Origin of the sequence: Escherichia sp. 93.1518 (assembly GCF_013368915.2) — a bacterium.
GTDB lineage: Bacteria > Pseudomonadota > Gammaproteobacteria > Enterobacterales > Enterobacteriaceae > Escherichia > Escherichia ruysiae.
Genome location: NZ_JABWMT020000002.1, coordinates 1 through 115,343 on the forward strand (window position 1 = coordinate 1; position 115,343 = coordinate 115,343).

A 115,343-nucleotide genomic window follows, 5' to 3' on the forward strand; every position below is an offset into this window, starting at 1 on the left:
TTAAATATACTTGCATTTGATACATAGCAATCTTCACCAAGAAAATAATAATTAGAACCAAAATAAATAGCAGAAATGAGAGATTCAGAGAATTTTACTAAGTCATTTGGTAGAAGAATTTTATAAGCCACTATCGATGTAACTACAAGCATGGCAATAAGAGCAGGAACAATTCTCTTTATGCGTCTCCAATAGAAGTCAGTTAGTGAGAAAGAGCGGCTATCAAGTTTATTTATAATGATATCTGTAATTAAATACCCTGAAAGAACCAGGAAGACATCAACTCCAAAGAATCCGCCTTTGAATATCTTTACTCCAAACAAAGAAATGCCAGAGTGATAAATGATGACAGCCATCACTGCCAAACAACGCAATCCATCAAGCTCTTTCCTATACTTAAGCATTAAGTTTTCTCTCTACATATAATGCGAAATTTCGCGTGATTCTATCACATTCATTCTAAAAGTTGTTCCGTGCCATAAAATTGAGTCAACACATTGTATGATACTGAAATGTAAAATTTGTTTGTGTCGATCTACAAAATTGTGCATATCTCTTAGGTTGGATATGAGGATTACAGCACACTTTCATCAAGCCAATCCGCCCACCATTGCATCATTTCTCTGCGCTTATCTAGATACTGAGCATGGTTGTAAATCCCGCGCACAGATCCGCCGTTGGCATGTGCCAGTTGCACTTCAATAGCGTCAGCAGGCCATTCGTGCTCGTTCATAATCGTGCTGAATTCATGCCTGAATCCGTGACCGCTTTCCAGACCCTCATAGCCGATTTGTTTGATCACAAGTAGCACCGCGTTCTCGCAAATTGGCTTCTTCTTATCGTTGCGCCCGGCAAAAACAAACTCTGATACTGGTTTAGTGATTGAGCTTAGCGTAGTGAGAAGTTCAACCACCTGGTCCGACATCGGGACCACATGAATCTTGCGACCCTTCATCACACTGGCGTCGATGGTGATAATCCTGTTTTCAAAATCGACGTTCTTCCATAGCATGGAACGAAGCTCTTTCGTTCTTAGGGCTGTGTAGCGCAAAACTTTAGTCGCAATGAGCGATACAATACTCCCTGAAAATGTTGCCAGTGCTTTATTGAATTGCGGTATCTGGTCTGCAGGCAGAAACGGGAAGTTTTTCTTACGGTATCCCTTCATGGCGTCAGCAAGGTCAGGTGCCGGGTTATATTTAACCCTGCCGGTGACAATAGCGTAACGGAAAACCTCGCCGCATCTTCTGCGGGCTTTGTTGGCTCGCTCCATTGCTCCGCGATCTTCAAATCTGCGAATTACTTCCAGCAATTGCATCGGCTCAATATCCTGAATCTCAAGACCGCCGATGATGGGTAAAATGTCGTCATCAAACATTTTGGCAAGTTCAGTCGCATACCCTACTGACCATACTTGCTTCTTATGCTCGTACCATTCCTTGTATATTGCACTAAAGGAATTGTTGTTAGACGAAGCCTTTTTCGCCTTTACCGGATCGATGCCAACCGAGATGTCTTTCCTCGCAGTCCATGCCTTATCCCTTGCCTCCTGCAAAGTCATTAGCGGATATTTTCCGACAGTCAGTATTTTCTCCTTACCGTCAATCTTGTAGCGAAGCTGCCATACCTTTTCCCTGACGCAGGGACATAAAGGTACAGGCCATTACCATCGAGAAGTCGACATGGTTTTTCTTTCGGCTTTGCTGCTTCAATCTGTTTAACAGTGAGCATGGGTAAAAATCTGGTGGGTAAAATTATTTTATCCACTTTTTACCCGTCATGGAGTGCGGCTGTTAACAATCTTACGCGAACTATGACGAACTGTGGATGCACGGAAAGCTTGATATTTATGGGATTTTGCGGACTGGTACGGATGGGAGCGAACTGATAAATGGTGTCCCCTGCAGGAATCGAACCTGCAATTAGCCCTTAGGAGGGGCTCGTTATATCCATTTAACTAAGAGGACAATGCGGCATGAGTATAACCGCTATTAAACAGCGGAGTAAGTACACTGCCGCTCGATTGCTTAAACCCTCGCCACTTATAGCGGATTTTTATCATTTTTCTTAATGATTTCCGCATGTTCTGCTTTCTGGCGTGCCTCTTCTTTACGCTTGTTACTCATATCGTTACGGATTTGCGCATGGCTCATTAATGCGAAGATGAAGGTGCCGCCGCAGATGTTTCCCGCCAGAGTAGGTAGCGCGAATGGCCAGATGAAATCGCTCCAGTGCAGCGTGCCGTTAAAGACCAGATAGAGGATCTCTACAGAACCGACGACGATGTGGGTAGTGTCGCCCAGTGCGATAAGCCATGTCATCAATATAATTACGACAATCTTTGCCGCTCCCGCAGCAGGGAACATCCATACCATTGTGGCTATAAGCCAGCCGGAGATGATCGCGTTGGCAAACATCTCGCTGGGGGTGTTCTTCATCACACCCATGCCGATTTTGACAAACGCATCGCGGGTTTCTTCATTAAAGATAGGCATATACTCAAACGCCCACGCCGCAATACCTGTTCCGAGAATATTACCCAGCAGCACGACGCCCCATAACCGCATCAGTAAGCCGATGTTGCCGATAGTCGGTTTTTGCATCACCGGCAGTACCGCAGTTACGGTATTCTCAGTAAATAATTGCTGGCGAGCCATAATGACGATAATAAAACCAAAGGTATAACCCAGATTCTCCAGCAAAAAGCTCCCCGGTACGCCTTCCAGTTCGACATGAAATATCCCTTTTGCCAGTAGAGATGCGCCCATCGACAGACCCGCAGCAATGGCTGACCACAGTAGCGCCATCGCGTCGCGCTCCAGCTCTTTTTCGCCGTCCTGGCGGATATGTTCGTGAATAGCCATCGCTCTGGAGGGGAGCCGGTCTTCATCTATTTCTATTTTTTTCCCGCGTTCTTTTTCTTCGCTCTCTACTTCAAGTTCGTCGCTGTGTTTATCTATTTTGTCATTGTCCATGATGTCGTCTCTTGAATTAGCACGTATAGCTAAAGCGTAGCGGCTTTTTTGCTCGCAACTGGCGGGAGTTACTCTGAAAATGTATAAAAGGCTGCGTTTGCCTTTTTCTGTTTCTACAGAATCAAGTAGCCTACAGGGCGGCGATTACCAGGCTATGATCAAGTCAGCATTCCAGGGCGTCTGGACATCAGTTGACGTGCTGTTACAATCGCCCACACCTAAACAGGCGGATACGGTATCGTTCCGTCATGGATGGCAAACTGCATAAGCCATAAAAAAGCCATAAAAAACAGGGAGACATTTATGAAGCTTCGCCTGTCGGCGCTTGCTCTGGGAACTACGCTTCTGGTGGGGTGTGCGAGTTCCGGTACAGATCAGCAAGGGCGTTCTGACCCGTTAGAAGGGTTCAACCGCACTATGTACAATTTTAACTTCAATGTGTTAGACCCGTATGTGGTTCGACCGGTAGCTGTCGTCTGGCGTGATTATGTTCCGCAACCGGCGCGTAACGGTTTGAGCAACTTTACTGGCAACCTTGAAGAACCTGCGGTGATGGTTAACTACTTCTTGCAGGGCGACCCTTATCAGGGGATGGTTCACTTTACCCGCTTTTTCCTGAACACCATTTTGGGTATGGGCGGCTTTATTGATGTTGCGGGGATGGCGAATCCGAAACTGCAACGCACGGAACCTCACCGTTTTGGTAGCACGCTCGGTCACTATGGCGTGGGCTATGGGCCGTACGTTCAGTTACCGTTCTACGGTAGCTTTACGCTGCGTGATGACGGCGGTGATATGGCAGATAGTCTTTACCCGGTACTTTCCTGGCTGACGTGGCCGATGTCGGTGGGTAAATGGACGCTTGAAGGGATCGAAACTCGTGCGCAGTTGCTGGATTCTGACGGCTTGCTTCGCCAGTCCTCCGATCCTTATATCATGGTGCGCGAGGCTTACTTCCAGCGTCATGATTTCATCGCCAATGGCGGTGAACTCAAACCACAAGAAAACCCGAATGCGCAAGCGATTCAGGATGATTTAAAAGATATCGATTCTGAATAAGCCGCAAATAAAAAAGGTGAGTCGTAAAACTCACCTTTTTTCTTATTAAACGAACGTGTTATTAGAACGCGTAATTAAAGTTAGTACCGAACAGCCAGGCTTTACCTTCAGACTCGAAGGAATAAGCTGCCGCGCCTTCACCTTCGGTGAATTTCACTTTCTGACCATGCATATAAGATGCGCCAACGTCAATGGATGCATCTTCATTAAATGCGTAGGTTAACCCAGCACTTAACCACAAGCGATCCTGGTCAGGAATGGAAATAGAACGTTTATCCGCCGGAACCGGGCTGTCGTCATAGGCGATACCAGTACGGAAGGTCCAGTTTTTATCGTAATAGTAGGTTGCACCCAACGCGATACGATATGCGTCACGGAATCCTTCATCTTTATAGAACAGCGTCTGACCACTATCACCTTTCGCTTTCAACTCCTGGAACTGGCTCCAGCTGGTATAGGCCATGCTGTAGTGAATTGCCCACTGCGGCGCAACACGGTTATAACCAGAAATCTCCCACATCTCAGGCAGGTTGAGCGTCAAGGATCCATTTTGTGTTGCACCCATCGTGCCATATGGCAAGCCCATGTTACCCAAAATGTTGTTCAGATTTGGGTTAATGGAGCTTTTGTAATCCCCTTCGAAGTCGATTTTAACTTCTGAACGATATGTCAGGCCCCAACGGTTATCTTTATCCAGTTCATAAAGAATACCCGCGTTCCAGCCAAAGCCCCACTCGTCACCTTTCAGATGAGCAATTTGAGAGTCCGGAGTATTAATACCATTGGTCAATGAAGCGGGTACACCCTGGGCAATCAACTGTTGAGACAACAAAGGCCCCAGCGAACCGGCGTAACGCTCAATTTTTGCCTTGGCGTAAACAGCATCAAAACCAAGACCAAAACTCCAGCTATTGTTAAGGCGATAAGCCCCGCTAAGGTTAAGGTTGATTGTCTGCAGATCAGTTTTACCGCCATAGATACCAGCAGCGTAGTTGTCGGTAAATTCCGTAGCCAGGCCGTAGTTGGACGTTATTGACGCCCCCCAACCAAACTGATCGTTAATAGGCGCGACAAAGTGCAGGTTAGGTACCCACGCTGTCGGTGCGATATTTTTAGCATTTGCACTCTGACCGGTTAAATTAGAATGTCCGGTAATATCTACATCCGGATCAATATAAACCGCACCCGCAGAAAAAGTCGGGCGGTCAAACATGGTAATCAACGCGGGGTTACGGCTGACGTTACCGGCATCATCGGCAATTGCGCCTTCCCCTGAATAAGCCCGGCCCAGGCCAGAGGAAGAAAATTCGTTTAACTGAAAGCCTGCCGACCAGGCCTGGGTGGAGATAAGTGCCACTGCGACTGCGAGAGCAGACTTTGTAAACAGGGTTTTCTGGCTCATGACCATAACCTCAATAATTTATTTTTATACAAACTATGTTACGTGCTGTAACAGGAGCGCGAAGTGTAGGTGCTGATGTACATCTTAGAAATCAGACCAGTGGCGAGAGTATAGGTCTGACCAGATGGAATGTTGCAAGTATGTTTCTATCTTTTTTCAAATATGATCTAAGAAACGCGATCCAGCTGGCAAAATTTGGAGGTGGCGCACTCATCCATCCGGGTGAATTTTGTTTTAGATCATTTTTAAGTGTGATTTCGGTCACTTATCCGATTTTGCAGAATTAACAACTGGAGCAGCACTTTCCGGAAGCGTAAAATATCCGCAACGTTTATCTGGCACCTTGGGTGCACATACAGAGGAAATCAACGATGAGTAAATGTAGTGCTGATGAAACCCCGGTTTGCTGCTGTATGGATGTTGGCACCATTATGGACAACTCCGATTGCACCGCGTCTTATAGCCGCGTGTTTGCAAACCGCGCAGAAGCAGAACAAATGCTGGCGGCGCTGACTGAAAAAGCCCGTGGCGTGGAATCCGAACCTTGCAAAATCACCCCGACTTTCACTGAAGAGTCTGATGGTGTTCGCCTGGATATCGATTTCACTTTTGCCTGCGAAGCTGAAATGCTGATCTTCCAGCTGGGTCTGCGTTAATTCCTCTTGGGTACGTACGCCCCTGCCAGTTGCTGGCAGGGGCGTTTTGTTTTCTCTTCTTCTTTTCTCTCTGTGTCATAGCTCCCACTTTCCCTTTTCTCCACTTGGCTAAATGTAAAAAAATGGTTAAGACTATGATCAGGTCAGACCACTTTATATATTTTTTTACAGGGGAGTGTTATGGGTCAGGTTTTACCGCTGGTTACCCGTCAGGGCGATCGTATCGCCATCGTTAGCGGATTACGCACGCCTTTTGCTCGCCAGGCGACGGCTTTTCATGGCATTCCCGCTGTTGATTTGGGGAAGATGGTCGTCGGAGAACTGCTTGCTCGTAGCGAGATCCCCGCCGAATTGATTGAACAACTGGTATTTGGTCAGGTTGTGCAAATGCCGGAAGCCCCCAACATTGCGCGTGAAATTGTTCTTGGCACCGGAATGAACGTCCATACCGATGCTTACAGCGTCAGTCGTGCCTGTGCCACCAGTTTCCAGGCTGTGGCAAACGTTGCCGAAAGCCTGATGGCGGGAACTATTCGCGCGGGGATTGCCGGTGGGGCAGATTCCTCGTCGGTATTGCCGATTGGCGTTAGTAAAAAGCTGGCGCGCGTGCTGGTGGATGTCAACAAAGCACGCACAATGAGTCAACGGCTGAAACTCTTTTCCCGCCTGCGTTTGCGTGACTTAATGCCTGTACCGCCTGCGGTAGCAGAATATTCCACGGGCTTGCGGATGGGTGACACCGCCGAACAAATGGCGAAAACCTACGGCATTACTCGCGAACAGCAAGATGCGCTGGCGCATCGTTCGCATCAGCGAGCCGCTCAGGCGTGGTCGGAAGGTAAACTCAAAGAAGAAGTGATGACCGCCTTTATCCCTCCTTATAAACAACCGTTCGCGGAAGATAATAATATTCGCGGTAATTCCACGCTTGCCGATTACGCAAAGCTGCGTCCGGCGTTTGATCGCAAACACGGAACGGTAACGGCGGCAAACAGTACGCCGCTGACCGATGGTGCTGCGGCGGTGATCCTGATGACCGAATCGCGGGCGAAAGAATTAGGGCTGGTGCCGCTGGGATATCTGCGCAGTTATGCATTTACCGCGATAGATGTCTGGCAGGACATGCTGCTCGGCCCGGCCTGGTCAACACCGCTGGCGCTGGAACGTGCCGGTTTGACGATGAGCGATCTGACATTGATTGATATGCACGAAGCCTTTGCTGCCCAGACGCTGGCGAATATTCAGTTACTGGGTAGCGAACGTTTTGCCCGCGATGTGCTGGGGCGCGCACATGCCACTGGTGAAGTGGACGACAGCAAATTTAACGTGCTTGGCGGCTCGATAGCTTACGGGCATCCCTTTGCGGCGACTGGCGCGCGGATGATAACCCAGACATTGCATGAACTTCGCCGTCGCGGCGGTGGATTTGGTTTAGTGACCGCCTGTGCTGCCGGTGGGCTTGGCGCAGCAATGGTTCTGGAGGCGGAATAATGGAAATGGCATCAGCATTTACCCTCAATATGCGTCTGGACAACATTGCCATCATCACCATCGACGTTCCCGGTGAGAAAATGAACACCCTGAAGGCGGAGTTTGCCTCACAGGTGCGCGCCATTATTAAGCAACTCCGCGAAAATAAAGATCTGCGCGGCGTGGTGTTTATCTCCGCGAAACCAGACAACTTTATTGCCGGCGCGGATATCAACATGATCGGCAACTGCAAAACGGCGCAAGAAGCGGAAGCACTGGCGCGGCAGGGGCAACAGTTAATGGCAGAGATTCATGCTTTGCCCGTTCCGGTTATCGCGGCTATTCACGGCGCATGTCTTGGCGGCGGGCTGGAGCTAGCACTGGCGTGTCATGGTCGCATCTGTACCGACGATCCTAAAACGGTGCTCGGTTTGCCTGAAGTTCAGCTTGGGTTGTTACCCGGTTCAGGTGGAACCCAGCGTTTACCGCGCCTGATAGGCGTCAGCACAGCATTAGAGATGATCCTCACCGGCAAGCAGCTTCGGGCAAAACAGGCGTTAAAGCTGGGGCTGGTGGATGATGTCGTTCCGCATTCCATTTTACTGGAAGCCGCTGTGGAGCTGGCGAAGCAGGATCGTCCGGTTTCGCGGACACTCCCGGTTCGCGAACGTGTGATGGCGGGGCCATTAGGTCGTGCGCTGTTATTCAAAATGGTAAGCAAAAAAACAGAACAGAAAACCCAGGGTAACTATCCGGCGACGGAACGTATTCTTGAGGTTGTCGAGACAGGGTTAGCGCAGGGCACCAGCAGCGGCTATGACGCTGAAGCAAGAGCCTTTGGTGAACTGGCGATGACGTCGCAATCAAAGGCATTGCGCAATATCTTTTTTGCCATTACTGATGTGAAGAAAGATCCTGGCAGCAATGTTGCACCCGCTCCCTTAAACAGCGTGGGGATTTTAGGCGGTGGCTTGATGGGCGGCGGTATTGCTTACGTCACTGCCTGTAAAGCGGGTCTGCCGGTACGAATTAAAGATATCAACGCTCAGGGGATTAATCATGCGCTGAAATACAGTTGGGATCAGCTGGAGAGCAAAGTGCTCCGCCGTCATCTCAAAGCCAGTGAACGCGACAAACAGCTGGCGCTGATTTCGGGGGCGACGGATTATCGCGGCTTTGCCCATCGCGATCTGATTATTGAAGCAGTATTTGAAAATCTCGAATTAAAACAACAGATGGTGGCAGAAGTTGAGCAAAACTGCGCCGCTCATACCATTTTTGCTTCGAATACCTCATCTTTACCGATTGGCGATATCGCCGCTCACGCCACGCGACCAGAGCAAGTTATCGGCCTGCATTTCTTCAGTCCGGTGGAAAAAATGCCGCTGGTGGAGATCATTCCTCATGCGGGGACATCGGTGCAAACCATCGCCACTACGGTAAAACTGGCGAAAAAACAGGGTAAAACGCCAATTGTCGTGCGTGATAAAGCCGGGTTTTACGTCAATCGCATCTTAGCGCCTTACATTAATGAAGCTATTCGCATGTTGACCGAAGGTGAGCGGGTAGAGCACATTGATGCCGCGCTGGTGAAATTTGGTTTTCCGGTAGGTCCAATCCAACTTTTGGATGAGGTAGGAATCGACACCGGGACTAAAATTATTCCTGTACTGGAAGCAGCTTATGGAGAACGTTTTAGCGCGCCTGCAAATGTTGTTTCTTCAATTTTGAACGACGATCGCAAAGGCAGAAAAAATGGCCGGGGTTTCTATCTTTACGGTCAGAAAGGGCGTAAAAGCAAAAAACAGGTCGATCCCGCTATTTACCCGCTGATTGGCGCGCAAGGGCAGGGGCGGCTTTCCGCACCGCAGGTTGCTGAACGGTGTGTGATGTTGATGCTGAATGAAGCAGTACGTTGTCTGGATGAGCAGGTTATCCGTAGCGTGCGTGACGGGGACATTGGCGCGGTATTTGGCATTGGTTTTCCGCCATTTCTTGGTGGACCGTTCCGCTATATCGATTCTCTCGGCGCGGGCGAAGTGGTTGCAATAATGCAACGACTGGCCACGCAGTATGGTTCCCGTTTTACCCCTTGCGAGCGTTTGGTCGAGATGGGCGCGCGTGGGGAAAGTTTTTGGAAAACAACTGCAACTGACCTGCAATAAGAAGGTCAAAGCTATATGAATCCGCGCTGAATGGCGGAGTGTTGTTCAAAATGTAAACGCATATTGACTATACTTACGCCATTGAGGTAAAAAACAGCGTTTCATTCGGTGAATGGATAAGGCACAATGCCGGCCACCGTCCTCTTTATCTGGTTTCAGATGAAAGAAGACGGGCGAATCTGGTTAACAAAAGCGGTGCAATATGCAAGTTTTTATCATGCGTCACGGCGACGCAGCCCTCGATGCCGCCAGTGATTCGGTTCGTCCTCTGACCACTAACGGTTGTGACGAATCTCGCCTGATGGCGAACTGGCTGAAAGGTCAAAAAGTGGAAATCGAACGCGTTCTGGTGAGCCCGTTCCTGCGAGCCGAGCAAACACTGGACGAAGTAGGGGATTGTCTGAACCTGCCTTCCAGTGCAGAAGTTCTGCCGGAGTTAACGCCCTGCGGCGATGTTGGCCTGGTCAGTGCCTATCTGCAGGCGTTGACCAATGAAGGTGTTGCTTCGGTACTGGTGATCTCCCATTTACCATTAGTCGGGTATCTGGTCGCCGAGTTATGTCCGGGCGAAACGCCGCCTATGTTTACCACCTCGGCCATTGCCAGCGTAACGCTTGATGAAAGCGGAAAAGGTCAATTCAACTGGCAGATGAGCCCGTGTAATCTGAAGATGGCAAAAGCAATTTGATATGAACGTGTAAGGCCCGCTGGCGTAAGCTGTCGGGCCTTAGTTTTGCTTACTGTATTGAAATCATTGCTATTTAAATGCGTTTAATCGTCCTGGTGTGAAAAAATAAATGTTTCCATTTATAGTAATGGTGCTTATTTATTTTCACAAAGTTACATATGGAAGTAATTGTTGCTTTTTTGCATGGGTTATTATTTTTCGAAAAGAGGTGTTAAAAAATAAAAGATAACATTGCTGAGTAGATATTTTTGGGTCTTGATATAATATTAATTCAGAAAGATTAATATTATATCTTCGAGAAGCTAAAGTCACAATTGCCATATTTATTTTTAGCTGTTTTATGATCCAGAATCATTCATGGTATAAAGTGTTTGTACCGTTTTGATGAAATGTTCTACTGCTTTTTGAGATAACCCTCAAGCTATTATTTGTGCTATTGATTATTTAAAAATTTCTACACTGTGTTGTTAGTAAATTTAAATTGAATCAGTCTCATTAAAATATCAACATTGCCGCCACGCCAAAGAATATCATCTCGTGCAACCCGTATTTTATGGATCAGAAATCCTATTCAATGGTTGGTTAAAAGCTGCTGAAGAAAGATTGAGGGATTTTATCGTCAATATTTCAGTTAGCTTATATTCTAATTATTTATGGTTTAAGGACAAATAATGAGTAAGTTTGTAAAAACAGCTATTGCAGCAGCAATGGTAATGGGTGCGTTCACTTCAACATCTTCTTTCGCAGAAGGTAACAACGGTACTGCCCGTTTTTACGGCACCATTGAAGATTCAGTTTGCTCAATCGTACCAGACGATCACAAACTGGAAGTGGATATGGGTAATATCGGTGCAGATAAACTGAAAAACAACGGCACTACCACGCCGAAAGATTTCCAGATTCGTTTGCAGGACTGTGTGTTTGATACCCAAACTACCATGACCACTACCTTCACCGGTACTGTGTCTACGGCGAATAGCGGCAACTATTACACCATTTTTAATACTGATACCGGTGCGGCGTTTAACAACGTGAGCCTGGCGATTGGTGATCAACAAGGAACCTCTTACAAAAGTGGCGCTGGCATTAATCAGCAGATCGTAAAAGATACTGCAACCTCCAAAGGCAAACCGAAACAAACTTTAAACTTTAAAGCCTGGCTGGTAGGTGCGACTGACGCGCCGGACCTGGGTGGTTTTGAAGCTAATACCACCTTCCAGATTACCTATCTCTAAGGTATGTCCCCTCATAGCAGCAATGCTATGAGGGGTTTTTAGCGTTTCGATAGTCTTTAAATAACCACGGATGGATACGTGTATGCCTGACCATTCCCTTTTCCGCTTACGGGCGCTTCCCTGGTGTGTTGCTATGGCAATATCTGGATGCCATATCAATGCCTGGGCCGACGAAGATATTCAGTTTGATTCCCGTTTTCTGGAATTAAAAGGCGACACGAAAATTGATCTGAAGCGTTTTTCCAGTCAGGGTTATGTTGAACCGGGTAAATATAATTTACAGGTTCAGGTAAATAAACAGCCGTTACCCGATGAATATGATATTTACTGGTATGCGTCAGAAAACGATAAAAATAAAACTTATGCCTGCCTGTCGCCGGAGCTGGTGGCGCAGCTTGGTTTTAAAGAAGACATTGCACAAAAATTGCAATGGGATAACGACGGTAAATGTCTCAAGCCAGGCCAACTTGACGGTCTGGAAATACGTGCTGATTTAAGCCAGTCCGCGCTGCTCATCACCTTACCGCAGGCTTATCTTGAATACAGCGATGTAGACTGGGATCCACCTTCGCGCTGGGATGATGGCATCCCCGGTTTCATTGCCGATTACAGCATCAACGCCCAAACCCGACACGAAGAAAATGGCGGCGATGACAGCAACGACATCAGCGGAAATGGTACGGTTGGCGTTAACCTTGGGTCGTGGCGTTTGCGCGCCGACTGGCAGAGCGATTATCAGCACACCCGCAGCAACGATGAAGAGACGGATAACAGCACCGAGAGAAATTGGGACTGGAGCCGTTACTACGCCTGGCGTGCGTTACCGAGCCTGAAAGCCAAACTGGCACTTGGCGAAGACTACCTCGACTCCGATATTTTTGACGGTTTTAACTACATCGGCGGTAGCATCAGTACCGACGATCAAATGTTGCCGCCGAACCTGCGCGGCTACGCCCCGGATATTTCCGGCGTGGCGCATACAGCGGCGAAAGTCACCGTCAGTCAGGCTGGGCGCATAATTTATGAAACCCAGGTGCCTGCCGGACCATTCCGTATTCAGGATCTCGGTGAATTTAACTCTGGTACGCTGCATGTGCGCATTGAAGAGCTGAACGGTCAGGTGCAGGAGTATGACATTAGCACCGCTTCCATGCCGTTTCTGACGCGCCCTGGTCAGGTGCGCTACAAAGTGATGATGGGGCGCCCGCAGGAGTGGGGCCACCATGTACAGGGCGGATTCTTCTCCGGTGGCGAAGCGTCCTGGGGGATAGCCAACGGCTGGTCGCTGTACGGCGGGGCGCTGGGCGATGAAAACTACCAGTCTGCCGCGCTTGGCATCGGGCGCGATCTCTCCATTTTCGGCGCGATGGCGTTTGATATTACCCACTCGCATACCCGACTCGACGATTCAACCGCTTACGGCAAGGGTACGCTCGACGGTAACTCTTTCCGCGTCAGCTACTCCAAAGACTTTGATGAACTAAACAGCCGCGTCACCTTCGCCGGATACCGCTTCTCTGAAGAGAACTATATGACCATGAGCGAGTATCTGGACGCGAATGACAGCGAAATGGTTCGCGCCGGCAACGATAAAGAGATGTACACCGCCACCTATAACCAGAACTTCAGGGATGCCGGCGTTTCTGTTTATCTGAACTATACGCGCCATACCTACTGGGATCGCGAGGAGCAGACCAACTACAACGTCATGCTTTCCCATTATTTCAATATGGGCGGCATTCGCAACATGAGTATCTCCCTGACAGGTTATCGCTACGAGTATGACAACAGCGCCGACAAAGGCGTCTATATCTCCTTAAGTATGCCGTGGGGTGATAACAGCACCGTGAGTTACAACGGCAACTACGGCAGCGGTTCAGACAGCAGTCAGGTGGGATACTTCAACCGTATTGATGACGCCAGCCACTATCAGATAAACGTTGGCAGCAGTGAAAATCACTCCAGCGTCGATGGTTATTACAGCCATGACGGCTCTATGGCACACGTGGATCTGAGTGCTAACTACCATGAAGGGCAATACACTTCTGCCGGGCTGTCGCTGCAAGGTGGAGCCACGTTAACGGCGCACGGTGGCGCGTTGCATCGTACTCAAAACATGGGCGGTACGCGCCTGCTTATCGACGCTGACGGCGTGGCTGACGTACCGGTCGAAGGTAACGGTTCAGCGGTTTACACCAACATGTTCGGTAAAGCTGTCGTTGCGGACGTCAATAACTACTACCGTAACCAGGCCACTATTGACCTGACTAAACTGCCAGAGAACGCCGAAGCCACGCAGTCAGTGGTGCAGGCGACGCTGACCGAAGGAGCCATTGGCTACCGTAAATTTGCGGTCATCAGTGGACAAAAGGCGATGGCCGTCTTGCGCATGAGTGATGGTAGTTATCCACCATTTGGTGCAGAAGTGAAAAACGAACACGACCAGCAGGTCGGTCTGGTCGACGACGACGGCAACGTCTATCTGGCTGGGGTAAAAGCTGGCGAACGTATGAGCGTCTCATGGAATGGGGCTTCCCACTGTGAGATCGCCCTGCCAGACCCACTGCCTGCTGACCTGTTCAACGGTCTGTTACGGCCGTGTAAGCAAAAAGGCGCGGTGGTGCCTGCCACGCCGGTGGAAATCAAACCGGTGATTCAGGAACAGACGCAACAGGTCACGCCGGGTACACCGCCAGTCGCTATCTCCGCTAACCAATAACGTGATTAAGGAATGATCCATGTATACACAGACTAATACTGCAAAAATGGTTGCCCCGGCGCTGGCGCTGCTGGTGACCGCCGCCAGTTTTACAACCCACGCATCGGTAACGCCCGACCGCACCCGCTTGATCTTCAAAGAAAGTGACAAATCCATCAGCGTCACGTTGCGTAATAACGATCCTAAGCTGCCATACCTGGCGCAAAGCTGGATAGAAGACGAAAAGGGCAACAAAATCAGCTCGCCATTGACGGTACTGCCGCCAGTACAGCGCATTGATGCGATGATGAATGGTCAGGTAAAAGTCCAGGGAATGCCGGATATCAGCAAGTTACCCGCCGATCGTGAGAGCATGTTCTACTTTAACGTGCGTGAAATTCCGCCAAAATCGAACAAACCTAACACCCTGCAAATTGCGCTGCAAACGCGTATCAAATTGTTCTGGCGACCCAAGGCGCTGGCAGAAATCAACATGAGAGAGCCGTGGCAGCACAAGGTGACCTTAACCCGCAATGGTCAGACCTTCACCGTTAATAACCCAACGCCGTATTACGTGATCCTCAGCAACGCCAGTACGCAGAAAAATGGCAATCCGGCAGCCGGGTTTACGCCGCTGGTGATGCCGCCGAAAACATCCGCACCGCTGAATGTGAAGATGGACAGTGTGCCGGTGCTGACTTACGTCAACGACTATGGCGCGCGACTTTCGCTGATCTTTAAATGCAACGGCAATAGTTGCCAGGTGGATGCAGAGCAGAGCCGTAAAGGTTAATGCCGGGAGAGTCTTATGAAATACACGTTTCTGGTGGGAACGGGCATTTTGCTCCTGAGCGGCTGGCTGACGGGCAACATTGCCGTCGCAGGGGAAAGTAAAAAGGTGTCATTATCGTTGCGCATTCTGGTCGATGCGCCACCGCCCTGTTCCGTGAAGGGGAGCAATGTTGAATTTGGCAATGTGTACATTAGCAAAATAAATGGCACAAATTACCGCACGACGGATGCGCTTTATACCCTGAACTGCGGTAACAAAATAGCAGGTGTTGATGATCTGCGGATGCAGCTTAAAGGCTCCACCACCGTGATTAACGGGGAAACGGTCATTGCGACGCAAATTTCAGGCCTGGGCATTCGCATTGAAAACGGTGCCGATAACTCCCTGTTTAAAGTGGGTGAAGGTAACTGGTCTGATTTCAATGTTAACCAGTTGCCCAATCTCAAAGCGGTGCCGGTAAAACAAAGTGGAGTGCAGCTTACGCCAGCGGAATTTAACGCCAGCATGACGATGGTGGTGGATTACCAATGAAAAAACTCTCGCTCTTTTTACTCTGCGCGTATGGCGGCATGGCTCTGGCCGCTGACGATGACATCACCTTCCACGGTACGCTGGTGGCACCGCCTGTCTGTACTATCAGCGGTGGAAAGACCATCGAAGTGGAATTTCGCGATCTCATCATCGACAGCATCAACGGGGACTATGGTCGCAAGGAAGTGAACTATGACCTGAGCTGTGACTCCGCAGTTCGCGATCCCGACTGGAATATGACGCTCACCTGGACGGGGACGCAGACCTCGTACAATGACGCAGCTATCGAAACAGACGTTCCCGGCTTTGGTATTGAGCTTCAGCACGATGGTCAGCGTTTTAAGCTGAATACGCCGCTTGCCATTAACGCCACCGATTTTACGCAAAAGCCGAAGCTGGAGGCTGTACCGGTAAAATCGGCTGATGCGGTGTTGAGTGATACCACGTTTTCGGCCTGGGCAACATTACGGGTGGATTATCAATGAAGACAGGACGCATTTATTCGCTCGGTTACGCGCTGTTAGCGGGTCTGCTGCTGACCGGTAGTACTCGTACTCTGGCCGTGGACAACAACCTGCATTTTTCCGGCAACTTGTTAAGCCGTTCCTGCACGCTGGTGGTTGATGGCGGAAATCTGGCAGAAGTGCATTTTCCTGCCATCAGCCGTCAGGATCTTATGGTCGCCGGGGAATCCCCGCGCGTTCCGGTGGTGTTTAAGTTGAAAGATTGTAAGGGGCCAGCGAGTTACCAGGTGCAGGTGACCCTTACCGGTACGGAAGACAGCGAGCAACCGGGTTTCCTTGCGCTGGATACCACCTCAGCCGCTCAGGGCGTCGGGATTGGGATGGAGACGACCGACGGTGTGCGGGTGTCGATTAACAACCCGACCGGGGCGAAATTTACACTCAGCGATGGCAGCAATGACATTAATTTCAGGGCCTGGCTGCAGGCGAAGAGCGGTCGCGATGTCACGCTCGGTGATTTTACCGCCAACCTGACGGCAACCTTTGAGTATATATAAGATGAAAAAAATACGATTACTGCTTTGCGCCATGCTGGTGCTGTGTTTTAGCCAGGGAGCTCAGGCGAAACTGGGGGCAGTCTATAATAACGTGACGATCTATTATGGTACGGTTGGTGCCAATGCAACGCTTCGTTTCTACCTGGATTTACTCACCACCAATGGAGTTTATCATGGGGAGTATTATCAGAATCGATCGTATGGCGTCGCTATTGGGGATCTTCCTAATAAGTCATGGACTGGGCCGGGAAACATTCCTGCACCCAAAATAACGATAAAGTCGGGGGATTTTACACAAGACTCACATTGTCCGGGTGTTAAAGAGATTGATCCAAATTTTAACTGGAGATGTTCCGATCTCGTAATGACTATAGAAGTCTCCGGTTCGGCAGAGACGTGCCCGTGGATGGTGGGGATGACGGCAAACAGTTCTGTAACTGTATATTATAATTATCAACCGAGGGTAGAGAATTATAGGGGGCCTACCACCTATACAACAACTTGCCCAGGTGAGCCATTAACAAATTATGATATCTCCTGGAGTGCTAGTCGCGTTGTCCACAGCCAGCTATTGAATCTGAAATCAACCGGGGCCGTGATTGAACAAAACTTATCGACCTACCTGATGAAAGATGGTCAGCTCTGCGATGGCAGCGGAACGGATGAACGCGCCGCGTATTGTCGCTATGTAAATCAGTTGATTACCTTTACTGCTGAAGGATGCGATAACGCTAAAGTGACGGTGGCGCCAACCAGGCACCCGATTACCGATCGGCAACTGCACGATATGTTAGTGCGTGTCGATACCAGTAGCAGGCAGCCTATAGACGCTACGTGCCGATTCCAGTACATATTAAATATGCTGTAGCGCCCATGCCGGATATGGCGTTCACGCCGCATCCGGCATTTCTTGTCGGATGCGATGTTAACGCATCTTATTCGACCTACAAATTCCATATCCGGTTGTTGTCATTCAGTCGTGCGTAGGCCGGATAAGGCGTTCACGCCGCATCCGGCATTTCTTGTCGGATGCGATGCTGACGCATCTTATCCGACCTACAAATTCCATATCCGGTTGTTGCCATTCAGGGCAATTCTGGCGGCAGCCACTCTTCCACTTCAATCAACACCAGCAACGCCGCGTCGCCACCATACTCTTTCGGTGCCTGGTGAAATGCCATTACATGCGGATGCTGCGCCAGCCACAGCGGTGTTTGCTGTTTTAAAATATGCTTCCCGTGACCATGCATCACACAGGCACAAAACACATGCTCACGGCGGCAGGCGGCAATCAACGCGCCTAACTCTTGTTTGGCCTGAAGCTGCGTCAGACCATGCAAATCCAGAAACAGCTCTGGCGAATAATCACCACGGCGCAGTTTCTTCGCCTCAAAATGACTGACATCCGGGCGGACATATTTCACCGGGCCTTCGGTATTTAATAACGGTTGAAACTCATCGGAGAAATAATGGCTGGCATCCGCCTGTTCCTGAATCAACCGCTTGACCGGCACTTCGCTGATTTTTTTACGCTGCGGTCGATGGACAATCGTATCCTGCTTAATCTTGCGAGTGCCCGCCATCAGCTGGCGAAACAGTGCCTGATCCTCCTCGCTGAGTGTTGTTTTCTTTTTCATTTATGCATCTCTATTTTAATTTTCCTACAGTTTACCCGACTCGCAGCGCAATCGATCGGTCAAAACATAATTTTCCTGTGTCATCGCCGCGTGAATGCTGATTTATCGTCATCTTCATGGCAAACTAGCCGCCGAAATTAATGCGACCATGCCCTGGAGGAATACGTGGATAAAATTTTCGTCGATGAAGCAGTAAATGAGCTGCAAACCATTCAGGACATGTTGCGCTGGTCGGTTAGCCGCTTCAGCGCGGCAAATATCTGGTACGGTCACGGCACAGACAACCCGTGGGACGAAGCAGTGCAACTGGTGTTGCCGTCGCTCTACCTGCCGCTGGATATTCCGGAAGATATGCGTAACGCCCGCCTGACCTCCAGCGAAAAACACCGTATTGTTGAGCGCGTGATCCGCCGCGTCAACGAACGCATTCCGGTGGCCTATTTGACTAACAAAGCCTGGTTCTGCGGTCATGAATTTTACGTCGATGAACGCGTACTGGTGCCGCGTTCGCCGATTGGTGAACTGATCAACAATAAATTTGCCGGACTCATCAGCAAACAACCGCAGCATATTCTGGATATGTGCACTGGCAGCGGCTGCATTGCCATTGCCTGCGCTTATGCTTTCCCGGAAGCGGAAGTCGACGCGGTGGATATCTCTCCCGACGCGCTGGCGGTTGCCGAACAGAACATCGAAGAACACGGTTTGATCCATAACGTCATTCCGATTCGATCCGATCTGTTCCGTGACTTGCCGAAAGTGCAGTACGACCTGATCGTCACTAACCCGCCGTACGTCGATGCGGAAGATATGTCCGACCTGCCAAATGAATACCGCCACGAGCCGGAACTGGGTCTGGCATCTGGCACCGACGGCCTGAAACTGACGCGCCGCATTCTCGGTAACGCGGCAGATTACCTTGCTGATGATGGCGTGCTGATTTGTGAAGTGGGCAACAGCATGGTACATCTTATGGAACAATATCCGGATGTTCCGTTCACCTGGCTGGAGTTTGATAACGGCGGCGATGGTGTGTTTATGCTCACCAAAGCGCAGCTTATTGCGGCACGGGAACATTTTGGAATTTATAAAGATTAAGTAAACACGCAAACACAACAATAACGGAGCCGTGATGGCTGGAAACACAATTGGACAACTCTTTCGCGTAACCACCTTCGGCGAATCGCACGGGCTGGCGCTCGGCTGTATCGTCGATGGTGTTCCGCCAGGAATTCCGCTCACGGAAGCGGATCTGCAACATGACCTCGACCGTCGTCGCCCTGGGACATCGCGCTATACCACCCAGCGTCGTGAACCGGATCAGGTCAAAATTCTCTCCGGCGTTTTTGAAGGCGTCACCACCGGCACCAGCATTGGCTTGTTGATCGAAAACACCGACCAGCGTTCCCAGGATTACAGCGCAATTAAAGACGTTTTCCGTCCGGGTCATGCCGATTACACCTACGAACAAAAATACGGCCTGCGCGATTATCGCGGCGGCGGACGTTCTTCCGCCCGTGAAACCGCCATGCGCGTTGCGGCAGGGGCGATTGCCAAAAAATATCTCGCTGAGAAATTTGGTATTGAGATTCGCGGTTGCCTGACCCAAATGGGCGACATTCCGCTGGAAATCAAAGACTGGTCGCAGGTCGAGCAAAATCCGTTCTTCTGCCCGGACCCGGACAAAATCGACGCCTTAGATGAACTGATGCGCGCGCTGAAAAAAGAGGGCGATTCTATCGGCGCGAAAGTGACCGTTATTGCCAGTGGCGTCCCCGCCGGACTTGGCGAGCCGGTCTTTGATCGCCTGGATGCCGACATCGCCCACGCGCTGATGAGCATCAACGCGGTGAAAGGCGTGGAAATTGGCGATGGTTTTGACGTGGTGGCGCTGCGCGGCAGCCAGAATCGCGACGAAATCACCAAAGAAGGTTTCCTGAGCAACCACGCAGGCGGCATTCTTGGTGGTATCAGCAGCGGGCAACAAATCATTGCCCATATGGCGCTGAAACCGACCTCCAGCATTACCGTGCCTGGGCGCACGATCAACCGCTTTGGCGAAGAAGTTGAGATGATCACCAAAGGTCGTCACGATCCTTGTGTCGGGATACGTGCGGTGCCGATTGCTGAAGCGATGCTGGCGATCGTTTTGATGGATCACCTGTTACGGCAGCGGGCGCAAAATGCCGATGTAAAGACTGATATTCCACGCTGGTAAAACATGAACAAAACCGCGATTGCGCTGCTGGCCCTGCTTGCCAGTAGCGCCAGCCTGGCAGCGACGCCGTGGCAAAAAATAACCCAACCTGTGCCGGGTAGCGCACAATCGATAGGCAGTTTTTCTAATGGTTGTATCGTCGGCGCTGACACGCTGCCGGTACAGTCCGAACATTATCAGGTGATGCGTACTGACCAGCGTCGCTATTTTGGACACCCGGATCTGGTGATGTTTATTCAACGCCTGAGTAGCCAGGTGAGCAATCTGGGTTTGGGCACGGTGCTGATTGGCGATATGGGGATGCCCGCTGGTGGGCGTTTTAACGGCGGTCACGCCAGCCACCAGACCGGACTGGATGTCGATATCTTCCTGCAACTGCCGAAAAAACGCTGGACCTCCGCGCAGCTCTTGCGCCCGCAGGCACTGGACTTAGTTTCCCGCGACGGCAAACACGTCGTCCCGACGCTGTGGAAGCCGGAAATTTTCAGCCTGATCAAACTCGCTGCGCAGGACAAAGACGTCACCCGCATTTTTGTTAATCCGGCGATTAAACAACAACTTTGCCTTGATGCGGGCACCGATCGCGACTGGTTGCGTAAAGTGCGACCCTGGTTCCAGCATCGTGCGCATATGCATGTACGATTACGTTGTCCTGCCGATAGTCTGGAGTGTGAAGATCAACCTTTACCGCCGCCGGGCGATGGCTGCGGGGTAGAACTGCAAAGCTGGTTTGAACCACCGAAACCAGGAACAACCAAGCCTGAGAAGAAGACACCGCCTCCGTTGCCGCCTTCCTGCCAGGCGCTACTGGATGAGCACGTGATCTAATGGAAACGTTTAATAGCCTGTTTATGGTCTCCCCGCTATTGCTGGGCGTTCTCTTTTTTGTCGCCATGCTGGCGGGATTTATTGACTCGATTGCCGGTGGCGGTGGGTTACTCACCATTCCGGCATTGATGGCGGCGGGGATGTCTCCGGCTAACGCGCTGGCAACCAATAAACTGCAAGCCTGCGGTGGCTCTATTTCCGCTACTATCTATTTTATTCGCCGCAAAGTCGTCAGCTTAAGCGATCAGAAACTCAATATCGCCATGACCTTTGTTGGTTCAATGAGCGGCGCATTGCTGGTGCAGTACGTGCAGGCTGATGTGCTACGGCAGATTTTACCCATCCTGGTGATTTGTATCGGTCTCTATTTCTTGCTGATGCCCAAACTGGGAGAAGAAGATCGCCAGCGCCGGATGTACGGCCTACCTTTTGCGTTAATTGCCGGTGGTTGTGTCGGTTTTTACGATGGATTCTTTGGTCCGGCAGCCGGATCGTTTTATGCGCTGGCCTTCGTTACGCTGTGCGGATTTAATCTTGCCAAAGCCACCGCCCACGCCAAATTACTCAACGCGACGTCAAACATCGGCGGCCTGTTGCTGTTTATTCTCGGCGGCAAAGTGATCTGGGCGACGGGTTTTGTGATGCTGGTGGGGCAGTTCCTCGGCGCGCGCATGGGTTCACGACTGGTGTTGAGCAAAGGACAAAAGCTGATCCGCCCGATGATTGTTATTGTCTCGGCGGTGATGAGTGCCAAATTACTTTACGATAGCCACGGACAGGAGATCCTCCACTGGTTGGGGATGAACTAATGAACAGTACACACCACTACGAGCAGTTGATTGAAATTTTTAATGGCTGCTTTGCCGATGAATTTAATACCCGTCTGATTAAAGGCGACGACGAGCCGATCTATCTTCCTGCTGATGCGGAAGTACCGTATAACCGAATCGTCTTTGCTCATGGTTTTTATGCCAGCGCCATCCACGAGATTTCGCACTGGTGTATTGCCGGGAAAGCCCGCCGTGAACTGGTTGATTTCGGTTACTGGTATTGCCCGGACGGACGCGATGCCCAGACGCAAAGCCAGTTTGAAGATGTTGAAGTTAAGCCGCAGGCGCTCGACTGGTTGTTCTGCGTGGCGGCGGGATATCCGTTTAATGTTAGCTGCGACAATCTGGAAGGCGACTTCGAACCGGATCGCGTGGTGTTTCAACGGCGGGTACATGCTCAGGTAATGGATTATCTGGCAAACGGTATTCCCGAACGTCCGGCACGCTTCATAAACGCATTACAAAATTATTATCACACGCCGGAACTTACGGCGGAACAGTTCCCGTGGCCGGAAGAGCTCAACTGAAGCCAGTGCCACGTTTTACAATGAGGAAAGAAGATGATCGCGGAGTTTGAATCACGCATTCTGGCATTAATCGACGGTATGGTTGACCATGCCAGTGATGATGAGTTGTTTGCCAGTGGATATTTGCGTGGCCACCTGACATTAGCCATCGCAGAACTGGAAAGTGGTGATGACCACTCCGCCCAGGCGGTGCATACAACCGTTAGCCAGAGTCTGGAAAAAGCCATTGGTGCAGGTGAGTTGTCGCCGCGTGACCAGGCGCTGGTGACCGATATGTGGGAAAACCTGTTTCAGCAGGCGTCACAGCAGTAAGTAATGTGCCGGATAAGGCGTTCACGCCATATCCGGCAAGCAATGCCAGAGCAGATTACCCCGCCTTAACCGCTTTCCCTTTCAACAATTTCCGCACCCATAACCGATTCGGGTTTAACGCCGCCAGCGTACTGGCATCCATCGGAATCGGTTCGTCGCTCATCTGCGCCGCCAGAATTTCGGCACACAGCGGGGCAGAACACAAACCACGCGAACCCAAAGCTGCAAGCATAAACAGATCGTCATAAATCGGCGCGCTTACCGCTTCATCTTTCTGTTCCGCCAGCGAGGCATATTCCGCGAGCGTTGCGTCATAATCGGGCACATTTCCCACCATTGGCAGATGATCGCGGGTAGCACAACGCACACCGCAACGAGCCTCTTTTTCACTGACATCGACTTCTGTCGCCCATTGCGCCTGCGGGAAACAATCAATCAACCGCTGGCGATTCTGCTGCTGATCGTCCTCACTGTACGCCGTATCTTCGCTGCCGCGATGATAACTGGCACCAATACAATGATGTTGATTCGCCGGATTTTGTGGCGTGAGATAACCGTCATAGCACAGCACCTGCTTCAGCTCTGCCAGTTCCGGCGTTGTCGGAATATGGCTAACCTGCCCGGCAACTGAATACACCGGCAGAGGCGATGTTTGGCTGAAACGGCTAATTTGATGCCCGTTCGCCAGTACCACCACGCTATGCATCGTTTGCTGACTATCCGCAAATGTCAGTTGCCACTTATCATCTTTACGGGATAAATCCTTTAACTGATGCTGATAACGAATCTGCAAACCTTGCTGTTCCGCCAGTTCCAACACATTACGGGTAAGTTCTGCCGGACACAGCCAGCCGCCTTGCGGATAAGTGATACCACCACAATTTGTCGCAACACCTGTAACGCCTTTAATCTCATTTGCATCGACCGCCATCGCCAGATCTGCGGGTAAATCCATCGACAACATCTGTGCAATTTTATGCTGGCTTTTCTCATCCCAGCTTAACTGCGTGACGCCGCACCAGTCATGATCAAATTTAACGGGCAATAAATCGTAAAGCCGACGAGCAAAAGTAAACGCATTAGAGAAAAAGCGGTTCAGCGCCTCATCATGTTTGCTCAACAACGGATACAGCGCCCCCTGGCGATTGCCAGAAGCACCCAGCGCAGGGGCATCATCCGCGCAATAAAGCGTTACCTGCCAGCCGCGACGTAACAGCGCCAGAGACAATAACGCGCTGGCAATACCGCCGCCGATAACTGCGGCTTCCCGTTTGCTGCTGCCTGTACGGTTAAACCACGGCGTGGAGGGGGGGAGTGGTAATGTCTGTTCCATTACGCCACAAAGCATTTCCCGTTTCCGCCCAAAGCCCTTACGCTTTTGCATCGTGAATCCGGCTTCCTGCAAACCGCGACGGACAAATCCGGCAGATGTGAAGGTCGCCAGTGTGCCGCCAGGACGCGCCAGACGCGCCATGGCGTTAAACAGGTTTTGTGTCCACATATCCGGGTTCTTCGCTGGTGCAAAGCCGTCCAGAAACCAGGCATCCACTTTTTGATTCAGCGAATCGTCCAGTTGGCTGGTCAGTTCGTTAATGTCGCCAAACCATAAATCCAGCGTTACGCGTCCTTCATCGAGCAATAAACGATGGCAACCGGGCAAGGGTAAAGGCCACTGCGCCTGAAGTTGTTCCGCCCACGGCGCCAGTTCCGGCCAGTGTTGATGCGCTAACGCTAAATCAGCACGGGTGAGGGGAAACTTCTCAAAACTAATGAAATGCAATCGCTGCAATTGTGCCTGCGGATGCGCCTGGCGAAACTGATCAAATGCCTGCCAAAGCGTCAGGAAGTTTAATCCGGTGCCGAAGCCGCTCTCCGCTACCACAAACAGAGGATCTGGATGAGCAGGAAAACGTGCCTCTAATTGGTTACCCCCAAGAAAAACATAACGCGTCTCTTCCAGCCCGTTATCGTTGGAAAAATAGACATCGTCAAAATCTCGGGAAACAGGTGTACCCTCAGCATTAAATTCGAGGTTGGCAGGTTGTATTGAGTAGTGTTTCACGTAAGTTACTCGTCTTACAGGCGGTGGCTCGATCTTAGCGATGTGTGTCAGGCCGCGCAAATTTCTCTATAAATTGTCTGATCGGACTTGTTCGGCGTACAAGTGTACGCTATTGTGCATTCGAAACTTACTCTATGTGCGACTTACAGAGGTATTGAATGAAACGTGCAGTGATTACTGGCCTGGGCATTGTTTCCAGCATCGGTAATAACCAGCAGGAAGTCCTGGCATCTCTGCGTGAAGGACGCTCAGGGATCACTTTCTCTCAGGAGCTGAAGGATTCCGGCATGCGTAGCCACGTCTGGGGCAACGTAAAACTGGATACCACTGGCCTCATTGACCGCAAAGTTGTGCGCTTTATGAGCGACGCATCCATCTATGCATTCCTTTCTATGGAGCAGGCAATTGCAGATGCTGGCCTCTCTCCGGAAGCTTACCAGAATAACCCGCGCGTTGGCCTGATTGCAGGTTCCGGCGGCGGTTCCCCGCGTTTCCAGGTGTTCGGTGCTGACGCAATGCGCGGCCCGCGCGGCCTGAAAGCGGTTGGCCCGTATGTGGTCACCAAAGCGATGGCATCTGGCGTTTCTGCCTGCCTCGCCACACCGTTTAAAATTCACGGTGTTAACTACTCCATCAGCTCCGCGTGTGCGACTTCCGCACACTGTATCGGTAACGCAGTCGAGCAGATCCAACTGGGCAAACAAGATATCGTGTTTGCTGGCGGCGGCGAAGAGCTGTGCTGGGAAATGGCGTGCGAATTCGACGCAATGGGCGCGCTGTCTACCAAATACAACGACACCCCGGAAAAAGCCTCCCGTACTTATGACGCTCATCGTGACGGTTTCGTTATCGCTGGCGGCGGCGGTATGGTCGTGGTGGAAGAGCTGGAACACGCTCTGGCACGTGGCGCTCACATTTACGCTGAAATCGTTGGCTACGGCGCAACGTCTGATGGCGCAGATATGGTTGCTCCGTCTGGTGAAGGCGCAGTTCGCTGCATGAAGATGGCGATGCACGGCGTTGATACCCCAATCGACTACCTGAACTCTCACGGTACTTCGACTCCGGTTGGCGACGTGAAAGAGCTGGCGGCTATCCGTGAAGTGTTTGGCGACAAGAGCCCGGCAATTTCTGCAACCAAAGCAATGACCGGTCACTCACTGGGCGCGGCGGGTGTGCAGGAAGCTATCTACTCTCTGCTGATGCTGGAACACGGCTTTATCGCCCCGAGCATCAACATTGAAGAGCTGGACGAGCAGGCGGCGGGTCTGAACATCGTGACCGAAACAACCGATCGCGAACTGACCACCGTTATGTCTAACAGCTTCGGCTTCGGCGGCACTAACGCCACGCTGGTAATGCGTAAGCTGAAAGATTAATAGGTAGAGTCGGTCGGATAAAACGCGCCAGCGTCGCATCCGACAGCAACGCAAAAGGGAACCTGATGGTTCCCTTTTTCACATCGTTGACAATCGCTGCCGCTTCCAGGCAAACTTCCCGCTTTGTCAATTGCCTTCTGAAAACACGTACGCGACGCACCGTAACCCTGAAAACCAGAGAGATGAGACGGGGACACTCCTCGCCTTGCGCTGCATTCTGGAGTAATGCATGACTGCTGTAAGCCAAACAGAAACACGATCTTCTGCCAATTTTTCACTCTTTCGTATCGCCTTTGCGGTTTTTCTAACTTACATGACCGTAGGGTTACCGTTGCCGGTTATCCCGCTGTTTGTTCATCATGAACTGGGCTATGGCAACACCATGGTCGGGATTGCCGTCGGCATTCAGTTTCTGGCTACGGTGCTGACGCGTGGCTACGCCGGGCGGCTGGCCGATCAATATGGCGCAAAACGTTCGGCGCTTCAGGGGATGTTAGCTTGTGGTCTGGCTGGCGGCGCGTTGCTGCTGGCGGCGCTTTTACCCGTCTCTGCACCGATTAAATTTACTCTGCTGGTTGTCGGACGTTTGATTCTTGGCTTTGGTGAAAGTCAGTTGCTGACAGGGGCTTTGACATGGGGATTAGGCATTGTCGGGCCGAAACACTCTGGTAAAGTGATGTCCTGGAACGGAATGGCCATTTACGGCGCACTGGCAGTCGGCGCACCGCTTGGCTTACTGATTCATAGCCATTATGATTTTGCCGCACTGGCGCTCACCACAATGGCATTACCCTTACTGGCGTGGGGCTGCAATGGCACAGTACGCAAAGTACCGGCAATGGCGGGAGAACGCCCATCGCTGTGGAGCGTTGTTGGGCTTATCTGGAAACCAGGGCTAGGACTGGCGCTTCAGGGTGTTGGCTTTGCGGTTATCGGGACTTTTGTTTCGCTTTACTTTGCCAGCAAAGGATGGGCGATGGCGGGCTTTACGCTCACTGCCTTTGGCGGCGCATTTGTCGTTATGCGCGTGATGTTTGGCTGGATGCCAGACCGTTTTGGCGGCGTAAAAGTGGCGATTGTCTCTCTGCTGGTGGAAACGGTAGGCCTGTTGCTGCTCTGGCAGGCACCGGGCGCGTGGGTCGCGTTAGCTGGCGCGGCGTTAACCGGAGCTGGGTGTTCGCTTATTTTCCCTGCGCTGGGCGTGGAAGTGGTTAAACGTGTTCCTTCCCAGGTTCGCGGTACTGCGCTCGGCGGCTATGCCGCGTTTCAGGATATCGCCCTCGGCGTTTCCGGGCCGCTGGCGGGAGTGCTGGCGACCTCGTTTGGCTACTCTTCGGTATTTCTTGCCGGGGCGATATCGGCGGTGCTGGGGATTATCGTGACGATACTGGCGTTTCGCCGGGGTTAACTCACCAGCCAAAACAACATCACAATGATGACGACGAATAATATCCACAAGCTGGGGCGCATTGACATTTTTTGTATCGTGTCAATTAATGGGGTAAAGGGATTGAACAGCGGTTGAATATCACGCGGTTCAATGCCTTTTACCCGCCGCTGATAGAGCTGGTTAAGGATATCCTCGGCCTGTGCAGAAGTCAGGGCTGAATGCGTAGAAAGGCCATACTTTTGCTCAACATAGGTCGATAATACCGTCAGCTCGCTGGCATCCAGTGGCTGTTTTAGCGCCATCTGGAGCGACTCCAGCGTCGGTGTGTGTTGCTGACTTAACGCCTGACGCGCCTGTAACCAGGTGACCAGATGGTTAAACTGTTTCGCCGGAATCAACTCGCCGTCTTTCACCCCTGAAAGTTCCAGCATCGATTGCCAGATCTGTTTACTGGGTTCCCCCGTGGCTGCCGCGAGTTTTGTGACCAGTTGTTTGAGCGTATTGTGCTCCGCTGGTAATAAAGGTCGATCGGTCGCCTGGCGCTGTTGCGGCTGCGGGATAACCATCTTCCCTTCCTGTAGCAGAGTCAGGACGGTTTTTAACTGCTCTGGTGAGAGTTGATTCAGCGGCGTCTGACCAAAATTATGCCGGATATAATCCGTGACGGCCTGACGATTATTCCCCAGACGTAAATACTCCCCCAATTGAGCCAGAAGTTGGCGGACAGAATAACTTTTTTGCGCAGACAGCAGACGTTGCGCAAGGTTTTGTTCTGCGGCCGGGAAGTGGCGTGAAAGCAAAGGTGAATCACCCGGCAGACCGATGTCGTGCTTTATATTGGCCCACAATTCCGCTCTCTGCTGTTGCGTCAGCGAAGTTATTTTGGTCATCAAACTTTCCAACGCGGTACGTTGCACGCTGGATAAAGGCTGATTGCCTGCGCCAGACGACAGGTTATCCCCCTGACCTGGTGGTTGCGCAGGTGGAAGGCCTGAAAGAGGTTGTATCATTACGTATCCTTATACCTGAAATCATCGCAAGTATGCCTGGCCGCGAGATTATGGCACACTTGTCCGGTTAACTCTCGTTCTCATACAGGTAGCACAAACGTGAAAATCCTTGTTGATGAAAATATGCCTTATGCCCGCGAATTATTTAGCCGTCTGGGTGAGGTGAAAGCGGTTCCGGGGCGTCCAATTCCAGTCGCTGAACTGGATGATGCAGATGCGCTGATGGTGCGTTCAGTCACAAAAGTGAACGCGTCGCTGCTGACGGGGAAACCGGTAAAATTTGTTGGCACTGCCACGGCAGGGACAGACCATGTTGATGAGGCATGGTTGAAGCAGGCGGGAATTGGTTTTTCTGCGGCACCTGGCTGTAATGCGATTGCGGTAGTGGAATACGTTTTCTCGTCATTACTGATGCTTGCCGAACGCGATGGATTTTCACTGCATGACCGTACCGTGGGGATCGTGGGCGTCGGTAATGTCGGTCGTCGATTACAGGCGCGGCTGGAGGCGTTGGGGATTAAAACCTTGCTTTGCGATCCGCCACGCGCCGATCGTGGGGATGAGGGAGATTTCCGTTCTCTTGATGAGCTGGTTCAGCACGCGGATATTCTGACTTTCCATACACCGCTCTTTAAAGATGGGTCGTACAAAACGCTACATCTGGCGGATGAAAAATTGATCCGCCGCCTGAAGCCAGGGACTATTTTGATTAACGCTTGCCGTGGCGCGGTCGTTGATAATACCGCGTTATTGACTTGCCTGAACGAAGGCCAGAAGTTAAGCGTGGTGCTGGATGTCTGGGAAGGGGAGCCGGAACTCAACGTAGAACTGTTGAAGAAAGTGGATATCGGCACGCCGCATATCGCCGGTTATACCCTGGAAGGAAAAGCGCGCGGAACCACACAAGTATTTGAAGCATACAGCAAATTTATTGGTCATGAGCAGCACGTTGCGCTGGATACCTTATTGCCAACGCCAGAGTTTGGTCGCATTACGCTGCATGGCTCGCTCGATCAGCCAACGCTGAAAAGGCTGGTGCATTTGGTGTATGATGTGCGCCGCGATGACGCACCGCTGCGTAAAGTCGCCGGGATACCGGGTGAGTTTGATAAACTGCGCAAAAACTACCTTGAGCGCCGTGAATGGTCGTCTCTGTATGTGATCTGTGATGACGCCAGCGCGGCGGCATTACTGTGTAAACTGGGTTTTAACGCCGTTCATCATCCGGCACGTTAATCTCTTCTTCATGCTCTCTGCTGTAATATTGGCAGGGAGCTTTGCTATTTCTGGAGTAAACCACCATGTCTGAAGGCTGGAACATTGCCGTCCTGGGCGCAACTGGCGCTGTGGGCGAAGCCCTGCTTGAAACGCTGGCTGAACGTCAGTTCCCGGTTGGGGAAATTTATGCACTGGCACGTAACGAAAGCGCAGGTGAACATCTGCGCTTTGGTGGTAAGACAATCACCGTGCAGGATGCCGCTGAATTTGACTGGACGCAGGCGCAACTTGCATTTTTTGTCGCAGGCAAAGAAGCGACCGCTGCCTGGGTTGAAGAAGCGACCAACGCGGGTTGTCTGGTGATCGACAGCAGCGGATTGTTTGCTCTCGAACCCGACGTACCGCTGGTGGTGCCGGAAGTGAATCCTTTTGTACTGACGGACTACCGTAATCGCAACGTTATTGCTGTTCCTGATAGCCTGACCAGTCAGTTACTGGCAGCACTGAAACCGTTAATCGATCAAGGCGGTTTGTCTCGTATCAGCGTCACCAGCCTGATTTCTGCCTCCGCCCAGGGTAAAAAAGCGGTCGATGCGTTAGCAGGGCAGAGCGCGAAATTGCTCAACGGTATTCCGATTGATGAAGAAGATTTCTTTGGTCGTCAGCTGGCGTTCAACATGCTACCTCTGTTGCCGGATCGCGAAGGTAGCGTGCGCGAAGAACGCCGTATCGTCGATGAAGTGCGCAAAATTATGCAGGACGAAGGACTGATGATTTCGGCAAGCGTCGTCCAGGCACCGGTATTTTATGGTCATGCTCAGATGGTCAACTTTGAAGCACTGCGTCCGCTGGCGGCGGAAGAAGCGCGTGATGCGTTTGCTCAAAGCGAAGATATTGAGCTTTCTGAAGAGAATGAATTTCCAACGCAGGTGGGCGATGCTTCCGGGTCGCCGCATCTTTCTGTTGGTTGTGTGCGTAATGACTATGGTATGCCGGAACAAATTCAGTTCTGGTCGGTGGCTGATAACGTTCGCTTTGGCGGCGCATTGATGGCAGTGAAGATCGCTGAAAAACTGGTGCAGGAGTACCTGTACTAATGTCCGACCAGCAACAACCGCCAGTTTATAAAATTGCGCTGGGCATTGAGTACGACGGCAGCAGATATTACGGCTGGCAACGGCAGAACGAAGTTCGCAGCGTGCAGGAGAAGCTGGAAAAGGCGCTCTCGCAGGTGGCGAACGAACCGATCACCGTCTTCTGCGCCGGGCGTACCGACGCAGGCGTACACGGCACCGGGCAGGTTGTGCATTTCGAAACCACCGCGCAGCGTAAAGACGCTGCGTGGACGTTGGGCGTAAATGCGAATTTACCTGGTGACATCGCCGTTCGTTGGGTTAAAGCTGTACCCGATGATTTTCATGCCCGATTTAGCGCCACGGCTCGCCGTTATCGCTACATCATCTACAATCATCGGCTGCGCCCGGCAGTACTGAGTAAAGGGGTAACCCACTTTTACGAACCGCTGGACGCCGAACGGATGCATCGGGCTGCGCAATGTCTGCTGGGCGAGAATGATTTCACCTCGTTTCGCGCGGTGCAGTGCCAGTCCCGAACGCCGTGGCGCAATGTTATGCATATCAACGTCACGCGTCACGGTCCTTATGTGGTGGTGGATATCAAAGCGAATGCCTTTGTACACCATATGGTGAGGAATATTGTTGGCAGCCTGATGGAAGTCGGTGCCCACAACCAGCCAGAGAGCTGGATAGCAGAGCTGTTGGCGGCAAAGGACAGAACGCTGGCGGCAGCAACGGCGAAAGCGGAAGGTCTGTATCTGGTTGCGGTGGATTACCCTGACCGATTTGATCTTCCAAAGCCGCCAATGGGCCCGCTATTTCTGGCGGACTAATGAGAATAATGCTCTGAACATTTCAGGCCGTAGCCAACGCAGTTACGGCCTGAAAGAGTAAGAGCAAAAGGCATAGGCAATTATGGACCTGATTTATTTCCTCATCGATTTTATCCTGCACATTGATGTGCATCTGGCGGAGCTGGTCGCAGAGTATGGCGTCTGGGTTTATGCCATCCTGTTTTTGATTTTGTTCTGTGAAACCGGTCTGGTGGTGACACCGTTTCTGCCGGGAGATTCGCTGCTGTTTGTCGCTGGAGCACTGGCTTCGCTTGAAACCAACGATCTCAATGTTCATATGATGGTCGTACTGATGTTAATTGCCGCGATTGTTGGTGATGCAGTTAACTACACCATCGGACGGTTGTTCGGGGAGAAATTATTCAGTAATCCGAACTCGAAAATTTTCCGTCGTAGCTATCTCGACAAAACGCATCAGTTTTATGAGAAACACGGCGGCAAAACCATTATTCTCGCCCGTTTTGTGCCGATCGTCAGAACGTTCGCCCCGTTTGTTGCGGGGATGGGCCACATGTCGTACCGTCATTTCGCCGCTTACAATGTGATCGGCGCGCTGTTATGGGTACTGCTTTTTACCTACGCAGGCTATTTCTTCGGTACAATCCCAATGGTTCAGGATAACCTTAAGCTGCTGATCGTCGGGATTATTGTGGTTTCCATATTGCCGGGCGTCATCGAAATTATCCGTCACAAACGCGCTGCGGCACGCGCCGCAAAATAAAGTAACTCGGCGGTTCGACCACTTTTTTATCCAAAGTTTCGGGCTGTTATGTTTTAATGTGCAACATTGATGGTCTGTTGGGGGCAAAAATGGCATTATGCGTCCCCAAAGATAAAACTGGCATCGAACCAGGTTCAGACAGAAAGGTCCCTAATGAGCTGGATTGAACGAATTAAAAGCAACATTACTCCCACCCGCAAGGCAAGCATTCCTGAAGGTGTGTGGACTAAGTGTGATAGCTGCGGTCAGGTTTTATACCGTGCAGAGCTGGAACGTAATCTTGAGGTCTGTCCGAAGTGTGACCATCACATGCGTATGACGGCGCGTAATCGCCTGCATAGCCTGTTAGATGAAGGAAGCCTTGTGGAGCTGGGTAGCGAGCTTGAGCCGAAAGATGTGCTGAAGTTCCGTGACTCCAAAAAGTATAAAGATCGTCTGGCATCAGCACAGAAAGAAACCGGCGAAAAAGACGCGCTGGTAGTAATGAAAGGCACCCTGTATGGAATGCCGGTCGTTGCTGCTGCCTTCGAATTTGCCTTTATGGGCGGTTCAATGGGATCCGTAGTGGGTGCTCGTTTTGTGCGTGCCGTTGAGCAGGCGCTGGAAGACAACTGCCCACTTATCTGCTTTTCCGCCTCTGGTGGCGCACGTATGCAAGAGGCGCTGATGTCGCTGATGCAGATGGCGAAAACCTCTGCGGCGCTGGCGAAAATGCAAGAGCGCGGTCTGCCGTACATTTCCGTACTGACCGATCCGACCATGGGCGGCGTTTCTGCAAGTTTCGCGATGCTTGGCGATCTCAATATTGCTGAACCGAAAGCGTTGATCGGCTTTGCCGGCCCGCGTGTTATTGAACAGACCGTTCGCGAAAAACTGCCGCCGGGATTCCAGCGCAGTGAGTTCCTGATCGAAAAAGGCGCGATCGACATGATCGTCCGCCGTCCGGAAATGCGCCTGAAACTGGCGAGCATTCTGGCGAAGCTGATGAATCTGCCAGCGCCAAATCCTGAAGCGCCACGTGAAGGTGAAGTGGTGCCACCAGCACCGGATCAGGAACCTGAGGCCTGATAACTGATAAGGGCAGGGCCACTGGCTCTGCCCTTTTGCTATTATCCCCGTAATGAATCAGCGGATACCATGATTATCAAACGCACACCTCAAGCCGCGTCGCCTTTGGCTTCGTGGCTTTTTTATCTGGAAAACCTGCACAGTAAGACTATCGATCTCGGCCTTGAGCGCGTAAGCCAGGTGGCAGCGCGTCTCGGCGTTCTGAAACCAGCACCGTTTGTGTTTACCGTTGCGGGTACTAATGGCAAAGGCACAACCTGCCGCACGCTGGAATCGATACTCATGGCGGCAGGGTACAAAGTGGGTGTTTACAGTTCGCCGCATCTGGTGCGTTATACCGAGCGCGTTCGTGTACAGGGTCAGGAACTACCAGAATCGGCCCACACCGCCTCTTTTGCTGAGATTGAATCGGCACGCGGTGATATTTCCCTGACCTATTTTGAATTCGGCACGTTGTCGGCGCTGTGGCTGTTTAAACAGGCGCAACTTGATGTGGTAATTCTGGAAGTGGGGCTGGGTGGTCGTCTGGATGCCACCAATATTGTCGATGCTGATGTAGCCGTGGTGACCAGCATTGCGCTGGATCATACCGACTGGCTGGGGCCAGATCGCGAAAGCATTGGTCGCGAGAAAGCAGGGATCTTCCGCAGTGAAAGACCGGCGATCGTTGGTGAACCTGAAATGCCGTACACCATCGCCGATGTGGCGCATGAGAAGGGCGCACTGTTGCGACGTCGGGGCGTAGAGTGGAATTATTCCGTCAGCGACCATGACTGGTCGTTTACCGACGCACACGGTACGCTGGAAAACCTGCCGTTACCGCTTGTCCCACAACCGAATGCCGCAACGGCGCTGGCGGCGCTGGCGGCGCTGCGTGCCAGCGGCCTGGAGGTCAGTGAGCAGGCAATTCGCGATGGTATTGCCAGCGCAATTTTGCCGGGACGTTTCCAGATTGTGAGCGAGTCGCCACGCGTCATTTTTGATGTCGCCCATAATCCCCATGCGGCAGAATATCTTACCGGGCGTATGAAAGCGTTACCGAAAAACGGGCGCGTACTGGCAGTAATCGGTATGCTACATGATAAAGATATTGCTGGGACATTGGCCTGGTTGAAAAGCGTGGTGGATGACTGGTATTGTGCGCCACTGGAAGGGCCGCGCGGTGCCACGGCAGAACAACTGCTTGAGCATTTGGGTAACGGCAAATCATTTGATAGCGTTGCGCAGGCATGGGATGCTGCAATGGCGGACGCTAAACCGGAAGATACCGTGCTGGTGTGTGGTTCATTCCACACGGTCGCACATGTCATGGAAGTGATTGACGCGAGGAGAAGCGGTGGCGAGTAAGTTTCAGAATCGGTTAGTTGGCACAATAGTGCTGGTGGCGCTGGGAGTGATTGTGCTGCCAGGGCTGCTGGACGGGCAGAAAAAACATTATCAGGATGAGTTCGCGGCAATCCCGCTGGTGCCTAAAGCGGGCGATCGCGATGAGCCTGATATGATGCCAGCCGCTACCCAGGCATTGCCGACACAGCCGCCTGAAGGGGCTGCAGAGGAGGTGCGTGCGGGCGATGCTGCGGCACCTTCGCTCGATCCGGCAATTATTGCGGCCAATAATACCGAGTTTGAACCGGAACCTGCACCGGTCGCTCCACCGAAACCAAAACCGGTGGAGCCGCCTAAGCCGAAAGTAGAAGCACCACCTGCGCCGAAGCCAGAACCGAAACCGGTCGTGGAGGAAAAAGCTGCACCGACGGGTAAAGCGTATGTTGTGCAACTGGGCGCGCTGAAAAATGCCGACAAAGTGAATGAGATTGTTGGTAAATTGCGCGGTGCGGGATACCGGGTTTATACGTCGCCATCCACGCCAGTGCAGGGTAAAATTACCCGTATTCTGGTTGGGCCGGATGCCTCGAAAGAGAAGCTGAAAGGCTCGCTGGGTGAGCTGAAGCAACTTTCTGGCTTAAGCGGCGTGGTAATGGGCTATACGCCGAATTAATACGGTCTTGCCTGATGCGATCTTATCAGGCCCGAACAGGAGCAGCCCTGTAGGTCGGATAAGGCGTTTACGCCGCATCCGACACGTATTGCCCGATGCCGCAAAGGCAAAAAAACCGATGGCGTTGAATATTTTTTCAGCGCCATTTTTATTGATGCGCGGGAAGGAAATCCCTACGCAAACGTTTTCTTTTTCTGTTAGAATGCGCCCCGAACAGGATGACAGGGCGTAAAATCGTGGGACACATATGGTCTGGATTGATTACGCCATAATCGCGGTGATTGCTTTTTCCTCTCTGGTTAGCCTGATCCGTGGCTTTGTTCGTGAAGCGTTATCGCTGGTGACATGGGGTTGTGCTTTCTTTGTCGCCAGTCATTACTACACTTACCTGTCACCCTGGTTTACGGGCTTTGAAGACGAACTGGTTCGAAATGGGATTGCCATCGCGGTACTGTTTATTGCCACGCTTATCGTTGGCGCTATCGTGAACTTCGTGATAGGCCAGCTAGTGGAGAAAACAGGGTTGTCAGGCACCGATCGGGTGCTGGGCGTCTGTTTCGGTGCGTTGCGTGGTGTGCTGATTGTTGCTGCCATTCTTTTCTTTCTCGACTCCTTTACCGGAGTGTCGAAAAGCGAAGACTGGAGCAAATCACAGCTGATCCCGCAGTTCAGTTTTATCATCAGATGGTTTTTTGATTATCTGCAAAGCTCGTCAAGTTTCTTGCCCAGGATCTAACGGTTCTGAGATGTGGCTTAACGAGGAAAAAGACGTATGTGCGGTATTGTCGGTATCGCCGGTGTTATGCCGGTTAACCAATCGATTTATGATGCCTTAACGGTGCTTCAGCATCGCGGTCAGGATGCCGCTGGCATCATCACCATTGATGCCAATAACTGCTTCCGTTTGCGTAAAGCGAACGGTCTGGTGAGCGATATATTTGAAGCTCGCCATATGCAGCGTTTGCAGGGCAATATGGGCATTGGTCATGTGCGTTACCCTACGGCTGGCAGCTCCAGCGCCTCTGAAGCACAGCCGTTTTACGTTAACTCCCCGTATGGCATCACGCTTGCCCATAATGGCAATCTGACTAACGCTCACGAGTTGCGTAAAAAGCTGTTTGAAGAAAAACGCCGCCACATCAACACTACTTCCGACTCGGAAATTCTGCTCAATATCTTCGCCAGTGAACTGGACAACTTTCGCCATTACCCGCTGGAAGCCGACAACATTTTTGCCGCCATTGCCGCCACAAACCGCCAGATCCGTGGCGCGTATGCCTGTGTGGCGATGATTATCGGCCACGGTATGGTCGCGTTTCGCGATCCTAACGGCATTCGTCCGCTGGTGTTAGGGAAGCGCGATATTGATGAGAATCGCACAGAATATATGGTCGCTTCTGAAAGCGTTGCGCTCGACACCCTGGGCTTTGAGTTCCTGCGTGATGTCGCTCCTGGTGAAGCGATTTACATCACTGAAGACGGACAGTTGTTTACCCGCCAGTGTGCCGACAATCCGGTCAGCAATCCGTGCCTGTTTGAGTATGTTTACTTCGCCCGCCCGGACTCGTTCATCGACAAAATTTCCGTTTACAGCGCCCGCGTCAATATGGGAACGAAACTTGGCGAAAAAATTGCCCGTGAATGGGAAGATCTGGATATCGACGTGGTTATTCCAATCCCGGAAACTTCCTGCGATATCGCGCTGGAAATCGCTCGAATTCTGGGTAAACCGTACCGCCAGGGATTTGTCAAAAATCGTTACGTTGGTCGCACCTTCATCATGCCGGGTCAGCAACTGCGTCGTAAGTCCGTGCGTCGTAAACTGAACGCTAACCGCGCCGAGTTCCGCGATAAAAACGTCCTGCTGGTCGATGACTCTATCGTCCGTGGCACCACCTCTGAGCAGATTATCGAGATGGCACGCGAAGCCGGAGCGAAGAAAGTTTACCTCGCCTCTGCGGCACCGGAAATTCGCTTCCCGAACGTTTATGGTATTGATATGCCGAGCGCCACGGAGCTTATCGCCCACGGTCGTGAAGTGGATGAAATTCGCCAGATCATTGGTGCTGACGGACTTATCTTCCAGGATCTCAACGATCTGATCGAAGCCGTTCGCGCTGAAAACCCGGATATCCAGCAGTTTGAATGCTCGGTGTTCAACGGCGTCTACGTCACCAAAGATGTTGATCAGGGCTACCTCGATTTCCTCGATACTTTACGTAATGACGACGCCAAAGCGGTGCAGCGCCAGAACGAAGTAGAAAATCTGGAAATGCATAACGAAGGATGACGCCTTCACGCAGGGTGCCGGTCTGGCACCCTGACTTGCAACTCCCGCCGAAATCCTGCAAAGTCTGCCTGCAAGTCTGACAGGGCAACTATTTATGAAACGACTCATTGTAGGCATCAGCGGTGCCAGCGGCGCGATTTATGGCGTGCGTTTATTACAGGTTCTGCGCGATGTCGCAGATGTTGAAACGCATCTGGTGATGAGCCAGGCGGCGCGCCAGACCTTATCCCTCGAAACGGATTTTTCCCTGCGCGAGGTGCAAGCGTTAGCCGATGTGACGCACGATGTGCGCGATATTGCTGCCAGCATTTCTTCCGGTTCTTTCCAGACGTTGGGGATGGTGATTTTACCCTGTTCAATCAAAACCCTTTCCGGCATTGTCCATAGCTATACCGATGGTTTACTGACCCGTGCGGCAGACGTGGTGCTGAAAGAGCGTCGCCCGTTGGTGCTCTGCGTGCGTGAAACACCATTGCACTTAGGCCACCTGCGGTTAATGACTCAGGCGGCGGAAATTGGTGCGGTGATTATGCCTCCCGTTCCGGCGTTTTATCATCGCCCGAAATCGCTTGATGATGTGATAAATCAGACGGTTAACCGTGTACTTGACCAGTTTGCGATAACCCTTCCCGAAGATCTCTTTGCCCGCTGGCAGGGCGTATAACTTTGCTGTTGCCCTGTTTCAGGGCAATTTTGCAACCGCGATCAAATCCTCGACATTTTGTTCCTGTCATTGAATCGAAACGCTGCGATTGAACCGTCATACCTGCTATCTTCAACTTCAGGACAATAACGCAACGTCTTATTAACATATTTAACATCGAATGTTTCTGCTGTCGGCAAGATGGCATAAGACCTGCATGAAAGAGCCTGCAACACACAACACAATACACAACATAAAAAAGCCATTTCACTTGAGGGTTATGTATGAAGAAGTCGATTCTCGCTCTGTCTTTGTTAGTCGGTCTCTCCGCAGCGGCTTCCAGCTATGCGGCGCTGCCGGAGACGGTACGTATCGGAACGGATACCACCTATGCACCGTTCTCATCGAAAGATGCCAAAGGTGACTTTGTTGGCTTTGATATCGATCTCGGTAACGAGATGTGCAAACGGATGCAGGTGAAATGTACCTGGGTTGCCAGTGACTTTGATGCGCTGATCCCCTCACTGAAAGCGAAAAAAATCGACGCCATTATTTCGTCGCTCTCCATTACCGATAAACGTCAGCAGGAGATTGCCTTCTCCGACAAGCTGTACGCCGCAGATTCTCGTTTGATTGCCGCCAAAGGTTCGTCGATCCAGCCGACGCTGGATTCACTGAAAGGTAAACATGTTGGCGTGCTGCAAGGCTCCACCCAGGAAGCGTATGCTAATGACAACTGGCGCAGTAAAGGCGTCGATGTGGTGGCCTATGCTAACCAGGATTTGGTCTATTCCGATCTGGATGCAGGTCGTCTGGATGCCGCTCTGCAGGATGAAGTGGCTGCCAGCGAAGGTTTCCTCAAGCAACCCGCCGGTAAAGAGTTCGCCTTTGCTGGCTCATCAGTGAAAGACAAAAAATACTTCGGTGATGGTACAGGCGTAGGGCTACGTAAAGATGATGCCGAACTGAAAGCCGCCTTTGATAAGGCGCTTGGCGAACTGCGTCAGGACGGCACCTACGACAAGATGGCGAAAAAGTATTTCGACTTTAATGTCTATGGTGACTGATACGTCGCAGGGAAGTAGCGCCTGATGGGGAATCATCATGGTGCACGCCAGGTTTGTTGCACTATCGTGGTGCATTGAAATGCATACTTAAGCATTTTTAATGAAAAATAATACGTCTAACGGGGCGGGATATTTTGCCTTGATGGTCAATTTTATGGCACGATAAGTGTAACAAACCTGTAAATATTCCCTATAAAAAGACTGTCAGTTGAGGACATTATGAAAAAACTGGTGCTATCGCTCTCTCTGGTTCTGGCCTTCTCCAGCGCAACTGCGGCATTTGCTGCGATTCCGCAAAACATCCGCATCGGTACCGACCCGACCTATGCGCCATTTGAATCAAAAAATTCACAAGGCGAACTGGTTGGCTTCGATATCGATCTGGCGAAGGAGTTGTGCAAGCGCATCAATACGCAATGTACGTTTGTCGAAAACCCGCTGGATGCGTTAATCCCGTCCTTAAAAGCGAAGAAGATTGACGCCATCATGTCATCGCTTTCCATTACGGAAAAACGTCAGCAAGAAATTGCCTTCACCGACAAACTGTACGCTGCCGATTCTCGTCTGGTGGTGGCGAAAAATTCCGACATTCAGCCGACAGTCGAGTCGCTGAAAGGCAAACGGGTAGGCGTATTGCAGGGCACCACCCAGGAGACGTTCGGTAATGAACACTGGGCACCAAAAGGCATTGAAATCGTCTCGTATCAGGGGCAGGACAACATTTATTCTGACCTGACTGCCGGACGTATTGATGCCGCGTTCCAGGATGAGGTCGCTGCCAGCGAAGGTTTCCTCAAACAACCCGTCGGTAAAGATTACAAATTCGGTGGTCCGTCTGTTAAAGATGAAAAACTGTTTGGCGTAGGGACCGGCATGGGCCTGCGTAAAGAAGATAACGAACTGCGCGAGGCACTGAACAAAGCCTTTGCCGAAATGCGCGCTGACGGTACTTACGAGAAATTAGCGAAAAAGTACTTCGATTTTGATGTTTATGGTGGTTAATCGCCATCGGTGAAAGAAAGCCCGCTCCCTTCGGGTAACCGGAGGGAGACAAGAGGCGGTAATTCACCACACACGACAGGACAGGCAGCATGTTGTATGGGTTTTCAGGTGTTATTTTACAGGGTGCGCTCGTCACGCTGGAGCTGGCGATCAGCTCTGTAGTGCTCGCTGTAATCATCGGTTTAATTGGCGCTGGCGGTAAGCTCTCGCAAAATCGGCTTTCGGGGCTGATTTTCGAAGGATACACCACGCTGATTCGTGGCGTGCCGGACTTGGTGTTGATGCTGCTGATTTTCTACGGTTTGCAGATTGCGCTAAACACGGTGACGGAGGCGATGGGCGTCGGGCAGATTGATATCGATCCGATGGTCGCTGGTATTATCACTCTCGGTTTTATCTACGGTGCTTATTTTACCGAAACGTTCCGTGGTGCTTTTATGGCAGTGCCGAAAGGGCATATAGAGGCGGCGACGGCGTTTGGTTTTACTCGTGGGCAAGTGTTTCGGCGGATCATGTTTCCGGCGATGATGCGTTACGCCCTGCCAGGCATTGGCAACAACTGGCAGGTGATCCTTAAATCTACAGCACTGGTTTCGTTACTCGGCCTGGAAGATGTGGTCAAAGCCACGCAACTTGCGGGTAAAAGTACCTGGGAACCGTTCTATTTCGCCATCGTCTGCGGCGTGATTTATCTGGTTTTCACCACCGTTTCCAATGGTGTGCTGCTGTTCCTTGAGCGCCGCTACTCCGTGGGTGTGAAGAGGGCCGACCTGTGATCGAAATCATTCAGGAATACTGGAAATCATTGTTGTGGACCGACGGCTACCGTTTCACTGGCGTGGCGATCACTCTCTGGCTGCTGATTTTGTCGGTAGTGATGGGCGGAATTCTGGCGCTGTTTCTGGCGATTGGTCGCGTCTCAAGTAATAAATACATCCAGTTTCCAATCTGGTTATTTACTTATATTTTTCGCGGTACGCCGCTGTATGTTCAGTTGCTGGTGTTCTATTCCGGCATGTACACGCTGGAAATTGTTAAGGGCACCGAGTTCCTTAACGCCTTTTTCCGCAGTGGCCTGAACTGTACCGTGCTGGCGCTGACGCTCAACACCTGTGCTTATACCACCGAGATTTTTGCCGGGGCAATCCGCTCAGTGCCGCATGGGGAAATTGAAGCTGCCAGAGCCTACGGTTTCTCGACCTTTAAAATGTATCGCTGCATTATTTTGCCTTCTGCACTGCGTATTGCTTTACCGGCATACAGCAACGAAGTGATCCTGATGCTGCACTCTACTGCGCTGGCTTTCACCGCCACGGTGCCGGATCTGCTGAAAATTGCTCGCGATATCAACGCCGCCACTTATCAACCATTTACCGCCTTCGGCATTGCCGCTGTGCTCTATTTAATTATCTCTTATGTCCTGATAAACCTGTTCCGTAAAGCGGAAAAACGCTGGTTGCAGCATGTGAAACCTTCTTCAACGCACTGAGAATACGATGTCCGAGAATAAATTAAACGTTATCGATTTGCACAAACGCTACGGCGAACATGAAGTGCTGAAAGGGGTTTCCCTGCAGGCGAACGCCGGAGATGTGATAAGCATCATCGGGTCGTCGGGATCGGGGAAAAGTACCTTTTTGCGATGCATTAACTTCCTCGAAAAGCCGAGCGAAGGATCGATCGTGGTTAATGGTCAGACGATCAATCTGGTGCGTGACAAAGACGGTCAACTCAAAGTCGCCGATAAAAATCAGCTGCGCTTACTGCGCACACGCCTGACCATGGTGTTCCAGCACTTCAATCTCTGGAGCCATATGACGGTGCTGGAAAACGTCATGGAAGCGCCGATTCAGGTGTTGGGCCTGAGCAAGCAGGTGGCGCGCGAGCGGGCGGTGAAGTATCTGGCAAAAGTCGGGATAGACGAACGTGCGCAGGGGAAATATCCGGTGCACCTGTCCGGTGGTCAGCAACAGCGTGTTTCCATCGCAAGGGCGCTGGCAATGGAACCGGAAGTTCTGTTGTTTGATGAACCTACCTCGGCGCTCGATCCTGAACTGGTAGGCGAAGTGTTGCGTATTATGCAGCAACTGGCAGAAGAGGGGAAAACCATGGTGGTAGTGACCCACGAAATGGGCTTTGCCCGCCACGTCTCCACGCATGTAATTTTTCTTCATCAAGGGAAAATTGAAGAAGAGGGTACGCCAGAAAAGTTATTCGGCAACCCGCAAAGTCCGCGTCTGCAACAGTTCCTTAAGGGATCGCTAAAATAATTATCTCTCCGGTGGCTAATGCTGCCGGTGTATTTTCAGGGGGAATTTGCGAGTCAGCTTCCGCTGAAATGTAAAAGTTGCAGTCCGCTAAAAATACTTCTGAATTCGCTGTCCAAAGATAAAAACTGCCTGCTGCATTGGGTGTTAATCGTGGTTATTGTCGCGTCATCTTAAATTTGAGGGGTGACGGAACGCCATGACAATATCGACAACTTCCACGCCGCATGATGCGGTATTTAAATCTTTTTTACGCCATCCAGACACTGCGCGGGATTTTATTGATATTCATCTTCCCGCACCGCTGCGCAAACTGTGTGATTTAACGACGCTCAAACTGGAACCCAACAGTTTTATTGATGAAGACCTGCGGCAATATTATTCCGACCTCTTGTGGTCTGTGAAAACGCAGGAGGGAGCGGGTTATATTTATGTGGTGATAGAGCACCAAAGTAAGCCGGAAGAATTAATGGCTTTTCGCATGATGCGCTATTCCATCGCGGCGATGCAAAACCATCTGGATGCGGGCTATAAAGAACTTCCGTTGGTGATCCCAATGCTGTTTTATCATGGTTGCAGAAGCCCTTATCCTTATTCTCTCTGCTGGCTTGATGAATTTGCCGAGCCTGCGATTGCCCGCAAAATATATTCATCAGCGTTTCCGTTGGTGGATATTACCGTGGTGCCGGATGACGAGATTATGCAACACCGCAAAATGGCGCTGTTGGAGTTAATTCAGAAACATATTCGCCAGCGCGATCTGTTGGGATTAGTCGATCAAATTGTTTCGCTGCTAGTTACAGGGAACACTAATGACAGACAACTAAAAGCCCTGTTTAATTACGTATTACAAACGGGGGATGCCCAGCGTTTCCGAGCATTTATTGGTGAGATAACGGAACGTGCACCACAAGAAAAGGAGAAACTGATGACCATTGCTGACAGATTACGTGAAGAAGGTGCAATGCAGGGCAAACACGAAGAAGCCCTGCGTATTGCTCAGGAGATGTTGGAGAGAGGGTTAGACAGAGAGTTAGTTCTGATGGTGACCAGACTTTCGCCAGACGATCTTATCGCGCAAAGCCACTAATCCTGTAACACTGGGATTAACTGGCGGATGTTTGCAGTAAACCACATCAGCGAACGACATCCGCCAGCGCCTCTTCTAAATCGTACCAGCGAAAAGCGAACCCCGCTTCTTCAAGCCGTTTTGGCAAGGCGCGTTGTCCGCCCAATACCAGAACCGATGATTCCCCCATCAGCAAGCGAATAGCTGTGGCAGGGACGCGCAAAATCGCCGGGCGATGCAGCGCATGACCAAGCGCATGGGCAAATTGTTCATTGTGTACCGGATATGGCGAGACCATATTAAATGGCCCGCGCAGATCGTTATCCAGCAGCCAGAGAATACCGTTGACCATATCATCAATATGAATCCAGGCCAGATACTGCCGACCGGAGCCTATCGGACCGCCCAGGCCAAGGCGAAACGGAGGCAGCATTTTGCCGAGGATACCGCCATCCGAAGCCAGTACTACGCCGGTACGCAGCAGGCACACTCGTGTTTTGTCGCTTTGCGCCCGACAGGCAATTTCTTCCCAACGGGCGCAGAGTTTATGGGTAAATTCGTTATGTGGCGGTTCTTCTTCGGTGACCACGACTTCACCTAAGTCACCATAATATCCCGCCGCCGAGCCTGAAATGAGCACTGACGGCGGCGTGTCACTGGCGTTAATCAAATCCACCAGTTTTTGCGTGATATTCCAGCGGCTTTGGCAGAGGAGATCTTTTTGCTCGCGAGTCCAGCGTTTATCAGCAATCGGTTCTCCGGCCAGGTTGATTACTGCATCAACGCTGTTGAGGTTGCTTTGATCGGCAAGCCCTTGCCATAGTGTCACTCGGGAGCCGAGAACGGAACTGGCTGTCTGCGGGTTACGCGTTACCACCGTTACCTGATGACCCAGTTCCAACAAGCGTGGGATTAAATGGCGACCAATTAATCCCGTCCCTCCGGTGATCACTATATTCATGCAGCCTCCCGATATAGCGGTTAACGCTGCCAGCTCAAGGTCATGGATACCGAATCGGCATAGCGCAGCGCGTGAAGTTTATCGATCTCCACTTCAGCATACGTCACCCAGTGATGTTCACGTGCGATATCGAGCACATCCTGAGTTAATTTTTCCAGCAAAGAGAAACGGTTATTCTCTACGTGTTGAATGATGTTTTTGGTAACGGTGCGATAATTCAGCGCGTCATTAATATCTTCGCTGGTACGCGCTTTATCGGCGGGGTAATGGATCGTCACGTTGATAACGATATCCTGACGGTTGTTAATCTCTTCGTCTTTAATTCCGATAAATGTACGTAAGCGAAGGTTCTTTATACGAATAATCGCGGCAGGTTGTGCCATTGCAGGTTCTCCGTTGTTTTATTTAGGATTAAATAATACACGAGAACCAGGTTCTGTTAACTATTCGAAATCTCATCATTTACTTGTGCTTTTAGTAGCGCCTGCCCGGTAGCAGGACGTGAGCGGATTCGTTCATACCAGTTTTTTACTGCCGGATACATCGCGAGATCAATTCGCTGGCGAGTCCAGGCATTAACCCACGGCCAGCAGGCAATATCTGCAATGCTGTAGTTTTCACCGCCCAGCCAGGGCGAGTTTTCCAGGCGCTTATTCAGCACATGATACAGACGCTGAGTTTCAACCTGATAACGCTCAATTGCATAGGGAATAGTCTGTGGCGCTGCATGATTAAAATGGTGATTTTGCCCGAGCATCGGCCCCAGGCCTCCAACCTGCCAGAATAACCACTGTAATGTGGCGGCGCGCTCACGCGGTTCATGACCTAAAAATAGCCCTGTTTTTTCCGCCAGATACAACAAAATTGCACCTGACTCAAAGAGGCTTAATGGTTCACCGCCGTCAGTCGGGGCATGATCAACAATCGCCGGAATTTTATTGTTGGGTGAAATGCGCAAAAACTCCGGGCGAAACTGATCGCCTTTACCGAGGTCAACTTTGATTAAGCGATAATCCAGTCCCGCCTCTTCGAGAAACAACGTAATTTTGTGACCATTCGGCGTTGGGGCGAAATAGAGATCGATCATTGCAGCTCCGGTTATCTAATAATCTGAACACATCAAGTATAGAAAGCGCAGCGACTTGTGTAAGTTTTCATCAAGTAACCGTGACAAAAAGGCTCTATAGTTTGATAGCAAGCCCATTTATCGCTGAGGACATAATGAGTAAACCTGCAATCACGCTGTGGTCAGATGCCCATTTTTTCTCCCCTTATGTGTTATCCGCCTGGGTGGCGTTGCAGGAGAAAGGCCTGCCTTTTCATATAAAAACTATCAACCTCGACAGCGGTGAACATTTGCGGCCGACGTGGCAAGGTTACGGACAGACACGGCGCGTGCCGTTGTTACAAATTGATGATTTTGAGTTAAGTGAATCCTCTGCCATTGCAGAATATCTGGAGGATCGTTTTGCGCCGCCGACCTGGGAGCGCATTTATCCGCTTGATTTGCAAAATCGGGCGCGGGCACGGCAGATTCAGGCCTGGCTACGCAGCGATCTGATGCCCATCCGCGAAGAGCGTCCGACGGATGTTGTTTTTGCTGGTGCGAAAAAAGCGCCATTAACGGTGGAGGGAAAGGCCAGTGCAGAGAAACTGTTCGCGATGGCAGAATATTTACTGGCGCATGACCAGCCGAATCTGTTTGGTGAGTGGTGTATTGCAGATACTGATTTGGCGTTAATGATTAACCGCCTGGTATTACAGGGTGATGAGGTGCCGGAACGTCTGGTGGATTATGCAGCATTCCAGTGGCAGCGGGCTTCAGTTCAGCTTTTTATTGCACTTTCGGCGAAGCAATCTGGCTGATAGAGGCGATAGAATCCAGTATCATAGCTTACGTTTTTTCGACGAGGAGTGAGTGATGAAACTGATGTTTGCATCGGACATTCATGGGTCGTTACCGGCGACGGAACGTGTTCTGGATTTGTTTGCCCAGAGCGGAGCTCAGTGGCTGGTGATTCTTGGCGACGTGCTGAATCATGGCCCGAGAAACGCCCTGCCTGAAGGGTATGCGCCAGCCAAAGTAGCCGAACGGCTGAATGAGGTGGCGCATAAAGTTATCGCCGTGCGCGGCAACTGCGATAGCGAAGTGGATCAGATGCTGCTGCACTTCCCTATAACCGCACCGTGGCAACAGGTATTACTGGAAAAGCAACGTCTGTTTCTGACGCATGGTCATCTGTTTGGCCCGGATAATCTGCCGGCTTTAAACCAGAACGACGTGCTGGTGTACGGTCATACCCATCTACCAGTGGCGGAACAGCGGGGTGAAATTTTCCACTTTAACCCCGGTTCGGTAAGCATTCCGAAAGGCGGCTATCCGGCGAGCTATGGCATGTTGGATGATGACGTACTAAGCGTAATCGCACTCAATGATCAAAGTATCATTGCGCAGATCGCGATTAATCCGTAATTTACTCCACAACTCAAAATGCGCCGTAAGAGCGCCAGAAAAAGAAGGTTTCCTGATAATGGAACAGCGTCGTTTGGCAAGTACTGAATGGGTGGATATTGTCAATGAAGAGAACGAAGTCATTGCACAAGCCAGCCGGGAACAAATGCGGGCACAGTGTCTGCGTCATCGTGCAACTTATATCGTCGTGCATGATGGCATGGGCAAAATTCTTGTGCAGCGTCGTACCGAGACAAAAGACTTTTTACCCGGCATGTTAGATGCGACCGCTGGTGGTGTGGTCCAGGCCGATGAGCAACTGCTGGAATCCGCACGTCGCGAAGCGGAAGAAGAGTTGGGCATTGCTGGTGTCCCCTTTGCCGAGCACGGGCAGTTCTATTTCGAAGATAAAAATTGCCGTGTCTGGGGCGCGCTGTTCAGTTGTGTCTCTCACGGTCCATTCGCCCTCCAGGAAGATGAAGTCAGTGAAGTTTGCTGGCTAACGCCGGAAGAAATCACCGCACGTTGCGATGAGTTTACTCCAGACTCGCTGAAAGCTCTGGCGTTGTGGATGAAGCGCAATGCCAAAAATGAAGCCGTAGAGACTGAAACGGCAGAATGAAAAAAGAGCCGCAATTGCGGCTCTTAACATTTTTAATGGTAGCCCATTAACTGAGCGCCGATCACCACGACGCTGGACATAATAAACAGCAGTCCAAGCAGTGTCGCACCCACTTTCAGCCAGTTACGGAAGTCCACCCGGCAAACGCCGAGCGTCGCCATTAGCGAAGCCGAGGTCGGGTAAATGATGTGACTGAAGCCATCGCCAAACTGGAACGCCAGCACGGTAACCTGACGGTTAACACCGACCAGATCGCCAAGCGGTGCCAGTAACGGCATGGTTAGCGCAGCCTGACCAGAACCGGATGTCACGAAGAAATTGAATACCGCCTGGAAGAGCAACATAAACCAGGCCGCGACAGCGTTATCCAGACCGCTAATGGCATTGGCAATGCTGTTGAGGATAGTATTCAGCACGCTGGCCTCACCAGCTTCACCGTTACCCACCAGAAGCAAAATCCCTTTGGCGAAACCCACCAGCAGGGCAGGGGCGATCATCATGCGCGCGCCTTCGGTAAAGGATGAAGCCATGGTATTTACCGTCATGCCGTTAAGACGGAAGACAACGCCGATGATGCCAATCACCAGCCCCATAGTGAAGAACTGGCTGGCGATTTCTGGAATAAACCAGGCATTAACGATCACCCCCCAAATCACCCAGATCATAACGGCGGTCAGGACAATCAATACCAGCCAGTCACCAAAGGTAAACGGACGTTGTTCAACGTCAGCCTGCTTTTCACGGAAGAAGCGATCGGAATCATGCACGCGTGACAACAGAGGATTCTTTTTCACTCGTGAGGCGTAAACCATGGTAAAGATCAGGCCAATCAGAGTGGCGATAACCCACACCACAATGCGCAGGCCGGAGCCGGAAAGCACCGGAACGCCAGCAATCCCCTGGGCGACAACTACGCAGAACGGGTTCATCCACGAGCTGGCAAAACCGATTTGAGTGGCGATATAGGTCACCAGGACGGTAGTAATACTGTCATAACCCAGTCGTACCATTAGCGGGGCAATGATGATGGCAAAGGCGACGGCCTCTTCCCCCATGCCGAACACCGCACCACCGAGCGAAAAGAGAATAAACAGCGCAGGAATAAAGAGAATTTCATTCCCTCGTGTATGGCGGATAAGCGCCAGGATGCCGTTATCAATGGTTCCTGTACGCATCACGATGCCAAATGCACCGCCAATCACCAGCATAAACATGATGATGCCAACGGCTGTCCCGTATTTCGATCCGGAGGTTAACCCTTCAAACGGGAAGTTCATCAGGCCAGGGCGTTCATCGCCCGTCGAGAACAGTTGTACGCGGTGATACTCAGGTTCGCCGGCCTCGTTGGTCAGAATGCGAAATGAGTGAGGGTCTACGACTTTGCGTGTTTTCGTCTGACCATCAACCTGGTACTGCACTTCCTGACTGTCAAACATCCCCACCGGAACAACCCATGTGGCGAGACTGGTTAAAATAGCGACAAAAAAGATAATCACCAGCGTATCGGGCATTGCCCATCTTCTGGTTGGTTTGGATTCAGTTATTGCGGACATAGCGCAAATTTTCCCTTGCACAAGACAAAGTGGTAAGTATGCAAAGTGATATGGCGCAATTCATTGATGCAGCGCAGTTAAGCAAGATAATCAGAAAGGAGTAATGCAAATTAAGAGAATAAAAAACCGGAAATAGTGACTATTTCCGGTTCAGATATCCGCAGCGCAAGGCTGCGGATTATGACGAGATTACTGCTGCTGCTGTGCAGACTGAATCGCAGTCAGCGCGATGGTGTAGACGATGTCGTCAACCAGAGCGCCACGGGACAGGTCGTTAACCGGCTTGCGCATACCCTGCAGCATCGGCCCGATGGAGATCAGGTCGGCAGAACGCTGTACTGCTTTATAGGTGGTGTTACCGGTGTTCAGATCCGGGAAGATGAACACGGTAGCGCGACCTGCAACCGGAGAGTTCGGTGCTTTAGATTTCGCAACGTCAGCCATTACCGCAGCGTCGTACTGCAGCGGACCGTCGATCATCAGGTCAGGACGTTTTTCCTGCGCCAGACGAGTTGCTTCGCGAACTTTTTCTACGTCGCTACCTGCACCAGAAGTACCGGTGGAGTAGGAGAGCATAGCAACACGCGGTTCGATACCGAAGGCTGCGGCGGAATCTGCGGACTGAATCGCAATTTCTGCCAGCTGTTCTGCGGTCGGATCTGGGTTGATCGCACAGTCACCGTAAACGTAAACCTGTTCTGGCAGCAGCATGAAGAACACGGAAGATACCAAGGAGCTGCCCGGTGCCGTTTTGATCAGCTGCAGCGGCGGACGGATGGTGTTTGCGGTGGTGTGAACAGCACCGGAAACCAGACCGTCAACTTCATCCTGTTCCAGCATCAGCGTACCGAGAACCACGTTGTCTTCCAGCTGTTCGCGGGCAACGGTTTCGGTCATACCTTTGTTCTTACGCAGTTCGACCAGACGAGCAACATAGCTTTCGCGAACCACTTCTGGATCAACGATTTCGATGCCTGCGCCCAGTTCTACGCCCTGAGACGCTGCAACGCGGTTGATCTCTGCCGGATTACCCAGCAGAACGCAAGTTGCGATACCACGTTCAGCACAGATAGCGGCTGCTTTAACCGTACGCGGTTCGTCGCCTTCCGGCAGAACAATACGTTTGCCCGCTTTGCGCGCCAGTTCAGTCAGCTGATAACGGAACGCTGGCGGAGAGAGACGACGGCTGCGCTCGGAAGTGGCAGTCAGAGAATCGATCCAGTCAGCGTTGATGTAGTTAGCAACATATTCCTGAACTTTCTCGATACGCTCATGATCGTCAACCGGAACTTCCAGGTTGAAGCTCTGCAGGCTCAGAGAAGTCTGCCAGGTGTTGGTGTTCACCATAAATACCGGCAGGCCGGTAGCGAAAGCACGTTCGCACAGTTTAGAAATGCGCGCGTCCATTTCGTAGCCGCCAGTCAGCAGCAGGGCACCGATTTCTACGCCGTTCATTGCAGCCAGGCAAGCGGCAACCAGCACGTCAGGACGGTCTGCGGAAGTCACCAGCAGAGAACCGGCACGGAAGTGCTCCAGCATGTGCGGAATGCTGCGTGCGCAGAAAGTTACGGATTTAACGCGGCGAGTGTTGATGTCGCCTTCGTTGATGATGGTCGCATTCAGGTGACGCGCCATATCGATCGCACGGGTTGCGATCAGATCAAAGCTCCACGGCACAGCGCCGAGAACCGGCAGCGGGCTGGATTCTTGCAGCTTCGCCGGATCAACATTGTTGACTTTAGCTTTGGAAGAGTCGTCGAAAATCTCGGACAGATCCGGGCGAGTACGCCCTTGTTCATCAACCGGAGCGTTCAGTTTGTTAACGATAACGCCGGTGATATTGGTGTTTTTTGCACCGCCGAAGCTGTTGCGGGTCAGTTCGATACGCTCTTTCAGCTGTTCCGGGGTGTCAGTGCCCTGAGACATAACGAAGACGATTTCCGCATTCAGCGTTTTGGCGATTTCGTAGTTCAGAGACTGGGCAAACTGGTGCTTACGTGTCGGGACCAGACCTTCAACCAGAACCACTTCAGCGTCTTTGGTGTTAGCGTGGTAGTTCGCGACGATCTCTTCCATCAGCACATCTTTTTTATTGCTGGAAAGCAGACCTTCAACGTAACTCATTTTCAGCGGTTCAGCGGCTGTCGTGGTGGAAGAATTCGCACGCACAATAGTCGTTGTCTGATCGGGCGCATCGCCACCGGTACGCGGCTGAGCGATAGGTTTGAAAACGCTCAGACGAACGCCTTTGCGTTCCATTGCACGGATCACGCCAAGACTGACGCTGGTCAGACCGACGCTGGTTCCGGTAGGGATCAGCATAATAATACGGGACACGGTTTATCCTCTTTCGTTACCGCCGGTTTGGCGGGTTACAAAACAGCACCGCCAGCAGGGCTGGCGGTGTGGAATCAGGCGGTCAGGCGGCAGGCGTCTTGCGCGATAACCAGCTCTTCGTTGGTTGGGATCACAACAGCAGGGCGGGTGCCTTCTTTGTTGATGAAACCAGATTTGCCGAAACGTGCAGCCAGGTTGCGTTCATGATCAACTTCAAAGCCCAGCACGCCCAGTTTGCCCAGAGACAGTTCACGAACCATCGCGGCATTTTCACCGATACCACCGGTGAATACAACTGCGTCCAGACGACCATCCATCAGTGCAGTGTATGCACCGATATATTTCGCCAGACGGTGGCAGTAAACGTCCATTGCGCGCTTCGCGTCTTCTTTAGTCGCGTAGTTGTCTTCAACATAGCGGCAGTCGCTGGTGACTTCGGTCAGACCCAGCAGGCCAGACTCTTTGGTCAGCATTTTGTTGATTGCGTCAACGCTCATGCCCAGGGTGTCGTGCAGGTGGAAGATGATAGCCGGGTCGATATCGCCAGAGCGAGTACCCATTACCAGACCTTCCAGCGGGGTCAGACCCATAGAGGTGTCAACGCATTTACCGTTGCGGATAGCAGAAACGGAACCACCGTTGCCCAGGTGGCAGGTGATGATGTTCAGCTCTTCTACCGGTTTGTTCAGCATTTTTGCCGCTTCCTGGGTTACATAGAAGTGGCTGGTGCCGTGCGCGCCGTAACGACGGATGCCGTGCTCTTTGTACAGGTTGTACGGCAGAGCGTAGAGGTAAGACTCTTCCGGCATAGTCTGGTGGAACGCAGTGTCAAATACCGCAACGTTTTTGTCTTTCAGCTGCGGGAAAGATTTCAGAGCTTCTTCGATACCGATTAGGTGAGCCGGGTTGTGCAGCGGTGCAAAAGAAGCCGCATCTTTGATACCCTGAATAACAGACTCATCGATCACTACGGAGCTGGTATACTTCTCGCCGCCGTGTACGATACGGTGACCGATAGCGGTCAGCTGCGCAGAAAGTTCTGGTTTTTGTGCCAGAATATTATTAACGATAAAGTTGAGCGCTTCGCTGTGAGCGGCGCCTGCACCTAAAGCCGCTTCTTGTTTATTGCCGTCCATTTTCCATTTGATGCGTGCTTCGGGCAGGTGGAAACATTCGGCTAAACCAGAAAGGTACTCTTCACCATTTACAGCATCGATGATTGCAAATTTCAGTGAAGAACTACCGCAGTTCAGAACCAGTACTAACTTACTCGACATGGAAGTACCTATAATTGATACGTGGCTAAAAAAACGTCAGGGAGCCATAGAGCGTAGCGCATGATGACACCGACATTTATGATTAACATCATGCACTGCAAATTTTTTTTGCATGATGGAATAAATATCTTGAGTCTATGCCATTTTGCGTAATTTTCAGCCAATGGCATAATGTATATGAATTTGACGACTCAATGAATATGTACTACTTAGGCCTTCAGGCTGCTAAAGGATACCTGATAGTGGGTATGGAAGACAAAATGTTTTGAACGTTGTCCCGCTGAGTTGTGAATTTGCACAAATTTTTGAATCTTTATATGTGAAGTTGAGGTGAAGCATGTCAACGCCGGATAATCGTTCTGTTAATTTTTTTAGCTTGTTTCGCCGGGGACAGCATTACTCAAAGACGTGGCCGCTGGAAAAACGCCTTGCCCCGGTCTTTGTTGAAAATCGCGTTATCAAGATGACGCGCTATGCGATTCGTTTTATGCCGCCGATTGCTGTGTTCACTCTCTGCTGGCAAATTGCACTAGGCGGTCAGCTTGGGCCGGCTGTTGCTACTGCGTTGTTCGCCCTGAGTTTGCCGATGCAGGGGCTATGGTGGCTGGGCAAACGTTCTGTTACGCCATTACCACCAGCGATCCTGAGTTGGTTTTATGAGGTTCGCGGTAAATTGCAGGAGGCCGGGCAAGCATTAGCACCCGTAGAAGGCAAGCCTGATTATCAGGCATTAGCTGACACGCTTAAGCGCGCCTTCAAACAACTGGATAAAACTTTCCTTGATGATTTGTAATTGACCCCTGATTACGCATATAAAAGAAGGCAGACATCGGCCTTCTTTTTTTTCACCGTAGTAAAGTGATACAGGAGTCAACAATGGAAATGACCAACGCGCAACGTCTTATTTTGTCTAACCAGTACAAAATGATGACTATGCTCGATCCGGCAAATGCTGAACGTTATCGTCGTCTGCAAACAATCATTGAACGCGGTTATGGATTGCAGATGCGTGAACTGGATCGTGAGTTTGGCGAGCTGAAAGAAGAAACCTGCCGCACTATCATCGACATTATGGAGATGTATCACGCACTGCATGTCTCCTGGTCTAATTTGCAGGATCAACAAGCTATCGATGAACGCCGTGTCACTTTCCTCGGCTTCGACGCCGCCACCGAAGCACGTTATCTCGGTTATGTACGCTTTATGGTTAATGTCGAAGGGCGTTACACCCATTTTGATGCCGGGACTCACGGCTTTAATGCCCAGACGCCAATGTGGGAGAAATACCAACGCATGTTGAACGTCTGGCATTCTTGCCCGCGTCAGTATCATCTGAGCACAAACGAAATTAATCAAATCATTAACGCCTGAGGAGGCTTGCGTGCGGTGCAAAGGTTTTCTGTTTGATCTTGATGGTACGCTGGTAGATTCCCTGCCTGCGGTAGAGCGGGCGTGGAGCAACTGGGCGAGACGCTATGGATTAACGCCGGAAGAAGTGCTGGCTTTTATTCACGGTAAACAGGCAATAACGTCTCTGCGCCATTTTATGGTGGGGAAATCGGAGGCGGAAATTGCTGCAGAGTTTACGCGTCTGGAGCAAATTGAGGCTACGGAAACCGAAGGAATTTCTGCACTTCCTGGGGCAATCGCCTTACTCAATCATTTGAATAAAGCGGGTATTCCATGGGCGATTGTGACTTCAGGTTCAATGCCAGTTGCACGAGCGCGCCACAAAGTAGCCGGACTTCCTGCACCGGAAGTATTTGTTACTGCGGAGCGGGTGAAACGTGGGAAACCAGAGCCCGACGCGTATCTGTTAGGCGCGCAACTGCTGGGTCTTGCACCACACGAATGCGTTGTAGTGGAAGACGCTCCCGCAGGTGTGCTTTCTGGCCTGGCAGCGGGATGCCATGTTATTGCGGTTAATGCACCGGCAGACACTCCACGTCTGAATGAGGTAGATTTGGTTCTCCATAGTCTGGAGCAAATTACTGTGACCAAACAGCCAAATGGCGATGTTATTATTTCGTGAAACACCTAATCATGATTTAGCCCCGTCTCGTCGGGGCTTTTTTGTGGCAGAATCAAGCCATCCCCCTCAATTAACAAGGATAAGTTGTGAACGGTGAATTGATCTGGGTTCTCTCATTACTGGCCGTTGCCATAGTCCTGTTTGCAACAGGCAGAGTGCGTATGGATGCGGTCGCTTTGTTTGTTATTGTCGCGTTTGCATTAAGCGGAACGCTGACGGTCCCCGAAGTTTTTTCCGGCTTTTCCGATCCTAACGTTGTGCTGATCGCCGCCCTGTTTATTATTGGCGATGGTTTAGTCCGTACTGGCGTTGCCACCGTTATGGGGACATGGCTGGTCAAAGTGGCCGGCAGCAGTGAAATCAAAATGCTGGTTTTACTGATGTTAACTGTTGCGGGTCTTGGCGCATTTATGAGTTCAACTGGCGTCGTCGCTATCTTTATTCCCGTGGTGTTAAGCGTTGCCATGCGTATGCAAACGTCGCCATCGCGCCTGATGATGCCGCTAAGTTTTGCCGGGCTGATTAGCGGCATGATGACGCTGGTGGCGACGCCGCCTAACCTGGTGGTGAACAGCGAACTGCTACGCGAGGGTTATCACGGGTTTAGTTTCTTTAGCGTAACGCCTATCGGCCTGGTCGTATTGGTACTCGGCATCTTATACATGCTGGTGATGCGTTTTATGCTGAAAGGGGATTCCCAGACCCCGCAGCGCGAAGGCTGGACGCGTCGCACCTTCCGCGATCTTATTCGTGAATACCGTCTTACCGGGCGTGCGCGCCGTCTGGCTATTCGCCCCGGTTCGCCGATGATCGGTCAACGGCTGGACGACCTTAAATTGCGTGAACGCTATGGCGCAAACGTCATTGGTGTTGAACGCTGGCGTCGTTTTCGTCGTGTTATTGTGAATGTGAACGGGGTTTCTGAATTTCGCGCGCGTGACGTTTTGCTTATTGATATGTCAGCGGCTGACGTCGATCTCCGGCAATTTTGCAGTGAACAATTACTGGAGCCGATGGTTTTGCGCGGCGAGTATTTTTCCGATCAGGCTCTTGATGTCGGTATGGCAGAGATTTCATTAATTCCTGAGTCAGAGCTTATTGGTAAATCGGTTCGCGAAATCGGCTTTCGTACCCGCTACGGGCTGAATGTCGTGGGGCTGAAACGCAATGGCGTGGCGCTGGAAGGTTCGTTGGCGGATGAACCTCTGCTGCTGGGCGATATTATTCTGGTGGTTGGTAACTGGAAACTGATCGGTATGCTGGCAAAACAGGGCCGCGATTTTGTGGCGCTGAATTTACCGGAAGAAGTGAGTGAAGCATCACCCGCACACAGCCAGGCGCCACATGCCATTTTCTGTCTGGTGCTGATGGTGGCGTTAATGCTGACCGATGAAATTCCTAACCCTGTTGCCGCTATCATTGCCTGCCTGCTGATGGGGAAATTCCGCTGTATCGATGCCGAAAGTGCCTATAAATCCATTCACTGGCCGAGCATTATTTTGATCGTTGGGATGATGCCGTTTGCTGTGGCATTACAGAAAACCGGTGGTGTCGCGCTGGCGGTGAAAGGGCTGATGGACATCGGCGGCGGTTACGGGCCGCATATGATGCTGGTCTGTTTGTTTGTCTTGTCGGCAGTTATTGGGTTATTTATCTCTAATACCGCGACGGCGGTGTTGATGGCTCCGATTGCGCTGGCTGCCGCAAAAACAATGGGCGTATCACCTTATCCGTTCGCAATGGTCGTGGCGATGGCTGCATCCGCCGCTTTTATGACGCCAGTTTCTTCCCCCGTTAACACACTGGTTTTAGGCCCGGGGAATTACAGTTTCAGTGACTTTGTGAAGCTGGGAGTACCGTTCACCATTATCGTGATGGTGGTTTGTGTGGTCATGATCCCGATGTTGTTTCCATTTTGACGAGAGCCTGATGTCACATCCGTCGCTTATTGCCTGATGCGACGCTGGCGCGTCTTATCAGGCAGTGTCGGCTGGTATCTGGCTGCTTACAGCGGTGAATCCTGGCTAATCTCATCGAGCGAAAGATGAAAGCTGGGAACAAATACCTCCATGAAGTAGTCCATCTCCTGGCTGCGGCGCGCTTCAAGCGTCGCTTCCAGTCGCGTTTTTGCCAGCAAAAATTCATTATTTCCGGCTGCGAGTTCTTCCAGGCATTTCAGATACGCACACAGCGCATCCGCCTGTTTAACCAGTGACTTTTCTTCATCGCTATACGCATTTTCATCGATTAATGGCGCAAAAATATCCCGCAGCTCCTCTGGAACCATATCGACAAGTTTTTGCTGAGCGATTTTCTCAATGGCTTTATATTCCAGGGCGATTTGCGAGTTGAAGTATTTCACCGGAGTAGGGAGATCGCCAGTGAGCACTTCAGAGGCATCGTGGTACATCGCCAGCAGTGCGATGCGTTCTGCATTCACCTGTCCGCCAAATTTGCGATTCTTGATGGCTGCCAGCGCATGGGCGACCATCGCTACCTGCAAACTGTGTTCGGACACATTTTCCGTCCGCACGTTGCGCATTAGCGGCCAGCGGTTAATGAGTTTCAGGCGGGAGAGGTGGGCAAAAAAATGGCTCTGTTTCATAGTGACCTTACGAGTGATGACATCCTGAGGTCATTGTGGAGGGATAACACTGCCGGATGCAATCTCCGGCAGTGAATTTAAGATTACAACTGATGATAACCGGAAAGGAAACGAGCGAACTTGCTCAAGGACAGTTCGATATCATCAACACGCGGCAGCGTGACAATGCGGAAGTGATCCGGCCATGGCCAGTTAAATGCAGTTCCTTGTACCAGCAGAACTTTTTCCTGTAACAGGAAATCCAGTACCATCTTCTGATCGTCGTGAATATTAAAGCGTTTGGCGTCGATTTTTGGGAACATGTACAGTGCGCCGCGCGGCTTCACGCAGGAAACACCTGGAATGTCGTTAATCAATTCCCAGGCGCGATTACGCTGCTCGTAAAGACGTCCACCCGGCATGATAAACTCGCTGATGCTCTGATAGCCGCCGAGTGCGGTCTGTATTGCGTGTTGTGCGGGAACGTTAGCGCACAGTCGCATTGAGGCCAGCATTTCCAGACCTTCGATGTAGCCTTTGGCGTGTTTTTTCGGCCCGTTCAGCACCATCCAGCCCTGACGGAAGCCAGCAACACGATACGTTTTCGACAGTCCATTAAAGGTAATAGTCAGCAAGTCAGGAGCTAACGGCGCAATCGAGTGATGCTCAGCGTCGTCATAGAGGATTTTGTCGTAAATTTCATCGGCGAAGATAATGAGATTATGTTGACGCGCAATCTCCACAATCTCCATCAAAAGTTCTTTGGAATATACTGCGCCGGTTGGGTTGTTCGGGTTGATAATAACAATGCCGCGCGTGCGTGGCGTAATTTTGGCGCGAATGTCATCGAGATCCGGGAACCAGTCAGAGGATTCATCGCAAAGATAGTGCACTGCTTTACCGCCGGAGAGCGAAACTGCCGCTGTCCATAGAGGGTAATCAGGCGCAGGAACCAACATTTCGTCCCCACTGTTCAGCAATGCCTGCATTGCCTGAACGATAAGCTCTGATACACCATTGCCAATGTAAATATCTTCCACGGTAACATCACGCATACCGCGAGCCTGGTAGTGCTGCATGATGGCTTTACGCGCGGAGTAAAGACCTTTGGAATCGCAATAGCCCTGAGCTGTCGGGAGGTTGCGTATCACGTCAACCAGGATTTCATCGGGTGCGTCAAAACCGAACGGCGCTGGGTTGCCGATGTTCAGTTTCAGTACCTTGTTACCTTCTTCTTCCAGGCGTTTTGCTTCTTTCAGCACCGGACCACGGATGTCGTAACAGACATTCTCTAATTTGCTGGATTTTTCAATGGGGGACATGAATCTTGACCTTTTTGCTGTTATCGCCACTCCCTGCCGTGGAAGTCAGCTTAGAACAATGTACTCCCCCGAGGCGGCGTTTTGAAGTTCTGCAGAACAAGATTTTGCTGGCAGAGAAAGAGGAATTGTGCTGTTAATAACTTAATTATCGCAAAATAATAAGATGCATATACTTAATAAGTGATGTTTGGTAGTGATTTATTCTGAATATCAATTCAGAGTATGGTTTTTTTGTCTGATAGATAAATGTGTAAAATTTCTTCGGCTTAAGAAATCACGAACATAAAGCATTCATGATATTTTCGTTATAAGTGAAAAATTAACGAGTAGTGATTGCCGATGTGTCGTATAGGTGATGACGGGGGAAATTATTGTTAAGAGGAATTAATGAATGCGGGTGATGCTAATTAATTATTATTTAATATTCAAAAAGGCTTTGTTGTGCATATTAATAATAGAAGATTACTTTGCCTAACATAACATAACTTTGCATCAGATAATTCGCAATGACCCTTATAAATAAAAGGGTTTTAGGGTAAAATGCCTACTTTAATGACGGAGCACCTGCTTTTGATGCAGCCTCATCCTCGCTGTTTGTACGCGTACACGTATTAGCCGCGCTGCTGCGAGGGAGTGGAGCAGGGAGCAACATTTACATTTACATAAACTCTCGCATGTCATAAATAGAAAAGAGTGAGTAACTTAATAGATATGCGATCCCTGAAGATATATTCTGTGATCTACTTCAGGCATTATAACGGAACAATGTGAGCCACATTTTTAGTGCAACTCATATGCATTTTTACTTTCATCCGGGTTCCGGATGAAACTGCCAGGGAGGCACATTACAAATGGAATTGCTTGTTTGTGTGTGCACAGCATTAACCAGCTCAGTATGAGCCGCCAGTAAGTGATAATATATGATAAGTGCAAATCGTCCGATAATTAACCTCGACCTCGATCTGCTGAGAACATTTGTTGCTGTTGCCGATCTGAACACTTTTGCTGCTGCAGCTGCCGCTGTGTGTCGTACTCAGTCCGCTGTTAGCCAGCAAATGCAACGTCTGGAACAACTCGTTGGGAAAGAACTGTTCGCTCGGCATGGTCGCAACAAACTGTTAACTGAACATGGCATTCAGCTTCTTGGTTACGCCAGGAAAATCCTGCGTTTTAATGATGAGGCTTGCTCATCATTGATGTTCAGTAATCTTCAGGGCGTGTTAACTATCGGTGCTTCAGATGAATCTGCTGATACGATCTTACCTTTCCTGCTTAATCGCGTAAGTTCGGTTTATCCGAAACTTGCGCTGGATGTCCGCGTTAAACGCAATGCCTATATGGCAGAAATGCTGAAGTCCCAGGAAGTGGATTTAATGGTTACCACTCATCGTCCTGATACCTTTAAGGCGTTGAACCTGCGTACTTCGCCAACGCACTGGTATTGCGCTGCGGAATATGTGTTGCAAAAAGGCGAGCCAATCCCACTTGTGCTACTGGATGACCCTAGTCCGTTCCGTGACATGGTTCTGGCAACGCTCAATAAAGCGGAGATTCCATGGCGCCTGGCGTATGTTGCCTCCACATTACCGGCGGTTCGTGCTGCAGTAAAAGCGGGTCTTGGCGTGACAGCAAGACCGGTTGAGATGATGAGTCCGGATCTGCGCGTTTTGAGCGCGGTAGATGGTTTACCTCCACTCCCAGATACCGAATATTTGCTGTGCTATGATCCGTCCAGCGATAATGAGTTGGCGCAGGTGATATACCAGGCTATGGAGAGTTATCACAACCCATGGCAATACAGCCCGCTGACTACCCAGGAGGGGGACGATTCCCTGTTGATAGAAGGGGATTACGAATAATCGTCCGGCAATAACAATTTCTGATGACAAGTTTGTAAAAATAGGCCACTGGTGATTAATAAAACGCCAGTGGCTTTTTTTACAATAAATCCTTAAGAATTTTCCTCACGGCGAACAAAAGTGTTCATTTTTCAATCATCAGCCATTCTCCTGGCTTACGAACAAAAAATCGCCTGAAAAAAATCTCCTGCTACAATGATGTTAAAAAAATACGTAAAATTATTGCTGTGTTTTTGTTATGGATTAACAAAAGCGTGTCACAGATCAAGAAAATACTCTCTTTTGGGGGGAGGAATCGACACAAATTCCTGTCAAAATAGACCCGTATTTTTTCCATTGCTTCACAACGGACACGATTCAACAACATCTAATTTTCCTGGAGTTGTCAACAATCTGGGGCTATAGGGCATTAAATGCAAAAGTTGTTGATATCATGTAAATTAATGTGAAGAAACCTTTGTTAAAGTTGACAAAAGGTTATAGAAAGGAGTAAAAGACCACATCAATTAGCTGTATAAAATAGTTTCTACAGTGATTGTAAGGTTTTTTTTATTCCTCCCCATGAATCGATGTGGCGTCCATCTGCCGTGAAGAGCAGTGAGTCTGGCGCTACTTTTGATGAGTAAGCAATGAGTATGTCAACATCCACTGAAGTCATCGCTCATCACTGGGCATTCGCTATCTTTCTTATCGTTGCCATTGGCCTGTGTTGCCTGATGCTGGTAGGCGGTTGGTTTTTAGGCGGTCGCGCACGCGCGAGGTCGAAAAACGTGCCGTTTGAATCAGGTATCGACTCGGTCGGCTCCGCCCGCTTACGCCTGTCTGCCAAGTTTTATCTGGTGGCCATGTTCTTCGTTATCTTCGACGTTGAGGCGCTGTATCTGTTCGCATGGTCAACTTCCATTCGCGAAAGCGGCTGGATTGGCTTTGTAGAAGCGGCAATTTTTATTTTTGTGTTACTGGCTGGTCTGGTTTATCTGGTGCGTATTGGCGCGCTGGACTGGACGCCCGCGCGTTCTCGCCGCGAGCGTATGAACCCGGAAACGAACAGTATCGCTAATCGTCAACGCTAACCGCGAGGCATTAAGATGGATTATACGCTCACCCGCATAGATCCCAACGGTGAGAACGACCGTTACCCCCTGCAAAAGCAGGAGATCGTAACCGACCCTCTGGAGCAAGAAGTTAACAAAAACGTGTTTATGGGCAAGCTCAATGACATGGTTAACTGGGGTCGTAAAAACTCAATTTGGCCGTATAACTTCGGTCTTTCCTGCTGTTACGTTGAGATGGTGACCTCATTTACTGCGGTGCATGACGTGGCGCGTTTTGGCGCAGAAGTATTACGTGCTTCGCCGCGTCAGGCTGACCTGATGGTGGTGGCAGGAACCTGCTTTACCAAAATGGCACCGGTTATTCAGCGTCTGTATGACCAGATGCTGGAGCCGAAATGGGTTATCTCCATGGGAGCCTGTGCCAACTCTGGCGGTATGTACGACATTTATTCCGTTGTACAGGGCGTTGATAAATTCATTCCGGTTGATGTGTATATCCCGGGGTGTCCGCCGCGTCCGGAAGCGTATATGCAGGCACTGATGCTGTTGCAGGAATCTATTGGTAAAGAACGTCGCCCGCTCTCCTGGGTCGTTGGCGATCAGGGCGTTTATCGCGCCAATATGCAATCAGAGCGCGAACGCAAGCGCGGTGAACGCATTGCCGTTACCAACCTGCGCACCCCTGACGAGATTTAATTTGCGCCTGTCGGCAAAGGTATTTTTCTTCGCTTATTCCTAAATCTATTGCGCGAAGCCACGCCGACAGTCACCACGGACCATATGCAATGGTGAACAATATGACCGACTTAACCGCGCAAGAACCCGCCTGGCAGACCCGCGATCATCTTGATGATCCGGTGATAGGCGAACTGCGCAACCGTTTTGGGCCGGATGCCTTTACTGTTCAGGCGACTCGCACCGGGGTTCCCGTTGTGTGGATCAAGCGTGAACAATTACTGGAAGTTGGCGATTTCTTAAAGAAACTGCCGAAACCTTACGTCATGCTGTTTGATTTACACGGCATGGACGAACGTCTGCGCACCCACCGCGAAGGGCTGCCTGCTGCGGATTTTTCTGTTTTCTACCATCTGATTTCCATCGATCGTAACCGCGACATCATGCTGAAGGTGGCGCTGGCTGAAAACGACCTGCACGTACCGACCTTTACCAAATTGTTCCCGAACGCCAACTGGTATGAGCGTGAAACCTGGGATCTGTTTGGCATTACTTTCGACGGTCACCCGAACCTGCGCCGCATCATGATGCCGCAAACCTGGAAAGGTCACCCGCTGCGTAAAGATTACCCGGCGCGCGCAACCGAATTCTCGCCGTTTGAGCTGACCAAAGCCAAACAGGATCTGGAGATGGAAGCCCTGACCTTCAAACCGGAAGAGTGGGGGATGAAGCGTGGCACCGAAAACGAGGACTTCATGTTCCTCAACCTCGGTCCGAACCACCCGTCGGCGCACGGGGCTTTCCGTATCGTTTTGCAACTCGACGGCGAAGAGATTGTCGACTGCGTACCAGACATCGGCTACCACCACCGTGGCGCGGAGAAAATGGGCGAACGCCAGTCATGGCACAGCTACATTCCGTATACCGACCGTATCGAATACCTCGGCGGCTGCGTTAACGAAATGCCTTATGTGCTGGCGGTAGAGAAACTGGCCGGAATTACCGTGCCGGATCGCGTTAACGTGATTCGCGTAATGCTTTCCGAACTGTTCCGTATCAATAGCCACCTGCTGTACATCTCGACCTTTATTCAGGACGTCGGCGCAATGACGCCAGTATTCTTCGCCTTTACCGATCGTCAGAAAATTTACGATCTGGTGGAAGCAATCACTGGTTTCCGTATGCACCCGGCGTGGTTCCGTATTGGCGGCGTAGCGCACGACCTGCCACGTGGCTGGGATCGTCTGCTGCGTGAGTTCCTCGACTGGATGCCGAAACGTCTGGCGTCTTACGAGAAAGCGGCGCTGCAAAACACCATTCTGAAAGGCCGTTCCCAGGGCGTTGCCGCCTACGGTGCGAAAGAGGCGCTGGAGTGGGGCACCACCGGTGCTGGCCTGCGAGCCACCGGGATCGACTTCGACGTGCGTAAGGCGCGTCCTTATTCTGGCTATGAAAACTTCGACTTTGAAATCCCGGTTGGTGGTGGCGTTTCTGACTGCTACACCCGCGTAATGCTGAAAGTGGAAGAGCTGCGCCAGAGCCTGCGCATTCTTGAGCAGTGCCTCAACAACATGCCGGAAGGCCCGTTCAAAGCGGATCACCCGCTGACTACGCCGCCGCCGAAAGAGCGCACGCTGCAACATATCGAAACCCTGATCACCCACTTCCTGCAAGTGTCGTGGGGGCCAGTGATGCCTGCCAATGAATCCTTTCAGATGATTGAGGCGACCAAAGGGATCAACAGTTACTACCTGACCAGCGACGGCAGCACCATGAGTTATCGCACCCGTATCCGCACGCCGAGTTATGCGCACTTGCAGCAAATTCCGGCGGCGATCCGTGGCAGCCTGGTGTCTGACCTGATTGTTTATCTGGGCAGTATCGATTTTGTTATGTCAGATGTGGACCGCTAATTATGCACGAGAATCAACAACCACAAACCGAGGCTTTTGAGCTGAGTGCGGCAGAGCGTGAAGCGATTGAGCACGAGATGCACCACTACGAAGACCCGCGTGCGGCGTCCATTGAAGCCCTGAAGATCGTTCAGAAGCAGCGTGGCTGGGTGCCGGACGGTGCGATCCACGCGATCGCTGACGTTCTGGGTATTCCGGCGAGCGATGTCGAAGGCGTGGCAACATTCTACAGCCAGATCTTCCGCCAGCCAGTTGGTCGCCATGTGATCCGTTATTGCGACAGCGTGGTCTGTCACATCAACGGTTACCAGGGCATTCAGGCGGCGCTGGAGAAAAAACTGAACATCAAACCAGGGCAAACGACGTTTGACGGTCGCTTTACGCTGCTGCCAACCTGCTGCCTGGGGAACTGTGATAAAGGGCCGAACATGATGATCGATGAGGACACTCACGCGCATCTGACCCCGGAAGCGATCCCTGAACTGCTGGAGCGGTATAAATGAAAAACATTATCCGTACTCCCGAAACGCATCCGCTGACCTGGCGTCTGCGCGATGACAAACAGCCAGTGTGGCTGGATGAATACCGCAGCAAAAACGGTTACGAAGGGGCGCGTAAGGCGCTGACCGGACTTTCTCCGGACGAAATCGTTACTCAGGTAAAAGACTCCGGCCTGAAAGGGCGCGGCGGTGCAGGCTTTTCTACTGGCCTGAAGTGGAGCCTGATGCCGAAAGACGAATCCATGAACATCCGTTACCTGCTGTGTAACGCCGATGAAATGGAGCCGGGCACCTATAAAGACCGCCTGCTGATGGAACAACTGCCGCACCTGCTGGTGGAAGGTATGCTCATCTCCGCGTTTGCGCTGAAAGCTTACCGTGGCTATATCTTCCTGCGCGGCGAATATATCGAAGCGGCAGTGAATCTACGCCGTGCCATTGCCGAAGCCACCGAAGCGGGTCTGCTTGGCAAAAACATTATGGGAACAGGTTTTGATTTTGAACTGTTTGTCCATACCGGGGCAGGGCGCTACATCTGCGGTGAAGAAACAGCGTTAATCAACTCCCTGGAAGGGCGTCGCGCTAACCCGCGTTCAAAACCGCCATTCCCGGCAACCTCCGGCGCATGGGGTAAACCGACCTGCGTCAACAACGTCGAAACCCTGTGTAACGTTCCGGCAATCCTTGCTAACGGCGTGGAGTGGTATCAGAACATCTCGAAAAGCAAAGATGCTGGCACCAAGCTGATGGGCTTCTCCGGTCGGGTGAAAAATCCGGGTCTGTGGGAACTGCCGTTCGGCACTACCGCACGCGAGATCCTCGAAGATTACGCCGGTGGTATGCGTGACGGCCTGAAATTCAAAGCCTGGCAGCCAGGCGGCGCGGGCACCGACTTCCTGACCGAAGCGCACCTTGACCTGCCGATGGAATTCGAAAGTATCGGTAAAGCGGGCAGCCGTCTGGGGACGGCGCTGGCGATGGCGGTTGACCATGAGATCAACATGGTATCGCTGGTGCGTAACCTGGAAGAGTTTTTCGCCCGTGAATCCTGCGGCTGGTGTACACCGTGCCGTGACGGTCTACCGTGGAGCGTGAAAATTCTGCGTGCGCTGGAGCGGGGCGAAGGTCAGCCGGGCGATATCGAAACACTTGAGCAACTGTGTCGATTCTTAGGCCCGGGTAAAACCTTCTGTGCCCACGCACCTGGTGCGGTGGAGCCGTTACAGAGCGCCATCAAATATTTCCGCGAAGAATTTGAAGCGGGAATCAAACAGCCGTTCAGCAATACTCATTTGATTAATGGTATTCAGCCGAACCTGCTGAAAGAACGCTGGTAACCGAATTTCGATTAACGCTCAGTCTCTGACTGAGAAAACTGGAAGCATGCTAATGGCTACAATTCATGTAGACGGCAAAGAATACGAGGTCAACGGAGCGGACAACCTGCTGGAAGCTTGTCTGTCTCTGGGTCTCGATATTCCTTACTTTTGCTGGCATCCGGCGCTGGGAAGCGTCGGTGCTTGCCGCCAGTGTGCGGTGAAGCAATACCAAAACGCGGAAGACACGCGTGGTCGCCTGGTGATGTCCTGTATGACACCGGCTTCCGATGGCACCTTTATTTCCATTGACGACGAAGAAGCGAAACAGTTCCGTGAAAGTGTGGTCGAGTGGTTAATGACTAACCACCCGCACGACTGTCCGGTATGTGAAGAAGGCGGTAACTGCCACCTTCAGGATATGACCGTGATGACCGGGCATACCTTCCGTCGCTACCGTTTCACCAAACGTACCCACCGCAATCAGGATCTGGGGCCGTTCATCTCTCATGAAATGAACCGCTGCATCGCCTGTTACCGCTGTGTGCGTTACTACAAAGATTACGCTGACGGTACGGATCTGGGCGTTTATGGTGCGCATGACAACGTCTACTTCGGTCGCCCGGAAGATGGCACCCTGGAAAGCGAATTTTCCGGTAACCTGGTCGAAATTTGCCCGACCGGCGTATTTACCGACAAAACGCACTCCGAGCGTTACAACCGTAAATGGGATATGCAGTTTGCGCCGAGCATCTGCCAGCAATGTTCCATCGGCTGTAACATCAGCCCCGGCGAACGTTACGGCGAACTGCGTCGTATCGAAAACCGTTACAACGGTACGGTAAACCACTACTTCCTCTGCGACCGTGGTCGTTTCGGTTACGGCTACGTCAACCTGAAAGATCGTCCGCGTCAGCCGGTACAGCGTCGTGGCGATGATTTCATTACCCTCAACGCCGAACAGGCAATGCAGGGCGCAGCAGATATTCTGCGTCAGTCGAAGAAAGTCATCGGCATCGGCTCTCCGCGTGCCAGCGTGGAAAGCAACTTTGCGCTGCGTGAGCTGGTGGGCGAAGAAAACTTCTATACCGGTATTGCTCACGGTGAGCAGGAACGTCTGCAACTGGCGCTGAAAGTACTGCGTGAAGGCGGCATTTATACGCCGGCACTGCGCGAAATCGAATCTTACGATGCGGTACTGGTACTGGGTGAAGACGTTACCCAGACCGGCGCACGCGTCGCGCTGGCGGTGCGTCAGGCGGTGAAAGGTAAAGCACGCGAAATGGCGGCAGCACAGAAAGTGGCTGACTGGCAGATTGCGGCAATCCTCAACATCGGTCAACGTGCGAAGCATCCGCTGTTTGTCACTAACGTTGATGACACCCGTCTGGATGATATTGCGGCGTGGACTTATCGCGCACCGGTTGAAGATCAGGCACGTTTAGGTTTTGCCATCGCCCATGCGCTGGATAACTCCGCACCGGCAGTTGACGGTATCGAGCCTGAGCTGCAAAGCAAAATCGACGTCATCGTGCAGGCACTGGCAGGTGCGAAGAAACCGTTGATTATCTCCGGGACGAACGCCGGTAGCACAGAAGTGATTCAGGCGGCGGCTAACGTGGCGAAAGCCCTGAAAGGTCGCGGCGCTGACGTAGGTATCACCATGATTGCCCGTTCCGTCAACAGCATGGGGCTGGGCATTATGGGCGGCGGTTCGCTTGAAGAAGCGTTAACCGAACTGGAAACCGGACGCGCCGACGCGGTGGTGGTGCTGGAAAACGATCTGCATCGTCACGCTTCCGCAACCCGCGTGAATGCTGCGCTGGCTAAAGCGCCGCTGGTGATGGTGGTTGACCATCAACGCACAGCGATCATGGAAAACGCCCATCTGGTGCTTTCCGCCGCCAGCTTTGCTGAAAGCGACGGTACGGTTATCAACAACGAAGGCCGCGCTCAACGTTTCTTCCAGGTTTACGACCCGTCCTATTACGACAGCAAAACGGTCATGCTGGAAAGCTGGCGCTGGCTGCACTCGCTGCACAGCACCCTGCTGAGCCGTGAAGTGGACTGGACGCAGCTCGACCATGTGATTGATGCCGTTGTGGCGAAAATCCCGGAGCTGGCGGGTATCAAAGATGCCGCGCCGGATGCGACATTCCGCATTCGTGGTCAGAAACTGGCTCGTGAGCCGCACCGTTACAGTGGTCGTACCGCCATGCGCGCCAACATCAGCGTTCATGAACCGCGCCAGCCGCAGGATATTGACACCATGTTCACCTTCTCGATGGAAGGTAACAACCAGCCGACCGCGCACCGTTCACAAGTGCCGTTTGCCTGGGCACCGGGCTGGAACTCCCCGCAGGCGTGGAACAAATTCCAGGACGAAGTGGGCGGCAAACTGCGCTTTGGCGATCCGGGCGTGCGTCTGTTTGAAACCAGCGAGAATGGTCTGGATTACTTCACCAGCGTACCGGCACGCTTCCAGCCGCAGGACGGGAAATGGCGTATCGCGCCGTACTACCACCTTTTTGGCAGCGATGAACTGTCACAGCGTGCTCCGGTCTTCCAGAGCCGTATGCCGCAGCCGTACATCAAACTCAACCCAGCGGATGCCGCGAAGTTGGGCGTGAATGCGGGGACACGCGTCTCCTTTAGTTACGATGGCAACACGGTCACGCTGCCGGTTGAAATCGCCGAAGGGCTGACGGCAGGGCAGGTGGGCTTGCCGATGGGTATGTCCGGCATTGCTCCGGTGCTGGCTGGCGCGCATCTTGAGGATCTCAAGGAGGCACAACAATGAGTTGGATATCACCGGAACTGATTGAGATCCTGCTGACCATCCTCAAAGCGGTGGTGATCCTGCTGGTGGTTGTCACCTGTGGGGCATTCATGAGCTTTGGCGAACGTCGCCTGCTGGGTCTGTTCCAGAACCGTTACGGACCTAACCGTGTTGGCTGGGGCGGTTCGCTCCAGCTGGTCGCGGACATGATCAAAATGTTCTTTAAAGAAGACTGGATCCCGAAATTCTCGGATCGCGTCATCTTTACCCTGGCGCCGATGATTGCCTTTACCTCGCTGCTGCTGGCCTTTGCGATTGTGCCAGTCAGTCCGGGTTGGGTGGTTGCCGACCTGAACATCGGGATTTTGTTCTTCCTGATGATGGCAGGTCTGGCGGTCTACGCGGTGCTGTTTGCGGGCTGGTCAAGTAACAACAAATACTCGCTGTTGGGTGCGATGCGTGCTTCTGCGCAGACCCTGAGCTACGAAGTGTTCCTCGGGCTTTCCCTGATGGGCGTGGTGGCGCAGGCCGGTTCATTCAACATGACCGACATCGTCAACAGCCAGGCGCATGTGTGGAACGTCATCCCGCAATTCTTTGGTTTTATTACCTTTGCCATCGCGGGTGTGGCGGTGTGTCACCGCCATCCGTTTGACCAGCCGGAAGCCGAGCAGGAACTGGCGGATGGTTACCACATTGAATACTCCGGCATGAAGTTCGGTCTGTTCTTCGTGGGTGAGTACATCGGGATTGTGACCATCTCTGCACTGATGGTGACGCTGTTCTTCGGTGGCTGGCAAGGCCCGTTGTTACCGCCATTCATCTGGTTCGCGCTGAAAACCGCGTTCTTTATGATGATGTTCATTTTGATTCGTGCGTCGTTACCACGTCCGCGTTATGACCAGGTAATGTCCTTCGGCTGGAAAATCTGCCTGCCGCTGACGCTGATCAACTTGCTGGTAACGGCGGCTGTCATTCTCTGGCAGGCGCAATAAGGGGCACTAAGACCATGACCTTAAAAGAATTGTTAGTAGGTTTCGGCACCCAGGTTCGTAGTATCTGGATGATCGGCCTGCACGCGTTCGCCAAACGCGAAACGCGAATGTACCCGGAAGAGCCGGTCTATCTGCCGCCCCGTTATCGTGGTCGTATTGTTCTGACCCGCGACCCGGACGGTGAAGAGCGTTGCGTAGCCTGTAACCTCTGCGCGGTAGCCTGCCCGGTCGGCTGTATCTCGCTGCAAAAAGCAGAAACCAAAGACGGTCGCTGGTATCCGGAATTTTTCCGCATCAACTTCTCACGCTGCATTTTCTGTGGTCTGTGCGAAGAAGCCTGTCCGACCACGGCGATCCAGTTAACCCCGGATTTCGAAATGGGGGAATACAAGCGCCAGGATCTGGTTTACGAGAAAGAGGATCTGCTGATCTCCGGTCCGGGCAAATACCCGGAATATAACTTCTACCGGATGGCAGGTATGGCAATCGACGGCAAAGATAAGGGCGAAGCAGAGAACGAAGCCAAGCCTATCGACGTCAAGAGCCTGTTACCGTAAGGAGAGGGGCAATGGAGTTCGCTTTTTATATCTGTGGCCTGATAGCCATACTTGCGACCTTGCGAGTGATCACCCATACCAATCCGGTACACGCACTGCTGTACCTGATTATTTCGCTGCTGGCGATTTCCGGGGTGTTCTTCTCACTAGGCGCTTACTTCGCCGGTGCGCTGGAAATTATCGTCTACGCGGGTGCCATTATGGTGCTGTTCGTGTTCGTGGTGATGATGCTCAACCTGGGCGGTTCGGAAATCGAACAGGAACGCCAGTGGCTGAAACCGCAGGTGTGGATTGGTCCGGCAATTTTGTCGGCCATCATGCTGGTGGTGATTGTTTACGCCATTCTCGGTGTTAACGATCAGGGTATCGACGGTACGCCAATCAGTGCTAAAGCAGTGGGTATTACGCTGTTCGGGCCTTACGTACTGGCGGTTGAACTGGCTTCTATGCTGCTGCTGGCTGGTCTGGTTGTCGCCTTCCACGTCGGTCGTGAAGAGCGTGCGGGTGAAGTGCTGAGCAATCGTAAAGACGACAGCGCGAAAAGAAAAACGGAGGAGCGCGCATGATCCCCTTACAACATGGACTGATCCTCGCGGCAATCTTATTCGTTCTTGGCTTAACCGGTCTGGTTATCCGTCGCAATCTGCTGTTTATGCTGATTGGTCTGGAAATCATGATTAACGCCTCCGCGCTGGCCTTTGTGGTCGCCGGTAGCTACTGGGGCCAGACCGACGGTCAGGTGATGTACATTCTCGCCATCAGCCTCGCGGCGGCGGAAGCGAGTATCGGCCTTGCGCTGCTGCTGCAACTTCACCGTCGTCGCCAGAACCTGAACATCGATTCAGTAAGTGAGATGCGCGGATGAACATGCTTGCCTTAACCATTATTTTGCCATTGATTGGCTTCGTCCTGCTGGCGTTCTCCCGTGGGCGCTGGTCTGAAAACGTCTCGGCGATCGTGGGCGTTGGCTCTGTAGGCCTGGCGGCGCTGGTAACTGCCTTTATTGGCGTCGATTTCTTCGCTAATGGCGAGCAGGCTTACAGCCAGCCGCTGTGGACGTGGATGTCGGTAGGCGACTTTAATATCGGTTTCAACCTGGTGCTGGACGGCCTGTCGCTGACCATGCTCTCGGTGGTCACCGGTGTGGGTTTCCTGATCCACATGTACGCTTCCTGGTATATGCGCGGTGAAGAGGGATACTCTCGCTTCTTCGCCTACACCAACCTGTTCATCGCCAGCATGGTGGTTCTGGTTCTCGCCGACAACCTGCTGCTGATGTACCTCGGCTGGGAAGGCGTGGGCCTGTGCTCCTATCTGCTGATCGGGTTCTATTACACCGATCCGAAGAATGGCGCAGCGGCAATGAAAGCGTTCGTCGTGACCCGTGTGGGTGACGTGTTCCTCGCTTTCGCGCTGTTCATTCTCTACAACGAACTGGGCACCCTGAACTTCCGCGAAATGGTGGAACTGGCACCAGCGCACTTTGCTGAAGGCAATAACATGCTGATGTGGGCGACGCTGATGCTGCTGGGCGGTGCGGTCGGTAAATCTGCGCAGCTGCCGTTGCAGACATGGCTTGCCGACGCGATGGCTGGCCCGACGCCTGTCTCTGCGCTGATCCACGCTGCAACGATGGTAACCGCTGGTGTCTACCTGATCGCCCGTACCCACGGTCTGTTCCTGATGACTCCGGAAATTCTGCATCTGGTCGGTATCGTGGGTGCGGTGACGCTGGTGCTGGCAGGCTTTGCCGCGCTGGTACAAACCGACATCAAACGTGTTCTCGCTTACTCCACCATGAGCCAGATTGGCTACATGTTCCTGGCGCTTGGCGTACAGGCATGGGATGCGGCGATTTTCCACTTGATGACCCACGCGTTCTTTAAAGCGTTGCTGTTCCTGGCATCCGGTTCCGTCATTCTGGCTTGTCATCACGAACAGAACATCTTCAAGATGGGCGGTCTGCGTAAATCTATTCCGCTGGTTTATCTCTGCTTCCTGGTGGGCGGCGCGGCACTGTCGGCACTGCCGCTGGTCACTGCGGGCTTCTTCAGTAAGGATGAGATCCTCGCGGGTGCGATGGCGAATGGTCATATCAATCTGATGGTGGCAGGTCTGGTCGGTGCGTTTATGACCTCGCTCTACACCTTCCGTATGATTTTCATCGTCTTCCACGGAAAAGAACAAATTCACGCTCACGCCGTGAAAGGGATCACCCACAGCCTGCCGCTGATTGTGCTGCTGATCCTTTCCACTTTCGTTGGCGCACTGATTGTACCGCCGCTGCAGGGCGTGCTTCCGCAAACTACGGAACTGGCACACGGCAGCATGTTGACCCTGGAAATTACCTCTGGCGTGGTTGCGGTCGTCGGCATTCTGCTGGCAGCCTGGCTGTGGCTGGGTAAACGTACTCTGGTGACCTCCATTGCCAACAGTGCGCCGGGTCGCCTGCTGGGAACCTGGTGGTACAACGCCTGGGGCTTTGACTGGTTGTACGACAAAGTGTTCGTCAAGCCGTTCCTGGGTATTGCCTGGTTGCTGAAACGCGATCCGCTGAACTCAATGATGAACATTCCGGCGGTTCTCTCGCGCCTTGCGGGTAAAGGTCTGCTGTTCAGTGAGAACGGCTACCTGCGCTGGTATGTGGCATCCATGAGCATCGGTGCGGTCGTGGTGCTGGCACTGTTGATGGTACTGCGTTGAGTTAAGGATTGTGGGGTCGCCCCTGGGCATATAAGTACGTAGGTCGGATAAGCCGCCTTCGCGGCGCATCCGACACTACAACCGCAATCCGAAGAGAATTTTCTGTCGTGAGAATTCGTTGAAAATCCGGTCCTGACGGGACTTTTACAAGGAATAAAGATCGCCATGTTACTACCCTGGCTAATATTAATTCCCTTTATCGGCGGCTTCCTGTGCTGGCAGACCGAACGCTTTGGCGTCAAGGTGCCGCGCTGGATCGCGCTGATCACCATGGGATTGACGCTGGCGCTGTCGCTGCAACTCTGGTTGCAGGGCGGTTATTCACTGACGCAATCCGCCGGAATTCCGCAGTGGCAGTCTGAATTCGACATGCCGTGGATCCCGCGTTTTGGAATCTCTATCCATCTCGCCATTGATGGTCTGTCGCTGCTGATGGTCGTCCTGACCGGTCTGCTCGGCGTGCTGGCGGTACTTTGCTCGTGGAATGAGATCGAAAAATATCAGGGCTTCTTCCACCTCAACCTGATGTGGATCCTGGGCGGCGTTATCGGCGTGTTCCTTGCCATCGACATGTTCCTGTTCTTCTTCTTCTGGGAAATGATGCTGGTGCCGATGTACTTCCTGATCGCACTGTGGGGGCATAAAGCCTCTGACGGTAAAACGCGTATCACGGCGGCAACCAAGTTCTTCATTTATACCCAGGCGAGTGGTCTGGTGATGTTGATCGCCATCCTGGCGCTGGTTTTCGTTCACTACAATGCGACCGGCGTCTGGACCTTCAACTATGAAGAGTTGCTGAATACGCCAATGTCCAGCGGTGTGGAATATCTGCTGATGCTGGGCTTCTTCATCGCCTTTGCGGTGAAAATGCCGGTGGTTCCACTGCACGGCTGGCTGCCGGATGCGCACTCCCAGGCACCGACTGCCGGTTCCGTTGACCTCGCGGGGATCTTGCTGAAAACCGCCGCTTACGGTCTGCTGCGTTTCTCCCTGCCGCTGTTCCCGAACGCGTCGGCAGAGTTCGCGCCAATCGCTATGTGGCTGGGTGTTATCGGCATCTTCTACGGTGCGTGGATGGCCTTTGCCCAGACCGATATCAAACGTCTGATCGCCTACACCTCGGTTTCCCACATGGGCTTCGTGCTGATTGCTATCTACACCGGCAGCCAGTTGGCCTACCAGGGCGCGGTAATCCAGATGATTGCGCACGGCTTGTCGGCGGCGGGTCTGTTTATTCTTTGTGGTCAGCTTTATGAACGTATCCATACCCGCGACATGCGCATGATGGGCGGTCTGTGGAGCAAGATGAAATGGCTGCCAGCACTGTCGCTATTCTTTGCGGTGGCAACGCTTGGGATGCCAGGCACCGGTAACTTCGTCGGCGAATTTATGATTCTGTTCGGCAGCTTCCAGGTTGTCCCGGTGATTACCGTTATCTCTACCTTTGGGCTGGTCTTTGCATCTGTTTATTCGCTGGCGATGTTGCATCGCGCTTACTTCGGTAAAGCGAAAAGCCAGATTGCCAGCCAGGAACTGCCAGGGATGTCGCTGCGTGAGCTGTTTATGATCCTGTTGCTGGTGGTGCTGCTGGTACTGCTGGGCTTCTATCCGCAGCCGATTCTGGATACCTCGCACTCCGCGATTGGCAATATCCAGCAGTGGTTTGTTAATTCCGTTACTACTACAAGGCCGTAAATCGCCATGACAATAACTCCACAAAACCTGATCGCACTGCTACCGTTGCTGATCGTCGGCTTGACGGTGGTGGTTGTGATGCTCTCCATTGCGTGGCGACGCAATCATTTCCTCAACGCTACGCTCTCGGTTATTGGGCTTAACGCGGCGCTGGTTTCGCTCTGGTTTGTCGGCCAGGCGGGCGCTATGGACGTTACGCCGCTGATGCGCGTTGATGGTTTCGCCATGCTTTACACCGGGCTGGTACTGTTGGCGAGCCTCGCCACCTGTACTTTCGCTTACCCGTGGCTTGAAGGCTATAACGACAACAAGGACGAGTTCTACCTGTTGGTGTTAATTGCCGCGCTGGGCGGGATCCTGCTGGCGAATGCCAACCATCTGGCGTCTCTGTTCCTCGGTATCGAACTGATCTCTCTGCCGCTGTTTGGCCTGGTCGGTTACGCTTTCCGCCAGAAACGTTCGCTGGAAGCCAGTATCAAATACACCATTCTCTCTGCCGCCGCGTCTTCTTTTCTGCTGTTCGGTATGGCGCTGGTGTACGCGCAGTCTGGTGACCTGTCGTTTGTTGCACTGGGTAAAAACCTCGGCGATGGTATGCTCAACGAGCCGCTGTTGCTGGCAGGTTTCGGCCTGATGATTGTTGGCCTCGGCTTCAAACTCTCTCTGGTGCCGTTCCACCTGTGGACGCCAGACGTATACCAGGGCGCGCCAGCTCCGGTTTCCACCTTCCTGGCGACGGCGAGCAAAATCGCTATCTTCGGTGTGGTGATGCGTTTGTTCCTTTACGCACCGGTGGGTGACAGCGAAGCGATTCGCGTGGTGCTGGCGATTATCGCCTTTGCCTCCATCATCTTCGGTAACCTGATGGCGCTGAGCCAGACCAACATCAAACGTCTGCTCGGTTACTCATCTATCTCTCACCTCGGCTATCTGCTGGTGGCGCTGATTGCGCTGCAAACTGGCGAGATGTCGATGGAAGCGGTAGGGGTTTACCTGGCCGGTTATCTGTTCAGCAGCCTCGGTGCGTTCGGTGTGGTCAGCCTGATGTCCAGCCCGTACCGTGGCCCGGATGCTGATTCCCTGTTCTCTTACCGTGGTCTGTTCTGGCATCGCCCGATCCTCGCGGCAGTGATGACCGTGATGATGCTGTCTCTGGCCGGTATTCCGATGACGCTGGGCTTTATCGGTAAGTTCTACGTGCTGGCAGTTGGTGTTCAGGCGCACTTATGGTGGCTGGTGGGCGCTGTGGTTGTCGGTTCGGCAATTGGTCTCTACTACTACCTGCGTGTGGCGGTGAGCCTGTACCTTCATGGTTCAGAACAGCCAAACCGTGATGCGCCGTCAGACTGGCAGTACACAGCAGGTGGTATCGTGGTGCTGATATCCGCACTGTTGGTACTGGTGCTGGGTGTATGGCCGCAACCGCTGATTAGCATTGTGCGTTTGGCAATGCCGATGATGTAAGTCGTCAGTCTGTAAGCTGAGAAAGCCGCCGACATGTTCGGCGGTTTTTTTATGGTGCCCTGACACCATCACCCAACAATAACCGTCAGCGCATGATTCCCTTGCCGTAGCATACGTCTGTACGCACTAATCAGCTTTTCCATATCAAGCATGATCGAAGCAAAGAGCTGCCCCTCTAACTCTTCTGAAAAGGTCACTCCCGGATATATCTCCATTTCATTGAGCCGCTGAATGGAAAACTGTTTACGCAGCTCATTTCGGTCGAGTGCCTCCAGGCGGTCGATAGTAGCGGCTAATTCCTGATTCCATGTCAATCCCAGGAAACCATCGATACCCTCTTCGAGACTATGTTCACCGAGCACAGCACGACTCAGCGGATCATTCTTCGCTGGATCAAAGGCAGAGGTGCCCGTCAGGCCAAAATGTAAAAAATCCCAGCGTTTATCAATATCCAGTCGCCTTGAGCCTGAAAGCGTTTCATGAATATCGTCCATTAAAGATTTTTCATTAGACTCAATCAGCTTGTTGGCCTTTTCTGAGTTTATTTCCGCAAAATACGCAATCATTCCCATCTTATTTCTCCCGTCAGATTTCCTTTTGCGCATCTTAAAACAGACGGAGAAAAATAAAATATACAAGCTGCTTTTTCTGGAGCCGCCTCGAGGAAATTTTATTATTTACTGTTGTACAACAAGGTTATAACACCATCCACCACCTGCGCCATTTTCTGATAGTTCAGTCTGTCTGCTGTATCGCCGGGCTGGTGATATTGTTTATTACGATAAAAAGCTGTGTCTGTAATCATGACGGCGGGAATATCCTGCTGCCAGTAATTAAGGTGGTCGGAGAAATCAATACCGGGAATAAAATCAGGGGCATTAATAGAATAAACAGATAATTCTTTTGACGATAACAACGCGGCTTTTACCTGACGCACGGCGCTGATATCCTGCATTCTGCCGACCACAGCAATAAAGTCACCTCGATCGGGATAAAGCCAGGACATCGCAGAGTAAGGATAGTCTTGACTCCCAGGCGCGGAATCATAAAACCCAATCATTTCAAGGGATATCATCAGTTTAACCGGGCGCATCAGGGTAACGGCATGTACCGCGCTTCCCATTTCGTCACTGCGAAAGAAGGGCGGCTCTTCCGAAGCATAGGCAACCAGTTGTACGCCAATAGCTGGTGCTTTCTGTTGTAGCAGACGCGCCAGTTCCAGTAATCCTGCGACGCCGCTGGCGTTATCATCCGCACCAGGCGTATAGATTAATTGGTCGTTTTCATAACTGGTTGCGGAATCATAGTGCGCACCAATAATAATCAGCGGTCCATCCTGTGGACCATAGTCAGCAATAATGTTTTTGTAAGGCCCATCAATAATAGGAACCCTCTGTTCGGTAACTTTTGCCCCGCTTTGTGTGAAAATATTTTTAATATAGCTGGCAGATATATTCAATTTATCAATATGATCAGCACTGCGTGGATACTGTGTTTGTGAAAGATAACGTACCGTTTATTCTAACTGCTCAGGGCTGGCATGTTGCGGTGTGGGGGGTAAGGCGCTGACGTAAGGTTGATATAAAACAAGTAAAGGGAGAGAAAATATTAGCAATATGATATAGAGAGGAATTATTCTTTTCATATATTTATTGTTGATGAAATGTGTTGTTTTATCATTATTCATGATGAGTGCCAGTAATGTATTTAATTAATACTGACAGGAATATACAAAAGATATATTTTACGCCAGGTTCATGAGTTTTTTAAAAGGAATTTGTATGAGAAATAAAAATATAATTATGTTGCTTATTGGTGGTTTGATTTTGACAGGATGCGGACAGGAGCCTGATGATAAGGAAAACCCGCAGCACCAATCTACTACATCGACAGACCAGCAAGCGCGAGCCGCGCAACAAGCGGCAACAAAAGTGGCTGAGCAAAGAGCCGCCGCTGCTAAAGCCGCTGCAGACGCGAAAGCAAAAGCCTTAGTCCAGCAAGAAGCGCAACAATACTCAGACAAACAAGCTTTACAGGGGCGATTGCAGGAAGCGCCAACATATGAAAGAGCGGCTAAAGCAAAAGCTACACATATCTCAAATCCTGGAACCGCTCGCTACCAGCAGTTCGATGACAATCCGGTTAAGCAGGTAGCGCAAAACCCGTTGGCGACGTTTAGCCTTGATGTTGACACCGGCAGCTATGCAAATGTACGCCGTTTTCTCAATCATGGGCAGTTGCCTCCGCCAGATGCAGTGCGGGTGGAGGAGATGGTGAATTACTTTCCGTCAGACTGGGTTATTAATGATAAAAGCAATAATAAAGAGCTTGTTCCCGCCAGTAAGCCTGTACCTTTTGTTATGCGCCACGAACTGGCACCGGCGCCATGGAATGAGCAGCGAACCTTACTGAAAGTGGATATTCTGGCGAAAGACCTCAAAAGTGAAGCGTTGCCTGCTTCTAATCTGGTCTTTCTTATCGACACGTCCGGGTCAATGTATTCTGATGAACGCTTACCTCTAATTCAGTCTTCTTTGAAATTGCTGGTCAAAAAACTCCGTGATCAGGACAACATTTCTATCGTGACCTATGCCGGTGACTCCCGTATTGCGTTGCCTTCTACCTCCGGGAATCATAAAGATGAAATCAATGCTGCTATTGATTCGCTGAATGCCAGAGGTAGCACTAATGGCGGTGCCGGGCTGGAGATGGCTTATCAGCAGGCAGCTAAGGGGTTTATTAAAGGTGGCGTCAATCGCATTTTATTAGCAACTGACGGTGATTTTAACGTTGGCATTGACGATCCAAAATCGATTGAATTAATGGTGAAAAAACAGCGGGAGTCTGGTGTTACGCTATCGACGCTGGGCGTAGGAGGGGATAATTACAATGAGGCAATGATGGTGAGAATTGCCGATGTCGGCAACGGTAATTACAGCTACATTGATACCCTATCTGAAGCGCAGAAAGTGTTAAACAGCGAAATGCATCAGACGTTGGTTACCGTGGCGAAAGATGTTAAAGCGCAGATTGAGTTTAACCCGGCGTGGGTGACGGAATATCGTCAGATTGGTTATGAAAAGCGCCAACTGCAGGCAGAAGATTTTAATAACGACAATGTTGATGCTGGCGATATTGGCGCAGGTAAACATATAACTTTGTTATTTGAATTAACGCTGAACGGACAAAAAGCGTCAATTGATAAATTACGCTATGCACCGGATCAGAAATCAGCGAAATCGGACAAAGCGAAAGAGCTGGCATGGTTAAAGATACGCTGGAAATACCCTCAGGGAAAAGAAAGTCAGTTAGTTGAATTTCCACTGCTACCGACAACTAATGCTCCTTCTGAAGATATGTATTTTCGCGCAGCAGTAGCTGCATATGGGCAAAAGTTACGCGGTTCTGAATACCTGAACAATACATCCTGGCAGCAGATCAAACAGTGGGCGCGGCAGGCAAAAGGGCAAGATTCTCAAGGTTACAGAGCTGAATTTATTCGTCTGACTGAACTGGCGGAAGGTCTGGACAATTTACAAAACTAAAAATGATAAATCTGTTTGCCTGATATCGACATCAAGCATATTCGGCAAACAGATGAAAGATATGTCGAATAAGTACGTTGGCATCATGAAATTAATCCGCCAACTAACTACCGCATTTCGATTTAAATGCTAAACACCGCGAAATCGCTCGCCAGTTCTGTTGCCGGGAAAATTGCCCGGCACTCGCGTAATAAATGCTGACAGCCTTTATCATCATAGCGTGAGCTGACGTGGGTAATGATCAATTTGCCGACACCCGCCTCACGAGCCAGAGTCGCCGCCTGACGGCTTGAACTGTGCCCACGGCTGTTAGCTTTGGCTTCCATCTCCATATCCAGCGTCGTTTCGTGAACCATTATGTCGACACCTTTAGCAAGATCGATTGCGGCATCGCAAGGGCCGGTATCACCGAAAATGGCGATTGATTTACCCGGCGTAGGCGCGGCTAAGTAATCAGCGCCGTTAATCTGCCGACCGTCTTCCAGCGTGACTGTTTTGCCTTTTTTCAAATCCTGGAACAGCGGACCGGGTTGTACGCCGGCATCTTTTAACGCCTGGGCATTCAGCGCGCCTGGTTTATCATGTTCTTCAATACGATAGCCGTAACACTCCAGTGGATGTTCCATTGGATATGCCGTTACCTTGCGCAGGCCATCATCAACTATTTCTCCTGCCGTAATTTCAACAATTTCCAGCGGATAATCGGTCCATGAGCCGCTAATGCGTAACGCTGTCTCAACAAATTCACGGATACCTTTCGGACCATAAATCGTTAATGGTTGCATAATGCCTGACATGGAACGACTGCATAGCAATCCGGGCAAGCCAAAAAGGTGATCGCCATGAAGATGGCTTATAAAAATCTTGTCCAGTTTTCCTGGGTTAAATGCCGTGTGCAACATCTGGTGTTGTGTACCTTCACCACAGTCAAATAACCAAAGCCCGGCTTGCGTCGGATGTTGCAGATTAAGCAATATGGCTGTGACATTACGTGTCCGGGTCGGAACACCTGCCGAAGTACCTAAAAAAATTAATTCCATGAGTTCATCACGCTGCTGAAAATATTCCGGCTAGTATAAAGCAAACAGCACAAAGGAGCCTTCCATGATCGACTGGCAAGATCTGCATCATTCTGATTTATCCGTTTCTCAGCTTTATGCCTTATTACAACTGCGTTGTGCGGTATTTGTAGTGGAACAAAACTGTCCTTACCAGGATATCGATGGTGACGATCTGGAGGGAGAAAATCGCCACATTCTCGGTTGGCATAACGGGACACTGGTGGCGTATGCGAGGATTCTGAAAAGTGACGACGAACTGCAACCCGTCGTGATTGGTCGGGTGATTGTCAGCGAAGACTTACGCGGCGAAAAAATCGGTCAACAATTGATGAGTAAGGCGCTGGAATCGTGTACTCGCCACTGGCCGGAGAAGCCGATCTATCTGGGGGCGCAGGCGCATTTACAAAACTTTTATGGGCAATTTGGTTTCATCCCTGTGACAGATATTTATGAGGAGGATGGTATTCCGCATATCGGGATGGCGCGCGAGGTTATTCAGGCGTAATCGATAACCGTTGTCTATAGTTAGTGGCAGGTTTTACGCAAATGGAGAACGATAATGTCTAATCAGTTTGGTGATACACGTATCGATGACGACCTGACGTTGCTGAGTGAAACACTTGAAGAGGTACTACGTTCCTCTGGCGATCCCGCCGATCAAAAATATGTTGAGTTAAAGGCGCGTGCAGAAAAGGCGCTGGATGATGTGAAAAAAAGGGTAAGCCAGGCTTCTGACAGTTATTACTATCGGGCGAAGCAGGCGGTTTATCGCGCCGATGACTACGTCCACGAAAAACCCTGGCAGGGAATTGGCGTTGGCGCGGCTGTTGGACTGGTATTAGGACTGTTGCTGGCACGCCGTTAAAACCTCCCTACACTGGGGTACTGCATTTTTTCTGTAGTACCCCGTATAATGTGAGGCTTTTAACAGGGAGAGGTCCGCGTGCAATCACTTACTACGGCGCTGGAAAATCTACTGCGCCATTTGTCGCAAGAGATTCCGGCGACACCCGGCATTCGGGTTTTCGACATTCCTTTCCCTCTCAATGACGCTTTTGATGCCTTAAGCTGGCTGGCCAGTCAGCAAACGTATCCGCAATTTTACTGGCAACAACGTAATGGCGATGAAGAAGCTGCCGTGCTGGGCGCAATCACCCGCTTTACGTCGTTGGATCTGGCGCAACGTTTTCTTCGTCAGTATCCGGAACACACCGACTTACGTATCTGGGGACTGAATGCGTTTGACCCGTCGCAGGGCAATCTACTTTTACCACGCCTGGAATGGCGACGCTGTGGCGGTAAAGCCACGCTACGGCTGACGCTATTCAGTGAAAATTCCCTTCAGCACGATGCTGTTAAGGCAAAAGAATTTATCGCCACACTGGCGAATATTAAACTTTTTCCCGCGTTACGTTTAACCACCACGAAAGAACAACACTGGCCGGACAAAACTGGCTGGACGCGATTAATCGAACTGGCAACGAAAACCATCGCCGAAGGTGAGCTCGACAAAGTGGTTCTTGCTCGGGCGACTGACCTGCATTTCGCAAGTCCGGTCAATGCGGCGGCGATGATGGCTGCCAGCCGGCGGCTCAATCTGAACTGCTATCATTTTTACATGGCCTTTGATGGCGAAAATGCTTTTCTTGGCTCAACGCCTGAGCGGCTATGGCGGCGGCGAGACAAAGCTCTGCGTACCGAAGCTCTGGCGGGAACGGTAGCAAATCATTCTGATGATAAGCAGGCGCAGCAGTTGGGTGAGTGGCTGATGGCGGATGATAAAAACCAGCGCGAGAACATGCTGGTGGTGGAAGATATCTGCCAACGATTGCAGGCCGATACCCAGACGCTGGATGTGTTACCGCCGCAGATACTGCGTCTGCGTAAAGTGCAGCATCTGCGCCGCTGTATCTGGACTTCACTCAACAAAGCGGATGATGTGATTTGTTTACATCAGTTGCAGCCAACGGCAGCAGTTGCTGGTTTACCGCGCGATCTGGCGCGGCAGTTCATCGCCCGGCACGAACCGTTCACCCGTGAATGGTATGCCGGTTCTGCGGGGTATCTCTCATTACAACAAAGCGAATTCTGCGTTTCCCTGCGCTCGGCGAAAATCAGTGACAATGTGGTGCGATTATATGCCGGAGCAGGCATTGTCCGAGGCTCAGACCCCGAGCAGGAGTGGCAGGAAATCGACAACAAAGCGGCAGGGTTGCGAACATTATTACAAATGGAATAGTAATGAGTCGCATCATTACCGATTCATATCAATAATCTATTTTTGTAGCTCCTTATACTTAGCCGCAATATTGATACCGGACAAACTCATGTCAGTAAGCGCATTTAACCGACGCTGGGCGGCGGTCATTCTGGAAGCATTAACGCGTCATGGCGTCAGACACGTCTGCATTGCCCCTGGCTCCCGTTCTACGCCGTTAACGTTAGCGGCGGCGGAAAATTCTGCATTCATCCACCACACCCATTTTGATGAGCGTGGGCTGGGGCATCTGGCGCTGGGGCTGGCGAAAGTCAGCAAACAGCCGGTGGCGGTGATAGTGACTTCCGGCACGGCGGTGGCAAATCTCTATCCGGCACTGATTGAAGCGGGGTTAACTGGAGAGAAACTGATCCTCTTAACCGCCGATCGTCCGCCGGAACTGATCGACTGCGGTGCGAATCAGGCGATTCGCCAGCCGGGAATGTTCGCCTCTCACCCCATGCATAGCATTTCACTACCGCGTCCGACGCAGGATATTCCCGCTCGCTGGCTGGTTTCTACCATCGACCATGCTCTCGGTACGCTTCATGCTGGCGGAGTCCATATCAACTGCCCGTTTGCTGAACCGTTGTATGGCGAGATGGACGACACAGGACTTGCGTGGCAACAACGTCTGGGCGACTGGTGGCAGGACAATAAACCGTGGCTGCGTGAAGCGCCTCGTCTGGAAAGTGAAAAACAGCGCGACTGGTTCTTCTGGCGGCAAAAACGCGGCGTAGTCGTTGCGGGTCGCATGAGTGCGGAAGAGGGCAAAAAAGTGGCCCAGTGGGCGCAAACTCTTGGCTGGCCGCTGATTGGCGACGTATTGTCGCAAACCGGACAGCCGCTGCCGTGCGCTGACCTGTGGTTAGGCAATGCCAAAGCAACCAGCGAGTTACAGCAGGCGCAGATTGTTGTGCAACTGGGGAGCAGTCTGACCGGCAAACGGTTACTGCAATGGCAGGCGAGTTGTGAGCCGGAAGAGTACTGGATTGTTGATAATATCGAAGGGCGACTCGACCCGGCGCACCATCGTGGACGTCGGCTGATTGCCAATATCGCCGACTGGCTGGAGCTGCATCCGGCAGAAAAACGCCAGCCCTGGTGCGTTGACATCCCGCGCCTGGCTGAACAGGCAATGCAGGCGGTTGTTGCGCGCCGTGATGCATTTGGTGAAGCGCAACTGGCACACCGCATCAGCGAGTATCTACCGGAACAGGGGCAACTGTTTGTCGGTAACAGCCTGGTGGTGCGTCTGATCGATGCGCTCTCGCAACTTCCGGCAGGTTATCCGGTTTACAGCAACCGTGGAGCCAGCGGTATTGACGGACTGCTCTCTACCGCCGCAGGCGTTCAGCGGGCGAGTGGTAAACCCACGCTGGCGATTGTTGGCGATCTCTCCGCACTTTACGACCTGAACGCACTGGCGTTACTGCGCCAGGTTTCCGCGCCGCTGGTATTAATAGTGGTGAACAACAACGGCGGGCAAATTTTCTCGCTGCTACCAACGCCGACAAGCGAGCGTGAGCGTTTCTATCTGATGCCGCAAAACGTCCATTTTGAGCACGCCGCTGCGATGTTTGAGTTGAAATATCATCGCCCGCAAAACTGGCATGAACTTGAAACGGCGCTTGCCGACGCCTGGCGCACCCCGACCACCACCGTGATTGAGATGGTGGTTAACGACACCGATGGTGCGCAGACCCTCCAGCAGTTGCTGGCGCAGGTAAGCCATTTATGATCCTGCACGCGCAGGCAAAACACGGCAAGCCAGGTTTACCCTGGCTGGTTTTTCTGCACGGTTTTTCCGGCGATTGCCAGGAGTGGCAGCAAGTCGGCGAAGCGTTTGCCGACTACTCGCGGTTGTATGTTGATCTCCCTGGTCACGGCGGTTCGGCGGAAATTAGCGTCGATGGATTTGATGATGTCATCGACTTACTGCGTAAAACCCTTGTTAGTTACAACATACTTAATCACTGGCTGGTGGGGTACTCGCTCGGTGGACGCGTGGCGATGATGGCGGCCTGTCAGGGGATGCCGGGGCTTTGTGGCGTTATTGTCGAAGGTGGTCATCCTGGGCTGCAAAGTGCTGAACAACGCGCGGAACGCCAGCGTTCCGATCACCGTTGGGCGCAGCGTTTTCGCACAGAACCATTAACGGCGGTCTTTGCCGACTGGTATCAACAACCGGTTTTTGCCTCGCTCAATGACGAGCAGCGCCAGGAACTGGTGACGCTGCGTAGCAACAATAATGGCGCAACGCTTGCCGCCATGCTGGAAGCAACCTCATTGTCCGTCCAGCCTGATTTACGTGCTAACCTTAGCGCCCGCACATTTGCGTTTTATTATTTATGTGGTGAACGTGACAGCAAATTCCGCGCTCTGGCGGCGGAACTGGCTGCTGACTGCCATGTCATTCCTCGCGCCGGACATAACGCGCATCGGGAAAATCCCGCTGGCGTAATCGCAAGTCTGGCGCAGATCTTGCGTTTCTGACTAAAGGACACAATATGATTTATCCTGATGAAGCAATGCTTTACGCACCGGTTGAATGGCACGACTGTTCCGAAGGTTTCGAGGACATTCGTTATGAAAAATCTGCCGACGGTATCGCAAAAATCACCATTAATCGTCCGCAGGTGCGCAATGCCTTCCGTCCTCTGACGGTAAAAGAGATGATCCAGGCACTGGCGGATGCGCGTTATGACGACAACATCGGCGTGATCATTCTGACTGGCGCAGGCGATAAAGCGTTCTGCTCCGGCGGCGATCAGAAAGTGCGTGGCGATTACGGCGGCTATAAAGATGACTCCGGCGTACATCACCTGAACGTGCTGGACTTCCAGCGTCAGATCCGCACCTGCCCGAAACCGGTTGTTGCGATGGTGGCTGGCTACTCTATCGGCGGCGGTCACGTTCTGCACATGATGTGCGATCTGACCATTGCGGCAGAAAACGCCATCTTCGGTCAGACTGGCCCGAAAGTCGGCTCCTTCGACGGCGGCTGGGGCGCTTCCTATATGGCGCGTATTGTCGGGCAGAAAAAAGCGCGTGAAATCTGGTTCCTGTGCCGTCAGTACGACGCAAAACAGGCGCTGGACATGGGCCTTGTGAACACCGTGGTGCCGCTGGCGGATCTGGAAAAAGAGACCGTCCGCTGGTGCCGCGAAATGCTGCAAAACAGCCCGATGGCGCTGCGTTGCCTGAAAGCTGCGCTGAACGCCGACTGTGACGGTCAGGCGGGGCTGCAAGAGCTGGCGGGTAACGCCACCATGCTGTTCTACATGACGGAAGAAGGTCAGGAAGGTCGTAATGCTTTCAACCAGAAACGTCAGCCTGATTTCAGCAAATTCAAACGGAATCCGTAATGCGTAGCGCGCAGGTATACCGCTGGCAGATCCCCATGGACGCGGGGGTGGTTCTGCGCGACAGGCGGTTAAAAACCCGCGATGGGCTGTACGTTTGCCTGCGCGACGGCGAGCGCGAAGGGTGGGGAGAGATCTCCCCACTGCCGGGCTTCAGTCAGGAAACCTGGGAGGAGGCGCAAAGTGTGCTGCTTGCCTGGGTAAATGACTGGCTGGCAGGTGATTGCGAATTACCGCAAATGCCTTCCGTTGCCTTTGGCGTGAGCTGCGCGCTGACAGAGCTTACCGATACGTTACCGCAGGCAGCCAATTACCGTGCGGCACCGCTGTGTAACGGCGATCCTGACGATCTGATCCTCAAACTTGCCGATATGCCAGGTGAGAAAGTGGCGAAGGTCAAAGTGGGATTATACGAAGCCGTGCGCGACGGCATGGTGGTGAATCTGTTGCTGGAAGCGGTTCCGGATCTGCATTTGCGTCTTGACGCGAATCGCGCCTGGACGCCGCTGAAGAGCCAGCAGTTTGCCAAATACGTTAACCCGGATTATCGCGACCGCATCGCTTTTCTCGAAGAACCGTGCAAAACCCGCGATGATTCGCGAGCCTTTGCCCGTGAAACCGGCATTGCCATTGCCTGGGATGAAAGCCTGCGCGAGCCGGATTTTGCCTTTGTGGCGGAAGAGGGTGTGCGCGCGGTGGTTATCAAACCCACACTCACTGGCAGCCTGGAAAAAGTACGCGAGCAGGTGCAGTCGGCGCACGCGCTGGGGATGACGGCGGTGATCAGTTCTTCCATCGAGTCTAGCTTAGGCTTAACGCAACTGGCGCGGATTGCTGCCTGGTTAACGCCAGACACCATTCCGGGGCTGGACACGCTGGATCTGATGCAGGCGCAGCAGGTTCGTCGCTGGCCGGGTAGCCCGCTACCGTTAGTGGAATCAGATGCACTGGAGCGGCTGCTATGATCTTCTCTGACTGGCCGTGGCGTCACTGGCGGCAGGTGCGGGGAGATGCCATCGCCTTACGGCTCAATGATGAGCAACTCAACTGGCGGGAGCTTTGTGCTCGCGTCGATGAATTAGCGTCGGGCTTTGCGGCGCAGGGCGTGGTTGAGGGCAGCGGCGTGATGCTGCGGGCGTGGAATACACCGCAAACGCTGCTCGCCTGGCTGGCGTTGCTGCAATGCGGTGCGCGGGTGCTTCCCGTCAACCCACAGCTTCCGCAGCCGTTGCTTGAGGAGTTGCTGCCCAATCTTACTCTGCAATTTGCGCTGGTGCCGGAAGGGGAGAACACCTTTTCGGCGTTAACTTCGCTGCAAATTCAGGCTGGAGAGGGCGCATATGCAGCAATGTGGCAGCCGACACGTCTGTGCTCAATGACGTTGACCTCTGGTTCTACCGGGTTGCCAAAAGCCGCTGTTCATACTTATCAGGCTCATCTTGCCAGCGCCGAAGGTGTGTTATCGCTGATTCCGTTTGGCGAGCACGATGACTGGCTGCTCTCTTTGCCGCTATTTCACGTTTCCGGTCAGGGAATTATGTGGCGCTGGTTCTACGCTGGCGCGCGGATGACGGTACGCGATAAACAGCCACTGGAGCAAATGCTGGCAGGTTGTACTCACGCTTCGCTGGTGCCGACGCAGCTCTGGCGTTTGCTGGTTAACCGTAGTTCAGTTTCTCTGAAAGCGGTATTGCTTGGCGGCGCGGCGATCCCGGTCGAGTTGACGGAACAGGCGCGCGAGCAGGGCATCCGTTGCTTTTGCGGTTATGGTCTGACGGAGTTCGCCTCCACGGTATGCGCAAAGGAAGCGGACGGTCTGGCGGACGTCGGTTCGCCGCTGCCCGGTCGGGAAGTAAAAATCGTTAACGATGAAGTGTGGTTGCGCGCTGCCAGTATGGCCGAAGGTTACTGGCGTAACGGGCAACTGGTGCCGCTGGTGAACGACGAAGGCTGGTACGCTACGCGCGATCGCGGCGAGATGCATAACGGTAAACTGACTATTGTCGGGCGCTTAGATAATCTGTTCTTTAGCGGTGGCGAAGGTATTCAGCCGGAAGAAGTGGAGCGGGTTATTGCTGCGCATCCTGCGGTTTTGCAGGTGTTTATCGTCCCCGTTGCAGACAAGGAGTTTGGTCATCGCCCGGTGGCTGTCGTGGAGTATGACAGCGAAGTCGTTGATCTCAGCGAATGGGTGAAAGATAAACTGGCACGTTTTCAGCAACCGGTGCGTTGGCTGACGCTTCCTCCTGAACTGAAAAACGGCGGCATTAAGATCTCACGCCAGGCGTTGAAAGAGTGGGTTCAACGCCAGCAGTAATGGATCATCCGTTTCACATCTCATTTTTGCCATTCCATTGCCGTTGATAAAGAGTTTATCTGTTAATCTGTAACTTAATGTGAAAACTCTTAGCAAACAGGATAATGCAATGGAATGGCTGGTCAAAAAATCATGTTGCGATAAACAAGATAACAGACATGTTCTTATGCTCTGCGGTGCTGCCGGTGCAATAAAAATGATCGCTGAAGTGAAGAGTGACTTCGCCGTGAAAGTGGGGGATTTACTCTCGCCTTTGCAGAATGCGCTTTACTGTATTAATCGTGAAAAGTTGCACACGGTGAAAGTCCTCTCGGCAAGCAATTACAGCCCCGATGAGTGGGAACGGCAGTGTAAATCGGCTGGGAAAACTCAGTAACGTTGTTTTGTCGTGGGCAGGAAAATCAGCATTAATCCGCTCACAATACAGGTTACGCCCAGCAGTGCCTTCAGTGAAAACGTCCCTTCCCAGCCAGGAAGTACCATTGAAGCAATCCATACCAGTACATAACTCATACTCAGTAAGGCATAGGCTTTGCTGAGTGCCAGTTGATGTAACGCTTTATACCAGCAAAAAACGGAGATCAGATAACCAGACAATCCGACCAGCAGCATCTGAGCACCGGTATCAAAAGCAAAAAACGCTGCGATAAAATCCCGCCAATGCGTCATCGGCGGCAGATGACTTGCCGCATAACCCAGACTTAATTGTGCTGCAGAAGCAATAATGACGCTGAATAATCCCCACATCAGACCCATTATACGGTACTCCCCAGGATCACAATGCCGCCAATAATGAATGCCACCCCGCACCAGTGACGCATCGATACCGGCTCGTGCCACAGTTTTACCGCAGCCAGCGTCACCCAGACAAAATTCAGACTCAACATCGGGTAGGCAATGCCCACCGGTACATTCTGTAAGACCAGTAGCCAAAGCACCATCGCAAGGCCAAGACAAGCCAGCGTCAGTCCCAGCCACAGTACGATATGTTTGCGCCGTTTGTTTATTGCCACAAAGCCGGTTGCCTGTTTCTGACACAACTGCCCGGCTACACTAAGCAGGCTGGCAAAGACTAAAATCATCCAGATCATTTTGGGCGGTACTGAATGAGCACCAGACGTCCCTGATGATCGATAGCATCAGCGGGTGGAATGGCGAGGCTGTTGATGTCTTCATCGTGGTCAACCGAAAGCACTAGTGTAATAATCCCCTCCTGGCGATGCTGATTTAACCATTTGGAAAAATTATCACCGCTGACAAATCTCCCTTGCGCATCCGTATAATTAAGGCCGTATTTCAACTCACCCGTCTGACGATACATGATGATGTCATCGCGTTGCAGGCTCCATGCCAGACCTGCGGCAACACCGACGCTATCAGTAAGAATATAGCGGCTCGGCTGAAGTGATTCTTGCGTCATCTCGACAAAAAATTGCGGATGTTTTCCTTCCATAACTCTGTCAGGAATTGAAAATCCTACCAGCAACGCCATCCCCAGCGGGCAAAGTGCGGCAAAAGGCCAGGTTTTATCCACGTTTGTTAAGGTGTACCAGCCGAAAAATGCCCACAGCGAAAAAATAGACCATGAGCAAAAGACTTTATAGATCTCGAAAGTCTGCCAGACAGGTGTATTCATCGGCCCCCAGGGGGAGACAACAAACGTGGCAATAATACCCGTGACGCCAAATGCAATGTTAACCCAGCCATTAATTCGCAGCGCCAGAGGATTATTTTTTGCCGACTGCAAAGCGTAATGCGCCATCAACATCGCTAAAGGCGCAAAGCAGGAGAGAATATAAGTGGGCAATTTGCCTTTGGCGACGGAGAAAAACAGCAGCGGCATCACCATCCAGCTTAACAAATAGACGGTTGCGGAATGATTGCGATTTTTCCAGCCTGCGTAAAGTGCGCCGGGGAGTAATCCCAGCCACGGCAGGCTACCGGCAATGATGACAGGTAAGTAGTACCAGATCGGGGCTTTATGCTGGGCATCATCCATCGCAAAGCGTTGTATATGCTCAACCCAGAAAAAATAGTGCCAGAAATCAGGCTCCCGCTGCGCTATCGCCAGCCCCCAGGGGAGAACCGTTAGTACGCAACTGATAACCGCCAGCCAGCCGTAAATAAAGAAATCTTTCCAGCGTTTTTGTGTCGCTACCCACGGCAGCACGCTTAATACCGGCACGGCGAGGGCGAGGAAACCTTTGGTCATCACCCCCATGCCACAGGTTAACCCCAGCAGCAAAAATCCCGCGCTTTTGCCTCTCCTCGTTTGTGCCTGCATTGCCAGCCAGAAGCTGCACATCCCTGCCACCAGCCAGAATGCAATAAATGGATCGAGCACGGCATAAGTGCCGATGGCATAGACAATAAACAGCGAGAGATAAACCACAGCGGCGAGTAGTGCCAGACGCTTATCGCGCCATAAGCGCAGAGTAAACCAGGCCACCAGCGCGGCGGTTAACAGGGTTGCAAAGATAACACCAGCCCGCACACCAACGTTATTCGCGCCAAATAACCATTGCCCAATACTGTTAATCCAGTATCCGGCAATGGTTTTTTCGAAATAACGTAGCCCTAACAGATGAGGCACAATCCAGTCGCCGGAAGCCAGCATTTCCCGACTAATTTCCGCATAACGCGTTTCATCAGGTTGCCAGAGCAGACGTGTGCTGATCGGTAACACGTAATAACAGACAATAAACGCGAAGAGGCCGATAAGGTAACGTACCGATTTCATCACCGACTACCCGCAGCTTGTTGGCAACCCAGCCAGCCTTCACGTCCGGCAATACTTCCGCGAACGACGTGACCGAGCGGTAAATTCTCTGATAACAAGTCGCTTAAAGGACAAAACATAATACCTGCACGAGCTGCGCGTTTCAGGAGATCCACAAAATTATGCTGATAAGCACAGCCTTCAACTTCTGCATGAATGGTATAAACCGGCGTGCCTTTATCTCGCAGGATGCGGTTGAGCAGCCAGCCGTTGAAATCTTCTGCTTTCACATTCCGACCAATCACTTCATCCCAGGTGGGTAAGGTCACCGGGATTTGCGCAATGCCGGGCTTTCCTGATTCGAGCAATGGACGAAACGGCATCGCCCCACGACAATCGCTGTTGTAGCGCAAATGGAACGCTTCTTTTGCTTCGATCACCTGCTGGTCGGCACGCCAGCCAGCGGCAGCGGAGCAGGTTACCGGTTGGCCGATAATCTCTTCCAGAGTGCGAAGGCCGTGTGCGATATCGTCGACCATTGTTTGCCGATCCCAGTGACCGCTATGGGCTTGCCAGGCATAGTGATCCCAGGCGTGCAGGCCGACTTCGTGGTGTTTAGCCGCTTCACGAATGATATCGGCGTTAGCATGACCAATCTCTTTACCTGGCCATGCCGTACCTGCCAGTAAAATATCCCAGCCATAAAGCGATGCCGCGTTTGAGCGCAGCATCTTCCACAAAAACTGTGGCCTCACCAGCCGCCAGAGATGGCGGCCCATATTGTCCGGGCCAACGCTGAAAAAAATGCTGGCCTGAATATTATGCTTACTCAAGATTTCCAGCAGACGCGGCACGCCTTCACGGGTGCCACGAAAGGTGTCGACATCAATGCGTAAGCCCACTTTGGTCATGATGATTTTTCCGCAAGATCGACAGTGCGCAGGAAGAAATCTAGTGTTTCGTCGATGGTTTCCTGCATATCAATTTTCGGTTCCCAGCCCAGGCAGCGGCGAGCATTGCGGATGCTCGGTTTGCGATGTGCCACGTCCTGATATCCTTTGCCGTAGTAACTGCTACTTTCTACCACGCGAAAGCCTGCAAACGGTGGGAAGTGATGGCGCAGTGGATGTTTTTCGAAGCTCGCCAGCAGCATCTCGCCCAGTTCCTCAATGCTCGCTTCGTTATCAGGATTGCCAATGTTGATAATTTCGCCGTCGCAGCGATTTCCCGCATTTTCGATAATGCGGTATAACGCCTCGATACCATCGCGAATATCAGTAAAGCAGCGTTTTTGTTTTCCGCCATCAATCAGCTTAATTGGTGAGCCTTCCACCAGATTAAGAATGAGTTGGGTAATTGCGCGCGAGCTGCCGATTCGTGCCGCATTAAGGTTATCCAGCCGTGGCCCCATCCAGTTAAACGGGCGGAAGAGGGTGAACTGTAAACCCTCTTTTTCGCCATACGCCCAGATAACCCGATCAAGTAATTGTTTTGAAACCGAATAAATCCAGCGCGGTTTATTCACCGGGCCGACGATCAAATTAGAATGGTCTTCATCGAAGTATTTATCACTACACATCCCATAAACTTCTGAAGTCGATGGGAAGATGATTCGCTTACGGTACTTCACGCAATAACGGATAATGCGCAGATTCTCTTCAAAATCGAGTTCAAATACGCGCAGTGGGTTGCGGGTATATTCAATCGGTGTGGCTATCGCCACCAGCGGCAAGACGACATCACATTTTTTGACGTGATACTCAAGCCATTCGGAATGAATACTGATATCGCCTTCGACAAAGTGAAAATGCGGATGATTAAGGAAACGACTAATGGCGTCGCTGCCGATATCCAGACCGTAAACTTCATAATGATCTTCGCGCAGCAGGCGTTCTGTCAGATGGTTGCCAATAAAGCCATTAACGCCAAGGATGAGTACCCGGGTACGGCGTCGGGCAGCGCAGGTTGATTGGCTATTTAATCGAGAACCTTGCACCAGCCCCAGCGTTTGCGCTAATTGTGAGCCTTGCATGGTAATGCCGTCGCCTGCCTGTCCGGTGACGATTTCCAGCGTGCCATAACCACAGGCAATCAACAGCGGTGCAACAGAAATCACGCTGCCCGGTTGTGCGGCAGTAGTAAGAGAATGTACGCGGGACGACCAGACTGTAAATTTCTGATTGCCAACATAACTAAAGGCGCCAGGCCAGGGATCGGCAACGGCACGCACCATGTTGTGGAGTACACAAGCCGGTTTATGCCATTCCAGGCGGCTGTCCTCCGGTGTTCTGCGACCAAAACAGGTGGCTTCGTTCTCACGTTGGGCGATTTCCAGAATATTACCGTGTTTAATCGCGGGTAATGTCTGCTCCAGCAACTGACGCGCGGCGTGGCACAATTTATGATGTAGCGTAATGGCAATATCGTCTGGCGCAATGGTAACGCGCAGTTGCGCCACAATGGCCCCGGCATCGGCACGTTTCACCATTCGGTGCAATGTAACGCCCGTTTCCGTTTCACCGTTCACCAGCACCCAGTTCAGCGGCGCGCGACCACGATATTTTGGTAACAGCGAACCATGCAGATTAAATGCACCTGCGGGAGCGAGCTGCAAAATTTCGTCGCAAATAAGATGGCGATAATAAAAAGAGAAAATCACATCTGGTGATAGTTTGGCAATGCGTTCCACCCACAGCGGATGATTAACGTTATCCGGCGCATAAACCGGAATGCCTCTTTCCGCCGCCAGACGAGCCACCGAACCATAAAAGGCTTTTTCACCGGGATTATCAGTATGGGTAAAAATGGCGCTAATTTCGTAACCGGCAGCCAGCAGAGCTTCAATACCGAGGCATCCCATATCGTGGTAGGCAAAAACGACGGTTTTCATTATTCATTTTCCTTGCTGGATGGACGGATAACTTGCTGAACAAAATAGCGGGGGCGGGCGCGGACATCGGTGTAGATCCTGCCGATATATTCACCGAGTAATCCCATGCCGATAAACTGAGCGCCAATAAAAGTAAACAGCACGGCAAATAGCATAAAGACGCCTTCTGCCGCCCATTGTGGTCCGAAGGTCAGGCGTAAAATCACCAGCAGCACCGCAATGCTAAAACCTCCAATCGCAATAATGCTGCCGAGCAGGCTCAGCATACGTAGCGGCGTAGTGGTAAGGCAGGTCACCAGGTCGTACATCAAATTAATCAGGCGCATAAAGCTGTATTTGGATTCACCAAATTCACGCTCGGCATGATGCACTGGAATTTCAATGGCGCGGCGGGCAAAGATATTCGCCAGAATCGGGATAAAGGTGCTGCGTTCATGGCAGTGCAGCATGGCATCGATAATATGGCGGCGATAGGCGCGTAACATACAGCCGTAGTCGCCCATCGCTTTGCCGGTGGTGCGCTGGATCAACCGGTTAATCATCTTCGAGGCGGATTTACGAAACCAGCTATCCTGGCGGTTCTGGCGCACAGTCCCTACCACGTCGTAACCTTCATCGGCTTTTTCCACCAGATGGGGGATTTCTTCTGGTGGATTCTGGAGATCGGCATCAAGAGTAATGATTAAGTCGCCGGTAACGTGACTGAATCCCGCCATAATTGCCGAATGTTGTCCGTAATTGCGATTAAGCAAAATAGACACAATATGGCTGCCCTCCGCTTGTGAGGCATCGACCAGCATTTGTGCGGAGTTGTCGTTGCTGCCGTCATCAATCAGCAGGATCTCATACTCTTTGCCCAGCGATTCACAGGCTGTGGTGGTGCGCCTGATTAATTCCGGTAAGCTTTCCTGCTCGTTATAAACGGGAATAACCACCGAGACTTTCTTAACAGGGTGGATTTCAAACATGGCTTATTGTCCTGCGAGTTGCTGAAGGGCAGTGATGACGCGGTCGGCATCGGCGGTGGTCATATCCGGGAAAAGCGGCAACGAACAGATGCGTTCGCTATTCCATTCCGTATTCGGCAACGACAGCGTGGGAAAACGCTTGCGATAATATTTTTGCGTGTGGGCGGCGCGGAAATGTAACCCGGTTCCAATGCCTCTTTCTTTTAACGCTTCCATCAGAGCATCGCGGCTGATACCACAACGTTGTTCATCAACACGTATGATAAACAGATGCCAGGCGTGAACGTGCGGCCAGGCGGGAAGGCTTAATGGCTGAAAGGGGAGAGCTGCCAGTGCTTGCTGATATTGCAGGGCAATGTCGCGACGGCGAGTATTTAGTTGCTCTAATTTATTCAACTGCGTCAGAGCTATCGCAGCGTTAATATCGGTCAGATTGTACTTATAGCCCGGCGTTAATACTTCAGCCTGCGGCGCGCGTCCCCAGGTTTGCCTGTCATATGCATCGACACCCAGACCATGAAATTTCAACATGCGTAACTGGCGGGCGAGGTTTTCATTATCGGTAACAATCAGGCCGCCTTCCGCGCAGGTAATATTTTTGATGGCGTGGAACGAAAAAATAGCGGTGCCCTTTGCACCAGTATGCTGACCTTTGTAATACGTACCGACGGCGTGGGCGGCATCTTCAATGACCGCGATACCGTGGCGTTCAGCAATGGCGCGAATGGCGTCAATATCTGCTGGCGCTCCGGCATAATGCACCGGGATAATCGCTTTGGTGTAGGGCGTAATGGCCGCTTCGATCGCTTCAGGCGTGATCATCAGCGTATCGCGATCAACGTCCACCATCACCGGCTTTGCGCCCAACAGGGAGATCATATTGAGGGTTGAAACCCAGGTCATGGAGGGCGTGATGACTTCATCATCAGCGCCAATCCCCAGCGCCATCAGTGTGATATGCATTCCTGCAGTGGCCGAGCTGACTGCGATGGCATGTTGATTTCCTGTCAACTGGCAAAAGGCCGCTTCCAGTGCCTGATTCTTCGGACCAGTGGTTATCCAACCGGATTCGAAAACCTCTTGAACTGCAGCGAGTTCTTCCGCGCTTATTGCCGGACGCGAAAAAGGTAAAAAGTCTGACATCGTTTTTCCTTCGGCCATTGAATACCTTTCCCCGCTATTTGCTAATATTTTTCATAGGGAATGTTATTTGTATTTTGCCATTTGGAATGAAATTCTAAGGTCAGAACATTAATTTAACCTTAAGGAATGAATATAAGGCTTAAATATTATTTTTTTTGTTTTTGTATCTTATTCAGGCTTTTAATTTGACAAGATTTAAGGCATTTTGCGTGCATCGTAATGTTTTAATACTATCCCAGCCACTATTTACCAGTGAAAATGTCGTTTGTTTTCGCGGTCATTTAGCTGGCTACGCTTGTCTATAGGTGGAGCTTAAGTGTTAGCTTTTTGTCGGACTTCGTTGAAGTCTAAAAAATATATCTACATTTTACTGGTGCTTGGGGCGATTGCGGGGCTGGGTACACATGCTGCCTGGAGCAGTAATGGTTTGCCGCGTATCGACAATAAAACGCTGGCCAGATTAGCGCAGCAGCACCCGGTTGTGGTTCTGTTTCGCCATGCGGAACGCTGCGATCGCTCCTCTAATCAATGCTTGTCAGACAAAACGGGCATTACGGTGAAAGGTGCTCAGAATGCCCGTGAACTGGGCAAAGCTTTTAGCGCGGACATCCCTGATTTCGATCTTTATTCCAGTAATACCGTTCGGACTATTCAATCAGCGACCTGGTTTTCTGCTGGAAAAAAACTGACGGTAGATAAACGTTTTCTACAATGTAGAAATGAGATTTATAACACAATTAAGGAGTTGCAAAGTAAAGCGCCAGATAAAAATATCGTTATTTTCACCCATAACCATTGTCTGACCTATATCGCTAAAGATAAACGAAACGTGACATTTAAACCAGATTATCTGGATGGGCTGGTAATGCATGTTGAAAATGGCAACGTTTTACTGGATGGTGGGTTTGTTAATCGGTGATTTGTTAATATGACAGCCAATAATGGCTGTCATTACTGTTACATCAGACCTTTCAAACGTAACGTTTTCTGAGTGGCGACATTCAAATCATAGTGAGCAAGATCTTCAGGTTTTACCCATGCGTATTCCTGAAACTCTTCGTTAATTTTCACTTCACGGTTGGCAGAGACGCAGTCAAAGATCAGGTAAATCATATAAATCTCTTCCTTGCGACCATCTGCATACGTCTTGATGCGGATGTCATCACTGAAAGTCCATGGCGTGATGTCAGTAAGAATCAGTTGCTCGCCCAGCTCTTCTCTGATTTCACGACGTAATGCTTCTTCAATGCGCTCACCGGGTTCTACGCCGCCGCCAGACAGCGCCCATTGTCCGGGGAAAACGCCGCGATCGTCGGCCATTTTACACAGCAGATAAGCACCATCATTTTGAATTAAGGGACAAACTATAGTCCGTTGCCGCATGGGAATATTCCTTATCACTGAAAATAAAACAAAAGAATACGGCAATGGATCAACTCGTGAAAGCGGCATTGGCCTTTTTTGCGACGATAACCGCGATGATTATTTTTCTGGCAATCAATTTTTGGTGGCTACTTTTTCTGCACTTAATTATTAAAGAAGTATTTAGTTACAATAAGTTAGCAGATCGCTTTTTTCACGCATTGAATCCTCTGTGTCAGGCAGTACAATCCCGCAGCTTTGGGGACTTTTAATTATCTTCTTGCGGGAAAAGGTAAAAATGAAAAAATTTGCACTGCCAGTTCTGGCTGGAATGCTATTGGTTTCTGCATCGGCAAATGCGATAAGCATTAGCGGTCAGGCGGGAAAAGAATATACCAATATTGGCGTCGGTTTCGGTACTGAATCGACCGGTCTGGCATTAAGCGGTAACTGGACACATAACGATGACGACGGTGATGTCGCGGGCGTTGGCCTGGGATTGAATCTGCCGCTGGGACCGTTAATGGCAACTGTGGGCGGTAAAGGCGTTTACACCAACCCGAACGACGGCGATGAAGGCTATGCCGCAGCGGTAGGCGGTGGCTTGCAGTGGCAAATTGGCGATAGCTTCCGTCTGTTTGGCGAGTATTACTACTCTCCGGATTCGCTCTCCAGCGGTATTAAAAGTTATGAAGAAGCGAATGCTGGCGCGCGTTACACCATCATGCGCCCGATCAGCATTGAGGCGGGCTACCGCTACCTGAGCCTGTCGGCTAAAGACGGCAATCGCGACAACGCGGTGGCTGACGGCCCGTATGTTGGGGTTAGCGCCAGCTTCTGATGCCTTCCGGCGCGGCGTTCTGCCGCGCCATTCAGTTTCTTACTACGCCTTATCTCCCTTTGCGTTATAGTGATTCGATAACAAAAGCAGGAGATAACCATGTTAAAAGTGGAAATGTTATCCACCGGGGATGAAGTGTTACACGGGCAAATCGTTGACACTAACGCTGCCTGGCTGGCGGATTTTTTCTTTCATCAGGGGTTGCCATTATCTCGCCGCAATACAGTGGGCGATAACCTTGAGGATTTAGTGACCATTCTTCGCGAACGTAGCCAGCACGCCGATGTGCTGATCGTCAATGGCGGACTGGGGCCGACCAGTGATGATTTAAGCGCACTCGCCGCAGCGACCGCCAAAGGTGAAAGCCTGGTTCTTCATGAAGCCTGGCTCGAAGAGATGGAACGCTATTTCCGCGAACGTGGTCGCGTAATGGCGCCGAGCAACCGCAAACAGGCGGAGCTGCCTGCCAGTGCAGAATTTATCAATAATCCGGTTGGTACGGCCTGTGGTTTTGCTGTGCAACTTAACCGTTGCCTGATGTTCTTTACCCCAGGCGTGCCGTCGGAATTTAAAGTGATGGTCGAGCACGAAATCCTGCCGCGCCTGCGTGAGCGTTTTTCTTTGCCGCAACCGCCGGTTTGTCTGCGGCTGACCACTTTTGGTCGTTCAGAAAGCGATCTGGCGCAAAGCCTGGATGCGTTGCAACTACCGCCAGGTGTGACGATGGGCTATCGCTCCTCCATGCCGATTATTGAACTGAAACTCACCGGACCGGCAAGCGAGCAACAGGCGATGGAAAAACTGTGGCTGGATGTTAAACGTGTTGCCGGGCAGAGCATGATTTTCGAAGGCACCGAAGGGCTGCCAGCGCAAATCAGCCGCGAACTGCAAAGCCGCCAGTTCAGTCTGACGTTGAGCGAGCAATTCACCGGTGGCTTGCTGGCTTTGCAACTTTCTCGCGCGGGGGCGCCATTACTGGCGTGTGAAGTGGTTCCTTCACAGGAAGAAACCCTGGCGCAAACTGCGCACTGGATAACGGAACGCCGAGCTAACCATTTCGCCGGGCTGGCGCTGGCGGTTTCTGGTCTGGAAGATGAGCATCTCAACTTTGCGCTGGCTACGCCAGACGGCACTTTCGCCCTGCGAGTACATTTCAGCACCACGCGCTACAGCCAGGCTATCCGTCAGGAGGTGTGCGCAATGATGGCGCTTAATATGCTGCGCCGCTGGCTAAACGGCCTGGATATTGCCAGCGAGCATGGCTGGATTGAGGTTGTGGAGTCGTTGACACTGTCGCCACAGGGGGCGTGAAAGAGGGCGTGCCGGGGAGAAGTCTTTTACCCGGCACGTTGTCGCGTTCATTGCAGGCTTAATGGGGCGAGATTGGCATCGGTTAGCTGGGTTGTTGCCAGCACAATCTCACGTTCAAAACCTTGTTCCAGCATTCGTAAGGCGATTTTAATGGCTTGTTCGTGCAAACCTTCCAATTTATCTTCCTGCCAGCCAATTTGGTGTCCTTCCTGCCGTAGCCGTTCAGCAATGGTCATTAATCTCTCCTTTTAATGACAGTTCGGTGGAATATCAGCATCAGTGAGTTGGGTTGTCGCCAGCACAATCTCACGTTCAAAGCCTTGTTCCAGCATTCGTAAGGCGATTTTAATGGCTTGTTCATGCATGCCTTCCTGCAAACCTTTTAATTTACCTTCCTGCAAACCTTCTAATTTACCTTCTTGCAAGCCTTCTAATTTACCTTCTTGCCAGCCTTCAATCTTACCCTCCTGCCAGCCAATTTGATGTCCTTCCTGCCGTAGCCGTTCAGCAATAGTCATCAATCTCTCCTTTTGTAGTGGTGAACGTTCGGCAATCTCCTGAATAAAGCGGGTGAAACGGGAGGTATCGCCACATTGCAGGAGATAATTAAACAGTGTTTGCAATTGGCTGTCATTAGTGAAGCCTCTAACCAAAAGCGTGGTGATCCTGTCGACCATGCCGATTAAATCGCGGTCGCGAATATGTTTTTGAATAAGTTCCAGCAGGGCTATACGCCGATGTTGCATGATCTCATCGTCAGGTACGATGGTGATATCCACCAACGGAAAAGCTTCGGTGTACAACTGCCGGGCAAGTTGCGGATCGTTAAATTCATCCAGCCAGTTGAGAGAATACGGGTAGGGCGAGGTTTCGCCATGATAAAACAGCAATGGCACTACCAGCGGGACTTTGTCATAACCTTTATCCAGGTGACGCTGCATGGCGGCGGTGGCATAGCGCATCAGCCGAAAGGCCATATTCTTTTCCGCAGAACTTTGATGTTCAATTACGCAGTAGATATAGCCGTCACCTTCGCTGGTTTCTACCGACCACAAAACATCCGAGTAGTAAGCGCGTAAGCTTTTTTCAATAAAACTTGTGGGTTCCAGCCTTAACGTATGCAGATTACACAGCTTACGTAACGGTTCCGGTAGATGTATTTCCAGAAAATCCCGTGCGGTATCGGGTGAGAACATAAAGGTTTTAAATACCGCATCATGCGGGGAGGAGGTTGTTGATTCAGTCATGGTTGTCCGTCACCTGATATTTATGATGACGCGACATTACGGTTATCCCAGGCCTTTGACATCTGCCAGTTTCAGTCTTTGCGAGACGTTTTCAGAGGAATTTTCATTGTGATGAAACGCATACATTGGGTACGGAATCGCGCACGCAAAAATGCCCGATAAGCAATGCGCTTACCGGGCATCAGAAGGGAGTTTAAACCAGCGCCTGAGCCAGCAGCGTAATCGGATGTTCGCAGCGAAGACTTGTGGACATCTCAATCTGCCATTTGCAGGTTTCGCAGTCGGTAACCACCAGATCCGCGCCGCTCTCTTCTATCTGGCGGAACAGCGGTGCACCGATGGCTTGTGAGGTGGGGTAGTTCTCTTTTTTGAAACCGTAAGTACCCGCAATACCGCAGCACTGGGAATCCAGCACTGTTAGCTCAAGCCCTGGGATCTTACGTAAAAGTTCCAGGGTGTAGAGCGTCCAGCCCATTTTTTCCATATGGCACGGGGTGTGATAGACCACTTTTAGCGGCAGTGATTTCAGCGGCAAGGTTTTGCCTTCGTCCAGCTTGCGCCACAGCCAGCGGGTTGCCAGTTCGATATGATCGCGCAAGCCTTTGTTGTCGACATTCAGCACTTCCGGGTACTCGTCGCGCAAGGCAAACGTACAGGTAGAGGAGGTGGCAATCACCGGAATACCTTTTCCCCCCACAGCTTCGCGGATCGTTTCCACGTTAGTGATTGCCTGTTTACGCGCTTTATCGGTAAAACCGTTGGCGATGAGTGGCACACCGCAGCATTTCTCTTTGCTGAGCAGTTGTACGCCGGTGCCCATCGCGTTGAGCACTTTAATTAAATCCTTGCCTAACTGCGGATGGTTGTAGTTAACGAAGCAGCCGTGGAAAAAGGCCACCTGGTCTTTATATTGCGCCTGCTGCGCAGCCACACTGCGATACCAGCGACGGAAAGTGCCGAAGGAGTATTTCGGCAGCGTGCGGCGATGGTCAATTTTTAACGCCGCATCAAGCAGTTGTCGCACTGGTTTCAGCGAGGTAGCGGTGTTGACGATAGGCGCGAACGGCGTGGAAACGCTACCCATCAGGTCAGTATGACTCAAAACGAAATTGCGCAGCGACGGGCGTGAGGTGTCATATTTCGCCCGCGCGCGCTGGATGATATCGCCAATCTTCACATCGGACGGGCAGGCGACTTCGCAACGTTTGCAGTTAATGCAATATTTCAGCGCCTCGTCATACAGGGCGCCATCTTTCAGACGCAGACGCTCGCCATCCGGCCCGGCCTGTTTTGGCCCCGGATAGCCCGGATTCACCCGGCTTACCGGGCAGGCGGTGGTACAGACGGTGCACTTAATGCAATTTTCGAAGCTGGTATCGTTCATTGTTGGCCTCCTGCGCGTTGGGCAATCTGTTGAGCAGCATGTAATGCACTGACAGCACAAACGCCGCCGCCGCATCCCTGAGCGATAGGATCATATCCGCCCAGCACCGATCCGATGGCAAACAAGTTTTCTACCGTCTGGCCTGCCTGCGATGGGCGTAGCGCCTCATCAGTGGTTACACCGAACTGCTGCCATGGTTGCGCCGCAAAAAAATCACTTCGATACCACTCACCCCGCGTGGCGGTTTGCAGCACATCAAGGCCGAGAATCGGCTCGCGAATGCCGTTGCGTTCCGCAACCAGTCCGCCGCTAAAGAAGCTGCCGCTGGCGAGAACCGCGAAACGTGGACGCAGCGGGATGTCGGCGTGATTACGGGTCCAGATTTCATTCACCACGCCATTTTTACAGGTCACTTTTTTCACTTCATCGCCCGGCATCCATACACCGCCCTGGCGCACGAACTGACGTTGAAGCTGATTTTGCAGACGAATGCCCAGCACGGAAGGTGGCAGTGTCGGCAGTAACATTAATGAACAGGGCAATTGTTCGTTCAGCCAGCGCCAGAGTTTGTCATCAGCCAGGCCGAAGCAGGCTGGCATCAGGATCATTTCACAAGTGTTGGCGACAGGGATAAGCGCATCAAGCAACAGTGGCCAGTTTTCTTCGTTATCAAGGAAACGGGCAATATTTACCGCGCGGAACTCGGTGGCGTTATTACGTAGCACATCCAGTTCCGGCAGTTCAATTTCTGCGGTTTCAACCGAAAGATCCAATTCACGTAACGAAGCTGCCGCAAGATGCGCCTGAAAATCCATCAGCCCGCTGATACCCACCACACATATTTTCTTCGCTGGCAACGGCCAGACGGGGACTTCTGGCGAGCTTAGCCAGGTTGAGCGCAGAGTGCCGAGCGGTGTAACTCGCTGGTGAGCCAGTTCAACGCTACCCTGCAATTGCGCACCGCTTTCAGCGATCAATGCCTGCGCCCTGCAAGCGAGATCGAGTACGCGCTGTGAGCCGAGAACACTGTAAGGATGGGCAGGAGCTTGATGGCACAAAGATTCCAGGCCGTCGTGAATGTCTGTCACCGTTTGACCGTCAGGCAGATGGCTCAGTAAATCCAGCGATCCGGACGAAAAATGCAGCGCGCTTTGACCACGAGTGACAATCGCACAGCGCAGGCCGTGTTTTTGCAGTTGCAGACCGCAGAGTAATCCGGCAAGACCGCCGCCCATAATGACAGTATCAAATCGCATCTTTCTGCTCCTTCTCCAGACCACACAGTCCCTGATAAACCCAGCGGGTAAATTCGCTTTCGCGCAGCGCATCGCCCCAGGCAACAGGTTGCACGCCTTTCCAGCGTTCGTTCAGGAAGGTGGAAAGTTGCTCAATAGATTGCGCAGAGGTGGTGACATTAAAGCGTTGCAGCAGCCCGGCAGCGCGGCAGGCGCAGAGTTCGCCCTGGCAGGTGCCCATTCCCACACGGGTACGACGGCGCAAATCTAACAGACTGTTAACGTTTAAATTTTCTACTGCGTACTGTATTTCTCCCGCCGTGACGGCTTCACATTCGCACACCAGGCTTCGATGCAGGCGACCTTCACTCAGCCAGGCAGGCGTGCGATCGCCGTGACGGTAAACTGCGGAACCGCGCAGCGGGGCGGGCAGGGAGATCACTTTGCGTAAGGTAACTTCAGCGGGTTCCTGTGAACCAGGCAGTGGCGTGTTGGCAGTGGTACAGGGGCGCGAGTTGCCAAGCTTGCGGCATACCGCGTCGGTGGCCCATTCCGCCATCAGACGATAGGTCATCAGTTTGCCGCCGGTGATGGTGATAAATCCGTCAAGACCATCGCGTTCGGCGTGGTCGAGCAGCACGATGCCGCGACTGACGTTACGTCCACTCGGGTCATCATCGCTGGCAACCAACGGGCGCACGCCAGAGTAGGCTCGCAGAATACGCGTTTTCGCCATCACCGGAGCCAGTTTTTCCCCTTCACGCAGCAGAATATCCACTTCTTCTGCCGTCACTCTGTTGTCGTCGATCTCATTGTAATCAATACGTAAAGAGGTGGTTCCAATCAGCGAAATGGTATCGCCGGGAACCAGAATATCGGCATCAGAAGGTTTACGGCAGCGGTTGATCACATGCTGATTAATGCGGTGATCCATGATCAGCAGCGATCCTTTCGCCGGGAACATGAGAATGCGTAGATCGGCATACTCGGCAATATGTTGTCCCCAGATCCCGGCGGCATTAACCACCACAGGTGCATGAAGTGCCTGGGTTTCGCCGGTGAGATGGTTACGCACACGAACGCCACATACCGTCGCGCCTTCACGAATCAGGCCAGTGACTTCGTGGGCGGTGAGGATAACTGCACCGTGTTCTTTCGCATCGAGCATATTTGCTGCGGTCAAACGAAATGGATCAACGGTGCCATCCGGGACTTTCACTGCACCTATCAATGCCGGGTTAACGGAAGGTTCGATAATGCGCGCTTGCTGCGGATCGATGGCTTCTGCGCTTATTCCTGCTTCTTCGCAAGCGCGAATAAAAGTGGTTTGAAAGGAGAGGTCATCTTCTGGCAGGGTGATAAACAGGCCGTTGGTCGGCTCAACACAATGACGCGCAATGCGTTTTAATATCTTGTTTTCACTAATACATTCGCGGGCCGATTCCGCATCGGTTACCGCATAGCGCGCGCCGCTGTGCAGCAGACCGTGGTTACGCCCGGTCGCGCCTGTGGCGATGTCATGGCGCTCAACCAAAATCACGCGCAGCCCGCGTAGGGCACAGTCGCGGGCAATCCCGGCTCCCGTTGCGCCGCCGCCAATGATAATCACGTCACTTGATTGCGAGTCGCGAGTTTTCATTGTTATCCCTCTGAAGTTCGTTTTTTACCATTTAGCCATAGTAAAAACATGAATTGTTTGATTTCGCGCATATTCGCTCATAATTCGAAAGTGAAACGTGATTTCATGCGTCTTTCAGAACATTTCAATCATTGTGTTTAATAATGTGTGCGGTAATTCACATTTAATTTATGAATGTTTTCTTAACATCGCGGCAACTCAAAAAACGGCAGGTTCTTCTACTGAATCAGGCTGTTAATCATAAATAAGACCATGGGCCACGGAGGCTATAAATGTTGAGTATTTTTAAACCGGCGCCACACAAAGCGCGCTTACCTGCTGCGGAGATCGACCCGACCTATCGTCGATTACGCTGGCAAATTTTCCTGGGGATATTCTTTGGTTATGCTGCTTACTATCTGGTTCGTAAGAACTTTGCTCTTGCTATGCCTTACCTGGTGGAGCAGGGATTCTCGCGTGGTGATTTAGGTTTTGCGCTTTCAGGGATCTCAATCGCCTATGGATTTTCGAAATTCATCATGGGCTCGGTATCGGATCGCTCGAATCCGCGCGTTTTCCTGCCAGCTGGTTTGATTCTTGCTGCGGCAGTGATGCTGTTTATGGGATTTGTGCCGTGGGCGACTTCCAGTATTGCGGTGATGTTCGTGCTGTTGTTCCTCTGCGGCTGGTTCCAGGGGATGGGATGGCCGCCGTGTGGTCGTACCATGGTGCACTGGTGGTCACAGAAAGAACGTGGCGGCATTGTGTCGGTGTGGAACTGTGCGCATAACGTTGGTGGTGGTATTCCGCCGCTGTTGTTCTTGCTGGGGATGGCCTGGTTCAATGACTGGCACGCGGCGCTTTATATGCCGGCTTTCTGTGCCATTCTGGTGGCGCTTTTCGCTTTTGCCATGATGCGCGATACCCCGCAATCCTGTGGTCTGCCGCCGATCGAAGAGTACAAAAATGACTATCCGGACGACTATAACGAAAAAGCGGAACAGGAGCTGACCGCGAAGCAGATTTTCATGCAGTACGTGCTGCCGAACAAACTGCTGTGGTATATCGCTATCGCTAACGTGTTCGTTTACCTGCTGCGCTACGGCATCCTCGACTGGTCGCCAACCTACCTGAAAGAGGTGAAACACTTCGCGCTGGATAAATCTTCCTGGGCCTACTTCCTTTATGAGTACGCGGGCATTCCGGGCACCCTTTTGTGCGGCTGGATGTCGGATAAAGTCTTCCGTGGTAACCGTGGCGCAACCGGCGTCTTCTTTATGACTCTGGTGACCATTGCCACTATCGTTTACTGGATGAACCCGGCGGGCAACCCGACCGTAGATATGATTTGTATGATTGTCATCGGCTTCCTGATTTATGGCCCTGTCATGCTGATCGGTCTGCACGCGCTGGAACTGGCACCGAAAAAAGCGGCAGGTACGGCGGCAGGCTTTACCGGACTGTTTGGTTATCTTGGCGGTTCTGTAGCGGCGAGTGCGATTGTTGGCTACACCGTGGATTTCTTCGGCTGGGATGGCGGCTTTATGGTAATGATTGGCGGCAGCATTCTGGCAGTTATCTTGTTAATTGTCGTGATGATTGGCGAAAAACGTCGCCATCAGGAATTACAGCAAAAACGCAACGGAGGCTAATGGCATGAAATTGACGCTGAAAAACCTTAGCATTGCGATCATGATGAGTGGAATGATCATGGGAAGCAGTGCAATGGCGGCAGACAACAGCGAGAAAATTGTAATAGCCCATCGCGGCGCCAGTGGTTATTTGCCGGAGCATACGCTGCCAGCAAAAGCGATGGCATATGCGCAGGGAGCGGATTATCTGGAACAGGATTTGGTAATGACCAAAGACGACCATCTGGTCGTCCTGCATGACCACTATCTTGATCGCGTTACTGATGTCGCCGATCGTTTCCCGGACAGGGCACGCAAAGACGGTCGTTACTACGCGATAGATTTCACGCTGGATGAAATTAAATCACTGAAATTTACCGAAGGCTTCGATATTGAAAACGGTAAGAAAGTGCAGACTTATCCGGGGCGTTTCCCAATGGGTAAATCTGACTTCCGGGTGCATACTTTCGAAGAAGAGATTGAATTTGTTCAGGGGTTAAACCATTCGACCGGGAAAAACATCGGCATCTACCCGGAGATTAAAGCGCCGTGGTTCCATCACCAGGAAGGGAAAGATATAGCGGCAAAAACGCTGGAAGTGCTGAAAAAATATGGTTACACCAGCAAAGGGGACAAAGTTTATTTGCAATGCTTTGATGCTGATGAGCTGAAACGCATTAAAAATGAGCTGGAACCGAAAATGGGCATGGATCTCAATCTGGTTCAGTTGATTGCTTATACTGACTGGAATGAAACTCAGCAGAAACAGCCGGACGGAACCTGGGTAAATTACAGCTATGACTGGATGTTTAAGCCGGGCGCCATGAAGCAGGTGGCAGAATATGCTGACGGCATTGGCCCCGATTACCATATGGTCATTGATGAGACATCGCAGCCGGGCAATATTAAACTTACTGGAATGGTGAAAGATGCACAGCAGAATAAGCTGGTAGTGCATCCTTATACCGTGCGGTCGGATAAACTGCCGGCATATACGACCGATGTGAATCAACTGTATGACGCCCTGTATAACAAAGCAGGTGTTAATGGGCTGTTTACGGACTTCCCGGATAAGGCAGTAAAATTCCTCAATAAAGAGTAAGTTCAGTGTCGGATGGCACGTAAGTGCCATCCGGTATATCTCTTCATTCAAAGCCTCATCTACGTCATAGTAAAATAGCGGACATATTTAATTCTTCATAAAGTCTGTTGGTTATCCTTACTTGCTGTTCTTTAGAGCGGGATGACTTGTTCCCGGCAAAAGAAATCCATTAAGAAACACTTTTTATTAAGTTTTTCTTAAGGTAAACACCTATAGTCATTGTCGTTAATAATAAAGACAGGCGACAGGGTATGGCAGTTTCAGCAAAACACGATGAGTTCAATCATTGGTGGGCTACAGAAGGTGACTGGGTTGAGGAGCCGAATTACCGCCGCAACGGTATGAGCGGGGTGCAATGCGTCGAGCACAACGGCAAAAAGTTGTATGTGAAGCGCATGACTCACCACTTGTTTTATTCTATCCGCTATCCGTTTGGGCGTCCGACGATTGTTCGGGAGATAGCTGTAATAAAAGATCTGAAGCGCGCCGGTGTAATTGTGCCGAACATCGTTTTTGGTGAAGCGGTGAAAATTGAGGGTGAATGGCGCGCGTTGCTGGTGACTGAAGATATGGCGGGGTTTGTCAGCATTGCTGACTGGTATTCACAACACGCAGTAACGCCTTATTCCGACGATGTACGGCAAGCAATGTTGAAAGCGGTGGCGCTGGCATTTAAAAAGATGCATAGCGTTAATCGTCAGCATGGTTGCTGTTATGTTCGCCATATCTATGTGAAAACAGAAGGTAAGGCAGAAGCAGGTTTTCTTGATCTGGAGAAAAGTCGCCGTCGTCTGCGTCGCCATAAGGCTATTCATCATGACTTCCGCCAGTTGGAGAAATATCTGGAGCCGATCCCCAAAGCGGACTGGGAGCAGGTGAAAGCATATTATTCTGCCATGTAATTGTTGTAGGCCAGATAAGACGCGTAAGCGTCGCATCTGGCGCTAGTACCCGATCACATCTCGATTTCAATATCACCTTTTGCCCGGCAACAACAGGGCAAAATTTCCCCAGGTTGAATAAAGGCTAACGGTTCGGCAATCCAGTCCACCTGGCCTGCGACAAGGCGCGTGCGACAGGAGCCGCAGTAGCCTTCGCGGCACTGATACTCAACCGCCACATTGTGGGATTCCAGCGCCGCCAGAAGAGAAGGGTGTTCATCCTGGCACAGCAGTTGTGTGCCAGTGATGCGCAGGGTAACGCGAGCCATCAGAGTTGGAAGTTACTCAAATCGTCGGTGTCTACTTCCGAGTCAATCTGTCCGACCAGATAAGAACTGACTTCCACTTCCTGCGGAGCAACTTGTACGTTATCAGACACCAGCCAGGTGTTGATCCACGGGATTGGGTTGGAGCGCGTCTGGAACGGCAGATCTAAACCAACCGCTTGCATACGGATATTGGTGATGTACTCGACGTACTGGCAGAGAATGTCTTTATTCAGACCAATCATCGAACCGTCACGGAACAGATAATCCGCCCAGTCTTTCTCCTGCTGTGCCGCCTGGACAAACAGGTCATAGCACTCCTGCTTACACTCTTCGGCAATTTCCGCCATCTCAGGATCGTCCGCGCCGCTGCGCAACAGATTCAGCATATGCTGAGTACCAGTCAGGTGCAGGGCTTCGTCACGGGCAATCAGGCGAATAATTTTGGCGTTGCCCTCCATCAGCTCACGTTCCGCGAATGCGAAAGAGCAGGCGAAGCTGACGTAGAAGCGGATCGCTTCCAGCGCGTTAACGCTCATCAGGCAGAGATAAAGTTTTTTCTTCAGCTCGCGCAGGCTAACGGTCACGGTTTTGCCGTTGACGGTATGGGTGCCTTCGCCCAGCAGATGCCAGTAACTGGTCATTTCGATCAGTTCGTCGTAGTAAGCTGAAATCCCTTCCGCGCGTTTCTGGATCTGCTCGTTGGTGACGATATCATCAAACACAACAGACGGATCGTTAACGATATTACGAATGATGTGCGTGTAGGAGCGGGAGTGAATAGTTTCCGAAAACGCCCAGGTTTCTACCCAGGTTTCCAGTTCGGGAATGGAAATCAGCGGCAGCAGCGCCACGTTCGGGCTACGACCCTGAATGGAGTCCAGTAGCGTCTGATATTTCAGGTTGCTGATAAAAATGTGTTTTTCGTGCTCCGGCAGCGCCTGGTAATCGATACGGTCGCGGGAGACGTCAACTTCTTCCGGACGCCAGAAGAAAGAGAGCTGCTTTTCGATCAATTTTTCGAAGATTTCATATTTTTGCTGATCGTAGCGAGCCACGTTGACCGGCTGACCAAAGAACATGGGTTCTTTGAGCTGATCATTCTTCGTCTGTGAAAAGGTGGTATATGCCATGAATGTGTCCTGTGGTTTTATTACCCCTCACCCTAACCCTCTCCCGCAAGGGGAGAGGGGACGGTTTGGTGCAAAGGCTGGGGGATTATCAGATCTTACATGCGCCGCTTTCGCAGCCATCGTCCTGGATTGACGGCACCAGATCGTCCTGCGCGTCTTCAGCGCCATCACGGGTGTTCTGATAATACAGCGTTTTGACCCCGAATTTGTAGGCGGTGAGCAGGTCTTTCAGCAACTGCTGCATCGGCACTTTTCCTGACGGGAAGCGTGACGGATCATAGTTGGTGTTAGCAGAGATCGACTGATCGATAAATTTCTGCATGATACCCACCAGTTGCAGGTAGCCATCGTTACCCGGCATTTCCCACAGCAGCTCATAGGCGTCGTGCAGGTGCTCGTAGTCCGGCACCACCTGGCGCAGAATACCGTCTTTCGACGCTTTGATGCTGACGTAACCGCGCGGCGGTTCAATACCGTTAGTGGCGTTAGAGATCTGCGAAGAGGTCTCGGACGGCATCAGAGCAGAAAGCGTGGAGTTACGCAGGCCGTGCGTTTTGATTGACTCACGCAACGCTTCCCAGTCGTAATGCAGCGGTTCATTGGTGATAGCATCCAGATCTTTCTTGTAGGTATCGATCGGCAGGATACCTTTCGCGTAAGTGGTTTCGTTAAACCACGGGCACGCGCCTTGCTCTTTCGCCAGCTCGTTAGACGCTTTCAGCAGGTAATATTGAATTGCTTCGAAGGTTTTATGCGTCAGGTTGTTGGCACTGCCGTCGGAGTAGCGTTTACCGTGCTTCGCCAGATAGTAAGCGAAGTTGATCACACCAATACCCAGCGTGCGACGACCCATCGCTCCGCGTTTGGCTGCCGGGATCGGGTAATCCTGATAATCCAGCAGCGCGTCGAGTGCGCGCACCGCCAGAATCGCCAGCTCTTCCAGTTCATCCAGGCTATTAATTGCGCCCAGGTTGAAAGCAGACAGCGTACACAACGCGATTTCACCGTTTTCGTCGTTGACGTCATTCAGCGGTTTGGTCGGCAGGGCGATTTCCAGGCACAGGTTAGACTGGCGCACTGGCGCAATAGCCGGATCAAACGGGCTGTGGTTGTTGCAGTGGTCAACGTTCTGAATATAGATACGACCGGTAGACGCACGTTCCTGCATCATCAGCGAGAACAGCTCAACGGCTTTCACACGCTGTTTGCGGATGCTGTCGTCTTTTTCATATTTGGTGTACAGGCGCTCAAATTCTTCCTGATCGGCGAAGAACGCGTCGTATAACCCTGGCACATCGGACGGGCTGAACAGGGTGATATCTTCACCTTTCAGCAGGCGGGTATACATCAGTTTGTTGATTTGTACCCCGTAGTCCATATGACGCACGCGGTTGCCTTCAACCCCACGGTTGTTTTTCAGCACCAGCAGGCTTTCTACTTCCAGATGCCAAATTGGGTAGAACAGCGTTGCTGCACCACCGCGCACACCGCCTTGGGAGCAGGATTTCACAGCGGTCTGGAAATGCTTATAGAACGGAATACAACCGGTGTGGAACGCTTCGCCACCGCGAATCGGGCTACCCAGCGCACGAATACGCCCGGCGTTGATACCGATACCGGCACGCTGGGAGACGTATTTTACAATCGCGCTGGATGTCGCATTGATGGAATCCAGGCTGTCGCCGCACTCAATCAGTACGCAGGAGCTGAACTGACGAGTCGGGGTACGCACGCCGGACATGATTGGCGTCGGCAGTGAAATTTTAAATGTGGAAACCGCGTCGTAAAAACGCTTCACGTATTGCAGACGGGTTTCACGCGGATAGTTTGAGAACAGGCAGGCAGCAACCAGAATATACAGGAACTGGGCGCTTTCGTAGATTTCGCCGGTGACGCGGTTTTGTACCAGATATTTCCCTTCCAGTTGCTTAACGGCAGCGTAAGAGAAGGTCATATCACGGTCGTGATCGATAAACGTGTCCATCTGCTTGAACTCTTCTTCCGTGTAGTCTTCCAGCAGATGATTATCGTATTTGCCCATATCGACCATTTTCTTCACATGGTCATACAGCGCAGGCGGTTCAAACTGACCGTAGGCTTTTTTACGCAGGTGGAAAATTGCCAGGCGCGCGGCGAGGTACTGATAATCCGGTGCTTCACGGGAGATCAGGTCTGCGGCAGCCTTGATAATGGTTTCGTGGATGTCAGAAGTCTTGATACCGTCATAAAACTGAATGTGGGAGCGCAGTTCGACCTGGGAAATCGAAACGTTATGCAGTCCTTCTGCCGCCCAATCCAGAACGCGATGGATTTTGTCGAGATTGATGCGCTCTGTGCTACCGTTGCGCTTTGTCACCAGCAGATTCTGATTCATGTATGTAGTACCTGTTTTGGGAATACTTTCCGCAATAGTGTCGCTTTGACTACCTGTAGTGAGGAAAGTCGCAATGAACACTATATATAGGGGGTATGTTTGGGATTCACTGCAAGATAGTGTGAAAATGGCCCTCTTGCAAGTGCATAACTTTGTGGATAACTCGCAACGGAAAAGGTGACTTCCACGCACCTTAGGTCAGACAAGGTGTTCGGGAAAGTCAATGGGAAGAGAAAAAATTGTTAAAAATAACCGTTCGGCGATTTCTTGAACGTTCAATTTAAGATAATTATTGATCCAGGTTATTTATTGCGCTTATGTCAGATGTGGCGAAAATTGATACCATCACAAACTCATATCATGTCGACACTTATTGTTATGTTTATGATGTGAGCAAATGTAAAGGGGGGGCGTTCACGAAACAGATATTTTTTAATCAGTAGATGTAAAATTAAAGTTTGCGATATTGATTATTCCAGGTAAACAAGAAATGAATTAATCAGTTTAATATGTTTTAATTATCATTGTTTAATAATCAAGTAAACTTTGAAAGAAATAATTAATACCTTTCTGTAAATATTATTGCTGGTTCGATTATTTTAAAAATTTCTTGTTTACAATTGGTTATTATCTACAATCGTAATATGCCTTTTAATGATAGCGTGTTATTTCTCACAGGCTGTCAGATCATGAATAAAAAATGGATTATTTTTATCAGGAAAGGGTATCTGTTAATTTTCCCGGCTGTCGTTGCTTGCGTGTTTACGCGTGCAAACGCGGCGTCGCAGATTCTGGCTTCATGTCAGGGGGTTAATGTTTCTACCAGTTGCCTGGCCAGTCGCCAGAGCCTCTCAGGTAGTATGCAGACCTGGAGTGTTGCTGACGGGCAATGGCTTATTTTTTCCTCTATGGCAAATGATGCCAGTGGCGGGGCGGTATTTTTACAACAAGGAGCTGATTTCATATTGTCAGCACAAGGTGGAACAGGTATGACTCTGTTCGAAAATAATACCGTGAGTGGTGAATATAATAATGGAGGTGCTATTTTTACGAAAGAAAACTCAACGCTGAATCTTACTCAGGTTATCTTCGACAGTAATGTGGCAGGAGGATATGGCGGGGCTATCTATTCTGCGGGTACAAATGACGCTGGTGATATTGATCTTAGCGTTACCAATGCTGTATTTACAGGTAATATTGCTAGCGATGGCAAAGGTGGCGCAATTTATTCGATTAATAATAATATTTACTTAAATAACACGATTTTTAATAATAATCGGGCATATACATCAACAAGTTACAGTGATGGCGATGGTGGCGCTATCGATATCACCGATAATAATACGGAAAACATTCACCCATCAGAGTTCACAATAATTAATAACACCACGTTTACAGATAATATTGCTGAAGGCTACGGTGGTGCAATTTATAGCAGTAGTGCGAACTCTCCCTATCTTATTGATATTTCGGTTGATGCCGGCTACAGCTATAACGGTGGCGTTTTGGTGGATGAGAACAACAGTGCCACAGGATATGGCGATGTGCCATCTGCGTCGGCGGGCGGCTTTATGTACATCGATTCAAGTCAGGTCAGGTTTGATATCGCTGGTAATAAAACGTTGATTATTGGTGACCTGAGCAACGATGGTGCGCTCGATTCCATTGCCGGAACCGGAAGTATCAGCAAAACCGGCGCAGGCGAACTGGTGCTTAATGCGGATAATAATAATTTTACCGGCGAGATGCGGGTTGAAAACGGTGAAGTGACGCTGGGGCGTAGCAATTCGCTGATGAATGTTGGCGATGATCGTTGCCAGAG

General features: G+C 51.4%; 106 protein-coding genes, 1 tRNA gene and 3 pseudogenes (1 of these 110 running past the window's edge). 75 read left to right on the forward strand and 35 right to left on the reverse strand.

The features are described from left to right. The 4 genes and pseudogenes from HEN21_RS01635 to HEN21_RS01650 form a co-directional block, all read right to left on the reverse strand. On the reverse strand, window positions 1-404 hold a 404-nt coding region (locus HEN21_RS01635), incomplete at its 3' end, for an acyltransferase family protein (protein ID WP_183082898.1). A gap of 170 nt (window positions 405-574) precedes the next feature. Beyond that, window positions 575-1,731 (reverse strand): annotated as a pseudogene (intS, locus tag HEN21_RS01640) (prophage integrase IntS). Between the two features lie 161 nt (window positions 1,732-1,892). Further along, window positions 1,893-1,967, reverse strand: a tRNA-Arg gene (locus HEN21_RS01645). Window positions 1,968-2,042: 75 nt separating this feature from the next. Next, window positions 2,043-2,975 (reverse strand): formate/nitrite transporter family protein, encoded by a 933-nt coding sequence (locus HEN21_RS01650; protein WP_000368111.1) that lies wholly within the window; start codon window positions 2,973-2,975, stop codon window positions 2,043-2,045. A 303-nt stretch (window positions 2,976-3,278) separates the two neighbouring features. On the opposite strand from HEN21_RS01650, the gene mlaA reads away from it, so the two are divergent. Continuing rightward, the gene (gene mlaA / locus HEN21_RS01655) at window positions 3,279-4,034 is read left to right on the forward strand and encodes a phospholipid-binding lipoprotein MlaA (RefSeq protein WP_000776783.1); all 756 of its coding nucleotides are present in this window, start codon (window positions 3,279-3,281) and stop codon (window positions 4,032-4,034) included. Window positions 4,035-4,095: 61 nt separating this feature from the next. Here mlaA and fadL read toward each other — a convergent pair whose 3' ends face one another. Then, a complete protein-coding gene (fadL, locus tag HEN21_RS01660) occupies window positions 4,096-5,436 on the reverse strand; it encodes a long-chain fatty acid transporter FadL (protein ID WP_010355469.1) in 1,341 nt (446 codons plus the stop codon). Between the two features lie 371 nt (window positions 5,437-5,807). Between fadL and HEN21_RS01665 the strand changes: the two genes are divergently transcribed. The 11 genes from HEN21_RS01665 to HEN21_RS01715 all read left to right on the forward strand — a co-directional run bounded on the left by HEN21_RS01665 (window position 5,808) and on the right by HEN21_RS01715 (window position 17,561). Beyond that, window positions 5,808-6,092 carry a YfcZ/YiiS family protein gene (locus HEN21_RS01665; RefSeq protein ID WP_010353400.1) on the forward strand — a complete coding sequence of 95 codons (285 nt, stop codon included), beginning with the start codon at window positions 5,808-5,810 and terminating at the stop codon, window positions 6,090-6,092. A gap of 180 nt (window positions 6,093-6,272) precedes the next feature. Further along, window positions 6,273-7,583, forward strand: coding sequence for an acetyl-CoA C-acyltransferase FadI (gene fadI, locus HEN21_RS01670; protein ID WP_176252032.1), 1,311 nt, complete (start codon window positions 6,273-6,275; stop codon window positions 7,581-7,583). Further along, complete coding sequence (fadJ, locus tag HEN21_RS01675) at window positions 7,583-9,727, forward strand: fatty acid oxidation complex subunit alpha FadJ (protein ID WP_176252031.1); 2,145 nt, start codon at window positions 7,583-7,585, stop codon at window positions 9,725-9,727. The genes fadI and fadJ overlap by 1 nt, the downstream gene beginning before the upstream one ends. A 202-nt stretch (window positions 9,728-9,929) precedes the next feature. Next, on the forward strand, window positions 9,930-10,415 hold the full coding sequence (gene sixA, locus HEN21_RS01680; RefSeq protein ID WP_001195811.1) for a phosphohistidine phosphatase SixA: 486 nt from the start codon (window positions 9,930-9,932) through the stop codon (window positions 10,413-10,415). A 671-nt stretch (window positions 10,416-11,086) separates the two neighbouring features. Next, window positions 11,087-11,650 (forward strand): fimbrial protein, encoded by a 564-nt coding sequence (locus tag HEN21_RS01685; protein WP_000033321.1) that lies wholly within the window; start codon window positions 11,087-11,089, stop codon window positions 11,648-11,650. A gap of 82 nt (window positions 11,651-11,732) precedes the next feature. Further along, a complete protein-coding gene (locus HEN21_RS01690; RefSeq protein WP_176252030.1) occupies window positions 11,733-14,369 on the forward strand; it encodes a fimbrial biogenesis outer membrane usher protein in 2,637 nt (878 codons plus the stop codon). A gap of 19 nt (window positions 14,370-14,388) precedes the next feature. Beyond that, window positions 14,389-15,141, forward strand: coding sequence for a fimbria/pilus periplasmic chaperone (locus HEN21_RS01695; RefSeq protein ID WP_176252029.1), 753 nt, complete (start codon window positions 14,389-14,391; stop codon window positions 15,139-15,141). 15 nt (window positions 15,142-15,156) lie between these two features. Further along, window positions 15,157-15,672: a fimbrial protein gene (locus HEN21_RS01700; protein ID WP_176252028.1), complete on the forward strand. Its 516-nt coding sequence runs from the start codon at window positions 15,157-15,159 to the stop codon at window positions 15,670-15,672. Continuing rightward, window positions 15,669-16,157: a fimbrial protein gene (locus tag HEN21_RS01705; RefSeq protein WP_176252027.1), complete on the forward strand. Its 489-nt coding sequence runs from the start codon at window positions 15,669-15,671 to the stop codon at window positions 16,155-16,157. The genes HEN21_RS01700 and HEN21_RS01705 overlap by 4 nt, the downstream gene beginning before the upstream one ends. After that, window positions 16,154-16,693, forward strand: coding sequence for a fimbrial protein (locus HEN21_RS01710; RefSeq protein WP_000847941.1), 540 nt, complete (start codon window positions 16,154-16,156; stop codon window positions 16,691-16,693). Before HEN21_RS01705 ends, HEN21_RS01710 begins: the two co-directional genes overlap by 4 nt. A gap of 1 nt (window position 16,694) precedes the next feature. After that, the gene (locus HEN21_RS01715; RefSeq protein WP_105285569.1) at window positions 16,695-17,561 is read left to right on the forward strand and encodes a StfH/YfcO family fimbrial adhesin; all 867 of its coding nucleotides are present in this window, start codon (window positions 16,695-16,697) and stop codon (window positions 17,559-17,561) included. A gap of 217 nt (window positions 17,562-17,778) precedes the next feature. On the opposite strand, the gene smrB is transcribed toward HEN21_RS01715, so the two are convergent. Beyond that, a complete protein-coding gene (gene smrB, locus HEN21_RS01720; protein ID WP_000730806.1) occupies window positions 17,779-18,330 on the reverse strand; it encodes an endonuclease SmrB in 552 nt (183 codons plus the stop codon). Window positions 18,331-18,495: 165 nt separating this feature from the next. Here smrB and prmB point away from each other — a divergent pair, with 165 nt between their 5' ends. Genes prmB through HEN21_RS01750 form a run of 6 tightly spaced genes read left to right on the forward strand, consistent with a single transcriptional unit; the run spans window position 18,496 to window position 23,045 of the window. Then, a complete protein-coding gene (gene prmB / locus HEN21_RS01725; RefSeq protein WP_010351486.1) occupies window positions 18,496-19,428 on the forward strand; it encodes a 50S ribosomal protein L3 N(5)-glutamine methyltransferase in 933 nt (310 codons plus the stop codon). A gap of 34 nt (window positions 19,429-19,462) precedes the next feature. Beyond that, a complete protein-coding gene (aroC, locus tag HEN21_RS01730) occupies window positions 19,463-20,548 on the forward strand; it encodes a chorismate synthase (RefSeq protein ID WP_105285568.1) in 1,086 nt (361 codons plus the stop codon). Window positions 20,549-20,551: 3 nt separating this feature from the next. Then, a complete protein-coding gene (gene mepA, locus HEN21_RS01735) occupies window positions 20,552-21,376 on the forward strand; it encodes a penicillin-insensitive murein endopeptidase (protein WP_176252026.1) in 825 nt (274 codons plus the stop codon). Further along, complete coding sequence (locus HEN21_RS01740) at window positions 21,376-22,185, forward strand: sulfite exporter TauE/SafE family protein (RefSeq protein ID WP_000447361.1); 810 nt, start codon at window positions 21,376-21,378, stop codon at window positions 22,183-22,185. Before mepA ends, HEN21_RS01740 begins: the two co-directional genes overlap by 1 nt. Beyond that, on the forward strand, window positions 22,185-22,733 hold the full coding sequence (gene epmC / locus HEN21_RS01745) for an elongation factor P hydroxylase (protein ID WP_001089209.1): 549 nt from the start codon (window positions 22,185-22,187) through the stop codon (window positions 22,731-22,733). Before HEN21_RS01740 ends, epmC begins: the two co-directional genes overlap by 1 nt. A gap of 33 nt (window positions 22,734-22,766) precedes the next feature. Then, a complete protein-coding gene (locus HEN21_RS01750; RefSeq protein ID WP_000559764.1) occupies window positions 22,767-23,045 on the forward strand; it encodes a YfcL family protein in 279 nt (92 codons plus the stop codon). A 55-nt stretch (window positions 23,046-23,100) separates the two neighbouring features. Here HEN21_RS01750 and mnmC read toward each other — a convergent pair whose 3' ends face one another. Continuing rightward, the gene (gene mnmC, locus HEN21_RS01755) at window positions 23,101-25,107 is read right to left on the reverse strand and encodes a bifunctional tRNA (5-methylaminomethyl-2-thiouridine)(34)-methyltransferase MnmD/FAD-dependent 5-carboxymethylaminomethyl-2-thiouridine(34) oxidoreductase MnmC (RefSeq protein ID WP_176252025.1); all 2,007 of its coding nucleotides are present in this window, start codon (window positions 25,105-25,107) and stop codon (window positions 23,101-23,103) included. 158 nt (window positions 25,108-25,265) lie between these two features. Between mnmC and fabB the strand changes: the two genes are divergently transcribed. Beyond that, window positions 25,266-26,486 (forward strand): beta-ketoacyl-ACP synthase I, encoded by a 1,221-nt coding sequence (gene fabB / locus HEN21_RS01760; protein ID WP_000817178.1) that lies wholly within the window; start codon window positions 25,266-25,268, stop codon window positions 26,484-26,486. Window positions 26,487-26,715: 229 nt separating this feature from the next. Further along, window positions 26,716-27,894, forward strand: coding sequence for an MFS transporter (locus HEN21_RS01765; RefSeq protein ID WP_105286722.1), 1,179 nt, complete (start codon window positions 26,716-26,718; stop codon window positions 27,892-27,894). Here HEN21_RS01765 and flk read toward each other — a convergent pair. After that, window positions 27,891-28,886, reverse strand: coding sequence for a flagella biosynthesis regulator Flk (gene flk, locus HEN21_RS01770; RefSeq protein ID WP_176252024.1), 996 nt, complete (start codon window positions 28,884-28,886; stop codon window positions 27,891-27,893). The two genes, HEN21_RS01765 and flk, sit on opposite strands and share 4 nt — an antisense overlap. Before the next feature lie 99 nt (window positions 28,887-28,985). Here flk and pdxB point away from each other — a divergent pair, with 99 nt between their 5' ends. The 16 genes from pdxB to rpnB all read left to right on the forward strand — a co-directional run bounded on the left by pdxB (window position 28,986) and on the right by rpnB (window position 44,181). Further along, on the forward strand, window positions 28,986-30,122 hold the full coding sequence (gene pdxB / locus HEN21_RS01775) for a 4-phosphoerythronate dehydrogenase PdxB (protein WP_176252023.1): 1,137 nt from the start codon (window positions 28,986-28,988) through the stop codon (window positions 30,120-30,122). A 65-nt stretch (window positions 30,123-30,187) separates the two neighbouring features. After that, entirely contained in the window at window positions 30,188-31,201 is a 1,014-nt protein-coding gene (locus HEN21_RS01780) for an aspartate-semialdehyde dehydrogenase (RefSeq protein WP_001289152.1), read from the forward strand. After that, window positions 31,201-32,013, forward strand: a complete 813-nt coding sequence (gene truA / locus HEN21_RS01785) for a tRNA pseudouridine(38-40) synthase TruA (protein ID WP_001283597.1) — start codon at window positions 31,201-31,203, stop codon at window positions 32,011-32,013. The genes HEN21_RS01780 and truA overlap by 1 nt, the downstream gene beginning before the upstream one ends. Before the next feature lie 82 nt (window positions 32,014-32,095). Next, window positions 32,096-32,755 (forward strand): DedA family protein, encoded by a 660-nt coding sequence (locus HEN21_RS01790; RefSeq protein ID WP_000364335.1) that lies wholly within the window; start codon window positions 32,096-32,098, stop codon window positions 32,753-32,755. A 153-nt stretch (window positions 32,756-32,908) separates the two neighbouring features. Continuing rightward, window positions 32,909-33,823 (forward strand): acetyl-CoA carboxylase, carboxyltransferase subunit beta, encoded by a 915-nt coding sequence (accD, locus tag HEN21_RS01795; RefSeq protein ID WP_000118402.1) that lies wholly within the window; start codon window positions 32,909-32,911, stop codon window positions 33,821-33,823. Window positions 33,824-33,892: 69 nt separating this feature from the next. Further along, window positions 33,893-35,170, forward strand: coding sequence for a bifunctional tetrahydrofolate synthase/dihydrofolate synthase (folC, locus tag HEN21_RS01800; RefSeq protein WP_176252022.1), 1,278 nt, complete (start codon window positions 33,893-33,895; stop codon window positions 35,168-35,170). Beyond that, window positions 35,160-35,822 carry a cell division protein DedD gene (gene dedD / locus HEN21_RS01805; RefSeq protein WP_000146984.1) on the forward strand — a complete coding sequence of 221 codons (663 nt, stop codon included), beginning with the start codon at window positions 35,160-35,162 and terminating at the stop codon, window positions 35,820-35,822. The genes folC and dedD overlap by 11 nt, the downstream gene beginning before the upstream one ends. A 247-nt stretch (window positions 35,823-36,069) precedes the next feature. Further along, window positions 36,070-36,558 (forward strand): colicin V production protein, encoded by a 489-nt coding sequence (gene cvpA / locus HEN21_RS01810; protein ID WP_000262106.1) that lies wholly within the window; start codon window positions 36,070-36,072, stop codon window positions 36,556-36,558. Window positions 36,559-36,594: 36 nt separating this feature from the next. After that, window positions 36,595-38,112, forward strand: coding sequence for an amidophosphoribosyltransferase (gene purF, locus HEN21_RS01815; protein WP_000334208.1), 1,518 nt, complete (start codon window positions 36,595-36,597; stop codon window positions 38,110-38,112). Between the two features lie 94 nt (window positions 38,113-38,206). Then, window positions 38,207-38,776 carry a flavin prenyltransferase UbiX gene (gene ubiX / locus HEN21_RS01820; protein WP_176252021.1) on the forward strand — a complete coding sequence of 190 codons (570 nt, stop codon included), beginning with the start codon at window positions 38,207-38,209 and terminating at the stop codon, window positions 38,774-38,776. A 263-nt stretch (window positions 38,777-39,039) separates the two neighbouring features. Then, window positions 39,040-39,822, forward strand: coding sequence for a lysine/arginine/ornithine ABC transporter substrate-binding protein ArgT (gene argT / locus HEN21_RS01825; RefSeq protein ID WP_176252020.1), 783 nt, complete (start codon window positions 39,040-39,042; stop codon window positions 39,820-39,822). A gap of 219 nt (window positions 39,823-40,041) precedes the next feature. After that, window positions 40,042-40,824, forward strand: a complete 783-nt coding sequence (hisJ, locus tag HEN21_RS01830; protein ID WP_000737621.1) for a histidine ABC transporter substrate-binding protein HisJ — start codon at window positions 40,042-40,044, stop codon at window positions 40,822-40,824. Between the two features lie 89 nt (window positions 40,825-40,913). Continuing rightward, window positions 40,914-41,600, forward strand: coding sequence for a histidine ABC transporter permease HisQ (gene hisQ, locus HEN21_RS01835; protein WP_000965518.1), 687 nt, complete (start codon window positions 40,914-40,916; stop codon window positions 41,598-41,600). Then, window positions 41,597-42,313, forward strand: coding sequence for an ABC transporter permease (locus HEN21_RS01840; RefSeq protein WP_176252019.1), 717 nt, complete (start codon window positions 41,597-41,599; stop codon window positions 42,311-42,313). Before hisQ ends, HEN21_RS01840 begins: the two co-directional genes overlap by 4 nt. 7 nt (window positions 42,314-42,320) lie before the next feature. After that, the gene (gene hisP / locus HEN21_RS01845; RefSeq protein WP_021551135.1) at window positions 42,321-43,094 is read left to right on the forward strand and encodes a histidine ABC transporter ATP-binding protein HisP; all 774 of its coding nucleotides are present in this window, start codon (window positions 42,321-42,323) and stop codon (window positions 43,092-43,094) included. Window positions 43,095-43,290: 196 nt separating this feature from the next. Next, window positions 43,291-44,181 carry a recombination-promoting nuclease RpnB gene (rpnB, locus tag HEN21_RS01850; protein WP_059223843.1) on the forward strand — a complete coding sequence of 297 codons (891 nt, stop codon included), beginning with the start codon at window positions 43,291-43,293 and terminating at the stop codon, window positions 44,179-44,181. A gap of 46 nt (window positions 44,182-44,227) precedes the next feature. On the opposite strand, the gene HEN21_RS01855 is transcribed toward rpnB, so the two are convergent. From HEN21_RS01855 to yfcG, 3 genes are read right to left on the reverse strand one after another with little or no spacing between them, the layout of a single operon-like run. Then, window positions 44,228-45,121: a TIGR01777 family oxidoreductase gene (locus tag HEN21_RS01855; protein ID WP_016158689.1), complete on the reverse strand. Its 894-nt coding sequence runs from the start codon at window positions 45,119-45,121 to the stop codon at window positions 44,228-44,230. Between the two features lie 20 nt (window positions 45,122-45,141). Further along, window positions 45,142-45,504: a dihydroneopterin triphosphate 2'-epimerase gene (folX, locus tag HEN21_RS01860; RefSeq protein ID WP_000068454.1), complete on the reverse strand. Its 363-nt coding sequence runs from the start codon at window positions 45,502-45,504 to the stop codon at window positions 45,142-45,144. A 56-nt stretch (window positions 45,505-45,560) separates the two neighbouring features. Continuing rightward, complete coding sequence (yfcG, locus tag HEN21_RS01865; RefSeq protein ID WP_176252018.1) at window positions 45,561-46,208, reverse strand: GSH-dependent disulfide bond oxidoreductase; 648 nt, start codon at window positions 46,206-46,208, stop codon at window positions 45,561-45,563. A 134-nt stretch (window positions 46,209-46,342) separates the two neighbouring features. Between yfcG and yfcF the strand changes: the two genes are divergently transcribed. Genes yfcF through yfcD form a run of 3 tightly spaced genes read left to right on the forward strand, consistent with a single transcriptional unit; the run spans window position 46,343 to window position 48,195 of the window. Continuing rightward, a complete protein-coding gene (gene yfcF, locus HEN21_RS01870; RefSeq protein ID WP_176252017.1) occupies window positions 46,343-46,987 on the forward strand; it encodes a glutathione transferase in 645 nt (214 codons plus the stop codon). 55 nt (window positions 46,988-47,042) lie between these two features. Beyond that, window positions 47,043-47,594 (forward strand): phosphodiesterase, encoded by a 552-nt coding sequence (gene yfcE / locus HEN21_RS01875; RefSeq protein WP_010351461.1) that lies wholly within the window; start codon window positions 47,043-47,045, stop codon window positions 47,592-47,594. 58 nt (window positions 47,595-47,652) lie between these two features. Beyond that, entirely contained in the window at window positions 47,653-48,195 is a 543-nt protein-coding gene (gene yfcD / locus HEN21_RS01880) for an NUDIX hydrolase YfcD (RefSeq protein WP_000437935.1), read from the forward strand. A 32-nt stretch (window positions 48,196-48,227) separates the two neighbouring features. On the opposite strand, the gene yfcC is transcribed toward yfcD, so the two are convergent. The 3 genes from yfcC to ackA form a co-directional block, all read right to left on the reverse strand. Beyond that, window positions 48,228-49,748 (reverse strand): putative basic amino acid antiporter YfcC, encoded by a 1,521-nt coding sequence (gene yfcC / locus HEN21_RS01885; protein WP_001274483.1) that lies wholly within the window; start codon window positions 49,746-49,748, stop codon window positions 48,228-48,230. A gap of 189 nt (window positions 49,749-49,937) precedes the next feature. Next, window positions 49,938-52,085: a phosphate acetyltransferase gene (pta, locus tag HEN21_RS01890; protein WP_000086701.1), complete on the reverse strand. Its 2,148-nt coding sequence runs from the start codon at window positions 52,083-52,085 to the stop codon at window positions 49,938-49,940. Between the two features lie 74 nt (window positions 52,086-52,159). After that, window positions 52,160-53,362, reverse strand: a complete 1,203-nt coding sequence (ackA, locus tag HEN21_RS01895; RefSeq protein WP_000095696.1) for an acetate kinase — start codon at window positions 53,360-53,362, stop codon at window positions 52,160-52,162. A 337-nt stretch (window positions 53,363-53,699) separates the two neighbouring features. Between ackA and yfbV the strand changes: the two genes are divergently transcribed. The 4 genes from yfbV (at window position 53,700) to HEN21_RS01915 (ending at window position 57,313) form a co-directional block, all read left to right on the forward strand. Further along, window positions 53,700-54,155, forward strand: a complete 456-nt coding sequence (yfbV, locus tag HEN21_RS01900; RefSeq protein ID WP_000106629.1) for a terminus macrodomain insulation protein YfbV — start codon at window positions 53,700-53,702, stop codon at window positions 54,153-54,155. Window positions 54,156-54,238: 83 nt separating this feature from the next. Next, window positions 54,239-54,733 carry a YfbU family protein gene (locus HEN21_RS01905; RefSeq protein ID WP_000426118.1) on the forward strand — a complete coding sequence of 165 codons (495 nt, stop codon included), beginning with the start codon at window positions 54,239-54,241 and terminating at the stop codon, window positions 54,731-54,733. Window positions 54,734-54,743: 10 nt separating this feature from the next. Continuing rightward, the gene (gene hxpA / locus HEN21_RS01910; protein WP_176252016.1) at window positions 54,744-55,394 is read left to right on the forward strand and encodes a hexitol phosphatase HxpA; all 651 of its coding nucleotides are present in this window, start codon (window positions 54,744-54,746) and stop codon (window positions 55,392-55,394) included. A gap of 86 nt (window positions 55,395-55,480) precedes the next feature. Next, window positions 55,481-57,313: an SLC13 family permease gene (locus HEN21_RS01915; protein WP_001012913.1), complete on the forward strand. Its 1,833-nt coding sequence runs from the start codon at window positions 55,481-55,483 to the stop codon at window positions 57,311-57,313. Between the two features lie 86 nt (window positions 57,314-57,399). Here HEN21_RS01915 and yfbR read toward each other — a convergent pair whose 3' ends face one another. After that, window positions 57,400-57,999 carry a 5'-deoxynucleotidase gene (gene yfbR, locus HEN21_RS01920; RefSeq protein WP_105286727.1) on the reverse strand — a complete coding sequence of 200 codons (600 nt, stop codon included), beginning with the start codon at window positions 57,997-57,999 and terminating at the stop codon, window positions 57,400-57,402. Between the two features lie 83 nt (window positions 58,000-58,082). Then, entirely contained in the window at window positions 58,083-59,300 is a 1,218-nt protein-coding gene (gene alaA / locus HEN21_RS01925) for an alanine transaminase AlaA (protein ID WP_000074519.1), read from the reverse strand. A 920-nt stretch (window positions 59,301-60,220) separates the two neighbouring features. On the opposite strand from alaA, the gene lrhA reads away from it, so the two are divergent. The 14 genes from lrhA to nuoN all read left to right on the forward strand — a co-directional run bounded on the left by lrhA (window position 60,221) and on the right by nuoN (window position 76,811). After that, on the forward strand, window positions 60,221-61,159 hold the full coding sequence (gene lrhA, locus HEN21_RS01930) for a transcriptional regulator LrhA (protein ID WP_176252015.1): 939 nt from the start codon (window positions 60,221-60,223) through the stop codon (window positions 61,157-61,159). A 629-nt stretch (window positions 61,160-61,788) separates the two neighbouring features. Beyond that, complete coding sequence (gene nuoA, locus HEN21_RS01935; RefSeq protein WP_000062994.1) at window positions 61,789-62,232, forward strand: NADH-quinone oxidoreductase subunit NuoA; 444 nt, start codon at window positions 61,789-61,791, stop codon at window positions 62,230-62,232. 15 nt (window positions 62,233-62,247) lie between these two features. Beyond that, window positions 62,248-62,910, forward strand: coding sequence for an NADH-quinone oxidoreductase subunit NuoB (gene nuoB / locus HEN21_RS01940; protein ID WP_000386733.1), 663 nt, complete (start codon window positions 62,248-62,250; stop codon window positions 62,908-62,910). Between the two features lie 89 nt (window positions 62,911-62,999). Next, entirely contained in the window at window positions 63,000-64,802 is a 1,803-nt protein-coding gene (gene nuoC / locus HEN21_RS01945) for an NADH-quinone oxidoreductase subunit C/D (protein WP_000247878.1), read from the forward strand. A 2-nt stretch (window positions 64,803-64,804) separates the two neighbouring features. Next, entirely contained in the window at window positions 64,805-65,305 is a 501-nt protein-coding gene (gene nuoE, locus HEN21_RS01950) for an NADH-quinone oxidoreductase subunit NuoE (protein ID WP_000545042.1), read from the forward strand. Further along, on the forward strand, window positions 65,302-66,639 hold the full coding sequence (nuoF, locus tag HEN21_RS01955) for an NADH-quinone oxidoreductase subunit NuoF (protein ID WP_000789511.1): 1,338 nt from the start codon (window positions 65,302-65,304) through the stop codon (window positions 66,637-66,639). Before nuoE ends, nuoF begins: the two co-directional genes overlap by 4 nt. Window positions 66,640-66,691: 52 nt before the next feature. Next, entirely contained in the window at window positions 66,692-69,418 is a 2,727-nt protein-coding gene (nuoG, locus tag HEN21_RS01960) for an NADH-quinone oxidoreductase subunit NuoG (RefSeq protein WP_010350616.1), read from the forward strand. Beyond that, on the forward strand, window positions 69,415-70,392 hold the full coding sequence (gene nuoH, locus HEN21_RS01965) for an NADH-quinone oxidoreductase subunit NuoH (RefSeq protein ID WP_000118507.1): 978 nt from the start codon (window positions 69,415-69,417) through the stop codon (window positions 70,390-70,392). Before nuoG ends, nuoH begins: the two co-directional genes overlap by 4 nt. A gap of 14 nt (window positions 70,393-70,406) precedes the next feature. Further along, entirely contained in the window at window positions 70,407-70,949 is a 543-nt protein-coding gene (gene nuoI, locus HEN21_RS01970; RefSeq protein ID WP_000172749.1) for an NADH-quinone oxidoreductase subunit NuoI, read from the forward strand. Between the two features lie 11 nt (window positions 70,950-70,960). After that, window positions 70,961-71,515: an NADH-quinone oxidoreductase subunit J gene (gene nuoJ, locus HEN21_RS01975; protein WP_000393513.1), complete on the forward strand. Its 555-nt coding sequence runs from the start codon at window positions 70,961-70,963 to the stop codon at window positions 71,513-71,515. Continuing rightward, window positions 71,512-71,814, forward strand: a complete 303-nt coding sequence (gene nuoK / locus HEN21_RS01980; RefSeq protein ID WP_000612644.1) for an NADH-quinone oxidoreductase subunit NuoK — start codon at window positions 71,512-71,514, stop codon at window positions 71,812-71,814. The genes nuoJ and nuoK overlap by 4 nt, the downstream gene beginning before the upstream one ends. Next, window positions 71,811-73,652 carry an NADH-quinone oxidoreductase subunit L gene (gene nuoL / locus HEN21_RS01985; protein ID WP_001056629.1) on the forward strand — a complete coding sequence of 614 codons (1,842 nt, stop codon included), beginning with the start codon at window positions 71,811-71,813 and terminating at the stop codon, window positions 73,650-73,652. The genes nuoK and nuoL overlap by 4 nt, the downstream gene beginning before the upstream one ends. A gap of 165 nt (window positions 73,653-73,817) precedes the next feature. Beyond that, complete coding sequence (gene nuoM / locus HEN21_RS01990) at window positions 73,818-75,347, forward strand: NADH-quinone oxidoreductase subunit M (protein WP_000926452.1); 1,530 nt, start codon at window positions 73,818-73,820, stop codon at window positions 75,345-75,347. A gap of 6 nt (window positions 75,348-75,353) precedes the next feature. Next, window positions 75,354-76,811 (forward strand): NADH-quinone oxidoreductase subunit NuoN, encoded by a 1,458-nt coding sequence (nuoN, locus tag HEN21_RS01995; RefSeq protein ID WP_000156703.1) that lies wholly within the window; start codon window positions 75,354-75,356, stop codon window positions 76,809-76,811. A 68-nt stretch (window positions 76,812-76,879) separates the two neighbouring features. On the opposite strand, the gene HEN21_RS02000 is transcribed toward nuoN, so the two are convergent. Together HEN21_RS02000 and HEN21_RS02005 are read right to left on the reverse strand one after the other, a co-directional pair. Further along, window positions 76,880-77,383, reverse strand: a complete 504-nt coding sequence (locus HEN21_RS02000) for a YfbM family protein (protein WP_000525339.1) — start codon at window positions 77,381-77,383, stop codon at window positions 76,880-76,882. 101 nt (window positions 77,384-77,484) lie between these two features. Continuing rightward, window positions 77,485-78,456 (reverse strand): annotated as a pseudogene (locus HEN21_RS02005) (M28 family metallopeptidase). Window positions 78,457-78,592: 136 nt separating this feature from the next. On the opposite strand from HEN21_RS02005, the gene HEN21_RS02010 reads away from it, so the two are divergent. After that, window positions 78,593-80,356: a vWA domain-containing protein gene (locus tag HEN21_RS02010; protein ID WP_176252014.1), complete on the forward strand. Its 1,764-nt coding sequence runs from the start codon at window positions 78,593-78,595 to the stop codon at window positions 80,354-80,356. A gap of 122 nt (window positions 80,357-80,478) precedes the next feature. Here the strand turns inward: HEN21_RS02010 and rbn are convergent, their stop codons facing one another. Then, complete coding sequence (rbn, locus tag HEN21_RS02015; protein ID WP_176252013.1) at window positions 80,479-81,396, reverse strand: ribonuclease BN; 918 nt, start codon at window positions 81,394-81,396, stop codon at window positions 80,479-80,481. Window positions 81,397-81,460: 64 nt separating this feature from the next. Here rbn and HEN21_RS02020 point away from each other — a divergent pair, with 64 nt between their 5' ends. The 9 genes from HEN21_RS02020 to pmrD all read left to right on the forward strand — a co-directional run bounded on the left by HEN21_RS02020 (window position 81,461) and on the right by pmrD (window position 89,732). Continuing rightward, window positions 81,461-81,922, forward strand: a complete 462-nt coding sequence (locus HEN21_RS02020; protein WP_000568143.1) for a GNAT family N-acetyltransferase — start codon at window positions 81,461-81,463, stop codon at window positions 81,920-81,922. A 54-nt stretch (window positions 81,923-81,976) separates the two neighbouring features. Next, a complete protein-coding gene (elaB, locus tag HEN21_RS02025; protein WP_000070621.1) occupies window positions 81,977-82,282 on the forward strand; it encodes a stress response protein ElaB in 306 nt (101 codons plus the stop codon). 78 nt (window positions 82,283-82,360) lie between these two features. Beyond that, on the forward strand, window positions 82,361-83,656 hold the full coding sequence (gene menF / locus HEN21_RS02030) for an isochorismate synthase MenF (RefSeq protein WP_176252012.1): 1,296 nt from the start codon (window positions 82,361-82,363) through the stop codon (window positions 83,654-83,656). Window positions 83,657-83,744: 88 nt separating this feature from the next. Next, window positions 83,745-85,415, forward strand: coding sequence for a 2-succinyl-5-enolpyruvyl-6-hydroxy-3-cyclohexene-1-carboxylic-acid synthase (gene menD, locus HEN21_RS02035; RefSeq protein ID WP_105286733.1), 1,671 nt, complete (start codon window positions 83,745-83,747; stop codon window positions 85,413-85,415). Next, the gene (gene menH / locus HEN21_RS02040) at window positions 85,412-86,170 is read left to right on the forward strand and encodes a 2-succinyl-6-hydroxy-2,4-cyclohexadiene-1-carboxylate synthase (protein ID WP_105286734.1); all 759 of its coding nucleotides are present in this window, start codon (window positions 85,412-85,414) and stop codon (window positions 86,168-86,170) included. The genes menD and menH overlap by 4 nt, the downstream gene beginning before the upstream one ends. Window positions 86,171-86,184: 14 nt before the next feature. Then, entirely contained in the window at window positions 86,185-87,042 is an 858-nt protein-coding gene (menB, locus tag HEN21_RS02045) for a 1,4-dihydroxy-2-naphthoyl-CoA synthase (RefSeq protein WP_000639990.1), read from the forward strand. Then, window positions 87,042-88,004: an o-succinylbenzoate synthase gene (gene menC / locus HEN21_RS02050; RefSeq protein ID WP_176252011.1), complete on the forward strand. Its 963-nt coding sequence runs from the start codon at window positions 87,042-87,044 to the stop codon at window positions 88,002-88,004. The genes menB and menC overlap by 1 nt, the downstream gene beginning before the upstream one ends. Continuing rightward, window positions 88,001-89,356 (forward strand): o-succinylbenzoate--CoA ligase, encoded by a 1,356-nt coding sequence (menE, locus tag HEN21_RS02055; protein WP_176252010.1) that lies wholly within the window; start codon window positions 88,001-88,003, stop codon window positions 89,354-89,356. The genes menC and menE overlap by 4 nt, the downstream gene beginning before the upstream one ends. Before the next feature lie 109 nt (window positions 89,357-89,465). Beyond that, window positions 89,466-89,732, forward strand: coding sequence for a signal transduction protein PmrD (pmrD, locus tag HEN21_RS02060; protein WP_176252009.1), 267 nt, complete (start codon window positions 89,466-89,468; stop codon window positions 89,730-89,732). Here pmrD and arnF read toward each other — a convergent pair. The 7 genes from arnF to arnB are packed head-to-tail and all read right to left on the reverse strand — an operon-like array spanning window position 89,726 to window position 97,076. After that, a complete protein-coding gene (gene arnF / locus HEN21_RS02065) occupies window positions 89,726-90,112 on the reverse strand; it encodes a 4-amino-4-deoxy-L-arabinose-phosphoundecaprenol flippase subunit ArnF (protein WP_176252008.1) in 387 nt (128 codons plus the stop codon). The two genes, pmrD and arnF, sit on opposite strands and share 7 nt — an antisense overlap. Next, window positions 90,112-90,447: a 4-amino-4-deoxy-L-arabinose-phosphoundecaprenol flippase subunit ArnE gene (arnE, locus tag HEN21_RS02070; protein WP_176252007.1), complete on the reverse strand. Its 336-nt coding sequence runs from the start codon at window positions 90,445-90,447 to the stop codon at window positions 90,112-90,114. Before arnE ends, arnF begins: the two co-directional genes overlap by 1 nt. Beyond that, entirely contained in the window at window positions 90,444-92,096 is a 1,653-nt protein-coding gene (gene arnT / locus HEN21_RS02075) for a lipid IV(A) 4-amino-4-deoxy-L-arabinosyltransferase (protein ID WP_176252006.1), read from the reverse strand. The genes arnE and arnT overlap by 4 nt, the downstream gene beginning before the upstream one ends. Then, the gene (gene arnD / locus HEN21_RS02080) at window positions 92,096-92,986 is read right to left on the reverse strand and encodes a 4-deoxy-4-formamido-L-arabinose-phosphoundecaprenol deformylase (RefSeq protein ID WP_000169751.1); all 891 of its coding nucleotides are present in this window, start codon (window positions 92,984-92,986) and stop codon (window positions 92,096-92,098) included. The genes arnT and arnD overlap by 1 nt, the downstream gene beginning before the upstream one ends. Next, complete coding sequence (gene arnA, locus HEN21_RS02085) at window positions 92,983-94,965, reverse strand: bifunctional UDP-4-amino-4-deoxy-L-arabinose formyltransferase/UDP-glucuronic acid oxidase ArnA (protein WP_176252005.1); 1,983 nt, start codon at window positions 94,963-94,965, stop codon at window positions 92,983-92,985. The genes arnD and arnA overlap by 4 nt, the downstream gene beginning before the upstream one ends. Then, window positions 94,965-95,933, reverse strand: a complete 969-nt coding sequence (gene arnC, locus HEN21_RS02090) for an undecaprenyl-phosphate 4-deoxy-4-formamido-L-arabinose transferase (protein WP_000461645.1) — start codon at window positions 95,931-95,933, stop codon at window positions 94,965-94,967. Before arnC ends, arnA begins: the two co-directional genes overlap by 1 nt. Window positions 95,934-95,936: 3 nt before the next feature. After that, complete coding sequence (arnB, locus tag HEN21_RS02095) at window positions 95,937-97,076, reverse strand: UDP-4-amino-4-deoxy-L-arabinose aminotransferase (protein WP_010350641.1); 1,140 nt, start codon at window positions 97,074-97,076, stop codon at window positions 95,937-95,939. A gap of 316 nt (window positions 97,077-97,392) precedes the next feature. Here arnB and ais point away from each other — a divergent pair, with 316 nt between their 5' ends. Continuing rightward, the gene (ais, locus tag HEN21_RS02100; RefSeq protein WP_000879119.1) at window positions 97,393-97,995 is read left to right on the forward strand and encodes a lipopolysaccharide core heptose(II)-phosphate phosphatase Ais; all 603 of its coding nucleotides are present in this window, start codon (window positions 97,393-97,395) and stop codon (window positions 97,993-97,995) included. Between the two features lie 38 nt (window positions 97,996-98,033). On the opposite strand, the gene nudI is transcribed toward ais, so the two are convergent. Next, window positions 98,034-98,459, reverse strand: a complete 426-nt coding sequence (nudI, locus tag HEN21_RS02105; RefSeq protein ID WP_001249882.1) for a nucleoside triphosphatase NudI — start codon at window positions 98,457-98,459, stop codon at window positions 98,034-98,036. Window positions 98,460-98,503: 44 nt separating this feature from the next. Between nudI and HEN21_RS02110 the strand changes: the two genes are divergently transcribed. The 3 genes from HEN21_RS02110 to HEN21_RS02120 all read left to right on the forward strand — a co-directional run bounded on the left by HEN21_RS02110 (window position 98,504) and on the right by HEN21_RS02120 (window position 100,590). Beyond that, the gene (locus HEN21_RS02110; protein WP_000372571.1) at window positions 98,504-98,710 is read left to right on the forward strand and encodes a hypothetical protein; all 207 of its coding nucleotides are present in this window, start codon (window positions 98,504-98,506) and stop codon (window positions 98,708-98,710) included. Window positions 98,711-98,736: 26 nt separating this feature from the next. Further along, window positions 98,737-99,279: a YfaZ family outer membrane protein gene (locus HEN21_RS02115; protein ID WP_176252004.1), complete on the forward strand. Its 543-nt coding sequence runs from the start codon at window positions 98,737-98,739 to the stop codon at window positions 99,277-99,279. A 99-nt stretch (window positions 99,280-99,378) separates the two neighbouring features. Beyond that, window positions 99,379-100,590 (forward strand): nicotinamide mononucleotide deamidase-related protein YfaY, encoded by a 1,212-nt coding sequence (locus HEN21_RS02120; RefSeq protein ID WP_176252003.1) that lies wholly within the window; start codon window positions 99,379-99,381, stop codon window positions 100,588-100,590. A gap of 47 nt (window positions 100,591-100,637) precedes the next feature. Here the strand turns inward: HEN21_RS02120 and HEN21_RS02125 are convergent. The 5 genes and pseudogenes from HEN21_RS02125 to glpA all read right to left on the reverse strand — a co-directional run. Further along, a pseudogene (locus HEN21_RS02125) lies at window positions 100,638-100,838 on the reverse strand (hypothetical protein); the annotation flags it as partial. Continuing rightward, complete coding sequence (locus HEN21_RS02130) at window positions 100,839-101,837, reverse strand: ISNCY family transposase (RefSeq protein WP_176252002.1); 999 nt, start codon at window positions 101,835-101,837, stop codon at window positions 100,839-100,841. 193 nt (window positions 101,838-102,030) lie between these two features. Next, window positions 102,031-103,221: an anaerobic glycerol-3-phosphate dehydrogenase subunit GlpC gene (gene glpC, locus HEN21_RS02135; RefSeq protein ID WP_105284952.1), complete on the reverse strand. Its 1,191-nt coding sequence runs from the start codon at window positions 103,219-103,221 to the stop codon at window positions 102,031-102,033. Beyond that, window positions 103,218-104,477 (reverse strand): glycerol-3-phosphate dehydrogenase subunit GlpB, encoded by a 1,260-nt coding sequence (gene glpB / locus HEN21_RS02140; RefSeq protein WP_105286742.1) that lies wholly within the window; start codon window positions 104,475-104,477, stop codon window positions 103,218-103,220. The genes glpC and glpB overlap by 4 nt, the downstream gene beginning before the upstream one ends. Beyond that, the gene (gene glpA, locus HEN21_RS02145) at window positions 104,467-106,095 is read right to left on the reverse strand and encodes an anaerobic glycerol-3-phosphate dehydrogenase subunit A (RefSeq protein ID WP_105286743.1); all 1,629 of its coding nucleotides are present in this window, start codon (window positions 106,093-106,095) and stop codon (window positions 104,467-104,469) included. Before glpA ends, glpB begins: the two co-directional genes overlap by 11 nt. Before the next feature lie 272 nt (window positions 106,096-106,367). Between glpA and glpT the strand changes: the two genes are divergently transcribed. The 3 genes from glpT to inaA all read left to right on the forward strand — a co-directional run bounded on the left by glpT (window position 106,368) and on the right by inaA (window position 109,709). Continuing rightward, window positions 106,368-107,726 (forward strand): glycerol-3-phosphate transporter, encoded by a 1,359-nt coding sequence (glpT, locus tag HEN21_RS02150; protein WP_000948734.1) that lies wholly within the window; start codon window positions 106,368-106,370, stop codon window positions 107,724-107,726. A gap of 4 nt (window positions 107,727-107,730) precedes the next feature. Further along, entirely contained in the window at window positions 107,731-108,807 is a 1,077-nt protein-coding gene (gene glpQ / locus HEN21_RS02155) for a glycerophosphodiester phosphodiesterase (RefSeq protein WP_176252001.1), read from the forward strand. Window positions 108,808-109,058: 251 nt separating this feature from the next. Next, window positions 109,059-109,709 (forward strand): lipopolysaccharide kinase InaA, encoded by a 651-nt coding sequence (gene inaA / locus HEN21_RS02160; protein ID WP_000301023.1) that lies wholly within the window; start codon window positions 109,059-109,061, stop codon window positions 109,707-109,709. A gap of 53 nt (window positions 109,710-109,762) precedes the next feature. Here the strand turns inward: inaA and yfaE are convergent, their stop codons facing one another. The 3 genes from yfaE to nrdA form a co-directional block, all read right to left on the reverse strand. After that, window positions 109,763-110,017 carry a ferredoxin-like diferric-tyrosyl radical cofactor maintenance protein YfaE gene (gene yfaE / locus HEN21_RS02165; RefSeq protein ID WP_000135040.1) on the reverse strand — a complete coding sequence of 85 codons (255 nt, stop codon included), beginning with the start codon at window positions 110,015-110,017 and terminating at the stop codon, window positions 109,763-109,765. Further along, window positions 110,017-111,147 (reverse strand): class Ia ribonucleoside-diphosphate reductase subunit beta, encoded by a 1,131-nt coding sequence (gene nrdB / locus HEN21_RS02170; protein WP_000332038.1) that lies wholly within the window; start codon window positions 111,145-111,147, stop codon window positions 110,017-110,019. The genes yfaE and nrdB overlap by 1 nt, the downstream gene beginning before the upstream one ends. 88 nt (window positions 111,148-111,235) lie before the next feature. After that, on the reverse strand, window positions 111,236-113,521 hold the full coding sequence (gene nrdA / locus HEN21_RS02175; protein WP_176252000.1) for a class 1a ribonucleoside-diphosphate reductase subunit alpha: 2,286 nt from the start codon (window positions 113,519-113,521) through the stop codon (window positions 111,236-111,238). Window positions 113,522-114,210: 689 nt separating this feature from the next. Here nrdA and yfaL point away from each other — a divergent pair. Further along, window positions 114,211-115,343, forward strand: partial view of an AIDA-I family autotransporter adhesin YfaL/EhaC gene (gene yfaL / locus HEN21_RS02180; RefSeq protein WP_176251999.1) — the 5' end (the start) only. Its footprint extends 2,602 nt past the window's final position; the window shows 1,133 of its 3,735 coding nt (coding positions 1-1,133); its start codon is at window positions 114,211-114,213; its stop codon lies beyond the right edge, outside the window.

What these genes read in the sequence shown, in the direction of transcription:
- HEN21_RS01650 (WP_000368111.1), bottom strand. Translation starts at nt 2,975, where the DNA reads ATGGACAATGACAAAATAGATAAACACAGCGACGAACTTGAAGTAGAG.
- mlaA (WP_000776783.1), top strand. Translation starts at nt 3,279, where the DNA reads ATGAAGCTTCGCCTGTCGGCGCTTGCTCTGGGAACTACGCTTCTGGTG.
- fadL (WP_010355469.1), bottom strand. Translation starts at nt 5,436, where the DNA reads ATGAGCCAGAAAACCCTGTTTACAAAGTCTGCTCTCGCAGTCGCAGTG.
- HEN21_RS01665 (WP_010353400.1), top strand. Translation starts at nt 5,808, where the DNA reads ATGAGTAAATGTAGTGCTGATGAAACCCCGGTTTGCTGCTGTATGGAT.
- fadI (WP_176252032.1), top strand. Translation starts at nt 6,273, where the DNA reads ATGGGTCAGGTTTTACCGCTGGTTACCCGTCAGGGCGATCGTATCGCC.
- fadJ (WP_176252031.1), top strand. Translation starts at nt 7,583, where the DNA reads ATGGAAATGGCATCAGCATTTACCCTCAATATGCGTCTGGACAACATT.
- sixA (WP_001195811.1), top strand. Translation starts at nt 9,930, where the DNA reads ATGCAAGTTTTTATCATGCGTCACGGCGACGCAGCCCTCGATGCCGCC.
- HEN21_RS01685 (WP_000033321.1), top strand. Translation starts at nt 11,087, where the DNA reads ATGAGTAAGTTTGTAAAAACAGCTATTGCAGCAGCAATGGTAATGGGT.
- HEN21_RS01690 (WP_176252030.1), top strand. Translation starts at nt 11,733, where the DNA reads ATGCCTGACCATTCCCTTTTCCGCTTACGGGCGCTTCCCTGGTGTGTT.
- HEN21_RS01695 (WP_176252029.1), top strand. Translation starts at nt 14,389, where the DNA reads ATGTATACACAGACTAATACTGCAAAAATGGTTGCCCCGGCGCTGGCG.
- HEN21_RS01700 (WP_176252028.1), top strand. Translation starts at nt 15,157, where the DNA reads ATGAAATACACGTTTCTGGTGGGAACGGGCATTTTGCTCCTGAGCGGC.
- HEN21_RS01705 (WP_176252027.1), top strand. Translation starts at nt 15,669, where the DNA reads ATGAAAAAACTCTCGCTCTTTTTACTCTGCGCGTATGGCGGCATGGCT.
- HEN21_RS01710 (WP_000847941.1), top strand. Translation starts at nt 16,154, where the DNA reads ATGAAGACAGGACGCATTTATTCGCTCGGTTACGCGCTGTTAGCGGGT.
- HEN21_RS01715 (WP_105285569.1), top strand. Translation starts at nt 16,695, where the DNA reads ATGAAAAAAATACGATTACTGCTTTGCGCCATGCTGGTGCTGTGTTTT.
- smrB (WP_000730806.1), bottom strand. Translation starts at nt 18,330, where the DNA reads ATGAAAAAGAAAACAACACTCAGCGAGGAGGATCAGGCACTGTTTCGC.
- aroC (WP_105285568.1), top strand. Translation starts at nt 19,463, where the DNA reads ATGGCTGGAAACACAATTGGACAACTCTTTCGCGTAACCACCTTCGGC.
- mepA (WP_176252026.1), top strand. Translation starts at nt 20,552, where the DNA reads ATGAACAAAACCGCGATTGCGCTGCTGGCCCTGCTTGCCAGTAGCGCC.
- HEN21_RS01740 (WP_000447361.1), top strand. Translation starts at nt 21,376, where the DNA reads ATGGAAACGTTTAATAGCCTGTTTATGGTCTCCCCGCTATTGCTGGGC.
- epmC (WP_001089209.1), top strand. Translation starts at nt 22,185, where the DNA reads ATGAACAGTACACACCACTACGAGCAGTTGATTGAAATTTTTAATGGC.
- HEN21_RS01750 (WP_000559764.1), top strand. Translation starts at nt 22,767, where the DNA reads ATGATCGCGGAGTTTGAATCACGCATTCTGGCATTAATCGACGGTATG.
- fabB (WP_000817178.1), top strand. Translation starts at nt 25,266, where the DNA reads ATGAAACGTGCAGTGATTACTGGCCTGGGCATTGTTTCCAGCATCGGT.
- HEN21_RS01765 (WP_105286722.1), top strand. Translation starts at nt 26,716, where the DNA reads ATGACTGCTGTAAGCCAAACAGAAACACGATCTTCTGCCAATTTTTCA.
- flk (WP_176252024.1), bottom strand. Translation starts at nt 28,886, where the DNA reads ATGATACAACCTCTTTCAGGCCTTCCACCTGCGCAACCACCAGGTCAG.
- HEN21_RS01780 (WP_001289152.1), top strand. Translation starts at nt 30,188, where the DNA reads ATGTCTGAAGGCTGGAACATTGCCGTCCTGGGCGCAACTGGCGCTGTG.
- truA (WP_001283597.1), top strand. Translation starts at nt 31,201, where the DNA reads ATGTCCGACCAGCAACAACCGCCAGTTTATAAAATTGCGCTGGGCATT.
- HEN21_RS01790 (WP_000364335.1), top strand. Translation starts at nt 32,096, where the DNA reads ATGGACCTGATTTATTTCCTCATCGATTTTATCCTGCACATTGATGTG.
- accD (WP_000118402.1), top strand. Translation starts at nt 32,909, where the DNA reads ATGAGCTGGATTGAACGAATTAAAAGCAACATTACTCCCACCCGCAAG.
- folC (WP_176252022.1), top strand. Translation starts at nt 33,893, where the DNA reads ATGATTATCAAACGCACACCTCAAGCCGCGTCGCCTTTGGCTTCGTGG.
- cvpA (WP_000262106.1), top strand. Translation starts at nt 36,070, where the DNA reads ATGGTCTGGATTGATTACGCCATAATCGCGGTGATTGCTTTTTCCTCT.
- purF (WP_000334208.1), top strand. Translation starts at nt 36,595, where the DNA reads ATGTGCGGTATTGTCGGTATCGCCGGTGTTATGCCGGTTAACCAATCG.
- ubiX (WP_176252021.1), top strand. Translation starts at nt 38,207, where the DNA reads ATGAAACGACTCATTGTAGGCATCAGCGGTGCCAGCGGCGCGATTTAT.
- argT (WP_176252020.1), top strand. Translation starts at nt 39,040, where the DNA reads ATGAAGAAGTCGATTCTCGCTCTGTCTTTGTTAGTCGGTCTCTCCGCA.
- hisJ (WP_000737621.1), top strand. Translation starts at nt 40,042, where the DNA reads ATGAAAAAACTGGTGCTATCGCTCTCTCTGGTTCTGGCCTTCTCCAGC.
- hisQ (WP_000965518.1), top strand. Translation starts at nt 40,914, where the DNA reads ATGTTGTATGGGTTTTCAGGTGTTATTTTACAGGGTGCGCTCGTCACG.
- hisP (WP_021551135.1), top strand. Translation starts at nt 42,321, where the DNA reads ATGTCCGAGAATAAATTAAACGTTATCGATTTGCACAAACGCTACGGC.
- rpnB (WP_059223843.1), top strand. Translation starts at nt 43,291, where the DNA reads ATGACAATATCGACAACTTCCACGCCGCATGATGCGGTATTTAAATCT.
- HEN21_RS01855 (WP_016158689.1), bottom strand. Translation starts at nt 45,121, where the DNA reads ATGAATATAGTGATCACCGGAGGGACGGGATTAATTGGTCGCCATTTA.
- folX (WP_000068454.1), bottom strand. Translation starts at nt 45,504, where the DNA reads ATGGCACAACCTGCCGCGATTATTCGTATAAAGAACCTTCGCTTACGT.
- yfcG (WP_176252018.1), bottom strand. Translation starts at nt 46,208, where the DNA reads ATGATCGATCTCTATTTCGCCCCAACGCCGAATGGTCACAAAATTACG.
- yfcF (WP_176252017.1), top strand. Translation starts at nt 46,343, where the DNA reads ATGAGTAAACCTGCAATCACGCTGTGGTCAGATGCCCATTTTTTCTCC.
- yfcE (WP_010351461.1), top strand. Translation starts at nt 47,043, where the DNA reads ATGAAACTGATGTTTGCATCGGACATTCATGGGTCGTTACCGGCGACG.
- yfcD (WP_000437935.1), top strand. Translation starts at nt 47,653, where the DNA reads ATGGAACAGCGTCGTTTGGCAAGTACTGAATGGGTGGATATTGTCAAT.
- yfcC (WP_001274483.1), bottom strand. Translation starts at nt 49,748, where the DNA reads ATGTCCGCAATAACTGAATCCAAACCAACCAGAAGATGGGCAATGCCC.
- ackA (WP_000095696.1), bottom strand. Translation starts at nt 53,362, where the DNA reads ATGTCGAGTAAGTTAGTACTGGTTCTGAACTGCGGTAGTTCTTCACTG.
- yfbV (WP_000106629.1), top strand. Translation starts at nt 53,700, where the DNA reads ATGTCAACGCCGGATAATCGTTCTGTTAATTTTTTTAGCTTGTTTCGC.
- HEN21_RS01905 (WP_000426118.1), top strand. Translation starts at nt 54,239, where the DNA reads ATGGAAATGACCAACGCGCAACGTCTTATTTTGTCTAACCAGTACAAA.
- yfbR (WP_105286727.1), bottom strand. Translation starts at nt 57,999, where the DNA reads ATGAAACAGAGCCATTTTTTTGCCCACCTCTCCCGCCTGAAACTCATT.
- alaA (WP_000074519.1), bottom strand. Translation starts at nt 59,300, where the DNA reads ATGTCCCCCATTGAAAAATCCAGCAAATTAGAGAATGTCTGTTACGAC.
- lrhA (WP_176252015.1), top strand. Translation starts at nt 60,221, where the DNA reads ATGATAAGTGCAAATCGTCCGATAATTAACCTCGACCTCGATCTGCTG.
- nuoA (WP_000062994.1), top strand. Translation starts at nt 61,789, where the DNA reads ATGAGTATGTCAACATCCACTGAAGTCATCGCTCATCACTGGGCATTC.
- nuoB (WP_000386733.1), top strand. Translation starts at nt 62,248, where the DNA reads ATGGATTATACGCTCACCCGCATAGATCCCAACGGTGAGAACGACCGT.
- nuoC (WP_000247878.1), top strand. Translation starts at nt 63,000, where the DNA reads ATGGTGAACAATATGACCGACTTAACCGCGCAAGAACCCGCCTGGCAG.
- nuoE (WP_000545042.1), top strand. Translation starts at nt 64,805, where the DNA reads ATGCACGAGAATCAACAACCACAAACCGAGGCTTTTGAGCTGAGTGCG.
- nuoF (WP_000789511.1), top strand. Translation starts at nt 65,302, where the DNA reads ATGAAAAACATTATCCGTACTCCCGAAACGCATCCGCTGACCTGGCGT.
- nuoG (WP_010350616.1), top strand. Translation starts at nt 66,692, where the DNA reads ATGGCTACAATTCATGTAGACGGCAAAGAATACGAGGTCAACGGAGCG.
- nuoH (WP_000118507.1), top strand. Translation starts at nt 69,415, where the DNA reads ATGAGTTGGATATCACCGGAACTGATTGAGATCCTGCTGACCATCCTC.
- nuoI (WP_000172749.1), top strand. Translation starts at nt 70,407, where the DNA reads ATGACCTTAAAAGAATTGTTAGTAGGTTTCGGCACCCAGGTTCGTAGT.
- nuoJ (WP_000393513.1), top strand. Translation starts at nt 70,961, where the DNA reads ATGGAGTTCGCTTTTTATATCTGTGGCCTGATAGCCATACTTGCGACC.
- nuoK (WP_000612644.1), top strand. Translation starts at nt 71,512, where the DNA reads ATGATCCCCTTACAACATGGACTGATCCTCGCGGCAATCTTATTCGTT.
- nuoL (WP_001056629.1), top strand. Translation starts at nt 71,811, where the DNA reads ATGAACATGCTTGCCTTAACCATTATTTTGCCATTGATTGGCTTCGTC.
- nuoM (WP_000926452.1), top strand. Translation starts at nt 73,818, where the DNA reads ATGTTACTACCCTGGCTAATATTAATTCCCTTTATCGGCGGCTTCCTG.
- nuoN (WP_000156703.1), top strand. Translation starts at nt 75,354, where the DNA reads ATGACAATAACTCCACAAAACCTGATCGCACTGCTACCGTTGCTGATC.
- HEN21_RS02000 (WP_000525339.1), bottom strand. Translation starts at nt 77,383, where the DNA reads ATGGGAATGATTGCGTATTTTGCGGAAATAAACTCAGAAAAGGCCAAC.
- HEN21_RS02010 (WP_176252014.1), top strand. Translation starts at nt 78,593, where the DNA reads ATGAGAAATAAAAATATAATTATGTTGCTTATTGGTGGTTTGATTTTG.
- rbn (WP_176252013.1), bottom strand. Translation starts at nt 81,396, where the DNA reads ATGGAATTAATTTTTTTAGGTACTTCGGCAGGTGTTCCGACCCGGACA.
- HEN21_RS02020 (WP_000568143.1), top strand. Translation starts at nt 81,461, where the DNA reads ATGATCGACTGGCAAGATCTGCATCATTCTGATTTATCCGTTTCTCAG.
- elaB (WP_000070621.1), top strand. Translation starts at nt 81,977, where the DNA reads ATGTCTAATCAGTTTGGTGATACACGTATCGATGACGACCTGACGTTG.
- menD (WP_105286733.1), top strand. Translation starts at nt 83,745, where the DNA reads ATGTCAGTAAGCGCATTTAACCGACGCTGGGCGGCGGTCATTCTGGAA.
- menH (WP_105286734.1), top strand. Translation starts at nt 85,412, where the DNA reads ATGATCCTGCACGCGCAGGCAAAACACGGCAAGCCAGGTTTACCCTGG.
- menB (WP_000639990.1), top strand. Translation starts at nt 86,185, where the DNA reads ATGATTTATCCTGATGAAGCAATGCTTTACGCACCGGTTGAATGGCAC.
- menC (WP_176252011.1), top strand. Translation starts at nt 87,042, where the DNA reads ATGCGTAGCGCGCAGGTATACCGCTGGCAGATCCCCATGGACGCGGGG.
- menE (WP_176252010.1), top strand. Translation starts at nt 88,001, where the DNA reads ATGATCTTCTCTGACTGGCCGTGGCGTCACTGGCGGCAGGTGCGGGGA.
- pmrD (WP_176252009.1), top strand. Translation starts at nt 89,466, where the DNA reads ATGGAATGGCTGGTCAAAAAATCATGTTGCGATAAACAAGATAACAGA.
- arnF (WP_176252008.1), bottom strand. Translation starts at nt 90,112, where the DNA reads ATGGGTCTGATGTGGGGATTATTCAGCGTCATTATTGCTTCTGCAGCA.
- arnE (WP_176252007.1), bottom strand. Translation starts at nt 90,447, where the DNA reads ATGATCTGGATGATTTTAGTCTTTGCCAGCCTGCTTAGTGTAGCCGGG.
- arnT (WP_176252006.1), bottom strand. Translation starts at nt 92,096, where the DNA reads ATGAAATCGGTACGTTACCTTATCGGCCTCTTCGCGTTTATTGTCTGT.
- arnD (WP_000169751.1), bottom strand. Translation starts at nt 92,986, where the DNA reads ATGACCAAAGTGGGCTTACGCATTGATGTCGACACCTTTCGTGGCACC.
- arnA (WP_176252005.1), bottom strand. Translation starts at nt 94,965, where the DNA reads ATGAAAACCGTCGTTTTTGCCTACCACGATATGGGATGCCTCGGTATT.
- arnC (WP_000461645.1), bottom strand. Translation starts at nt 95,933, where the DNA reads ATGTTTGAAATCCACCCTGTTAAGAAAGTCTCGGTGGTTATTCCCGTT.
- arnB (WP_010350641.1), bottom strand. Translation starts at nt 97,076, where the DNA reads ATGTCAGACTTTTTACCTTTTTCGCGTCCGGCAATAAGCGCGGAAGAA.
- nudI (WP_001249882.1), bottom strand. Translation starts at nt 98,459, where the DNA reads ATGCGGCAACGGACTATAGTTTGTCCCTTAATTCAAAATGATGGTGCT.
- HEN21_RS02110 (WP_000372571.1), top strand. Translation starts at nt 98,504, where the DNA reads ATGGATCAACTCGTGAAAGCGGCATTGGCCTTTTTTGCGACGATAACC.
- HEN21_RS02115 (WP_176252004.1), top strand. Translation starts at nt 98,737, where the DNA reads ATGAAAAAATTTGCACTGCCAGTTCTGGCTGGAATGCTATTGGTTTCT.
- HEN21_RS02120 (WP_176252003.1), top strand. Translation starts at nt 99,379, where the DNA reads ATGTTAAAAGTGGAAATGTTATCCACCGGGGATGAAGTGTTACACGGG.
- HEN21_RS02130 (WP_176252002.1), bottom strand. Translation starts at nt 101,837, where the DNA reads ATGACTGAATCAACAACCTCCTCCCCGCATGATGCGGTATTTAAAACC.
- glpC (WP_105284952.1), bottom strand. Translation starts at nt 103,221, where the DNA reads ATGAACGATACCAGCTTCGAAAATTGCATTAAGTGCACCGTCTGTACC.
- glpB (WP_105286742.1), bottom strand. Translation starts at nt 104,477, where the DNA reads ATGCGATTTGATACTGTCATTATGGGCGGCGGTCTTGCCGGATTACTC.
- glpA (WP_105286743.1), bottom strand. Translation starts at nt 106,095, where the DNA reads ATGAAAACTCGCGACTCGCAATCAAGTGACGTGATTATCATTGGCGGC.
- glpT (WP_000948734.1), top strand. Translation starts at nt 106,368, where the DNA reads ATGTTGAGTATTTTTAAACCGGCGCCACACAAAGCGCGCTTACCTGCT.
- glpQ (WP_176252001.1), top strand. Translation starts at nt 107,731, where the DNA reads ATGAAATTGACGCTGAAAAACCTTAGCATTGCGATCATGATGAGTGGA.
- inaA (WP_000301023.1), top strand. Translation starts at nt 109,059, where the DNA reads ATGGCAGTTTCAGCAAAACACGATGAGTTCAATCATTGGTGGGCTACA.
- yfaE (WP_000135040.1), bottom strand. Translation starts at nt 110,017, where the DNA reads ATGGCTCGCGTTACCCTGCGCATCACTGGCACACAACTGCTGTGCCAG.
- nrdB (WP_000332038.1), bottom strand. Translation starts at nt 111,147, where the DNA reads ATGGCATATACCACCTTTTCACAGACGAAGAATGATCAGCTCAAAGAA.
- nrdA (WP_176252000.1), bottom strand. Translation starts at nt 113,521, where the DNA reads ATGAATCAGAATCTGCTGGTGACAAAGCGCAACGGTAGCACAGAGCGC.